Below are 112,169 nucleotides of genomic sequence, written 5' to 3'. Positions count from 1 at the left end.
GGGGTGCGATTAAGGGTCAGTCGCCCCCGAAACCTGCTATCGCCCCTCAATTGTTCCTTAAGCCTTGTTTGTTACCCATCGCTTATGAATATGGGATCACGGCCGCAAAAGGCACATCGCGAGGACCGCCTGCCGACGGACGTGTACTTGTCCTTCGTGCGCTCGCTCTATGCCAATCGACGCACGATCGCGGCGGGCGTCGTGGTCCACATCATGACCGCGCTGGCAATCTACGCCAAAGTCGGTGATCCCTTTTATCTGTTTGCCGCCCTTGCCTTTTTCATCGTCGGCAGCGGTCGCCTGGTGCTGATGCGATCATTCGACCGCGTCGAACTCGATGGCGCCCCGCGCGCGACGATCTGGAACTGGGAACGACGTTCGATCTACGGCACCGCCGCCGTATCGCTCGTTCTCGGTCTGCAGTCTGCCTATAGCGTCTCGGTGACGGAAGATGCATTCGCGGAAATCGCAAGCATCAGCATCACCATGGCCTCGATGATCTCCGTGGTCGGCCGCAACTATGGCTCCAAGCTCACCGTCGATATCATGTCGACGCTGCAGTTCGCCCCGCTCGGTATCGGGTTTTTCATGGCGGGTGACCCTTTCAAGGCCATTCTTGCCTTCTTCCTTGTCCCGCTGGTCCTGACCACCCGGTCCATGGCCAACGGCGTTCGCAGCTTTCTGTATCAGACGGTTCTGGGCAAGCGTGAGATCTCGATCATGGCCGAGCGCTTCGATACTGCGCTCAACAACATGTCGCACGGTCTCGTCATGCTCGACAACGAGCGTCGCATCATCGTGGCCAATCGGAACGCGGCCAGGCTGCTCAATCTTGGCTCGTCCGATGATGTGCGCGACCGAACGCTCGGCAGCCTTCTGCGCCTCGCGGTCAAGAAGCGGGCGCTCGACCGCACCCTGTCGGAGCAGATCGTCAACACGATCGAGGAACTTTGCGCCGGCCGCCGCTCGCGTGCGTTGGTCAAGGTCTCGGACGAACTGCACCTGGAATTTTCGGCACGTCGGCGCCGCGACAATTCCGGCGTGGTGCTGATCTTCGAAAACGTCACGGCACGCATCAAGGCCGACGAGAAGATCAACTATCTCGCGCGCTTTGACAGCCTCACCGGGATGCCCAACCGCTACCACTTCGCTGATCTCGTTCGCAACGAGATGTCGGTCATGGATGGCGCAGAGATGGTCGCGCTCGTCGTCCTCGACGTCGATGATTTCAAGCATGTGAACGACACGCTCGGCCATGTCGCGGGCGACCGGTTGCTCTGCGAATTGTCGGCGCGCCTAAAGGCCGTCGATCCCGAGCGCATCATCGCCTCGCGCTTCGGCGGCGATGAATTCGTGCTGCTGGTTCGCGATGTCGATACGTCCGAAGACGTGTCGGCGGTGATGGGCCGGGTCTTCGATGCACTCTGCGGCGTCTATTCGGTGCAGGGCAACCGTCTGTTTGCCAGCGTCAGTGCGGGTCTGGTGCTGTCGCGCCGATCCGGCTTCGTCCTTGACGAATTGCAGATCAAGGCTGACCTCGCCCTGCATGAATCGAAGAAGCGTGACAAGAACACATGGACCGTCTTTGCCGACTCCATGGACGAAAAGTACCGCATGCGCCAGCTCCTCAAGAAGGATTTGCGCGAGGCGATCGAGAGGCGCGCGCTGTCGCTGGTCTACCAGCCGATGTTCTCTGCCGATGGACTGCGGATTGCTCGCTGTGAGGCGCTATCGCGCTGGGAACACAAGACGCACGGCCCGGTCTCTCCTGGCGAATATATCCCGCTCGCCGAAGAGATGGGTATCGTGCCGCTGATCACCGAATTCATGCTCGAGGTGGCCTGCAAGGATTGCGCAAGCTGGCCCGGCGGCCTCGGCGTTTCGGTCAATCTATCAGCGCTCGACCTTCGCAACCGTGACATCATCAAGCTCGTCACCAACGCACTCGACCAGTCCGGTCTCGATCCGCGGCGGTTGGAAGTGGAAGTGACCGAGAGCGCATTCGTCGAAGATGCGGTGACGGCGCGCAATGTTCTCAACGAACTTCGTGCCATCGGATTGACGATCGCGATCGATGATTTCGGGACGGGTTATTCCAATCTTTCCTATCTCAACAGCCTTCCCGTCACGAAGGTCAAGGTGGATCGCTCCTTCGTGCGCGATGTCACCAACAGCGCCAAGAACTTCAAGTTGCTGAGCGGCATCGTGCATCTTGCCCGCGAGATGGATCTTTCGGTGACGATCGAGGGCGTTGAAACTGAAGAGCAACTGCGTATGGTCTGTGCGACGGGCCATGTCGACCTGATCCAAGGCTTCATTTTCGGCAAGCCGCTGCCTCAGAACAGCATCGCTGATTTGGCCGCCAAGTCCTTCATTTCCGGCGAGAACCAGCCTCAGGTGCACCGCGCTTCTGCTGCGCAGAGCGGCGCCCGCCGCAATCCCTGAGCCACTTTCCTCCCGGCTCACAGCGCCCTCTCCGGGCGCTTTCGCATTTTAACCATAACGAATGTTTAATGCATCCGCATTGCTACCTGTCGTTGCTCTTTTGCGGCATTTGAGTACAATTTTACTCAATGGCCGAATATCAGGGGGCGCCGGATATGGATCAGGCATTGCGTTCACGCGTCGAATGGGCGGAAAAATACCTCTCCATCATGGATGATATCGAGTATCGCCGGGTGGAAAGCGCCGAAGACCTGGAGGAAGTTGGCCGTCTTCGGGCGCTCTCGTACCGAACCCATAACGTGATGGACCGGGACGGGCCGATCATCGACGAGATCGATTTTCACAGCCATGCCCACGTCTTCGCCATTTATTATCGCGAGCGACTGATCAGCACGATCCGGCTGCACCATCTTGTCGGCGAGCATCGCCATGGCACGGCCTACGATATCTTCTCAGATGTGCTGGATCCTCTGCTCGACCAGGGAATGACCTTCATCGACCCCGTTCGGCATGCGAGCGACCCGGAAACGATGGGCGAGTTGCCGATGCCCTACATTACATTGCGCCTCGCGACGATGGCGTCCAAGTATTTCGAGGTGAACTACTGTCTCGCTTCGATACGCCAGGCGCATCACGCGTTCTACCGCCGGACCTTCGGGGCCACGCAGATCGCCGAGGCGCGCGCGCATGAGGGCATCTGCGATCCGAACTCGCTTTTTGCCTCGAATATTGCCCTCATGTACGACCGCGTGGTGCAACGCTATCCCTTCTTCAATTCCGAGCCGCGCGAGCGCGAGAAGCTGTTCGCGCCTGCTGCGGCGCTGAAATCGGTGCCGTTGACGATCCGGCCAACGGCACGCCGCTTGTTCGAAACGGAACTGGCGAGAACCGTCGCAGCCTGATCCGCGCCGCCCGGGCGGGACACCGCGTCGCAATGGCCGTCGTCAGCATTGCTCTTGCGGTACGGTTTGTGTATTCCGGGCGGCACTAAGCCAGTGTGGAGAGCCTGCCCATGTCAGAAGAAAAATCCGGTCCCCTCGAGATGGGCGCCGAGATGGATTACGCCGAGCACGAGAAGACCTATTCGTTCTTTCTCGGTGCCGCCAAGTGGGGCACGCTGTTCTGCGTAGCATTGCTCATCGCCATGGCGTTTGGATTCTTCACCACTGCCGGTTTCTTTTCGGCAACGGTGCTCTTCATCCTTCTGTGCGCCGGCGGCTTCTACCTCATGAAATAGACTTCCGCACCTCACCGCTTTCGCATCTCTTCGGAGCATGGCGCCAGCAGGTGAGACCGGTGTTCTGTTGGGCGCGAATTGAGGGAGAGTAGCGTGGCCAAGACTATTTTCATCGCCAAGGAAACTGCCGAGGGCGAGAGCCGCGTTGCGGGCTCGCCGGACAGCATCAAGAAACTGGCCGGACTTGGCTTCGACGTGGTCGTTGAAGCCGGCGCCGGCGCCGGGTCCAGGATTCCCGACGAGGCGTTCGAGCAGGCCGGCGCCCGGATCGGGCAGGCAGGCGATGCCGCCGCAGCCGATGTCGTGCTGAAGGTCCGCCGTCCCGCGAGCGGGGAGCTTTCGGGGTACAAAAAGGGCGCGCTCGTCGTCGCCATTATGGATCCCTACGGCAACGAGACGGCGATCAAGGAAATGGCCGACAAGGGCGTCACCGCCTTTGCCATGGAACTGATGCCGCGAATCACTCGCGCGCAGTCGATGGATGTTCTTTCGTCGCAGGCGAACCTTGCCGGTTATCAGGCGGTGATCGACGCCGCGCACACCTTCGACCGGGCAATGCCGATGATGATGACGGCAGCGGGTACCGTGCCTGCGGCCAAGGTCTTCGTCATGGGTGCCGGCGTCGCGGGTCTTCAGGCGATCGCTACGGCAAAGCGCCTCGGCGCAGCCGTTTCGGCGACCGACGTGCGCCCTGCCGCCAAAGAGCAGGTGGCCTCCCTCGGCGGCAAGTTCGTTGCCGTCGAGAACGACGAATTCAAGGAAGCCGAGGCTGCCGGCGGGTACGCCAAGGAGATGTCGAAGGAGTATCAGGCAGAGCAGGCGGAACTCGTGGCCGAGCACATTGCCAAGCAGGATATCGTCATCACCACTGCCCTCATTCCCGGCCGCCCCGCTCCGCGCCTCGTCACCCGCGAGATGCTGAAATCCATGAAGCCCGGCTCGATCGTCGTCGATCTGGCTGTCGAACGCGGCGGCAATGTTGAGGGTGCGGAAGCCGGCAAGATTGCCGAAGTCGAAGGCGTCAGGGTCATCGGCTACAATAATGTTCCGGGTCGCATCGCAGCCAGCGCATCGCTGCTCTATGCCAAGAACCTTCTGACATTCCTCCAGACGATGGCAAAGGACGGCGAGGTCACGATCGATTTCGACGATGAGATCGTCAAGCAGACGGCGCTGACCCATGACGGTCGTGTGGTTCACCCGAAATTCGGCGGGGCAGAGCCCGAAACGCCGAAAGACGAGCCATCCACACCGGCAAACGTCGGGCAAGAGACCGCGCCGTCCACCGCCGATGAACAAAAGGGAGAGGCGTGATGGCAAGCCCGGAACTCGAACAAGCCTTGGAGCAGCTGCAGCGCGCCACCGATGGCGTGCGCGACGCGGCAAGCGGCGGAATGGCCGAGGCGGCGGGTGCTGCCGCCCATGGCATCTCTGGCGGTGCGATAGACCCGTTTATCTTCCAACTGGCGATCTTCGTGCTTGCGATTTTCGTTGGGTATTATGTCGTCTGGTCGGTGACCCCGGCGCTGCACACGCCCCTCATGTCGGTCACCAACGCGATCTCGTCCGTCATCGTGGTCGGAGCGCTGCTCGCGGTCGGTATTTCGTCCAGTGGCCTGGCCACCGGGTTCGGCTTCGTGGCCCTTGTGCTTGCCTCGGTGAACATCTTTGGCGGTTTCCTCGTCACCCAGCGCATGCTCGCCATGTACAAGAAAAAAGAAAAGTGAGGGGCTGATCGATGTCTGTAAATATTTCAGCCTTCTTCTACCTGGTCTCGGCGGTGCTGTTCATCCTGGCGCTGCGTGGACTTTCTCATCCGACGACAAGCCGTCAGGGCAACCTTTACGGCATTATCGGCATGGGGATTGCGATTCTCACGACGCTGATCCTTGCCGGCCCTTCGTTCGGCGGCTTCCTGTTGATTGTCGCCGGACTTGCGATCGGCGGTGGCGCGGGTGCCGTGATCGCCAAGCGCATTCCGATGACGGCGATGCCGCAGCTGGTTGCGGCGTTCCATTCGCTGGTCGGTCTTGCCGCCGTGCTCGTCGCCGCGGCAGCGCTTTATGCGCCGTCGTCATTCGGCATCGGAATGATCGGATCGATTCCGGCGACGGCGTTGATCGAAATGTCGCTTGGTGTCGCGATCGGCGCGATCACCTTCACCGGTTCGATCATCGCTTTTCTGAAGCTTGATGGCCGTATGTCGGGAAAGCCGATCATGCTGCCGGGACGCCATGCCCTGAATGCCGGGCTTGCGGCGGCCATCGTGGTTCTCATCGCGATCCTGGTTGGCACCGAGAGCCATTTCGTCTTCTGGCTGATCGTCATTGCGGCGCTGGCGCTCGGTGTGCTGATCATCATTCCGATCGGTGGCGCCGACATGCCGGTCGTCGTTTCGATGCTCAATTCCTATTCCGGCTGGGCCGCAGCCGGCATTGGCTTCACGCTCGGCAATCTTGCACTGATCGTCACCGGCGCGCTTGTCGGCTCTTCGGGTGCCATCCTCAGCTACATCATGTGCAAGGGCATGAACCGCTCCTTCGTCTCCGTCATTCTTGGCGGCTTTGGCGGCGAACAGGCAGCTGCGAGCGACGACGACATCGATCGCACGATCAAGCAGGGTTCGGCCGATGATGCAGCGTTCCTGATGTCGAATGCCTCCAAGGTCATCATTGTGCCGGGGTACGGCATGGCTGTAGCGCAGGCCCAGCATGCGCTGCGTGAAATGGCCGATACGCTGAAGGAAAAGGGCGTTGAGGTGAAGTATGCGATCCACCCCGTGGCGGGTCGCATGCCTGGCCACATGAACGTTCTGCTCGCGGAAGCAAATGTGCCTTATGACGAGGTCTTCGAGCTGGAAGACATCAATTCGGAGTTCTCGCAGGCGGATGTCGCCTATGTCATCGGCGCCAACGACGTGACGAACCCCGCCGCACGCGACGATCCGTCTTCGCCCATCTACGGCATGCCGATCCTCGACGTCGACAAGGCGAAGACCTGCCTGTTCGTGAAGCGTTCGCTTGGCTCGGGCTATGCCGGCATCGACAACACGCTGTTCTACAAGGACGGCACCATGATGCTGCTCGCCGATGCGAAGAAGATGACGGAAGACATCGTCAAGGCGCTGGAAGAGCACTGAGGCGATTAGTCTGGCCAGACGTGATGGAGGGCGGTGAGGGAAGCTTCGCCGCCCTTTTCCGTGCCCAGGCGGCTCGGTGAGGCGCAAGGTCCGGGGGCTGAACGGTTCTCTGAAGCCACAAAAAAAGCGCCCGACATGAAAGATGTCGGGCGCCCGGTAGTGTCCGCCAATGATCGCTCGATCGGCGAGGAATAGAGGCTCAGGCCGCGCTGCCACGCGTGCGCGCAAGGCCGTCCTTGGCCGGCTGGTAGTTTGGATCAAGCTGTGCCGCACGCGCGTAGGATTTGGCCGCACGTGCCATTTCGCCACGTTGTTCGTAGATCAGCGCCTGATTGGCCCACGACTCCGCCACCTGGTCGTCGAGCTGGATCGCGCGATTGAAATCGGTGAACGCATTGTCGGAATCGCCCGCGGCGAAATAGGAAAGACCCCGGCCATTATAAGGTGCCGGCGAGCGCGGCGAGATTGCGATCGATTTCGAGAAATCGTCGATCGCCGCGGCATGATTGCCACGCTGCTGGTGGATGAGCCCACGATTGTGATAGGCGCGCGGATCGTTGGTTTCGAGCTGGATCGCGCGATTGTAGTCGTTGAAAGCGGCATCCAGCGAACCGGCCTGGCGGTAGATGTTGCCGCGGCCGATATAAGCCGCGTCGTAGTTCGGGTTCAGTTGAAGCGCCTGATTATAATCGGCGATCGCCTGTTCACGATTGCCCATGTTGCGGTGAATCAGCGCGCGATTTGCGTAGGCCTGGAAAAAGCGCGGATTAAGCGCGATCGCCTGATCGAAGTCGTTGATCGCCTGCTGGAACTGCCCCGAACGTCCATAGGCCGATCCGCGAACATTGTAGCCTTCCGGATCGCGCGGGTTGTTTTGAATGACGGAGGTGAGCGAGGCGATGTTCTGCTCGCTGCCGGATGCGGCGTCGATCCGCAACGTATCCGCATTCGGAACGGCTGACTGGCAGGCCGAGAGCACGAGCCCCGCGGCCAGCAGGACAGCCGGCGTGGCCATGCGTGTCGAAAAAGCCGCCGTGGCGCTGAGGTCGATCGTCTTGCGCAATGTCCGAAATCCCTGTCGTTGGTCGTTATCGTTGGTGCGGTCCGATTGCCTCGGCGGACTGTAGCGCCAGGCACCGGAAAAAACAAAGGCGGGTGCGATGGAATCGCGCCCGCCCCTTGATGATCTGAAATAGCGCCGAAATATCGGCAATGACTCTATCGAGCCGCGCTTGCCCGGCCGCCGATGAGGCCTTCGCGCTGTGCGCGCTTGCGGGCCAGCTTGCGCACGCGGCGAACGGCTTCTGCCTTCTCGCGTGCGCGCTTCTGCGAGGGCTTCTCGTAGAAGTCTCGCATCTTCATTTCCCGGAAGATGCCTTCACGCTGCATCTTCTTCTTCAGCGCGCGGAGCGCCTGATCGACGTTGTTATCGCGGACTAGAACCTGCACGTTTATCCCGTTCCTTAAGCGTTGGTTGCAGACGGCGGCCAATTTCCCGCCGGACATAATTATACGGTCGCTCAGCGGTCCGCCGCGCGATTGGCCGGCTTGTTAACAGAATCATGGGTTGAAGTCTAGGCCAAAGTCGCCGCGAAAGCCCAGTATACGCGGCTTCACGGCGGTTGCATCGAGGGCTGGGACGATGCCATCAATTTGCGCCGGTCCTGATGTCACGTTACGCGTCGTGATAAGTCGCAAAGGGACAACTGTCGTGGCCGGGCATTTGACATGGCTGTCAAGGTTGCCTAGCGCCCGTCCGCTGAGAGCGACACATAGAATCGGGATGAACCGGGAGCTTCCATGCGCAAATATTCCGTCTTCGCGATAGCCCGCGAGGCCATGCGCGGCCACAATGGCTGGGAGAAGCAATGGTCCTCGCCAGAACCGCGCTCATCCTATGATGTCGTGATTGTGGGAGCGGGGGGCCATGGGCTCGGAACCGCCTACTATCTCGCCAGGGAGCACGGCATCCGCAATGTTGCCGTCATCGAAAAGGGATGGCTCGGCGGTGGCAATACCGGACGCAACACGACGATCATCCGGTCCAACTATCTCTACGACGAAAGCGCCGGCCTTTATAACCATGCGCTCAATCTCTGGCAGGATCTGTCGCAGGAACTGAACTACAACGTCATGTATTCCGCCCGCGGCGTGATGATGTTGCAGCACAATGTTCATGACGTTCAATCCGCCAAGCGGCATGTCCATTCGAACCGGCTCAATGGTGTCGACAACGAATGGCTGGAGCCTGAGGAGGCGAAGGCGTTTTGCCCGCCGCTGAACATATCTCAGTCGGCGCGCTATCCGGTCATGGGCGCCGCCCTTCAGAGACGGGGCGGGGTCGCCCGTCACGATGCCGTCGCCTGGGGCTATGCGCGCGCCGCATCCGACATGGGCGTGCACATCATCCAGAACTGCGAGGTGACCGGCATTCGGCGGGGTCCGAACGGCGAGGTCAAGGGCGTCGACACGGCGCGCGGCTTCATCGGCGCCAAGAAGGTCGGCGTCGTTGCTGCCGGCCATACCTCCGTCCTGATGGACATGGCAGGCGTCCACATGCCGCTCGAAAGCTTTCCGTTGCAGGCGCTCGTTTCCGAGCCCGTCAAGCCAATCTTCCCCTGTGTCGTCATGTCGAACACGGTGCATGCCTATATTTCGCAGTCGGACAAGGGCGAACTCGTCATCGGCGCGGGCACGGACCAGTACACGTCCTATTCGCAGACCGGCGGCCTTCACATCATACAGCACACCCTGGATGCCATCTGCGAGATGTTCCCGATATTCACGCGCATGAAGATGCTGCGCTCCTGGGGAGGCATCGTCGACGTCACGCCTGACCGTTCGCCGATCCTGGCAAAAACCCCGGTGAAAGGTCTTTACGTCAACTGCGGTTGGGGAACGGGCGGCTTCAAGGCGACACCGGGATCGGCGCATGTGTTCGCCCACACCATCGCCAACGATGCGCCGCACAAGATCAATGAGAATTTCACGCTTGAACGCTTCCGCACCGGCCGGCTGATCGACGAGGCCGCCGCCGCCGCCGTTGCGCACTGAATGTGAAAAAGGGCTGAAAGAATGCTTCTGATCCACTGTCCTTACTGCGCGGAAGAAAGACCGGAGATCGAGTTCCGCCACGCCGGCGAGGCGCATATTGCACGACCGGACGCCATGGCTGACCTCTCGGAGGAGGCCTTTCAGGGCTATTTCTTCATCCGCGACAATAGGAAAGGCGAGGTCTTCGAGCGCTGGCGGCACATCCATGGTTGCGGGCGCTTTTTCAACGCCGTCAGAAACACGATCACCGACAAGTTTCTGGCAACCTACGAAGCCGGCAAGCCCAAACCGGACCTCGACGCTCTCAAGGCGCAGAAAGGAACGTCGGCATGAGCGCACCGCATCGCATGACGTCGGGCGCGAACAGGGTCGCCGGCGCCGGACGGCTGACACCAGCCAGAACCGCACGCTTTACCTTTGACGGCAAGCAGTTGACCGCGCTCGAAGGTGACACGCTCGCCTCCGCCCTTCTTGCCAACGGCATTCATCTCATGGGCCGTTCGTTCAAGTATCACCGGCCCCGCGGCGTGCTCTCGGCCGGGGCGGAAGAGCCCAACGCGCTGATGGGCGTCTCGCGCGATGCGGCACGCTACCAGCCGAATGTGCGCGCTTCCGTTCAGGAGGTCTTCGATGGAATGCGGGCCAATTCGCAAAACCGCTGGCCATCCCTTGCCTTCGATGTGGGAGCTGTCAATGACGCGTTGTCGCCGTTTCTGGCTGCCGGCTTCTACTACAAGACCTTCATGTGGCCGCGGGCGGCCTGGGAACGGCTATACGAACCCAATATCCGTGCTGCCGCCGGCCTCGGCGTTGCGCCGACCGAGCCCGATCCGGACCGTTACGCATCGCGCTACGCGCACTGCGACGTGCTCGTCGTCGGCGGGGGCGTCGCCGGACTCTCCGCCGCGCTTGCCGCCGCCGAAAGCGGCGTCAGCGTCATCCTTTGCGACGAGCAGGCAGAGATGGGCGGTGCCCTGCATCACGAGGTGGGCATCTCGATCAACGGTGAAGACGGCTTCGAATGGGCACAGAAGACGGCCCGGCGTCTGGCCTTCATGGACAATGTGGAAGTTCTCACCCGGACCACGGCGTTTGGATACTATGCGCAGAATTTTGTCGGCCTCACCGAGCGGGTAACCGATCACCTTGCGTCCCCGCGCAGTGATCAGCCGCGCGAGCGGCTCTGGCAGGTCCGTGCGCGCCGCGTGATCCTGGCGACAGGCGCGATCGAGCGGCATATGGTCTTTCCCGACAACGACCGGCCGGGGATCATGCTGGCATCTGCCGCGCGCACGTTCCTCAACCACTACGGCGTCGCCGTCGGCTCGAAGGTCGGGGTTTATGCGGCCTGCGACAGCGCCTATGAGGCCGCGTTCGACCTGAAGCGTGCGGGGATAGAGATACCCGTGATCGTCGACACCCGCGACGGACCGGGCGAGGGGCTGCTGTCGGCTGCCGCCGATCTCGGCATCGAGGTGCTGACGCGCCACGGTGTCATCGCAACCGGCGGCCGGCTGCGCGTGTCGTCGATCAGGGTGCGTCCCATCGGTTCGAGCGATGGGGGCCGAAAGATCGCCGTCGATGCGCTCATCATGTCGGCCGGCTGGACCCCGGCCATCCATCTCTTTTCCCAGTCGCGTGGCAAGGTCACCTGGGACGCGGAGAACAGCCGGTTTCTGCCGGGCGCCTATGCGCAGGACTGTCTTTCGATCGGCGCATGCAACGGAACGGCGGGCCTGCAGGAAATCGTCGAGGAGGCGCTTGCATCCGGCGAGCTGATGGCGCGGGCGACCGGTGCTGAGGATGTCCCCAAGCTTTCCGTTGCCGTGGAAAGCCGTGCGGAAGGTCGCAGTCAATGGACCAGTGGGATGGCCGGCGCGGGCGAGGGGGCCGGGGCCGACTCTGCGGCGAAAGCATTCGTCGATTTCCAGAATGACGTGACGGCGAAGGACATCAGGCTTGCCGTGCGAGAGGGCATGCACTCCATCGAGCACGTCAAGCGCTTCACCACCAACGGCATGGCGACAGACCAGGGCAAGACCTCCAACATGCACGGGCTGGCGATCGCCGCCGAGACGCTTGGCAAATCGATCCCGGAAGTCGGCCTGACAACGTTCCGCGCGCCTTATACGCCCGTTACTTTCGGCGCAATCGTCGGCCACAGCCGCGGCGCGCTCTTCGATCCGGTCCGGAAAACCGCGCTTCACGAATGCTGGGAGACGAACGGCGCGATTTTCGAGGATGTCGGCCAGTGGAAGCGTGCCTGGTACTTTCCGCGCGTCGGAGAGGATATGCACCAGGCGGTCGCCCGCGAATGCCGCACCGTGCGCGAAACGGCGGGGCTGTTCGACGCCTCGACCCTCGGCAAGATCGAAGTCGTCGGCCCTGATGCGGCGAAATTCCTCGATCTGATGTATACCAATGCCTGGTCCAGTCTTGCGCCTGGGCGCTCGAAATACGGCGTCATGCTGCGCGAGGATGGCTACATCTATGACGATGGTGTCGTTGGTCGTCTCGCCGAGGACCGCTTCCATGTGACCACCACGACGGGTGGTGCACCGCGTGTGCTGCATCACATGGAGGACTATCTGCAGACGGAATTTCCGGATCTCGACGTCTGGCTCACCTCGATCACCGAGCAGTGGGCCGTCATCGCCGTCCAGGGTCCGAAGGCGCGTGAGATCATCGCGCCGTTCGTGGAAGGCATCGACATGTCGGACGAGGCGATGCCGCACATGTCGGTGCGCGAAGGCGTGATCTGCGGTGTCCCCACACGGCTTTTCCGCATGTCGTTCACCGGAGAGCGCGGTTTCGAGGTCAACGTGCCGGCCGACTATGCGCGCTCGGTCTTCGAGGCATTGTGGGAGCGCGCCGAGGCGATGGGCGCCTGTCTCTATGGCACGGAGACGATGCACGTGCTGCGCGCCGAAAAGGGCTACATCATTGTCGGGCAGGATACCGATGGCACAGTGACCCCGCACGATGCGGGCCTTTCATGGGCGATTTCTAAGAAGAAGCCGGATTTCGTCGGGATTGCCGGCTTGAGGCGGTCGGATCTCGTCCGCACCGATCGCAAGCAACTCGTTGGTCTGACGACGAAGGACCCCAGGATTGTTCTGGATGAGGGCGCCCAGATCGTGGCCGACCCCAACGAGAAGATACCCATGACCATGCTTGGCCATGTCACCTCGTCCTATTGGTCGGACAATTGCGGACGATCCATCGCGCTTGCCGTCGTGGCGGGTGGTCGCGAGCGCATCGGCCAGACGCTCTATGTTCCCATGCCCGATCGCACCATCGAGGTCGAGGTGACGTCCACCGTGTTCTTCGACAAGGAAGGAGGAAGGCTCAATGGATAGCCCCGTCGGCATGGAGCGCATTCATCCATTGCAAAACCGGCGCGGCGCATCGGCCCATGTCGGCTTGACGCCTGCACCTCCCGCCATTCGGATCGCGCTGCGCGCGGGCGGGGACGCGCTCTCGGCCCTGTCGATGGCCATAGGGCTCGACCTTCCACGTGCCCCCAAGACAGCAGTCGTGAACGGGGATGGCGACCGGTCGGTGCTTTGGCTCGGGCCAGACGAATGGTTGCTGATCGACGATGGCGAAAATGGCGAGGCGGCCGATCTGCTGGCCAGGCTCGCAGAGACCGGCGTTTTGCATTCCGCCGTCGATGTGTCCCATCGCAACACTGCGATCATGGTTACGGGAGAGGCGGCTGCCTCGGTCCTGGCCGCCGGATGTCCCCAGGATCTCTCGTTGAAGGCCTTTCCCGTCAACGCCTGTTCGCGCACCGTTCTCGGCAAGATCGAAGTCGTCATATGGCGCATGGCCGACGACATGTTCCGCGTGGAGTGCTGGCGCTCCTTCTCCGACTACGCATTCGCCTTCCTGAGCGAGGCGGCAAAGGATGTGCGCTGATATGAACGAGAACTCGACGCTGTCTCTGCTGGGGCACGAGGCGGCTCCGGCCGCAAACCCGGAGGCTGCCACGCTGGAGCGGGTGACCAATCCACACGCCGGTACGCAGTACGTCACACGTTTTACTGTCCCTGAGTTCACGTCGATCTGCCCGGTGACGGGTCAGCCCGACTTCGCGCATCTGGTGATCGATTACATTCCGGGCGATTGGCTGGTGGAATCCAAGTCGCTCAAGCTCTTTCTCACCTCTTTTCGAAACCACGGCGCCTTTCACGAGGATTGCACGGTTTACATCGCCAAGAGGCTCGTCGATCTGCTGCAGCCTGCCTGGCTCAGAATCGGAGGCTACTGGTATCCACGCGGCGGCATCCCGATCGACGTATTCTGGCAGACGGGAAACGCGCCGGAGGGAGCCTGGGTGCCGGATCAGGGTGTTCCGCCCTACCGAGGCCGTGGGTGATCAGGCTGCCGCGGGCTTGTCCTTCGGATCGAACTGGCTGATCGTCAGCCACTCCGCCGTGAGTGCCGCTTTACGCTCGTTTTCGATCTCGACCGTCACGTCATAGGTCGTCATGACCATGTCGTGCCCGCGAAAACGAGCGGCCTTGAGCCGAAACCGGCCACGCACGCGCGCACCGCTCCTGACCGGCGCCATGAAACGGATCTTGTCGAATCCGTAATTGATGCCGAAGGTCTGCTCCGCGATCGTTGGCAGGCAGGCATAGTTCATCGAAGACAGCAGCGAGAGCGTCAGGAAGCCATGCGCGATCGTCCCGCCGAAAGGCGTTTCGGCAGCGGCCCGCCTGGGGTCGACGTGGATGAACTGGTGGTCGTTTGTGGCATTCGCGAACGCATCGATCATCGACTGATCAACCGTGATCCAATCCGACAGCCCGACCTCCTGGCCCACAAGCCCATCGAGATCGACAAGATGCACGGTACGGTTCATGCGTATGCTCCTTGCGCATGGCTTTATCCGAGGAATGAGCGACACCGCAAGTGGCGCGCGGCTACAGGTCGGCATTCTCCATGATCCGCTGCATCCGATCGGCCGCGGCGCGGAGAAGCCGCGCAAGCCGGTGGCGTTGATGGTCCATGCGATAGAGCGGCCCGGCGATGGCAAGGCCGAAACGCCGGGTGCCGTGAACCAGCGGCACCCCGATGCCCATCACGTCGGGCGTGAATTCGGCGCGATCCAGCGTAAAGCCACGTTCCACGGAAACGTCGAGTTCCGCCATCAATCGCGCCGGGTCGGTGAACGTCGTTTCCTGGTGGCGCACGAACTCAATGCTTGACAGCACCTTTTCCCGCTCCGCCCTGTCATAGGAGGTCAGGATCGCCTTGCCGGTGGACGTCGTATAGAGCGGTCGGCGTTCTCCATACCGGGCGAAATAGCGGATGGGCGACGCCGATTCCACGACGTCGATATAGGCGACCTCCGCGCCCTGACGTGCCGCCAACAAAACGGTTTCCCCCGTGTCGGAGGCAAGTCGCTCAAGTTCGTCGTGGATGTTGAGGAGGAAGACGTCGCCCTCCATGATCGCGCTTGCGATCTCGTGGAGGCGCGGAGTTGGATAATACCCGCCGCGCTGGCGTGTTTCATAGATAAGGCCCCGGCGCGAAAGCGTGTCGATCAGGTTGAAAACGCTCGACTTCGGCATGTCCAGCTCAGCCGCGATCGACGTCAGCGTAAGCGGCTGCTTATCTTTAGCAAACAGATCGAGCAGATCCAGTGCTTTATCGAGCTGGCGAATTCGCATCGAGCGCCTCCTGCGTTGTTCATATATATGAACTAAGTTCCTGGCAACTGAATGTTGATTGACAGCTTCGAAGGTGCGCGCTAGCGTCCGTTCAACGATGGAGAGCACAAAGACTCTCGGGGAAATACGGCGGGAGGAACATGACGGACGCCGCTATTCTGTCCGCGAGCGGGCTCACGAAGGAATTCAAGGGCTTCGTCGCGGTCAATAAGGTCGATCTCGCCGTCGAGCGCGGTACGATCCATGCTTTGATAGGTCCAAACGGAGCAGGCAAGACAACCTGCTTCAATTTGCTGACCAAGTTTTTGCAGCCCACTGCTGGCAAGATTACCTACAAGGGGCAGGACATCACCGGCTTGACCCCGGCAGACATCGCGCGCCAGGGCCTCGTCCGCTCGTTCCAGATATCGGCGGTCTTTCCGAACCTCACGGTTCTGGAGAACGTGCGCATCGCGCTGCAGCGCCGGCGCGGGGACTCCTACGATTTCTGGCGGTCTGAATCCGTCCTGCACGAATATGACGACGAGGCGCGTGCTCACATCCAGGATGTCGGCCTCACAGAGTTCTCCAACGAGCGTGCCGCCGAATTGTCCTACGGTCGCAAGCGCGCACTGGAGATCGCCACGACGCTCGCGCTCAACCCGGAGATGCTGTTGCTGGACGAGCCGATGGCCGGCATGGCGCAGGAGGATGTCGAACGCATCTCCGCGCTGATCAAGCGCATCTCGCAAAATCGCACCATCCTAATGGTGGAGCACAATCTTTCGGTCGTTGCCGATCTGTCCGACCGCATAACGGTTCTGGCGCGCGGCGAAGTGCTGGCGGAGGGCGACTACGCGACCGTCTCGAAAGACCCGAAAGTGATTGAAGCTTATATCGGAGCGGGACATGCCTGAAGCGGTGGCGGTGCAGGATCCGACGACGCGGCCAGGCGGGGTTTCCGTGGCGGACCCGCATCTGAGCGTGAAGGGCCTGGAAGGCTGGTACGGTGAGAGCCATGTGTTGCACGGCATCGATTTCGATGTCGCGAAGGGCGAAGTCGTCACGCTTCTCGGGCGAAACGGCGCTGGCAAGACCACCACGCTGAAAGCAGTGATGGGCATCCTGACCAAACGGAAAGGCTCGGTGAGCTTCGAGGGCCAGGAACTGATCGGCCTGCCGGCGCGCAAGATTGCCAGGGCCGGCATCGCCTTCTGCCCGGAGGAGCGTGGCATTTTCTCGACGCTTTCGGTTGAGGAGAACCTTCATCTGCCACCCAAGGTCCGCGAGGGTGGTCTGGGGATCGATCAGATTTTCGAACTCTTCCCCAATCTCAAGGAACGGCTTTCCAGTCAGGGAACGAAGCTTTCGGGCGGCGAACAGCAGATGCTGGCAATCGCCCGGATATTGCGGACTGGCGCCAAGATGCTGCTGCTCGACGAGCCTACGGAGGGGTTGGCTCCCGTGATCGTGCAGCAGATCGGCCAGACGATCGCAAGATTGAAGCGCGAGGGTTTCACCATCGTGCTCGTCGAGCAGAATTTCCGCTTCGCGTCTTCGGTCGCGGATCGGCATTACGTGGTCGAGCAGGGGCGGGTGGTGGACTGCATACCGAACGCCGAGCTCGACGCGAATATCGAAAAGCTTCACGCCTATCTGGGCGTGTGAGGGCAAACCGGCGCGTCAGCGCCTCATTGGGAGGAAAACAATGGTACGACAGTTTGCATTCGCCACATCTGCTCTTGCGGTGCTGGCGGCGGTTCCCGCTCTGGCTCAGGACGCGATCGATGTGAAGATCGGCGTTCTCAACGACCGGTCGGGTATTTATTCGGACATCTCCGGCGAAGGTTCGGTCATCGCCGCGCGCATGGCCGTGGAGGACTTCGGCGCCGAGGAGAAGGGCCTTAACGTCGAAATCCTTTCAGCCGACCACCAGAACAAGCCGGACGTGGCATCGACGGTGACACAGCAGTGGATCGACGAGGAAGGCGTCAACGCCATCGCCGACGTTCCGACTTCGTCCGCGGCGCTTGCGATCAACGAGATCATCCGCAACGAAGACGCCGTGTTTCTCAATTCGGGTGCGGCAACGACGGAACTGACGGGTGGCGCCTGCTCGCCGCATACCGTTCACTGGACCTACGACACCTATGCGCTTGCGCACGGTACCGGTGGCGCAATGGTGCGGGAAGGTGGCGATAGCTGGTTCTTCATCACCGCTGACTACGCCTTCGGCCATCAGCTGGAGAATGACACCACGGCCGTCATCGAAGAGGCGGGCGGCGAGGTTGTCGGATCGGTCCGTCACCCGTTCCCGGGCAGCGACTTTTCTTCATTCCTGCTGCAGGCGCAGGCATCCGGCGCCAAGGTCATCGGTCTGGCCAATGCCGGCGGTGATACGGTCAATGCCATCACGCAGGCGTCGGAATTCGGTATCACCCAGGCCGGCCAGGCATTGGCGGGCCTGCTGATGTTCGTCAACGACGTGCATGCGCTGAGCCTTGAGACCGCGCAGGGGCTTGTTCTCACCGAATCCTTCTATTGGGACTTGAACGACGATACGCGCGCCTGGTCGGAGCGGTACATGGAGGAGGCGGGCGATATGCCGTCGATGGTCCAGGCCGGGGTCTACGGTTCGGTGCTGCATTATCTGAAGGCTGTCGAGCAGGTCGGATCGACCAACGCCGACGAAGTCGTTGCGGCGATGAAGGAGATGCCGACCGACGATCCGCTGTTCGGCCAGGGCGAAGTGCGCGCCGATGGGCGCAAGATGCACGACATGTATCTGTTCCAGGTCAAGACGCCGGAAGAATCGGAAGGCGACTGGGACTACTACAACCTGCTCGCCACCATCCCTGCCGAAGAGGCATTCCGCCCGCTTGACGAGGGTGGTTGCTCGCTGGTCGAGGAAGCCGCTGCCGGCGGTGCCGAAGAACCGGCTGCCGAGGAAGAAGCTGAAGGCGAGGAAGCCAACTAGACCCTCAGCGCAATCCGGACGCCGGGCCTTTTGGTCCGGCGTTCTCTCCCGTCAGACAGAAAAGCCGGTCCTTCGCCATGTTCGAACTGCTGGGCATACCCCCGCAAGCCCTCTTCGGCCAGCTCCTGCTCGGCCTGATCAACGGCGCCTTCTATGCGATGCTCAGTCTCGGCCTGGCCGTGATCTTCGGGCTGTTGAACATCATCAACTTCACCCACGGCGCGCAGTATATGATGGGCGCTTTCGTTACCTGGATGCTGTTGAACTATTTCGGCATCGAATATTGGTATGCGCTGGTTCTGGCGCCGTTGATCGTCGGCGCCACCGGCATCGTCATCGAGCGCCTGATGATCTCGCGCCTGTATCACCTGGATCATCTCTACGGGCTGCTGCTGACCTTCGGTCTCGCGCTGATCATCCAGGGACTGTTCCGTAACGAGTATGGCATTTCGGGCATGTCCTATCGGCCGCCGGAACTTCTTGCCGGAGGCCACAATCTCGGCTTCATGTATCTGCCCAATTCGCGGCTATGGGTCATCATCGCCTCGGTCGTGGTCTGTTTCGGAACGTGGTTCGTGATCGAGAAGACCAAACTGGGTGCCTATCTGCGCGCCGCGACGGAAAATCCGACGCTGGTCGGCGCCTTCGGCATCAACGTGCCGCGGATGATCACCTTGACCTACGGGTTTGGTGTCGCGCTCGCCGCCTTTGCCGGCGTTCTTGCCGCGCCCATCTACTCGGTCAATCCGAACATGGGCGAAAGCCTCATCATTGTCGTGTTCGCCGTCGTCGTCATTGGCGGCATGGGCTCGATCCTGGGGGCGATCATCACCGGCTTCGGCCTCGGCCTGGTGGAAGGTCTGACGCGGGTCTTCTATCCGGAGGGGTCCGCCGTCGTCATCTTCGTCATCATGGCGATCGTGCTGCTGATCAAGCCTGCAGGTCTTTTCGGGAGGGCCGCCTGATGACCACGACCGACACCGTCTCGCACGTCCCCGTCCAGCCACGGGACAAGACGATGGGCATGCCCCGTCATCACATGCTGATTTTCGCCTGCCTCTTCGTCTTCATGTTGGTGGCGCCGTTCCTGCTCTACCCGATCTTCCTCATGAAGGTGATGTGCTTTGCGCTGTTCGCAGCGGCCTTCAATCTGCTCCTTGGCTTCGGCGGGCTGCTGTCATTCGGTCATGCGGCCTATTTCGGATCGGCAAGCTACATCTCGGCCCACGCGGCCAAGGTCTGGGGGCTGACCCCTGAACTTGCGATCCTCTGCGGAACCGGCACGGCGCTCGTGCTCGGCATCGTCATCGGGTCGTTGGCGATCCGCCGGCAGGGAATCTATTTCGCGATGGTGACGCTCGCCTTCGCGCAGATGGTCTATTTCTTCTCGCTGCAGGCCGAGTTCACCGGTGGCGAGGACGGCATCCAGGCGGTGCCGCGTGGGGAGCTGTTCGGTCTGCTGAACATTCAGCCCGACCGGGTTCTCTATTATTTCGTGCTCGCCATCACGTTCGGTGGCGTCCTCGCCATTTACCGCATCATTCACTCGCCATTCGGACAGGTGCTCAAGGCGATCCGAGAGAACGAGCCGCGGTCGATTTCGCTTGGATATCACGTCAACCGCTACAAGCTTGCGGTGTTCGTGATCTCGGCGACCTTCGCCGGCCTTGCCGGCGCCACCAAGGCACTCGTTTTCCAGCTGGCATCGCTCACCGACGTCTATTGGACGATGTCAGGCGAAGTCGTCCTGATGACGCTGCTTGGCGGAATGGGCACGGTGTTCGGTCCGCTTCTCGGCGCCGGGATCATCGTGGCGATGCAGAACTATTTTGCTTCCTTCGGCGCCTGGGTGACCGTCATGCAAGGGGTCATCTTCGTTCTGGGCGTGCTGCTCTTCCGGGAAGGCATCGTCGGCGTGATCGCGCAACGGATCAAGAAGCCGCTCTGACCAGCCTGATGACTGCGATGACACCACGGCGCGGGTCGATGACAACCGGCCCCCTCGGCTGTCAGGTCGATCCTTTGGAATTTACGATAATTCTTTCGACCGGCCGGTGAAGTTGTAACCTATTTGCTACACATTTCGGCCATCTTCGCTGATGGGTGTGGATTTGCGATTTTGGTCGGAACCGCGGCCCCATTTGGGGGTTAAGCCCGCGTGGCCGATGCCACAGCACGGGACCTTGCCTGTTTCAGCCGCCGCCAATACGGCAAAAGCGCGGCGCGAATGGGAAAGGGTTCGGATCCCAGTTTGGATGGACGAGAAGGAAACAACAAAATGTCTGCCACCACCCAGAGGGAAAGCGTCGCCAGTGCCCTTCGCCCCGTCGTTGTCGTTGTCGTGACCGCGAAGATGATGATCGCCGGCTTCCTCGTGGCCAGCATGGCCGGTTTCGTACCGATGCCCGCGACCGCCGAACAGCCGACCACCGTCTACATTGCCGACCAGCAATAAGTTACTGAATACGGGAGAGGCCGAGCCGGTCTCTCCTCAAGTGGCATTGCGAAACCGCGCGCTGAGATCTGTCCGGCAGGTCCGCAGTTGCGATGGCGCACCCCTTACCTGACCGCTCCGAATGTATAGCTGAGGCCAATGCCGCCGCGGAACTGATCACGCGAGGCGGTGATGGGGCTGTCCGCAGCATCGCCGATCAGACGACTATAGCCGGCGCTCGCCTTGAAGCCCGCACGATCGGTCAGTTGATAGTTCATCTCCAGATCGATCCCGACAGACTTGAACCCGCCTTCGGCCTCGTATGCCGAGAGTCCCGATGCAGCGCTTTGTGCCGGCGTTATTCCGAAGAACGTTCCCATATAGTCGTCAGAGGCGTAGGAGGTACCAAGGCTCGTTCTAAGGTCCAGGCGGTCCGAGAGCATGGTCTTGGTTCCTGCCTCGAGCTTGATCTGGTAGCCGGCATCGTCCTGCCCGCTCACCTGGCGCTGATAGACCGCATCGAAGAAGAACGGCTCCAGCCTGTAGCCACCATAAGCGCCGAGCAGCAGCCCGCCATCGAGGTCACCGAGCCCACGCAACAAATCGGCGTCGTCTTCGTCGCGGCCGAATGTGTAGCCGACGACAGGCCCGGCATCGAAGCCACCCTGGCGCAACAAGGCGAAACGAACATCGTCCGGTCCCTTGATTGAAACACGTGAGCCGAACCCGCCTTCGCCATCGGAGTGGAATTTCGGATAGACCAGCGGAAAGCCGGTCACGCGGTATTCGTCAGATCCTTCATAGGCGGGTGTAACGAAACCGAGGCCGCCGACGACGATGCCGAATCCGGGCTGCGTCGCGAGCGGCGATTCGGCCGGCTGTGGCGGTGGCGCTGGCGCCACCTGGTCAGCGGCCCGCCCAGGGCCGGCGAGCAGTACGAGGCTTGCCATGCTGAAAGTCAGAAAGTATCGAAACGCCATGCTCGTCCTCGTCGCTTGACAACCGAAGGTAAGCCACTGGGTAGCGTGCGGTTGTGCTCGGCACAACAGCTCATCGCGTTGATATTCCAACGGGATTGTTCCCGCGCAAGAGGCGTCGAAACGATGATGCAATATTGATGGGATTGGATGGTGGGCGTGACTGGGATTGAACCAGTGACCCCTACGATGTCAACGTAGTGCTCTCCCGCTGAGCTACACGCCCATCCGTGAGGCGGCATAGACCACAAAAGACTTTGCCGCGTCAATAGGCGAAAACGCCTAAAACTGACCCCTTTGGAAAAGGAATCTGACGGCCTGTCAGGCCGCCTCCAGCATCTTCTGGACCTCGTTGACGAGGTCGCGCAAGTGGAACGGCTTGGAGAGAACCTTGGCGTCTTTCGGCGCATTGGAGTCGGGGTTCAGCGCCACAGCGGCAAAGCCGGTGATGAACATGACCTTGAGGTCGGGATCCAGTTCGGTCGCGCGCCGCGCCAGTTCGATCCCATCCATTTCCGGCATCACGATATCGGTCAGAAGGAGAGAAAATGGTTCCTCGCGCAGGCGATCATAGGCACTCGCACCATTGTCGAAAGACCGGACGTCGTAGCCTGCCTTTTCGAGCGCCTTGACGAGAAAGCGCCGCATGTCGTTATCGTCTTCCGCGAGAAGAATCTTCATTCTCTGTCGTCCCTGGATGTCGTCGTCGGCCGTCATGAAGAAGGCGCCTCCTGCTGCCACAAAAACAACATTTCGGTAAATATCTGGTGAATGGTATCCGGCAAGAGCTGCGTCCCTGTGTCGATGGCACACGCTTGTGGCCCTTCCATGCCTATGGACAGCCCGAAAGGCAACTGGCAACATGAAACTGCGCGCATCAGGGGCGGCAAGGCTGCCGCCCGTTACTGCGCAACAGAGGAAGGATCAGGGCATTTGAGTGAGGCCGTCTTTGATCGCGAGCCGTTCGAAGTGCGAATGGCGGCCCGTCAGAGCACCCCCCTTATCTTCAATTCTCCTCACAGCGGCCGCATCTATCCAGAGGCGTTTCTCAAGCAATCACGCCTTGACGCGCGCCGCATCCGCAAGTCCGAAGACCACTATGTCGACGAGCTTTTTTCCCACGCCGTGACGGCAGGGGCGCCGCTGCTCGTCGCACATTTTCCCCGCGCCTTTCTCGACGTCAACCGCGAGCCCTACGAACTCGACCCGAAGATGTTCGACGGCAAGTTGCCCTCCTACGCCAATGTCGGCTCGACACGCGTTGCTGGGGGCCTTGGCACGATACCGCGCCTCGTCGCCGAGAACATGGAGATCTATGCCCATCGTATCCCGGTTGCCGACGCGCTCGCCCGCATCGAGACGCTTTATCGCTCTTATCATGCCTGTCTGAGGCGCCTGATCGCGCGCACACATGTTCGGTTCGGACAAGCGGTGCTGATCGATTGCCATTCCATGCCGGCGAGCATCCGCACGTCTGCAACCGGGCCACGGCCTGATTTCATTATCGGCGATCGCTATGGGACGAGTGCTTCGCAGGATTTTTCCCGCGCTGCGGCGCTTTTCCTCCAGAACCTCGGCTATACCGTGACACGCAACAAGCCCTATGCCGGTGGGTTCATCACTGAGCACTACGGCCGGCCGACCCATGGCCTGCACGCCATCCAGATCGAAGTGAACCGCGGTTTGTACTTTGATGAGGAAAAGCTTGAAAAGAAGCCGAGTTTCGACCTGATACACGGCGATCTCTGCGATTTCATCGACGCCATGGTCGCTCTCGTCGCCGACCAGCAAGCCGTCCGGCCCCTCGCAGCCGAATAGCCAAAAAAAACCGCGCCGGTGAAGACGCGGTTGAAGTCTAGGGAGGAAACGCCCAAAGAGAGGGCATTGCAGCGAACTGCCCAATGAATGTATTGCTGCGCCGCACAAATGTCAATCAAGCCATTAGTGCTGGTTTTCGCAGGTGCAGCATACTTTAGTCCCATGCGGGCCGGGCAATGAGAGGACCCTCCACCCAATGATCCCCGACACCGCCTTTCTGGTCCGGCTGGCCGATGCCGCCGCCCGCGAAACCCTCCCGCGCTTTCGCACCGGCACGGCAGTGACCAACAAGCTGTCAGGTGGATTCGATCCCGTAACCGAGGCCGACCGCGCCGCGGAGTCCGTCATTCGCACCATGATCGCCGAAACGTATCCCGATCACGGAATTCTGGGCGAAGAGCACGGGAGCGAGGGCGCGGACCGCGATCATGTCTGGGTGATCGACCCGATCGATGGCACGCGTGCTTTCATCTCCGGGCTGCCTGTCTGGGGCACGCTGGTCGGCTTCTACCAGGAGGGCCGGGCGATGATGGGTGTCATGGACCAGCCCTTCATCGGCGAGAGATTTGTCGCGGACGGCACCAAGGCCCGATACCGCGGCCCCGCCGGTGAAAGCGTTCTGGCTGTGCGCGACTGTCAAAACCTCGCCAACGCAACGCTTTTCACCACCTCGCCCAAGATATTCGCTGGCGACCGAATAGAAGCGTATGAAGAGGTCGAACGGGCGGTGACGCTCGCGCGCTACGGATGTGACTGCTACGCCTATTCGCTTCTTGCCGGAGGCCATATCGACATCGTCATCGAATCCGGCCTGAAGGCCTACGATATCGGCGCTCTGATACCGATCATCGAACAGGCCGGGGGCATCGTGACCACATGGGATGGCGGGCGGCCAGAAGCCGGCGGCGACATCATCGCCTGCGGCAGCGCTGCCGTCCACGGCGAAGCCCTGGAACTGCTCAAGCGTTGAACTGCTCAATCGTTGACGGCCCGGTCGCGCTGGCCGTGCTCCCCATGAATCGGCCGCGATGCGCCGGGCAGGAACGCCTCGATCGCCGCAAGAGCCTGTTCCCGGTAGAGATCCTTCTCCTGAAACAACTCGTGGCGGGCACGATCGATGGTGATGATCCGTCCGGCACGAAAATAGCTGCCGAGTTCCTCGATCTCGCGGATCGGAACGATACGGTCGGCACCAGCGGCGAGAATGAGGGTCGGAATACGAATCGATGCCAGATGCGAAGGTTCTCGCGCCTGCCGCATGGTGCGTATTGCCTCGTTGATCCAGCGAGCGGTCGGGCTGGAAGGCGATAGCACAGGCGCAACGCCAAAGATCGCCTGGTTGCGCCTGAACCTCGTCTCGTCGTGGGTGAGCCGATTGTCCTTGAACGGCTGGTCGTGGCGGTTGCGTGCAACCAGCCGACGCCCGAGACCGAGTTTCGTCATCAGTGCGGTCATCAAGCCGATGCTTCCCAACCCGAGGCGCTGATCTCCAAGCGCGATGAACGGCGCGCAAAGCACCATCCTGTCGATTCGATTGGAAAGTCGCGGCGCCGCTGAGAGCGCGACAAGCGCGCCCGTCGAATGGGCTACGATGAAGAACGGCAGTCGCGCATCCGGCAGGACGATCGACTCCAGAAAATCCTCAAGATCTGCCTCGTAATCCGAAAACCGGCGCACATATCCCGCGCTGTGGCTGGTCATCAGCCGTTCCGAGCCGCCCTGTCCGCGCCAGTCGAATGTGGCGACCCACAAGCCCATTCGATTGAGGTCGGCAATCGTCTCGTAATACTTCTCGATACATTCGTTGCGGCCCTGCAAAAGCACCACCGTGCCCTTGGCGACTGAAATGTCCGACTTGAAGATCGCATAACGCAAGCGTTTGCCGTCGCGGCTGTCGAAATGGCCGGCGATGTGACGGCCGCCGTCGCTGTCGGGAAAAGGATTGTGGGGTGTCTGGAAGAGAATGTCGTCCATTGCCTCGTCGCTTGCATCGAAGGCGCCAGCGCGCCGGTCACTTCAATGCCTTAGCAGAAAGATCGATACAAAGGGCAAGGGAGAAAAAAGACCGGAAGCGCGGGAGCGATATGATTCTCGCGCCTCCGGCCGATGACTGGAGGGAAGGGACGTTACACTCCAGCCAGTCAGGATTTCGTTGTCCCGACGGTGGGGACTATGGTCCATGGCGTCTGAACGCGATCCGAACCCGATGTTCATCTCGCATTCATGTGAGAAACGGTGCGAGACGCCCTCTTATTCCCTCTGTAACGAGAAAAATTTGACCCCGCCCAAATCCTCTTGAACGCCGGCAAACCCGTGCCCATCTAGGCTTTGCGGACGCCTTTTGCGGGTCCGTGGTCCTCCGTCCGCCGCATCGGGGATGGAAGGCCGGATTGCAACAATCATGAGTCGCTCAAGGAGGACTTGAACAATGCGTCACGTAGATTTTTCCCCCCTCTACCGCTCCACGGTCGGTTTCGATCGCCTGTTCACGATGCTGGACAGCCTTGCCCAGCCAGATCAGGGACAAACCTACCCGCCCTACAACATCGAACGCACCGGCGAGAACGCCTATCGAATCACGATGGCTGTGGCCGGGTTCGGTGAAGACGAACTGTCGATCGAAGCGCGAGAGCACACGCTGACGGTCAAGGGCGAGAAGTCCGACGAAAACGGCGACGATGGCAGCGAATTTCTGTATCGCGGTATCGCCAAACGCGCCTTCGAGCGGCGTTTCCAGCTCGCCGATCATGTCGAGGTGCGCGGTGCCTCGCTCAAGAACGGGCTCCTGCACATCGATCTCGTTCGCGAGATACCCGAAGCCATGAAGCCGCGCCGGATCGCCATTGAGGCAACTTCCGGCAAGGCAAAGCAGATCGAAGCGCAGAACGCTTGAAGCTGCGCTACAATCCCGCTGAGGTTCACGGCGTCCCTTTAGGGACGCCGTTTTGGTATCAGCTCATAACTGTCGACCGATCCTTGCGTCGACGGAGTGGGAATTGGCACCGCGAATGACGAAATAGAACGTCATCGCCGCCCACAGGATCGACTTTTCGGCGCCGCCATAGCCTTCTCCCTGGACGAGCCAGTGAAACCAGACCGTCACCAGCAGCACGATCGTGGCGGCGAAAGCGGCCGACCGGGTGAAGAGGCCGATCGCGATCAGAATGCCGCCGAGGAATTCGGTCGCCGAGAGCAGCGGCGACCATAGTGTGCCGGGATAAAATCCAAGACCTTCGACCATGCCGACTGCGCCGAACGGGTCCATGATCTTGGGCAGGCCATGCGTAACGAGCGCCAGACCGGCGACCACGCGCAGCAATGTCTCGGCCAGTTCCGATGATCCGGCGTAGAGCGGCCCAAGGGCGGGGATGATGAGCTTCTGATTGGTTGTCTTCGTCATTGATGTATCCTTGAGGTACGCGCCCGACCGGGATCCCCGGTCTGCGCGGCAAGTTGGGAGAGCGAATTCTGCGGCTAGATTTGCAGCGTGATGCGCCGCTTGGGCGGCGGCGTGGGGTCATCTGGATAGTGGTCCCGCCGTGATGGATCGGCCGATGCGAATTCAACTTCGATCATGCTCTGGACGATCGCCAGGGCCGAAGGCTGCGACGGTACCGTCGCAGCGCCGCAGCCGATCTTTTTGCCAGACGATGTCGGTGCCAGGACCGCCGGCGCCAAACCGGCGGGGCATTCGGCGACGCTCTGCTGCGAGGGGCAAACAGCCTCTCTGGCGCTCACCACTCCAGCGATCGCCGGACCGAGAAGGCCGGCGATCAGTACAAGGAACAGAAGGAGGGACCCGAACCGCTTCATGGCGCATCCCATAGTGGACGCCCGTTCCTTCAACAATTGCAAAGCGCCGAACGCTCCGTTCAGGAATCGGCGCTATGCGACAAGGCCAAGAAAATCATCGACGTCCTTGGGGCGGGTTGCAAAGCTGGTGACGAGGCGGATCAGCATCTCGTCCTCGCCGATCAGGCCGCCCAGGGAACGCGGCGCCGGCCAGTCGTAGAAGACGGCGCCTTTCGCCTTTGCCGTATCCGCATCGGATTTACGGATGATGGCGAAAACCTCGTTGGTGTCGGGTTGCCAGCCGAGCCGCGCGCGCTTTGATGTCTTGAGACCGTCGCGAAGCCGCACCGCCATCTCGTTCGAATGGCGTGCAAGTTCGAGCCAGAGGTCGTCCTTGAAATACGCCTCGAACTGGGCCGCGACGAAACGGCTCTTCGAAAAGAGCTGCGCGGCACGTTTGCGGATGAAGGGCAGGTCGCGCGCCTTTTCGGGGTCCATGAAGACAAGCGCTTCCGCACACCAGCAGCCATTCTTGGTGGCGCCGAAGGAGACGACATCGACGCCACGCTTCCATGTCATTTCAGCCGGCGTCATGCCGAGATGAACCAGCGCATTTGCGAACCGGGCACCGTCCATGTGCAGCGGAAGGCCGTGCTGGCGGGCAATCCCGGCGATGGTCTCGATGGCGGGCCCATCGTAGACCGTTCCGATTTCGCTCGCCTGCGTGATGGAGATCGCCATCGGCTGGCCCGTGTGCACCGAGCCGGGCGGGAAGCGACCGATTTCCGATTTGAGCACGGCGGGGTCCATCCGGCCATTCGGCCCGTCGACAGGAACCAGTCGGCCGCCATGCGTGAAAGCTTCGGGCGCGCCGCATTCGTCTTCGATGATGTGCGCTTCGCGGTGACAGAAGGAGACGCCGCCCGGACGGTTGACGCTGGCCAGCGCTAGGGAGTTGGCCGCCGTTCCCGTACCGACGAAGAAGACCGCCACTTCTCGCTCGAAGATGTCGTTGAACTTCGCCTCGATTGCCTTGTCGAGGTCGCTCGATCCATAGGCTGCGGCAAAGCCGGCAGCGTGGTGCGTCAACGCCTCGGCGATTTTGGGGTGGGCTCCGGCCCAATTGTCGGATGCAAAGTGCATGACGGCGATTTCCTGTCGTCCACGGTTTCAGGGTGCGGGGGCAGGCATAGGCGCTGGCGGGCGGAAGAGCAATCGCTCCATGCCCGGCGGCGCTTTGTGTCTCGCTCTGCAGCATCCTCGACCGAAAGTTGCGCCATTAGAGGCGGTTGCGGCAATATTTGTGCCCATGACGGCATAAAAATCGACTGCAGAACTTGCCTCCACATTCGCTTTCTGGCATAGAGCCTCGGAATAGGACAGCAAGCCTGTCCTATTTTCGCCGTGGCAGCCGCCCCTATGACGGCGGCACGATCGCACTATAATGAGCGTCACGACGAAAGCGCGGCGAGAGCCGGCCGAGACGGGAAGGCGGGCGGACGGCGCTTCTGGCGTATTGTCTGGAGCAACAGCAGCAAAGTGGTGCGCGGCCATTTCGGCGAACGAAAGGCCGCCAGCTTCTGCGACCCCGCCGATGGTTCGACTCGGAGCATGGAATTGGAATCGAAGCCCCGCAGGGGCGCTGACAGGAGGTAGGCACGATGACGACGAAACGTTCGCCATCTGACAACTTGATTTCCGCGATGCCCGCTTCGGGGCGCGATGAAAAGTGTGTGCCCGCTCGAACGGCCCATTCGGCATTCGGTTTGCCTCCGGCGCAGGGGCTTTACGATCCGCGAAACGAGCACGATGCATGCGGCGTCGGCTTCATTGCGCATATGAAGGGTCAGAAATCCCATCAGATCATCGCTGATGGACTGGCCATGCTGGAGAACCTGACGCACCGCGGCGCGGTCGGTGCCGATCCGCTCATGGGCGATGGCGCCGGGCTTCTCGTGCAGATTCCGCATGCCCTCTTCAAGGACGAGATGGCAGCGCAGAACGTGACGCTGCCCGAGGCCGGCCACTATGCTGTCGGCTATCTCTTCATGCCGCAGGATGACGCGCTGCGCGCGCATATCGAAAACATCATCGCCGACGTGGTGGCCGAAGAGGGCCAGGAGCTTCTCGGCTTCCGTGATGTGCCGACCGACAATTCGTCGCTTTCCAAAGCGCCGCACATCGCAGCCACCGAGCCCCATCACCGCCAGGTGTTCATCGGCCGCAATCCTGAACTCGTATCCGAGCAGGATTTCGAAAGGCGGCTCTTCATCCTGCGCAAGGTCATCTCCAACCGCATTTATGCGGAGACGAACGGGGTCGACAACGGTTTCTATTTCGTGTCGTTGTCCTCGCAGACCATCGTCTACAAGGGCATGTTCCTTGCCTACCAGGTCGGCGCCTACTATCCGGACCTGAAGGACGAACGCTTCACGTCGGCCGTCGCCCTCGTGCACCAGCGTTTCTCGACCAACACCTTCCCCTCGTGGAAGCTCGCGCACCCATACCGCATGGTTGCGCACAATGGCGAGATCAACACGCTGCGTGGCAACGTCAACTGGATGGCGGCGCGTCAGGCATCGGTGAGCTCGCCGCTGTTCGGCAAGGATATCGAGAAGCTCTGGCCGATTTCCTATGAGGGACAGTCCGATACGGCCTGCTTCGACAATGCGCTCGAATTCCTCGTTCAGGGTGGCTATTCGCTGGCCCACGCCGTGATGATGCTCATCCCCGAGGCATGGGCTGGCAACCAGCTGATGTCGAACGAACGCAAGGCGTTCTACGAGTATCACGCCGCCCTGATGGAGCCATGGGATGGACCCGCGGCGGTCGCCTTCACCGATGGACGGCAGATCGGCGCGACGCTCGATCGCAACGGTTTGCGGCCGGCGCGCTACATCGTCACCGATGACGACAGGATCATCATGGCGTCCGAGGCCGGGGTTATCACCGTGCCGGAAGAAAACATCGTGTCGAAGTGGCGCCTCCAGCCGGGACGCATGCTGCTCATCGACATGGACAAGGGCCGCATCGTTTCCGACGACGAGGTCAAGTCTGAAATCGCAAACATGCACCCCTACAAGGACTGGCTGAAGCGTACGCAGCTGATCCTGGAAGAATTGAAGCCGGTAGAGCCGCGCGCGCTGAGGCGCGACGTGTCCCTTCTCGATCGCCAGCAGGCCTTCGGCTACAGCCAGGAAGACACCAAGATCCTGATGGCGCCCATGGCAACGACCGGCCAGGAGGCAATCGGATCGATGGGCACCGATACGCCGATCTCGGCGATGTCGGACAAATCCAAGCTGCTCTATACCTATTTCAAGCAGAACTTCGCGCAGGTGACGAACCCGCCCATCGACCCGATCCGTGAAGAGCTGGTCATGAGCCTCGTCTCCTTCATCGGGCCGCGTCCCAACATTCTCGACCACAAGGGCGCATCGAAGCGCAAGCGGCTTGAAGTCCGCCAGCCCATCCTGACGAACGGTGATCTGGAGAAGATTCGCTCGATCGGCCATACCGAGGATCTTTTCGATACCAAGACCCTCGACCTGACCTACCCGTCCGAAGAGATGGCGGAGGGGATGGAGGCCGCGCTCGACCGTCTGTGCCAGCGTGCCGAGACTGCCGTGACCGGCGGCTACAACATCATCGTGCTCTCGGACCGTCAACTCGGCCCGGATCGGATCGCCATACCCGCATTGCTGGCGACGGCAGCCGTTCATCACCACCTCATCCGCAAGGGCCTGCGCACCTCCGTCGGTCTCGTCGTGGAATCGGGAGAGCCGCGCGAGGTCCACCATTTCGCCTGTCTGGCCGGATACGGCGCGGAGGCGATCAACCCTTATCTTGCCTTCGACACGCTGCTCGAAATGCACAAGCGCGGCGAGTTCCCGCCAGAGGTCGAGCAGCACGAAGTGGTCTCGCGCTACATCAAGGCGATCGGCAAGGGCATCCTGAAAGTCATGTCCAAGATGGGCATCTCGACCTACCAGTCCTATTGCGGGGCGCAGATTTTCGACGCCGTCGGGCTGTCGAGCGCCTTCGTCGACAAGTATTTCACCGGGACGGCGACCAAGATCGAAGGCGTCGATCTCGCGGAGGTCGCGGAGGAAACCCGCCGCCGGCACGAAGCGGCCTTCGGCCCCGATCCGGTCCTGGCCCACTCGCTCGATATTGGCGGTGAGTACATGTATCGCCTGCGCGGCGAGGGACATGCCTGGACACCCGACGCCGTTGCAACGCTTCAGCACTCCGTTCGTGGCAATGCTGAAGACAAGTATCGTGCGTTCTCGGCGCTTGTGAATGAGCGCGAAGCACGAATGAACACCATTCGCGGCTTGTTCTCCATAAAGTCCGCCGAAGATGTGGGGCGCAAGCCGGTCCCGATCGATGAGGTCGAACCGGCCGCCGAGATCGTCAAGCGTTTCTCGACGGGAGCCATGTCCTTCGGCTCGATCAGCCGCGAGGCGCACACGACATTGGCCCGCGCGATGAACCAGATCGGCGGCAAGTCCAACACGGGCGAGGGCGGCGAAGAGGCCGACCGGTTCCTGCCGCTTGCCGACGGACGGGCTAACCCGGAACGTTCCGCCATCAAGCAGGTGGCCTCGGGCCGCTTCGGCGTGACGACGGAGTATCTCGTCAATTCGGACATGATCCAGATCAAGGTCGCACAGGGCGCCAAGCCCGGCGAGGGCGGCCAGCTGCCTGGTCACAAGGTCGATGCGACCATTGCCAAGACACGCCATTCGACTCCCGGCGTCGGCCTGATCTCGCCGCCGCCGCACCATGACATCTATTCCATCGAGGATCTGGCGCAGCTCATCTACGATCTGAAGAACGTCAATCCAGCATCCGATATTTCGGTGAAGCTGGTGTCGGAGGTCGGTGTCGGCACCGTGGCTGCCGGCGTGGCCAAGGCGCGCGCCGATCACATCACGATCTCAGGCTTCGATGGCGGAACCGGGGCGTCCCCGCTGACGTCGCTGAAGCATGCCGGCAGCCCCTGGGAGATGGGGCTGGCCGAAACGCATCAGACGCTGGTGCTCAACGGGCTGCGCTCGCGCATCGCGCTGCAGGTCGACGGTGGTCTGAAGACCGGCCGCGACGTCATCATCGGCGCCATGCTCGGGGCCGACGAGTTCGGCTTTTCCACTGCACCGCTGATTGCGGCCGGCTGCATCATGATGCGCAAGTGCCATCTGAATACCTGCCCCGTCGGCGTTGCCACCCAGGACCCGGTTCTCAGAAAGCGCTTCAAGGGCGCGCCCGAGCATGTGGTGAACTATTTCTTCTTCCTGGCAGAAGAAATCCGCGAATATCTTGCAGCGCTCGGCGTGCGCAAGCTCGACGAAATCATCGGACAGTCTGATCTCCTCTTCAAGAACGACCTGATCGATCACTGGAAGGCCAAGGGGCTCGACTTCACGGGGGTGTTCTTCAAGCCCGATGCGCCGAAGGAAAAGACTTATTGGACCGAACGCCAGAACCATCCGATCGATGATGTTCTGGACCGCACGCTGATCGAGAAGGCGGCGCCTGCGCTTGAGAACAAGCAGGCCGTTGAGATCGATGTGTCCATCCGCAACGTAGACCGGTCGACCGGAGCAATGTTGTCGGGCGCGCTGGCGCTGCGCCACGGCCACAAGGGACTTCCGGACGACACGATCAACGTGACGCTGCGCGGTACGGCGGGCCAGTCCTTCGGCGCTTTCCTCGCGCGCGGCATCTCTTTCGAGCTCGTGGGTGACGGAAACGACTATGTCGGCAAGGGTCTGTCCGGCGGTCGCATCGTCGTTCGCCCACCGGACAACTCAAGGGTCGTCGCCGAAAAGTCGATCATTGTCGGCAACACCGTGCTCTACGGCGCGATCGAGGGCGAGTGCTATTTCCGCGGTGTCGCGGGAGAGCGTTTCGCCGTCCGTAACTCTGGCGCCGTCGCGGTGGTCGAGGGGGTCGGCGATCACGGCTGCGAATACATGACGGGCGGCGTGGTCGTCGTGATCGGCGAGACCGGGCGCAACTTTGCCGCCGGCATGTCGGGCGGGGTTGCCTATGTGCTCGACGAGGACAACACATTCGCCACGCGTTGCAACATGGCGATGGTGGAACTGGAGCACGTGCCCGAAGAGGACGATATTCTGGAAAAGCTGCACCATCACGGCGGCGATCTGATGCACAAGGGACGTGTTGACGTCTCTGGCGACATGACCCGGCACGATGAGGAGCGCCTTGTCCAGCTCATCTCCAATCACATGCACTACACCGGCTCGACGCGTGCCAAGCAGATTCTCGACGAGTGGGCAGACTACCGCGGCAAGTTCCGCAAGGTCATGCCGGTCGAGTATCGCCGCGCGCTCGAGGATATGGAGCGCATGCGCATGGGCATGGCGGCCGAGTAGCGAACATATGCGGATGGCGCTCCCGTGCCGCCCTGAAGGCGCGGGGGCCAGCGGCCGGCTGCATCTCGGCCGGTGTCCGTCTCACCCAACATTCTTGCCGTAATCTGAAGAGGCGGCACCAATGAACGGAAGCGACATGGGTAAGGTAACAGGTTTTCTCGAGATCGACCGGCAGACCGCCAAGTATCAGCCGGCCTCCGACCGGATACGGCACTTCAAGGAATTCGTCATTCCGATGTCGGATTCCGAAATCTCCAAGCAGGCGGCGCGCTGCATGGATTGCGGCATTCCCTATTGTCACGGTCCGACGGGTTGTCCCATCCACAACCAGATTCCGGACTGGAACGATCTCGTCTATAACGACAACTGGGACGAGGCGATCCGCAACCTGCACTCCACCAACAACTTCCCGGAGTTCACCGGACGCATTTGCCCGGCGCCGTGCGAAGAGGCGTGTACGCTGAACCTTGAGGACGTGCCTGTCGCGATCAAGACGATCGAACAGGCGATCGCCGACAAGGCCTATGAGCGTGGGTTCATCGTGCCGCAGCCGGCGAGCCGCAAGACGGGCCGGAAAGTGGCGGTCATCGGATCGGGACCAGCCGGCATGGCCGCGGCGCAACAACTTGGCCGGGCTGGGCACGAAGTGCATGTCTTCGAACGCGAAGACAGGATTGGCGGCCTCCTGCGCTACGGGATTCCCGACTTCAAGATGGAGAAGCATTTCATCGACCGCCGGGTCGAGCAGATGGAAGGCGAGGGTGTGACCTTCCACTGCGGCGTCAACATCGGCGTCGAGAAGACCGTGGAACAGCTGAAGGCGGAGTTTGACGCGGTACTCTATGCGGGCGGATCGGAAACGCCGCGGGACGCCGGCATTCCAGGCGTTGACCTGGATGGCGTTCATGATGCGATGCCTTACCTCGTCCAGCAGAACAAGCGCGTGGCCCGCCGCTCGATCGAGTCCACCGGATGGCCCTCAGAGCCGATCATCGCGGCGGCAAAGCATGTCGTGGTAGTTGGCGGCGGCGATACGGCGTCGGACTGCGTGGGAACGGCATTCCGCCAGGGCGCGGTGCGGGTGACACAGCTCGATATCCGTCCGCGGCCGCCGGAAAAGGAAGACAAGCTTGCCGTCTGGCCATTCTGGGCGACGAAGATGCGAACATCGTCATCCCAGGCAGAAGGCGCGCAGCGCGAGTTTCAGGCGGGCACGCTCGAATTCGTCGGCGAGGACGGCAAGCTGGTCGGAGTGAAGTGCTGCGAAGTCGACGAGAAGCGCGAGCCGATCGCCGGCACCGAATTCGTCATCAAGGCCGATCTTGCGTTCATCGCCATCGGCTTCAGAGGTCCGTTTTCCGACAGTGTGGTCAAGGACCTCGAAGGCCAGCTTTCGATCGGCAAGGATCGTCGTGGCTCGACTTTCGTCGAGGCGAACGACGAGGACTACCAGACGTCGGTCGACAAGCTTTGGGCAGCTGGCGATGTGCGTCGCGGCCAATCGCTGGTCGTATGGGCCATCCGCGAAGGACGGCAGGCGGCCCGGGCGATCGATCTCGAGTTGATGGGCTCGACCATACTTCCGCGCTGACCCCAAGCGCCGACCGACGCACGAGCCGCAAGGTCGAAAAGCACGCTACAGGGATTGATCAGGGGGCGCTGTCGTCGGTGCAGCGGCCCGCTCGCCGGACGGTGCGGTGTCGCCGACGTTCTGTCCCGCGGGCGACGGCGCACCTGTGACGTCAGCGTCGCCGGTTTCCGATTGTTTCGGCGGCCAGCGGAAATTATCCGCCCGGCCAACCGGGGCCGGAGCGACCGTTCCCGTCTCGACAAGTTCGTCCCGCGGTGATTTCAGAGCCGGATCGTAAGGTTCACGGTCTCCGCCAAGCAACTGTTCGCCGCCGTCGAATGCCGGATCGGTAATGCGCATCGGCGGCGTGCGGGTCACCAGTTGCGGCACCACGGCTTGCGGCGGCGCCGTCTCGCTGCCGCGCGGCAAAGCGGCAAGCGTGTCCTGGCCGTCGCCATTGCGTTCGTCCAGGATCCGCCGGATCGGCTTTTCGGCATAGAAGGCGAGTTTCTGTTTGCCGGCAGCCGTCATGTTGATGCCGTCCGAGCCGCGTAGCCGTACCTGCTGCCCCTGCACATCGGAACCGGTGAAGATGAAGGCGCCCGATTCATCCACGAACCCGTCCCAGATATCGACGAAGGAGCCGGAGGCCGCATCGATCCGCTCGCGATAGATATCGTTGAACGCCAGAATATCCGCGCTCATGCGGGGAGACTGAAACGCGGGCGCACCGACCCAGACGAGCCCAATCTCGCGATCCGTCACGATCTTCGCGAGCTCCTCGACGCGGCGCGCATACTCACCGCTCCAGGCTTCGGACCGGACGTCGGCTGTCTGTCCGTCGACCCGCATCTGCTGGCGGTCGTTCGAACCAAGCATCACGACGACGATTTCCGGCTCGCTCTCATCGATCAGTCCGGGAAGCGCCGCGTGCCAATCATAGAAATCATCGCGCACCAGGCCCGAGGAGCCGTTGGTATCGCGCTCGACGACGATGTCGGGGTTTTCGGCGAACGTCGCCTCCAGTCCTTCGGCCAGACCGGAGGCCATGAAGTCGCCGACAACGAGAATGGTGCTGGCGTCTTCGCTCTTTTCCACTGCAGGTGGAGCGGCGGGTGTACTCGCTTGCTGTCGGCGCGGCGCGGATCGGGAGGGCTGCTGACTGCTGCGTTGACGCGGGCGGGACTGCGGCGCCTGCTGGCGTTGAGGCTGGGCCCGTTGTGGCGGCGGCGGAAAATTGGGCTGCTGACGTGGGCCGAACAGCATGTCGATGATGGAACGACGCTCAACCCGTTGCTGGGCCTCCGCCGTCAGAACGAGCGGCGTGATGGCGAACGCCACGAGCGCGGCAGCAATAAGCACCACGCTGCGCGCCAGTGTCGCTGCGTGCCGGGGTTCATTGCGCTCATTGTTGTCCAGTTGCCGCTGCATTGGTCTCCACGCTGATCGTCCGCGCGGCAATCAGCCCTCGCATGCCGCACTCTATCGCGAATTCAGGATCGAATGAAATGGCCTCCGGAAAGACGATGCCGTCTTCTCCGGAGGCCGGGTCATCTCGTCGGCGTCACGACCGCTTTTCTACAGAAACGAAACGATCTAGCGGCGTAGGCGATCCAGAACGTTCTGCGACGGAACGCCATCGGCATCCATGCCGGTACGCGACTGGAACTGCTTGATGGCAGCTTGCGAGCCTGATCCGAGATTGCCGTCGATCTCACCGCCGTAATATCCGAGGTGCTTCAATCGCGTCTGCAACTCGAACTTCTCTTCCATGCTGAGCGTGCCGGCCGGGCGAGGCCAGCGTTGCGTCATAGCGCCATATCCGGCGATCTGGTCGGCCAGAAGCCCGACCGCAAGCGCGTAGGAATCGGAGTTGTTGTAGCGCTTGATGATGAAGAAGTTGCGCAGCATCAGAAAGGCTGGGCCGCTCGCCCCTGCCGGCATCTTGAGTTCGGCCCTGTCCGAAGGCCGCGGGAATCCGCGCCCGTCAGGACGGGTGAACCCGAGTTGCTGCCACTCCGCCAGGGTTTTCGTCTGCCCGTCATAGCGCCCGCCGCCGGATGGTGCCGCGGCTTCGTACCCCCAGGTCTTGCCCGTCTGCCAACCGTTCTTGGCCAGAAGATTTGCCGCCGTCGCCAGCGCGTCGGGGACAGAGGTCCAGATGTCGCGGCGACCGTTGCCGTCCATGTCGACCGCATAGGCCTGGTAGCTGGTGGGAATGAATTGGGTATGGCCCATCGCTCCGGCCCAGGAACCACTCAGCTGCTCGCGCCGGATGTCGCCGCTCTGCAGAATCTTCAGCGCGGCGACGAGCTGCGTGCGTGCAAATTTCGCCCGCCGGCTGTCGCCATAGGCCAGAGTGGCAAGCGCTTGCGGCACGTAATGCAGGCGATCCGGCTTTTCCAAGACCTCGCCGTAATTGGACTCCATCGACCAGATGGCCAGAATTACCGATCGGTCGATACCGAATTGGCGCTCGATCTGGCCAAGAACGCGGCCATGGCGCCGTGCCATTTCCTGGCCCTTTCGGACCGTGAACGGATTGACGCGGCTATCGAGATAATCCCAGACCTGCGAGCGGAACTCCGGCTGGTAACGCGCTTTTTCCAGAACCTCGGGATCGGGGATAGTCACGCCTTCGAAGGCGTTGTCATAGACCGAGCCGCTGACGCCGCCTTGGGCGGCTACGTTCCTGAAATCGGCGATCCACTGTTGGAAACCCGCGTCGGCGCTTGCCGGACCGGCAGCGAGAAACCCTGCCGTTGCAGCGATCGCGGCGAGCCGCCCGGCCCTCCGGGTGACAGTAAAACGCATCATCGTGTCTGCCTCCTGCCGTTTCGCAAGGCGCCATGTGGCGCCGTTGAATATGCTGTCAGGGCTCTCGGAGCCCCGGAACCAATCAGACCAATCACCGTTTGCTACGCGACATGATTTGCGCCGCTATGTCGAGTGGTCCGCCTACTGAGAACCGATGATAGTGAGCGCACCTCAACAAAGTCTTTACCATATGACGGGGAACACTCTTTTTGAAATTTTGCGTCCAACGCGCAAGTGGTGCACGTTGCATGAAGGCGTGGGGATTGGTGACATCGCGGCAGGATTGAAAGGGTAGAATCAGGATGGACAACAAGCGGCGCGTCAGGAAAGCGGTATTCCCGGTGGCGGGACTCGGAACCCGGTTCTTGCCGGCGACGAAGGCCGTGCCCAAGGAAATGCTGACCATCGTCGACAAGCCCGTCATTCAGTATGTGGTCGAGGAGGCCGCGGCCGCCGGAATAGAGCACTTCATTTTCGTCACCGGACGAAACAAGGGCGTCATCGAGGATCACTTCGATATTCAGTTCGAGTTGAACGAAACGCTGAAATCCCGCGGGAAAAAAGCGGAGTTCGACCTCGTCCAGTCAATGCTGCCGCGGGCGGGGACGACGAGCTTCACCCGTCAGCAGGAGCCATTGGGCCTTGGTCACGCGGTCTGGTGCGCCCGCGACATTGTTGGTGACGAACCGTTCGCCCTGCTTCTGCCGGACATGTTGATGAATGACCAGAAGGGCTGTCTTTCGGGCATGATGGACCTTTATGCAACGGCCGGCGGCAATATCGTGTCGGTCGAGGAATGCGACCCCGAACTCGCCCACAAATACGGGATTGTCGGCATCGGCGACAGCATAGGAGACGGCTTTCGCATCACCGAGATGGTGGAGAAGCCGAAGAAGGGCACCGCGCCGTCGAACTGGTTCATCAACGGCCGCTATATCCTGCAGCCGGAAATATTCTCGATCCTCGAAACCCAGGAACGTGGAGCCGGCAACGAGATTCAGCTGACCGATGGCATGTTGAAGCTCGCCGACAGGTCGTCCTTTGCCGGATACAAGTTCCGCGGTGACACCTACGATTGCGGCTCCAAGGATGGTTTCATCAAGGCCAACATCGCTTTCGCCATGGCCCGCGATGATCTGCGGGGCCTGATCGAGGACGATCTGCGCGCCATGCTGAAGGCCTGACGCCGCTAGCGACGCAGCGATACGCCCATCCCGACATAAGTCGTGTCGAAGTCGTCCTCGCCGTCCCGCGTGGTGCGTTCGTATCCGACATCGGCCAGCAGGTCGAGATAACGGTTGAGGCGCCATGTCAGCCCGACAGAGGCGTCGTAGATCGTCTCGTCGCCGAAAGTCGAACCGTCGTAAAGCCGGAGCGTGGCGCCTCCACCCAGACGCGCAACGATATCGCTGCGAATGGCGTGCGTGATGCTGGAATAGACGCGATAGGCGACCGATCCTGGCAGGTCGGGTGTGGTCGAGCTTTCGATTTCCGTGATCAAACCGAGAGCGACATCCGTTCCCCGGTGCGGCGACCAATTGAGCAATCCGTCGACCGTGAGAGCATCGACAGAGGCAAGGCGGGGATCGTCGATATCGCGCAGCGCATACCCTGCGGCGATTTCGCCCGACCATTTTTCGCCGAGATCGATGGCAAGCCCTGTTCTCAGGCCATAGGACCAGGCGGAGCGTTCGAAGCCATTGCGGTCGAACTGCTCGTCATATTCGCTGCGGGTCAACTCGGCCTCGACAAGCGGCGCCAGTGCCGCACCGCTATTGTAGGTCGCGCGCCCGGTCAGCGATATGCTGGTCTGGTCCCGATCACCAAGATCGAGGGACGATCCGTCCGACAGCCTGACATCGTCAAAGATCGTACGCTCACCACTGAGATCCAGAGAGGCGCGGATGATGCCGAGATCGCGCGCAACTTCGCCACCCAGCGTGAACGCGTTGACGCCGGCTTGAGTGGTCGCACCTTCCAGCGCGTTCGGATCGGTTTCATCTTCGCGGTAGAAGCTGTAGCCCGCACGCAACGTGGCGGTGGTCTCGTCGGCGAGATCGAGCCGCAGCGTCGCATTGATGTCGGTCGAGGGATCGGTCTGACCGTCTCCACTCAGATTTTCCTCATGAACGGTGCTGCCCAGTACGGTGAGCGCATGCCGTGACCAGTCCGACAGAATCTCGATATCGCCTTGCGTCTCGGAAAAAACGCGATCCTCGGTGCCGCCCGTGCTGCTGCTGCGCTCTCCGACGATCCGCTGGCTGAGCGTCGGCCGGATGATGAAGCGACCCGCGCGAATGCCAAGGTCTTCATCTTCATCGCGCTCATCGGCAGACCGGAGCCTCAGCGCTCCGTCAACCCGTTCGGTGCGAGGGTTGGCGCGCGTATCGATCGGTGCGCTCGGTGTTTCCTCGACGATCGGGGTCGTAGCTGGCAGCTCGAGTGGGACACTCGCAGCCGGACCGGTCGGCGCCGTCAATGCCAATGGTTGTTCTTCGATGCTTTGCGCGGCGGCGGGCGCAATGGCCATGATCGCCGCGAGCGTTGCGGCGGCAAGCCGCGGCTCACATCTGCGATCGAAAAGGCCCATCGTCGTCCTTGCGCATTGATACCCGCCGGCGAGTCGGTCGGTTTCCGAAAGGTAAAGCGCTATGGTTAATGGTTTCTTTCCCATCCTGACGACCGTGGACAGCGCCGGGGAAAGCAGCTAACCGATGCGGCATGAAGAATGAGAGCGCTCCCGACGAGTCTGACGCACCCGCATCGGCCAGACGCACCCTGTCGATCGAACGGGCAGGGCTGGAGGCACTTGAGCGGGCGCTCGCCAGCGACCTCGCCGAACCGTTCGCGCGCGCTGTCGCCTGCATCGCGGCGATTTCCGGGCGGGTGATCGTCACGGGGGTGGGAAAAAGTGGCCATATCGGCTCGAAGCTCGCCGCGACCCTGGCTTCGACCGGAACGCCGGCATTCTTCGTCCATCCCGCCGAGGCCAATCATGGTGATCTTGGCATGATCGCGCGCGACGATGCGGTCATCGCAATGTCATGGTCGGGCGAAAGCGCGGAGTTGAAAGGCATCATCGCCTATGCCAAGCGATTTCGCATTCCGCTGGTCGGCCTGACGGCGGGCGCAGGCTCGGCGCTGGGCGTCGAGGCCGATATCGCACTGGTCTTGCCACGCGAGCAGGAGGCCTGTCCGCACGGATTGGCTCCGACCACCTCAACCCTCATGCAATTGGCGCTCGGCGACGCGCTGGCCATCGCGCTGTTGGAAGCGCGCGGCTTCACCGCAAACGATTTCGGCGTGTTTCATCCCGGCGGTCAGCTCGGCGCCATGTTGATGCATGTTGGCGAACTGATGCACACCGGCGACCGCATGCCGCTGGTGCCTCTGGGAACCGGTGTCCCCGAAGCGGTGGCAAGGCTTGCGGAAAAGCGCTTCGGCTGCGTCGGGATCGTCGGCGAGGGCGGCGCCCTGGCCGGCATCATTACCGACGGCGATCTGGCGCGCAATCTGGGCCGTGACCTGACCGCGCTGACCGTCGAGGACATGATGACGCGCAATCCCAAGACGGTGAGAACCTCCACGCTGGCAAGCAGCGCGCTTGCGGTGTTGGAGGATCACAATATCAGTGCGTTGATCGTGACGGATGAACGTGGACTGCCGGTCGGGATCATTCATTTCCACGATTTGCTGCGGGTCGGTGCCGCGTGATCGAGGCGCATCAGCGATCGCCCGAACGGCCCTGAACTCCCCATCCGGCAAACCGCTGGACAGCCAGCATGCCGACTGCCGAACTGATGAAAATGCCAATCGAGGCGGCGGGGTATCCTTCACCGACATGAAGAAGCGCCGGCGCGCCAGCCAGTAGCAGCGCGACAGCGATGCGAAAAGCAATGCCCCGTGCGGTCACGATCTCGACCGCGAATGCGCCGAGCGCGCCAACCCACCATATCCACGGCCCGATCTCATCAAGAGCCATCGCGGCGATGTCGCTCAAGCGCCTCAAACCCAGCCTTGAAGTTCACGGCGCACCATCGCTTCGATCACGCTCATGCCTTCAGCGGAATCGTTGAGGCAGGGAATATGGGTAAAATACTCGCCGCCATGCTCGGTGAAGATTTCGCGCGCTTCGCCGTCGATCTCCTCCAGTGTTTCCAGGCAGTCTGAAACGAAGCCCGGGTTGAGGACCGCTATGCGCTTCACGCCTTCCCTGGCGAGCTTCTCGACAGTCTTGTCGGTGTAGGGTTGCAACCACTCCTCCGGCCCGAAGCGCGACTGGAAGGTGGCGACGAGCTTGTCCTTCGAATAGCCGAGGCGCTCGCGCAGCAGCCGCGCCGTCTTCAGGCAGTGGCAGTGATAGGGGTCGCCCTTCTTGAAGTACGATTGTGGAATTCCGTGAAACGATGTCAGCACCACCTCCGGTTCCCAATCGAGGGTCGAAAGGTGCCGCTCGATCGAACTGGCCAGCGCCTCTATATAAACGGGTTCGTCGTGATACGGCGGCACCGTTCTCAGCGCCGGCTGCCAGCGCATCTTCATCAGCGTCTCGAATGCCTTGTCGTTCACCGTTGCCGTCGTGGTCGCGGAATACTGCGGATAGAGCGGGAAAATGAGGATTCGCTCACACCCTGCCGACTTCAAGGCTTCGATCTTTGTCGGAATGGACGGTTGTCCATAACGCATCGCCCAATCCACCTTGACCTGCGCGTGCTGGCGCAGAGCGCCGGCCAGCAGATCGGACTGGCTGCGCGTATAGGTCCGCAGGTAGCTCTCGTTAAGGTCGTGATTCCAGATCTGTTCGTATGCCAGGCCGACACGCTTTGGCCGCTTGTTCAGCACGATGCCGAACAGAATCGGATACCAGACTGCCTTGGGCCACTCGATCACCCGGCTATCGGTCAGAAACTCCTTGAGATAACGGCGCATAGAAACCGGGTCCGTGCCGTCCGGCGTGCCGAGATTGACCAGCAGTACACCGACCTTTTGCGCCGCGACGGGGGGATGGTCCGCCGGCAGATCGCCGATCGGTTTCGTCGTCTCCGGTGTAGGTGTGACGTGCTCGTTCATGCGCCAGGACGACCCCTCTCGATTACGGCTCGGCAATCGCCTCGATAATGCGTCATGATTGCTTCGCAGAGCCTTTATTGAGTGGCCTGAGAAATAAGACAGGCGAGCTTCTTTTCAATCATTCCAATTTGTCGCATGGCATTGCCCAAACGCAAGGGGCCCGGAACGCTGACGCTCCGGGCCCCTTGCGGTAAGGCGAAGTGTCGCCGCTACTTTGCGGGGATCATCAGTTCCGCGCCGATTTCCAGCATGCCGTCGGCATAGTCCGGATTGGCTTCGGCGATCATCCTCCACATTTCGGGGTCGCCATAGAACTCTTCCGCCAGGTCCCAAAGCGTGTCGCCGCGGACGACCGTGTGCGTCTGTTCGCCGCTCGCCTCCATGGGTTCTTCCATCGGCGCTGGCTCGATCGGATCGGCAACGGCGCCTTCCTCGCTGGCCGCATCGTCGCTCATGGTGCTGTCGTCGGCTGGTTCCGAAGCGTCTCCCGTCTCGTCGCTCATGGCGGGCTGTTGCGGTGGCATGGCGGAGGCGGGTTCCTCGGCTGCCGGCGCTTCGGTTTCTGTGCCCGCGCCGTCAGCCGGTGCGGGTTCGGTCGTTTCGCCTGCCGTTTCGTCGTCCCCGGACATGGCCGGTTCTTCCGCCATGTCCTCCTCGACCGGGGCGGCTGCCGGCTCATCGCTCATGTCTTCGGCCGCTGGCGTGTCGGCCGTGTCCGCAGGCTCTTCCGCCGGCATTTCCTCCGCGGCGGGGGCGGCCGCATCGCTCCCGCCCTCGGCGTTCGCATCGATGATACGGCCGTCGAGATAAGGCTCATAAGGCTCGTTCTCGCGCAGATAGTCGGCCACGACCTGCTCGAGACCCGGCCCATAATCATAGGCATCCATGCCCTCGCTCTCGAAGATGGCATAGCCGTCTCCGCCGGTGCGCATATAGTTGTTGGTCGCGACGCCGTATGTCGCCTCCGGATCGATCGGCGCAAATCCGCCATCGCCGTCGGCCACCTCGACGGACACGACACGCTCGCCGGCAGGCTGAGTGGCATCGAAGGTGTAGCGCATCCCGGCGACTTGCGCGAAGCGTCCCGCCTGTTCCTCATACTGGCTGAGGCCATTCTCGAGCGCTTCGACGACATTGGCGCCGGTGAGTTCGAATGTCGCCAGCGTGTTCTGGAACGGCAGCACGCCGAAGACGTCGCCCATGGTGATCTCGCCGCCATCGATCGAGGCACGCAGTCCGCCGCCGTTCTGGATGACGATATCGACGCCCTGGTCCTCGGTCTTCCAGAGCATCGCGTCGGCGACAAGGTTGCCCATCTCGCATTCCTGCGCCCGGCATGTCTCGCGCGAGCCGTCGATGGGACCGGTCGCGTCCGACACGCGTTCCTGCATCAGGTCTTCGATCGGTCCGGCAAGCTCTTCGACACGGGCCGCGACTTCTTCATCCGGCTCGACGCTGTTGTCGAGCAGATGAGGATCGCCGGTCGCCGACGTCACGACGCCATCGTCGTCGAACTCGACACGCAGCTCGCCGACATATTTCGAATAGGCATAAGCCTGAACGATCGGGACCTCAGTGCCCGATGGGTTGGCGACCAGAGTAGGGTAGGGGCCGGCAGCGCCTTCTTCCGAATTCGAGAGCAGCGTGTGCGAGTGCCCGCCGACGATCACGTCGATTCCGTCGACCGCCGCGGCAATCTCCTGATCGCGGACGTAGCCGACGTGTGAGAGCAGGACGATCTTGTTGATGCCCTCCGCTTCCAGTTCCTCGACCGCACCCGTGAGATATTCGATCTCGTCTTCGAAGGTGATGTCGTCTCCCGGCGATGAGGTCTCGTCGGTGTCGGTCGCAAGGACGGAAAGGATGCCGACACGCTCTTCTCCGAATTCCTTGATCAGATAGGGCTCGTACTTGCCGTCGAGCAGCGAACCTTCAGCCGCCATGGTGTTGCCGGATATCACCGGGACTTCCACCTGCTGAAGGAAATTGTCGAGACCCTCAGGGCCGTCGTCGAATTCGTGGTTGCCCAGCGCCATGGCGTCGAAACCGATGGCGTTCATGAACTCGGCCTCGGCGTCACCCTTATACGTGGTGTAGAACAGGGAGCCCTGGAACTGGTCGCCGGCATCGAGAACGAGGAGGTTCGCATCTTCTCCCGTCAGCGCATCCCGGCGTTCGTCGATCATCGTCTTCACGCGTGCGACACCGCCGAAGCATTCCCCTGCGTCCGCCTCTTCCTGCGAGCATGTCGAGTCATAGGCGTTGATTGCCTGGATACGCGAATGCAGATCGTTGATGTGCAGGATGTCGAGGGTGAAATCGGCATGTGCTGCGCCTGTGGTCAGCGCCAGCGCTGAAACCGAGATCATTGCGCGCCGGAGGGTCGTGGACATCATGAAGGCTCCCTTGTCGTTCCGCTCTTTGGTGACAGCATTCCGTTGAGCTTTTGTGACAAGCTCCGGACCGCGCCGCAGGGGATGCTTTCATCAAGAGCCGGCAACATCAAGCGCAAATAGCGACGCCGTGCCGGCCTGAAGCACAAGGGCCCGGCGGCGTGTGCCACCAGGCCCTTGTCGATCTGACGTCTTGTTGCCTCTTGCCGCTGAAATCCGGTTCTTCAGCCGGCAGCGCGCCGCGCGAGCGAGAACTGCGAGCCGCTGTCGGAGGTGCAGTTCAGCTGCGATGGGCTGACGAGGGCGCAGTTGACCTGCGATTGGGTCCCGCGCACACGCGAGGTCATGTCGATTTCGACGAGCCGATCCGAGACGAGGGTGTAGCTGCCGTCGGCCAGCAGGCTGTTGGTGTCCGTGGTGCGCGTCTCGAACCGTCCGCTGTTGAAGCTCGATACGATACCGTTAGGGTCGACCCAATCGCCCTCGATGGCAGGGCCGCGTTGCTGCGGCACTTCGCGCAGAACCAGCTGACGGTTCGGCCCGGCGGACTGGCATGCGGCGAGCAGAACGGCCATGCCGGCCAGGCATGAGAGGCGAAGGTAACGATTCATCGTGGTGTCTCCCGTTGAGTTCGGGCTTGTCAAAGCCCCCGCCGACGCAATGCGCAGCTATTGCCTTGGTTCCGGGCCCATTCAAGCGCAGGATCGCCATGTGGCAGATTTGCAACGAATGAACCGCGAGACCGCAATGCGAGGATGCATTGCGGTCCATGTGAAAGCAATACGCCTGTCGTCCCTAGCGGACGAGGACGTTGCGGAACTGCCAGGGGTCGCTTTCGTCGATGTCTTCCGGGAAGAGACCCGGACGCCCTTCGAGCGGCGTCCAGTCGGTGTAGTGTCCTTCGACCGGTCCCAGATAAGGCATCTGCACGTCGAGGCAGCGCTTGTAGTCCATCTCATCGGCTTCGACGATGCCCGCCTCGGGGTTCTCCAGCGCCCAGACCATGCCGGCCAGGACAGCCGACGTCACTTGCAGGCCGGTCGCGTTCTGGTAGGGCGCGATCTCGCGTGTTTCCTCGACCGAAAGACGTGACCCGTACCAATAGGCGTTCTTCTGGTGGCCGTAGAGCAGGACGCCGAGTTCGTCGATGCCGTCTTCCAGTTCGTCCTCGTCGAGGACGTGCAGTTTGGGTTGCTGGTTGCCGCCATTGCCGAACATTTCGTGCAGCGACAGCACCGCGTCATTGGCCGGATGGTAGGCATAGTGGCAGGTCGGTCGGAAGACGACGTTGCCGCTGTCGTCCTTGAGGGTGAAGAAATCCGCGATCGAGATCGACTCGTTGTGCGTGACCAGGAACCCGTATTGCGGGCCGGGCGTCGGGCACCAAGTGCGCACCCGCGTGTTCGCTCCGGGCTGTTCGAGATAGATCGCCGCCTTGCATCCGTCCTTGTGGTCCTTGGCATTGTCCGGGCGCCAGGTTTCATGCGTGCCCCAGCCCAGTTCCGAGGGTTGCAGCCCCTCGGATATGAAGCCCTCGGCCGACCAGGTGTTCCAGAAGACGTTCATCGGCTTGGGGTGCTTCGTGCGCTGGGTGTCACGTTCGGCGATGTGGATTCCCTTGACGCCCGCCTTGGCCATCAGTTCGGCCCATCCCTGTCGGTCGTCCTGCGCCGGCTCCTCGAACGCAATCGAAAACTCGTTCGCCAGGTCCACGAGGGCTTTCTTGACAAACCACGAGACCATGCCGGGATTGGCCCCACAGGTCGAAACGGCAGTCGGTCCGCCCGGGTTCTTCAGCTTCTCCTGACGTACCGTTTCGCGCAGGGCATAGTTTGTCCGCGAGGCGTTGTCGGCGCTCTTGTCGAAATAAAAGCCGAGCCACGGCTCCACCACGGTATCGATATAGAGAACGCCCAGTTCCCGGCACAGCTTGATGAGGTCGAGAGACGACGTGTCGACCGAAAGATTCACGCAGAACCCGCGACCGGGCCCCTCAGTCAGGAGCGGGGTCAGCAAATCCTTGTAGTTTTCTTTTGTCACGCCCGATTGAATGAACTTGACGCCATGCTTCTTGAGGATTTCCTCGTTGTCGGCGCGCGGATCGATGACGACCAGACGATCCTTGTCGTATTTGAAATGCCGTTCGATCAAAGGCAGCGTGCCCCGTCCGATGGATCCGAACCCGATCATGACGATCGGGCCGTCGATTTCGCCGTATACGGGGTATTCCTTGCCTGCCATGGTCCGATGCTCCTGCGCTCGTGGATTGATTGCGGGCGCGATGCGGCCCGTCCGTGATCATGCCCGGCTAAAGCACGTTTTCATGTCACAATAAAGCCGGCCGCGGACGCGGCCCGTCAACTTGACTGTTCGATACGGCTGAGAGCCGCGATCAGCGCAGCGCGCCGCGGCGCCAGGCCTTTGTAGTCGATCTGCTCGGCATCCAGCGCTTCCAGCTGCTGGCGAAGACCGCGCGCCAGACGCTCTCCCTCGCCATGGTCCAACAGCGCAGTCAGTGGATCGACATAGATGCGGATCGTGAAGAGGATCGCGCCGGTCTGGGGCAGTCGATGCAGCGTCTGCTTTTCGACACGGATGAATGTCGAGCCCGGCTCCACCTGCGGGACGAAATCCGAACCCCGCTCGGTCTTCGTTTTCGGATGGTGCAGCCGGTCGTCGGGATAGATCGACCAGTTCAGCCGCCAGACGGGATGGTCCGGCTGCAGATTGTCGAAGATCCGGTCAATGAGCATCGCATTGCGGGTACCCCGCCCGAAGGCCGGCACGGTCTCATGGATGTCCTGAATGGGGCGATCGAATTTTTCCCGCAGCGACCATGACGAGGGGAAGGACAGCGAGGCTGCCGTCAGCCGCCAGCCGTCGTCGTGCTTCTGCATGATCACCAGATCGTCCGGCACAAGGCGCGCCGCGCGCCAGAGCGGCGGGCTCGCATCGTCCGCAAGATCGACCGTCACGCGCTCGCTCACGCGCATCAGTTCGCCGGCCCGCTGGTAAATGTCCGGCCGCTGGATGGGCAACTGCCTGGAGATCAGCCGGAGGGCTTCATTCTGCGCTGGGAGCGAGCCCTCCGTTTGGGCGTAGACCTGATGGCGGTTATCCGCCCACAAACGCTCCTTCTCTCCCTGATAGCGGCCAAGGTCTTGGTCGATCTCGAACCACGCCGTGAGGTCGAGTGGTTTGAGGCCGATCGAGAACGGCTTTGAAGAACCGTCGTAAGGGGTGTGGACCGGATGCGCCAAGGCCTCCCTGCTCGGCATTAGCCGTCCTCTTTATCCCGATCGAGGGCTTCCAACTCGTCGATCAGCCCCTCGATCATCGATAGACCCTTGCCCCAGAACGCAGGATCCGAGGCGTCGAGACCGAACGGTGCCAGCAATTCGGAGTGATGCTTCGTGCCGCCCGCTCTCAGCATCTCGAAATACTTCGCCTGGAAGCCTTCCTCGGCATTCTGGTAGACAGCGTAGAGAGAGTTCACCAGACAGTCGCCGAATGCATAGGCATAGACGTAGAACGGCGAATGGATGAAGTGCGGAATGTAGGCCCAATAGGTTTCATAACCTTCCGATATCCGGATCGCCGGTCCAAGGCTCTCGGACTGGACTGAGAGCCACAATTCTCCGATCTGGTCGGAAGTCAGTTCGCCATCCTTGCGCGCCGTGTGGACCTTGCGCTCGAAATCATAGAAGGCGATCTGCCTGACCACCGTGTTGATCATGTCCTCGACCTTTTGGGCGAGCATCGCCTTCCGCTCGCGCTTGTCTTTTGCCTGATCGAGCAGCGCACGGAACGTCAGCATCTCGCCGAAGACGGAGGCGGTTTCAGCCAGCGTCAGTGGCGTTGAGGCCATCAGCGCGCCCTGGCCGCCGGCAAGGACCTGATGCACGCCATGGCCCAGTTCATGGGCAAGCGTCATGACGTCCCGCGGCTTGCCCATGTAGTTGACGAGAACATAGGGATGGACCGACGGAACGGTGGGATGGGCGAAAGCGCCGGGTGCCTTGCCGGGCCGCGTCTCGGCATCGATCCAGTCCTTGTCGAAGAACCGGCCTGCGATCTCGGCCATTTCCGGTGCGAAGCCACCGTAGGCGGACAGCACCGTCTCGCGCGCCTCGGTCCACGAGATCGGCGTTTGCGGGGTATCGGGCAGGGGCGCATTGCGGTCCCAGTAATCCATCTGATCCATGCCCAGCCAGCGCGCCTTCATGGCGTAGTAGCGGTGCGACAGGCGCGGATAGGCATCGCGCACCGCCTCCACCAGTGCGTCGACCACGTCCCGCTCCACCCGGTTCGCCAGATGCCGCGAATCCGCGATGTCCTTGAAGCCGTGCCAGCGATCGGAAATTTCCTTGTCCTTGGCGAGCGTGTTGGTGATCAGCGTGAAGGTCCGCAGATTCTCCTTGAAGGTCGCGGCCAGCGCTTTCGCAGCTTTTTCCCGTTTGGCCCCGTCATGGTCCTGAAGCAGGTTCAGCGTCGGTTCGAGGCTCAGCTTTTCGCCGTCCACGTCGAACCGCAGCGCCGCCATCGTCTCGTCGAACAGACGATTCCATGCACCATGCGCGGTGATGGATTTCTCGTGGAAGAGCTGTTCGATCTTTTCATCCAGCTGGTAAGGCTTGTCTTTCCGAAGATCGACGATCCATGGCCGATAATGCCCCGTCAGGGTGTCGCGCGCCATTGCCGCGTCCATGGATGCATCGTCGATCGCGTTGAGCTCAAGGCCGAAGAAGAGCAGATGCGAGCTCGCATCGGTCAGTTTGGATTGGATGTCGCCGTAGAATTTCGCGTTGGCCGGGTCGCTCGTATCCGAGAAATAAAGGAGGCCTGCAAAGGAGATGATCCGCCCGAGCCGCTCCTCGATTGCCTCATACTCCCTTATCGCAGCGCCGATCCCGTTATCGCTATCCTTTTCTGCCGCCGCTGCGAGTTGGCTACGCCACTTCTTTTCGAAGGCCAGCGCGTCAGACATCCCGGCGGCCAGATCGTTCTTCAACGCATCGGAGTCGCGGCCGGGATAAAGATCGGAAAGCTTCCATGTCGGCAGGGGGCCGAACGGCTCGCCCGCACCTTGCTCATGGGCAGCGGCGGACCGCGGCGAAAGGGCGGTGTATCCGGCTTGTGCGACAGTCATCGGCAATCTTTCCTCTGTTCTGAAACAGGTCGTCCGTCCCGCAACGACGCATCCGCGTCGTTCTGGAACGCGACCGTTAAAATGCGAATGGTTCCGGCAAGTTCATCTTCAAGCTCCTATGGGAATGTCGTGGGAAGCGCCAGAACCTTCAAGGGCAGATTCCTACCGATCATGGACCAGTCAGCAAACCCCCACGTCCTCGTCGTCGACGACGATCCCGTTCAGCGCCGGCTGCTCAAGGCAGCTGTCGAGCAGATGGGCGGCTCCGTCATCGCCGCGGAGGACGGTGACGTGGCGCTCGAGGCAATGGATGCGGGCGGGCCCGAATTTTCGGTCATTGTGCTCGATCTGAAGATGCCGCGCATGGACGGGCTTGAGGTGATGCGCCGCATGGAGGCCAATGGAAACCGCACGCCTGTCATCGTGCAGACCGGCCATGGCGGTATCGATACCGTTGTCGATGCCATGCGCGCCGGCGCGTTCGATTTCGTCGTAAAGCCGGTTTCGCCGGAGCGGCTTGCCGTTTCCATCCGGAACGCCCTGAAGGTCGATGAGAGCGGCAACCGGGCACCGCGTCGCCCCGATCGGTCGATCAGCGACATCGTCTCGGCCAGCCCGGCGATGGAACGGGTGATGCATCTGGCCGAGCGTGCGGCATCCTCGAACATCCCGGTCGTCATCGAGGGCGAATCCGGTGTCGGCAAGGAGCGGATCGCGCGTGCGATACAGCGGGCCAGCGAGCGCCGGGGAAAGCCGTTCGTCACGGTCAATTGCGGCGCCATCCCGGACAAGCTGGTCGAGAGCGTGTTGTTTGGTCACGAGCGCGGCGCCTTCACGGGAGCCACGGAGAAGCATCGCGGCAAATTTGTCGAGGCCAATGGCGGCACGTTGTTCCTCGACGAGATCGGCGACCTTTCGCTCGATATTCAGGTCAAGCTCTTGCGCGCGGTTCAGGACGGAGAGGTCGAGACCGTCGGCGCACGCCAGAGCGCCAAGGTCGATGTCAGGCTGATTTCCGCAACCAACAAGAACCTCATCGAAGAAGTGAAGGCCGGGCGTTTCCGTGAAGACCTCTATTACCGTCTCAATGTCTTCCCTATCCTCGTGCCGCCCCTGAGGAACCGCAAGGAAGACATTCCGATGCTGGTTCGGGCGTTTGCCGACCGTTTCGCGCTCGAGCACAGGTTGCGCGGGCCGGTATCGATCAGCCCGGAGGTCCTGGCGATGCTGACGGCCTACGACTGGCCAGGCAACGTGCGTCAGCTGGAGAACGCCGTCTTCCGTGCGGTCGTGCTTTGCGACGACGGGCTGCTGACGCCCGATTTCTTCCCGCAGATCGCCGCGCAGCTGCCGGGATACGATGTGCGTGAAGCCGGCGACGGGCAGCGTGTCTCGCTCGCCGAGGCTCCGCCGTTGCTGTCGCTTGACCCTCCGCCGGCCAACCCTGGTTTTCAGGAACCGGTTGCCGCTGCCGGAGAGGGCGCCTATGCCACGCCGACATTTCTGTCCGGGCGGACCCTGCGTTCCGAATCGCGTGCGACGCTTGACGCGCTTGACGAGGACGGAGACGTGCGAGCCATAGCGGCGCTTGAGGAGGAACTCATCCGTTTTGCCCTGGAATTCTATGGTGGCCAGATGAGCGAAGTGGCAAGGCGGCTCGGGATCGGGCGCTCGACGCTTTACCGCAAGCTCAAGGATTACGGTATCGATGCGGGCAATCCCGTCGTGCACACGCGTTGAGGCTGTCACGGATACGCGTTGAGTATGCTTCCTTGCGCTGGGCCTTGAATGTCCCGCACGCGATAAAATTCCCGACTGCTTTGACTGTTTAGGTGTTGTTAGCTATTCATTCACTAACATTGCAGCCTTGGCCGTCTGTGTTGCCGGCCCGCCACGGTGCGACCGTAAAGATCGGGCATTGCGGTATGACGGGAATGAAAACCTGCGTGTGGGGATGATTTTGCCAGTCAATTCGGGGTGCATCGATAGCGCGGCGAAAAGCGGTGGCGTGCGTTACGCCTCGGTTTCGCGGCTTGTCTCAAGAACGGTCTGCTGGACCCTCATGGCCGCGTTCGTCGCGACCGTATTTACCCTGGGCACCACGGGCGCCCAGGCGCAAACGCGATCGTTGAAGATTCATTTCACTCATACCAAGGAACGCGCCGAGATCACGTTCAAGAAGAACGGGCGCTTTGTGCAAAGTGGTCTCGACCAGCTCAACCATATTCTCCGCGATTGGCGGCGAAACGAACCGACCAAAATGGATCCGCGATTGTTCGACCTCCTGTGGGAAGTCTATCAGGCGTCCGGCTCGCGCGATTATATCTATGTGGTTTCGGCCTATCGTTCACCCAAGACGAACAACATGTTGCGTTCGCGCTCATCTGGCGTGGCAAAGAACAGCCAGCACACGCTTGGCAAGGCTATGGACTTCTTCCTCCCCGACGTGTCGATCAGCAAGATTCGCGAATTGGGCATGAAGTTCCAGGTTGGCGGCGTCGGATACTATCCGAACTCCGGTTCGCCTTTCGTGCATCTGGACGTTGGCAGTGTGCGTGCCTGGCCGCGCATGAGCCGTCAGCAATTGGCGTCTCTTTTCCCTGACGGCAAGACGCTTCACCTGCCGCCAGACGGCAGGAAACTGGCCGGTTACGATCAGGCGCTCGCTGACTACAAGCGCCGGGTCGGCGCCAGCGGCATCGAAGTCGCCGGTGGCGGCGCAGGCGATGGCTCGAGCGGAAACCGCCGCAATCTTCTGGCAATGCTCTTCGGCAACAATGGTGACGAGGACGAAGATGCGACAGCAATCGCGTCGTCGGCACCTCAGCCGCAGGCACAGCCTGCCGCAGTGCAGCAGCCAACGCCGCCGCAGCCGGCGCCGCAGCGTGCGCTTGCCTCTGTCCTTCCGGCATCACGCAGCGCACCCATCCCGGTCAATCGACCTGTCATAGGCCAGGTTCCGCCGCCGCAGGTCGCCGCTCTCGCACTCGTTGGCGAGACGACACCGCCTCCCGCAGCAAGCCTTGCAGCCGCAACGCTTCCCGCTCCGACGCCGGAAAGCGAAGTTGCCGAGGTTCAGCCCGAGGCGAAACCGGAGTTCGTGGACCTTGCGGCCTATAGCGTTCCGGTGCCCGAATTCCTTGCCGACCGATCCGGCATCAGCGTTTTCGCTGCCGACGACGCACCGGCCTTCGAAGGTCGCGACGTGACCGACGTCCTGATGGCGGAAGCTTCGATCGAGCCTGATGGTCAATCGGCCCTGCAAACCGCACTTGCTCCTGTCCCGGCGGATCGTCCGCAGATGGCGAGCCTTCGTGCTGCATCGGGCGATGGATCGGCCGAGGACAGCGGCCAAGCCGGGTCTGACGTCGCTGGAAACGGCGCGGCCAGCGACGCCCGGTCATCCGGTGGGGAGGTGACTCAGCCTGTCGAAATGGCAGCGCTCGATCCATCGTCTTCGGCACCGGCCGCGAATGGCGCTCTCGCCGAACGTATGGCCAGCACCTTGGGTAACACGCCGCTGAAGGGCGGACGCCCGACGGCGGCTGATGCCCGCCGCACAGAACCCAAGGCGGTCCGCACCGAACCCGACCTGACCGAAACGATGGTTTCCGATTGGGCGATCAGCCAGACCCGTCTGGCCACCGTAACCGAGCCAGTCAAGTCGCCGCGCTTTGTCAACAAGGCACTGAGGGCAGCGCCGGAGACGGTCTATACGACGGGCTTTTCGGCAACCACCGTTGAAGCCAACCGCTTCACGGGCGCCGCCGTCAACTTCCTCAGCGTCGCGCGCTTCGCCAAGGCGGACTGACGCATCATTCGCTGACTGATCAAGCCGCGGCGCGATTTGGGCCGCGGCTTTTTCGTGTCGACTGAGCGCCCGCTCAGCTGAAGCCATTCGCTGCCGACCGCGCATAAAGTTAGGCCGCGGCTGGATGAGCCAGCCGCGGCCTTGTGCAAGCAGTGCGCCCAGGCGCTGATTATTCGCTCGGCGCGGGGCCCATTCCCAGAGCGTGCAGGTAAGTATCGAGGATCGCTTCCTGCTCCATGCGCTCATCCTTGTCGATCTTGCGCAGCGAGATGACCTTGCGCAGCGCCTTTGTATCGAAGCCTGTGCCCTTGGCTTCGGCATAGACGTCCTTGATATCGTCCGCGATCGTCTTCTTTTCCTCTTCGAGGCGTTCGATCCGCTCGACAAATGCACGCAATTGGTCGCGTGCGACGCCGCCTGTGTCGGACATCGCTCTAACTCCTGTTCGTCTGCCCTGGAAGGTGCCGGCCTTGGTTCCGGCTCGGCGATGAGGTGCCGCGAAGTGGCGCCGTCGTCAAGACCAATTCGTGACGCTTGTGCTCACTCGTGACGCGGTGTGTCCGCAAAAGCAGCCTCTTGCTCTGGCGTGGCATCGCTCTGAAAGCGGGCTTTCCACTCCGAATAAGGCATGTCGTAGACGATCTCGCGGGACTGGTCCTTGGTCATCGCGATGCCGTCAGCCTCGGCTGCGTCGCGATACCAGTTGGACAGGCAGTTCCGGCAAAAACCGGCCAGGTTCATCAGGTCGATGTTCTGAACATCCGTGCGCTCGCGCAAGTGGGCCAACAAGCGCCTGAAGGCGGCCGCTTCGAGTTCCGTGCGCTTTGCCTCGTCAAGCCCCAGCGTGTGCTTCACATCCGATGCGCTCACAATCGTTCTCCCTTCGCTTGCCGCATGCCTTGATCGACAGATGGCGATTGTCTGAAGCAGTTTCTAGCTGGGCCGATACAATCCCGTCAACCGGGGCCTAAAGGGCCCCGCCATCGGTTGCGAAAGCCGCATTCATGGGTTGCGCTTCGTTGACAATCCGTCCGCCGCAGCGCACAACCAACATGATGAATCAAACGGGAAAATCGATCGACCACGTGCCTGCGAGCGTACGCCCCATGTCATGGCTCCTACGATTTTCGGCCGTTGCCGCGCTGTCTTTCGTGGCGTTGGCCGGGCAATCCCAAACGGCCCGTGCCGATTTCAGGGTCTGCAATGGTACCCAGAACCTCGTCGGGGTTGCGATCGGCTATCGCGCGTCGGACGGCTGGGTGACCGAGGGCTGGTGGCAGATACCCGCGACCTCATGCGCGACGCTGATCGAAGGGCAACTGCAATCGCGCTATTACTACCTTTACGCCGAGGATGCGGCGCGGGGCGGGCGCTGGGCAGGTGAAATCAACATGTGCGTAGCCGACGACGAGTTCAAGATCGTCGGCGTGCAGGACTGCGTTGCCCGCGGCTATCAGCGCATGGAATTCAAGGAATACGATACGGGCCGGCAGGGCAGTTGGATGGTGCAGCTCTCTGACGTGCCAGGTGCTGTTCAGGAAATCCCCGATGAGCCCGATGGCGCGGCGAACCCGGCCCGAGACCGTCCGTCCGCCGGGAACGACGAAACGAACGGCGCGCAAGATGGCGATGCATCGCCGAGCGACGACGCCGACACCACAGCCAATGACGAGGAAGGCTCCCAGGAATGAAGCGTCTCAGGAAGGTCAAGATCCTCGCCACACTCGGACCGGCATCGTCCGAAGAGGCGATGATCCAGAAGCTCTATGAAGCTGGCGCCGACCTGTTTCGCATCAATATGAGCCACGCCAGCCATGACATCATGCGCCAGCTCATCGGTCGCATTCGCAATGTCGAAAAGGCCGTTGGCCGCCCGATCGGCATTCTTGCCGATATTCAGGGCCCGAAGCTCCGGGTCGGAAAGTTCAAGGACACCAAGGTCGAACTGGGGATCGGCGATACCTTCACGCTGGATGATGACCCCACGCCAGGCGATCGCACGCGGGTGAACCTGCCGCACAAGGAAATTCTCGAGGCGGTCCAGCCAGGGCATCGCCTGCTGATCGACGATGGCCGTCTTCAGCTCAAGGCTGTCAAGACGGATGGCCGTTCGATCGAGACCGTCGTCGTCTCCGGCACGCACATATCCGACCGCAAGGGCGTCAGCCTGCCGGACAGCACCCTTGGCACCGGCGCGCTGACGGAAAAGGATCGCAAGGATCTTGAGGCGGTAATCGCGACCGAAGAGGTCGACTGGATCGCGCTGTCCTTCATCCAGCGGCCGGAAGATCTTGCGGAGGTGCGCAAGATTGTGCGCGGCCGGGCCGGGCTGATGTCCAAGATCGAGAAGCCGCAGGCGCTTGAGCGCATCGATGAAATCATTGAACTGTCCGACGCCTTGATGGTCGCGCGAGGCGACCTCGGGGTCGAAATGCCGATCGAGGCCGTGCCGGGCATTCAGAAGCAGTTGACGCGCGCTTGCCGACGCGCAGGAAAGCCTGTTGTCGTCGCGACACAGATGCTGGAATCGATGATCTCCGCGCCCGTGCCGACGCGCGCCGAGGTCTCGGATGTCGCCACTGCGGTCTTCGAAGGCGCCGATGCGGTGATGCTGTCTGCCGAGTCCGCTGCGGGCGACTATCCCGTCGAGGCCGTAAGCACCATGGCGGCCATCGCCAGAAAGGTCGAGCGCGACCCCAATTATCCCAGCATCATCTACGCGCAGCGCCCCCAACCGGAGGCGACTGGTGCCGACGCCATCTCACTTGCAGCGCGGCAGATTGCGGAAACGCTGAATTTGTCGGCGATCGTCTGCTACACCTCATCGGGCACGACCGGACTGCGCGCCTCGCGCGAGCGCCCGGAAACGCCGATCCTGGCTCTCTCGCCGGTCATCCACACGGCGCGGCGGCTTTCTGTTTGCTGGGGACTTCATTGCGTCGTGACCGAGGATGCGACCGATCTCGACGACATGGTGGACCGGGCCTGTCGCATCGCCCACCGCGAAGGCTTTGGAAACCCCGGCGACAGGCTGATCATCACCGCCGGCGTGCCGCTTGGGACGCCCGGCGCGACGAACATGCTGCGCATCGCCTATATCGGCTCGGACGGCCAGTCCGGCATCTGATCAGCATTTCTCGTCGTCATCTGCGACCCGTGCCTCGACAGCATCGGCCAGCCCGTCAAGATCGCGCTCCATTCCCGCCAGAACCTCGATCGCAGCGACGGCGAGGTCATTTGCCACATAGTCCGGCTTGTGGCCCATATTGGCGATACGGATCAGCTTCGCATCGGCAATGTCGCGTTCCAGGCCGCGTGAATGGATCTCCGGGGCGACGACATCGTCGCGTGTGCCGGTGATGATGATCGTCGGGGCATCGATATCGGGGTACTGACGTGAGGCACCTTTGACATAGGCGTTGAGATTGGCGACGTCGGTTGCGTTGTATCGGAACGCCGACGGGCGCAGCACCAAGGCCGGTGCAGTCTCCTCGGCATAGTCTGCAGGCATCGGGTTGGGCGCGAAAACACACCGCGTCCCGCTCGCCACACGTCCCATGCCCACAGGTAGCGACACGAGGCTGGTGAACGCCGCTCCGGTGAAAGACGAGCGCGCCACGCCATAATACCATGCGACACCGCCGGGCCAGGCGTGCGTGGCTGGGGCCAGAAAGAGAAGCCCGGCGGTCTTTTCGGGAAACTGAAGGGCGAAGCTGGCGGCAATGGCAGCACCGAAGGAGTGCGCGGAGATGATGGCTCTTTCGATGCCCAGCTTGTCCATCACGGCAGCGACTGCCCGGGCCTGTCCGTCTGGATAGGCGTTCTCGGGGCCGCCGCGCTCCGAATAGCCGTGACCGGGCCTGTCGACGAAAAGCAGTTCCGCCCGTCCCATAAGCGGTTGGCGGAACGCGGTGAGTTGATCGCGCAGATTGCCGCTGGCCCCGTGGAGGAAAACGATCGGCGGCAGGTCGCCGCCTTCGGCCGCTTCATGCACCACATGCATGCGATACCCATCCAGCTCGACGAAACTGCCGACCGGTGGATACAGCGCTTCGATACGTCCCGTCTGCCAGCGCGTATAGCCGAAGAGCAGTGCGGCAACGACGACGAGGAGGACGAGGAGATGAAGCATGAGGCGCATGAGAACCGGTATGGGATGACGATCAGACAAGGTATGGGAACCTTGCCATGTCTACGCGCCGCGCCGCCGATCGGTTTCGCGCATGGTCATCGCATCTCAAGAACGATCTTGCCGATATGACTTGTATCCTCGATGCGTGCATGGGCTGCTTTTACGTCCTCGAATGGCAAGATCGTATCCATGACAGGCTTGACCCGGCCAGACGCAATGAGGGGCCACACGCTCGACTTCAGCTCTGCTGCAAGACGCGCCTTGAAAGCCGCATCGCGCGCTCGAAGGGTGGACCCGGTATGGGTCAGACGTTTCATCATCAGCTTGGAAAAGTCTGCCTCGGCCTTGCGTCCGTTGAGGAAGGCAATCTGCACGATGCGTCCTTCGATCGCCGCCGCGCTGTAATTGCGGCTGATGTAATCGCCACCCACCATGTCCAGGATAACATCTGCGCCATGGCCATCCGTTACCGCTTTGACCGCGTCGACAAAATCCTCCTCGCGGTAGTTTATCGCGTGGTCGGCACCAAGGTCACGGCAGACCTCGCATTTTTCTTTCGATCCTGCCGTCGCGATGACCCGTGCGTCGAATGCCTTGGCAAGCTGAATCGCCGTGGTCCCGATCCCGGACGTGCCGCCATGAACCAGCAATGTCTCGCCACCTTTCAAGCCGCCGCGCTCGAAGACGTTGTGCCAAACGGTGAAGAACGTCTCGGGCACTGCGGCCGCCTCGGCCATGGAAAGGTCGCCGGGGATCGGCAGAACGCTGCCTTCATGAGCCACGCAATGGGTCGCATATCCGCCGCCTGCGATGAGCGCGCAAACCGCTTCGCCAACAGACCATGCGGTGACGCCTTCGCCGACAGCCGCAATCTGGCCGGCAACTTCGAGGCCCGGAATATCGGATGCGCCGGGCGGGGGAGGATAGGCACCGACCCGCTGCAGGCAGTCCGGCCGGTTGATGCCTGCCGCCTTGACCGCGATCAGCACCTCGCCGGCGCCGGGCTCAGGCATCGGGCGATCAACGATCGCCAGCACGTCCGGTCCGCCGGGCTTGGTGATTTCAACGGCTTTCATCGTTCCACTCATCAGCATTCCGTCCTGTTTCGCATTGCCAGGCTTCGTCTTATAGTGCCTGTCATGGGGTCATGGCGAGGGCAGGGGACAATTCGGCCACTGCCGACGATGCGAGGACTGGTGCGATGGCAATGTTCGATGAGGAACCCAAGCCGCTGGCCAAGGTGCATGAAATCGGCGCCGATCTGACGTTGCTGTCGGCCGACGAACTTGGAGAACGAATCGCGGCGTTGAAACGTGAGATCGAGCGTCTCGAAGCAGAACGTCAGGCAAAGTCGGCGAGCCGAGCCGCCGCAGAGAGCTTCTTTCGCTGATCAGGTCGTACATTCTACGACCTCGAAGATTCTAGGAAAAATTAGCCTGTTAAGTGTTTGTTAATCGTGGTGGTGTTTAATCGAAACATCCAGACGTTCTGGATGCTTTGCAGACTGACTGCTGGTCACTCTGTTTGACGCCTCCCTGTTAAACTCTCGAGAGCCGCATTTGCGGCTCTTTTTTTGTCCAGCGCCCGCGTTTGCGCGTCCCGCTTGCCAAGCCGCGTTGTGGACATTAACCCTTTCTTAATTACGTTCTTGCCTCCGACCGTGCCGCCGTCCCATTCTAGCTCTAGATCGGACGGAACGTCCCGACGACTCGTGTGTTTAGACCTCAATGGGCCAAACGCGCGTGTTCGGACCAGCCAAAAAGACGTGCCCAAGGGAAGCGCCTTCAATGGAAGATATTGAAACGAACACGATCAGCTTTGCAGGTCATGTCGCCAGCTCTGCGCCCTTCAAGTCGCTGTATGCGGAAGGAATGGGTCTTGTTGAAGAGACGGCGAGTTACCTGGACGGCCCCGGTCGGCAGTCCTCGAAAGATCTGCCGCGAATGGCCTCGATCCTCTATGCCGCCGAATCGATGAGACTGACGACGCGGCTGATGCAGATGGCCTCCTGGCTCCTTCTGCAGCGCGCCGTCAACAATGGAGAGATGACGCGCGACCAGGTCATCTCCGAAAAGAACAAGGTCCGCATCGAGAGCTTTACGGTCGACACGACGGCGCCCGGCTGGGACGATCTGCCCGAAGCGTTTCGCGAACTCGTCGCCCGATCGCTCCGATTGCAGGCGCGTGTCGCGATGCTCGACCGGGAAATCTACAACGTCGACCAGACAGACGAGTTGCGTCCCGACAACGAGAACAGCGTCCAGGCACAAATCTCGCTGCTGCAAACGGCGTTTGCGCGGCACTGAGCCGGCAATATTCTCAATACGGTCAAACAAAAAAAGCCCGGTCGAACCGGGCTTTTTCCATTCAGCGCAGAAGCAGGTCTTAGAGGCCGAGGCCTTCGAAACGCTTCTTGAACTTGGAGACGCGGCCGCCGCGGTCCAGAAGGTTCTGGTTGCCGCCGGTCCAGGCCGGGTGCGACTTGGGGTCGATTTCGAGCGTCATGGTGTCGCCCTCGGAGCCCCAGGTCGAATGGGTCATGTATTCCGTGCCGTCTGTCATGATCACCTTGATCATGTGATAGTCGGGATGCGTATCGGCTTTCATCGTCTCAGGTCCTGACTGTTCGAGGGCGCGCAGACCAGCATGCGTTGCGGCAAATCGGCCCAAATGGGTGATGGAGCGCCGCCGATCAAGGTCACGGCTTCCTAATTTGATGGCGAGCCTATACAGGAAGGAAAATTCGATAACAAGGCCCCGCGGGACGAATCCGGGGTGAACATGCTGGAGTCCGGGCGGTTGGCAGAAATTGAGACGAAGACGAGGGGCCGATCGGTCCGGCCCCTGGCGCGGCTTTTTCCCTACGTACTACGTTATCGCAAGCTCGTTGCCGGAGCGCTGGTCTTTCTCGCGCTGGCCGCCACCATGACGCTGACCTTGCCGCTCGCCGTGCGCCGCATGATCGACCACGGCTTTTCGACCGACGACGCGAATTTCATCAACAACTACTTCCTCATGTTGCTTCTCATCGCGGTGCTGCTCGCGCTGGCGAGCGCGTGCCGTTACTATTTTGTCATCACGCTCGGAGAGCGCGTGGTCTCGGACTTGCGGCGCGATGTGTTCGCGCACGTCACCCGGCTCTCTTCCTCGTTCTACGATGTCAATCAATCCGGCGAGATCGTTTCGCGGCTGACGGCAGACACCACGCAGATCAAGTCGACGGTCGGCGCCACCGCCTCGCTCGCCTTGCGCAACACCATCCTGTGCATCGGCGCGATCGCAATGATGATCGTCACCAGTCCAGGCTTGTCGAGCCTCGTCCTGGGGGCCATTCCGATCATTGTCTTTCCTCTGGTTGCCTTCGGACGGGCCGTGCGGCGTCGTTCGCGTGCCGCTCAGGATACGCTCGCCCATGCCATGTCCTATGCCGGCGAGGCGATCGGCGCCTCGCGCACGCTTCAGGCGTTCAACAACGAACCCGTCGCCGGCCAGCGCTTCAACGATGCTGTCGAATCCGCTTTCTCGGCGGCCCGGGATGCTGTTCGCGCCAGGGCATGCTTGACGGGCTTTGCGATCTGCATGGTCTTCGGCAGTGTCGTCGCAGTGTTGTGGTTCGGCGCGCAGCGTGTCCTGGACGGATCGATGTCGCCCGGCACGCTCAGCCAGTTTCTGCTCTATTCGTTGTTCGCAGCCGGCAGCCTCGGCGCGCTTTCGGAAGTCTGGAGCGAGATTTCGCAGGCGGCCGGTGCTGCAGAACGCCTGTCGGAACTTCTCGATGAAGTGCCGGCCATACGCGCACCGGCCGATCCCGTTCCGTTGCCGGCGCCGGCCACCGGATCGGTGGCTTTCGAGAAGGTCTCTTTCGCCTATCCCGCAAGAGACGATCTGCCGATCCTTTCCGGGCTGGATCTTTTTATTAGGCCCGGAGAGACCGTCGCCATTGTCGGGCCTTCTGGCGCCGGCAAGAGCACGCTTTTCTCGCTGTTGCTTCGCTTTTACGACCCAATGTCCGGCCGGGTGCGGGTCGATGGGATCGACATCGCCAGGGCCGATCCGGCCGAAGTCCGCGCGCGTATCGCGATTGTCCCTCAGGACGTCACGATCTTTGCCGGTACGGTGCGCGAGAACATCGCCTTTGGCAGGCCAGAGGCCGCGGAAACGGCGATCCACAGTGCGGCCATCGCTGCGCTCGCCGATGGCTTCGTTCGCGAGCTGCCGGATGGCTACGATACGATGGTGGGCGAGCGCGGCATCACCCTTTCAGGCGGTCAGCGGCAGCGGATCGCCATTGCCCGCGCCATCTTGAAGGATGCGCCGATCCTGCTGCTCGATGAGGCGACCTCCGCGCTCGACGCCGAAAGCGAAACGCTCGTTCAGCGTGCGCTGGAGGGCCTGATGAAGGGCCGCACAACGCTTGTCATCGCCCATCGTCTGGCAACAGTCCTGAAGGCCGACCGCATTCTGGTCATGGACCACGGGCGTGTCGTGGAGGAGGGGACGCATCAGGCGCTTGTCCGCCGCGATGGCGTTTACGCACGCCTGGCGAGGCTCCAGTTCGAACAAGGTTGGGATGAATACCTGCAGGCAGCCAAATAGCCGTCAGGCCCGTTGCCGCCAATCCTCGCGCAGCGCTGTCTTGAGGACCTTGCCGTAATTGTTCTTGGGCAGCCGATCCATGAAGACATAGGCTTTCGGTCGCTTGAACCGCGCAATCGATTCGAGGCAATGGGCATCGAGCGCGCCTTCGTCTGCTGTCGCTCCATCACGAAGGACGACATAAGCGACGACGATTTCGCCCCACTCGTCGTCCGGCGCTCCGATGACGGAGACATCCGCGACGGCCTCGTGCGAGAGCAATGCCTCTTCGACCTCGCGTGGATAGATGTTCGTGCCGCCGGAGATGATCACATCCTTGGAGCGGTCCTTGAGCGTCAGAAAGCCGTCCTGGTCAAAGCTTCCCATGTCACCTGTCCGCAGCCAGCCGTCTTGCAGCGCCGCCGCCGTGGCATCTGGATTGCGCCAATATCCGGCCATGACAGCTGGTCCGCGAACGACGACTTCGCCAACGGTGCCGCATGGAAGTGACTGCCCCTGCGAACCGATGACACCGACCTCCATCAGGCTTTGCGCTCGCCCGACCGAGGCAAGTCGATCGCGCCATCGCGGATGGTTGCGGTCGGAGACCATCGACTTTGCCATTGCCGTGATCGTCATCGGGCTTTCACCCTGGCCGTAGATCTGGGCAAGGCGCGGCCCGAGCACGCGGGTGGCGTCGATGATGTCGGCCAGATACATCGGTCCCCCGCCATAAACGATCGTCTTGATGCCGGCCGTGTCCTCTTTTCCCGGCGATGCGGCGACAAGACGCTTCACCATCGTCGGGGCCGCAAACATATGGATACGTCCGAGCGCCCGAGCCAGAGAGAAGATTTCGTCCGGCCGAAACCCGCCGGAGGCCGGGATCACATGGCGTGCGCCGCGCATGACGTGCATGAAATTGTATAGGCCGGCCCCGTGGCTGAGCGGCGCCGCATAAAGGGCGGCATCTTCTGCCTCAACCGTGTCGACGTCGATGAAATAGCACGCTGTCATAGCGGCGACGTTTCCATGGGTGATCATCACGCCCTTCGGGCGACCCGTCGTACCCGACGTGTAGAAGAGCCAGCATAGATCGCTCGCCTCGCGCGCTATGGGCGCGTCGACAGGCGCCATATCCATAAGGGGGGCGAGCTCGACATCGTCGAGCGAGGTGATGGCCGGCGAATGCTTGTCCAGCGCCGGCCTTGATCGCGGTTCGACGAAGACCAGCTTGCAATCCGCGTTCTCAATGATCCAGGCGGCTTCGTTCGCGTGCAGCTTGGCATTGATCGGCACGGCCACGCCGCCGGCATACCAGATCCCGTAGAGCGCGCGCAGGTAGTGTACCGAATTGCCCGCGAAAATTGCCACCCGGTCGCCGGGCGCAACACCGGCGGCGATGAGACCTGCAGCCACCGACGCAGCCTCTTGCCGGAATTTCCGATAGTCCGCGACAACCGTGCTTCCAAGAAGCAAGGCGGCGTTGTCGGGATGCATCCGCGCCGTTCGCTCAAGCCACGACGCGACATTCACCGCTTCTGTCCCGCATGGAGGGTCGGCCGCTCTGCCATGTCAGCGCTCGGTCAGTTTCAATTCGATCCGCCGGTTCGTCGCGCGCGCCTCCGAACTGTCGCCTTCGACGATCGGTTGGAATTCCCCGAAACCGGCGGCAACAAGTCGGTTGGCCGGAACACCCTGTTCGATCAGGAACTTGACCACGGCCGTCGCGCGTGCCGACGAGAGCTCCCAGTTGTCCTCATACTGTCCGGTGCCCGAAAGCGGGACGTTGTCCGTGTGCCCGTCGACGCGCAGGACCCAGTTGATGTCGGAGGGAATTTCCTGCGCGAGCTCCAGCACGGCCGTCGCCAGTTCCGCCATCTGCTCTTCGCCTGCCGGATTGAGATCGGCCCCCCCGGAAGGAAACAGAACTTCGGACTGGAAGACGAAGCGGTCGCCCACGATGCGGATATTCTCGCGATCCGATAGAATCTCGCGCAGCCGGCCGAAGAAATCTGATCGGTAGCGGTTGAGCTCCTGCACACGCTGGGCGAGCGCCACGTTGAGCCGCCGGCCAAGATCCGCGATGCGCGCCTGGGCCTCTTCGTCGCGGTCCTCCGAAACATCCAGCGCGCCTTCCAATGCGGCAATCTGGCTGCGCAGGGCGGAAATCTGCTGGTTGAGGAGTTCGACTTGGCTGAGAGCCCGCTGGCTCATCTGGCGTTCTTCGTCGAGGGACTGTTCCAGCGAACCGATCTGGTTTTCCGCTTCCGAGGAGACCCCCTCGTTGCGATCAAGCAATTGCTGGAGTCGTGAGCGTTCCTCTTCCGATTGCGAAAGCGAAGCGCGCAGATTGGCCAGTGCATCCTCGGCATCCTGACTGGCGGCCTGTTCCAGAGCCAGCAGTTGCGTCAGTTCGTTGATCTGGCTGTTCAACCGGTTGAGAACGACGTCGCGTCCACTGATCTCCCGGCTGAGCAGGAACTGCGCCAGCACGAAGACGGACAACAGGAACATGATCGCGAGCAGCAACGTCGACAGTGCATCGACGAAGCCCGGCCAGTAGTCGACGGTCCTTTCGCGACGCCGGTTGCGGGCAAGCGCCATGGCGTTAGGTCTCGCTGCTCTTGTCGCCGGGTTCCATGCGCTCGGCAAGATCGTTCAGCGTGTTGCGCAGCGCGCGCGATTCCTTTTGCTGCGCCTCGATCCAGTCCCGGAGCATCTGCTGCTCGGACCGCATGTTCTTGACCAGACCCTGAATGCCCTCGGCCAGATTGGCCATCGCGGTGGTCGAGCGCTGCGACATGCCGCTTTCCTGCGACAGCGCCTGCAGGCGTTCCGTGAGAAGCCGCAGTTCGTCGCTGTTGCCCGGTTCTTTTGCGAAGTCTGCGGCGAGGCGTTCGGAGTCCATATCCGTCACGGTGGCCAGCCAGTTTTCCAGTTCGGTGTAGAACCGGTTCTGTGCTCGCCCAGCCTGAAGGTCGAGGAAGCCGAGGATCAGAGAGCCCGAGAGACCGAAGAGCGAGGAGGAGAACGCGGTGCCCATGCCGCCCAGCGGCGCGGAGAGCCCGGCCTGCAGGCTGGCGAGAATGTCGCTGGTGTCCCCACTGCCTGGATCGAGCGACTGGATCGTGCTGTTGATCGAGCCGATCGTATCCAGAAGCCCCCAGAAGGTGCCGAGCAGGCCGAGAAAGACCAGAAGACCGATGAGATATCGCGATGTATCACGCGATTCATCGAGGCGGGTGGCGATCGAATCGAGAATGGAGCGCAGCGATGAGGTGGAGAGCGCCATCTCCTGCCGCTGCCCGACCAAAGCCCGCATGGGCGCCAGCAGCACGGGTTCACGCCCCGCTTTTTCGGCGCTGCCTGCCGCCCGGAAGGAATTCACCCAGCGCACTTCAGGCCTGAGACGCAGGACCTGATTGAAGGCCAGCAGGATGCCGATCAGCAGAACGCCGAGAATGAGACCGTTCAGCCCCGGATTGGTGACGAAGGCTGCCTGGATCTGACGGTAAAGGATGGCGGCCAGAAAACCCACGATGATCAGGAAGATCAACATGCTCCAGAAGAAGACGAGCGGGCTCGATAGCTTGTGAATATCGGTGCTGGTTCCGCCTTCGGATATCCCCCAGCCCGAGAATTTCAAACCTGCCATACGAAGAAGGCTCCCAATCGTCGCATGGGCCGGACAGTAACCGATATTGAGGACGAAATGAAAGCCGCCAAACGGTTGCCAGGGCGGACTATTTGTCGGGCGAGAGCCCCGGCCGCTGCACCGCGTCCTTCAAGGCCTTGTGAATATATTCGTTGCCGGCAAGCACGGTGCCGTTCTCGAACATGCGGTTTCCACCCTCAAGGTCAGTGACGAACCCGCCGGCCTCTCGCACCAATAGCATGCCGGCAGCGATGTCCCAGGCATTGATGTTCTTTTCCCAATAGCCGTCGAAACGTCCGGCCGCCGTAAAGGCAAGGTCGAGCGCGGCAGAACCGGTCCGCCTGACGCCGGCGACCTCGCCCATGACGTTGCGCAGTTCGATCAGAAACTTGCCGTGATGGCCGCGACCAAGATGCGGAACGCCGGTGGCGATCACCGCGTCGCTCAGTTTGCGGCGTGCCGCAACGCGCAGACGCCGATCGTTGAGAAAGGCGCCGCCACCACGCTCGGCGGTGTAGAGCTCGTCCATGGCCGGATTGAAGATTACGCCGGCGACGATCTCGTCGTTGCGCTCCAGCGCGATCGACACGCCGAAAATCGGAATGCCGTGCAGGAAATTCGTCGTGCCGTCCAGCGGATCGACGATCCAGCGATGCGCGCCGTCGGACCCTTTCGTCTCGCCGCCTTCCTCGCCGAGGAAATCGTAGGTCGGCCGTGCCCGCATCAGTTCTGAGCGGACGATGTCTTCCGCCTTGCGGTCGGCCTGGCTGACATAGTCGCCCGGTCCCTTGAGCGAGACCTGAAGGTTCTGCACCTCGCCGAAATCGCGCGATAGCGAGCGACCAGCCTTGAGGGCGGCCTGGACCATGACGTGGAGGAGGGCGGATCGAGCCATGAAGAAGAGTATCCGAGAGGGAAGGCCGCGTCAGTCGGCGCGGCGGATATAGGTGATCTCGTTGGTGTCGACGAGAATGCGTTCGCCCGCCTCGATGAAAGGCGGAACCATCACCCGCACACCGTTTTCCATGACGGCAGGCTTGTACGACGAGGCAGCCGTCTGGCCCTTCACCACCGGGTCGGCTTCGCTGATCGTCAGCGTCACCTGGTCCGGCAACGAGATGCCGATCGGCTTTTCCTCGTAGAGTTCGACGGTGACCGTCATGCCATCCTGCAGGAAGGCCGCGCGGTCGCCGACGAAATCCTTGAGCAGTTCCAGCTGCTCGTAGTTTTCGTTGTCCATGAAGACCAGCATTTCGCCCTGCTCGTAGAGATACTGGAAGTCTTTCTGTTCCAGCCGCACGCGCTCGACCGTTTCCGATGCGCGGAACCGCTCATTGAGCTTGGTCCCGTCGATCAGGTTCTTCAGTTCGACCTGATTGAAGGCGCCGCCCTTGCCAGGCTTGACAGCGTTGGTCTTTACCGCCGCCCATAGCCCGCCATTGTGCTCGATGACGTTGCCGGGACGAATTTCATTGCCGTTGATCTTCATGGGGTCGTTCCGATAGATGGCTTTCTGGTCATGCGCGACGGCGCGCCAAGGCGGCTGCAGGTCGGCGCATTGATGGGATCGCGCGCTTCAAGACCACAAATGCGGGCCGGTTGCAAGTGCGGCCGGGCCGCGCGGCTAACGGCGAAACGAATTGGCCGCCTCGATGGCCTGGCGCTGCTCTTCGTCGGTGAGGCCGCGGAAGAAGTCCTGGAGCACCGGATCGTTCAGTCCGGCCCGGCGTGAAAGCACATACCACTTGCCGGCCTCGACAGGATCGGGCCGCGTGCCGATCGCCTCGATATAGAGGTGGGCGAGACGGTTCTGCGCGATCACGTTGCCACGCACCGCCGCCCGCTGCATCCAGCGAAATCCGGCCTCATAGTCGCTCTCCCCGCCGATGCCGTCGACGAGCCAGATGGCAAGGTCGAGCTGGGCCGTGTCATATCCGGCCCGCGCCGCACGCAAGAGCCATTGGCGCGCGCTGTCGCGATTGGCTTCCGATATGTCGACGGCGTTGAGGTAGATCTGCGAGAGTGCATATTGAGCATCGGCGATGCCCTGTTCCGCCGCCTTTTCGAAATAGGGCAGGGCGTCCATCAGCCCGCGTTCGCCAGGTGTACGCTCGACGAGTATCTGGCCGTAATTGAACTGGGCGATGGGGTTGCCCTGGTCCGCCGCGGCCTGCATCAGGGCGCGGCCGCGTTCGACATCGCGCTCAGCATGGCGACCGGAAAGCAGCATGAGGGCGTATTTGAACTGCGCCACAGGGTCGCCGCCGGCCGCCGCCTGACCGTACCAGAAGGCCGCCTGCTCCATATCCCGCGGCACTGCGAACCCTTCGGCGAAGAGTTCGGCGACGAGCGTTTGCGCGCTCACTTCACCTTCCTCTGCAAGCGGCAAGGCAAGGTCGAGCGCAGTGAGATAATGCCCCCGCTGGAACGCGCCATAGGCGGCCTCGGGCGTGCCCGCCTGAAGCAGTGAAGGCGGCAAAGGTGTCACTGCGGGCGGCAGCAGGATCCGCTGCGCTTCCTCTTCCTCCCCCGCCAGCCGGTCAAGCAGGAAGCCTGGCTCTCCGGGCGCGATGGGATCGATTGGATCGTCCAGAAGCCGGTCGCTCGGTTGCAGGTTCGGAAGCGTCTCCATCTCCACCGGCGCGTCACCGGCCATCGCAGGCTCGTCCGTCTGCGCGATCGCGCAACTGATCATGCACACCAGTGCCATTGGCACATTTGCGGCAATACGCCACCGCGATGGCGCAGCCCGTGCGCCGGTTTCTGCTCCAGCCATGAAGGCCATCATGTATGGAACCTTGGCGCTTTTTCGGCGAGCAGGGCATTGATCTCGGCAACGGCCTGCGCCGGGCCTATGGGATTGTCGAAGACCGCGCGGTGCATGGCGACGAATTCAGCACCGGTTTCAGCCACCTCAAGCGCCGATTCGATGGATGCGCCGCCCATCGTGATGCAAGGAATCTCGACCATGGACGCCCACCATTCGGCAAGCGCGAGCACCTTGGGGTGGGCTTCCGGCTTGATGTCGCCGTTGAGCTTGCCGAAGAAGACGTAGTCGGGCCGCATCTCGCCGATCTCCAGCGCCGCGTGCCGGTCCTTGATGTTGCCGATGCCGACGATCAGGCGCGGCGAGAATTTCTCGATAGCGTCGCGGGCCGCATCACGGCCTTCCTCGACGTGCTGTCCATCGGCTTTGCTGCGTCCGGTCACCCGGCTGTCGCCGGCGATCATGACGGCTGCTTCATGCTGCTGGCCAATCGCGACAAGGCGCTCGCACAGAGCCTGAAACTCCCGGTCATCTCGGTCGTATTGCGGAATGATCAGTGTCGCAACGTCGCCTCCGCGCAGCGCCGCATCGAGCGCGGCCGCCTGCGTTTCGATGTCGCCGTCCCGCGGCGTCACCAGTACGAGGCGGCATCTGTCGTCGTGGTCAGCCATTGTGTTCGGCACCTTCATCGAATTCGGGGCAACGCCTATCGGACGTCTCGCATTGTCAAGCGTTCTCGGATAGACGCGCCGATTGAAAGGATCAACTCTCTTCCATGCTTTCCGATCCCTCGTTCTATGCAGTGGGCATCCCCGCGGTGGTTCTCATCGGTCTGTCGAAAGGCGGGCTGGGGGGTGCGATGGCATTGCTGGGTGTCCCGTTGATGGCGCTTGTCATGTCGCCCGTCCAGGCTGCCGCGATTCTGCTGCCGATCCTGATCGTGATGGACATGGTGGGCCTTTGGACGTGGCGGCACGACAATGATCGCAAGACGCTGGCGATCATGCTGCCGGGCGCTCTGGTCGGCATTGCGGCGGGATGGGCGCTCGCCGCCTATGTGACAGATACCATGATCCGGCTGATCGTCGGCCTGGTGGCCCTGTGGTTTGTCGTTGACTATCTCGTGAAGCAGCGTATGGCGGCGAGGAATGGCCAGGCTGCAGGCCGCCAACGGGTCGCGGCGGGCTCGTTCTGGGGCGCCCTGTCTGGCTTCACGAGTTTCATCGCGCATGCCGGCGGGCCGCCTTACCAGATCTACGCACTGCCACTGCACATGCCACCGCGCAAGTTCGTCGGCACCAGCACGCGCTTCTTCGCCGTCGTCAATGCGGTGAAGGTGCTGCCCTATTTCGCGCTCGGCCAGTTCGACGCGGCAAACCTCAAGGCGGCGGCCGTTTTGATGCCGGTCGCGCCGTTGGCAACGCTTGCCGGCGCATGGCTGGTGCGGCGAATGAAGCCGTCGGTCTTCTATCCATTCATGTACGCCATGGTGATGCTGGCGGCGATCAAGCTCATCTGGGACGGCGTGGCAGGCATCTCCAGTTGATCGGCCCGAATTTGCAGATATCGTCATCGACAGCGACTGAACGGGAAGAGGAGACAGGCGATCCATGCATGGCCACGCTTACGAAACGGATCTCGACCGCAACCCGGCGAATTTCCAGCCGCTGACACCGATCGATCACCTGCGCCGCGCCGCCTATGTCCATCCCGACCACGTCGCCGTCATTCACGGCAATGCGCGGATGGATTACCGCACCTTCTTCGAGCGCTCCCGCCGCCTCGCCTCCGCGCTCGTCAAGGCAGGCGTGAAGCGCTTCGATACGGTCTCGGTGGTCCTTTCCAACACGCCTGCCATGCTGGAGGCCCATCACGGAGTTCCGATGTCCGGTGGCGTGCTCCATTCCATCAACACGCGCCTCGATGCGGCCGTCGTGGCCTTTCAGCTCGATCACGCCGAGACCAAGGTTCTGATTGTCGACCGCGAATTTTCCGCGGTGGTGGCAGAGGCTTTGGCGAAGGCGACCGTCAGTCCGATGGTCATCGACTATGACGATCTGGAATATCCCGCCGATGCCCCCTTCGCGAAAGGCGAACGGATCGGTACCGCGGATTATGAGGCGTTCGTCGAAAGCGGTGATCCCGACTTCGAATGGGCGGGGCCTGAGGACGAGTGGGATTCACTGTCGCTCAACTACACGTCCGGCACCACCGGCAATCCCAAGGGTGTTGTCTACCATCACCGCGGCGCTGCCCTCATGGGTTATTCGAACGTGATCGCCTCCGGCATGGGCAAGCATCCGGTCTATCTGTGGACGCTGCCGATGTTTCACTGCAACGGCTGGTGCTTCCCCTGGACCCTTGGCGTCCTCGCCGGCACACACGTCTGCCTGCGCTGGGTGCGCGCAAGGGCGATGTATGATGCGATCGCCGACCATGGCGTGACGCATCTTTGCGGTGCGCCGATCGTCATGTCGACGCTGATCAATGCGGATGAGGCGGACAGGCGAGAATTCCCGCAGACGGTTTCGTTCAATACGGCTGCCGCACCGCCGCCCGAGCAGGTGCTCTCCGGCATGGCGGAGGCCGGGTTTGAGGTCGTGCACCTTTATGGCCTGACGGAAACCTACGGCCCGGCAGTCGTCAACGAATGGAAGAGCGATTGGAACGAACTCGACGCTGACGCCCGCACGACCCGCAAGGCGCGTCAGGGCGTGCGTTACAACGCGTTGGAGGGGCTCGCGGTGATCGATCCCGAAACCATGCAGCATGTTCCAAGCGACGGCGAGACGCTGGGCGAGGTGATGTTTCGCGGCAACATCGTGATGAAGGGCTATCTGAAGAACAGGGCGGCAACGGATGAGGCCTTCGCCGGGGGATGGTTCCATTCCGGCGACCTCGGCGTCATGCACCCTGACGGGTATATCCAGTTGAAGGATCGCTCGAAGGACATCATCATTTCCGGGGGCGAGAACATCTCCTCGATCGAGGTCGAGGACGCGCTCTACCGGCACCCCGCTGTCGCGGCGGTCGCGGTCGTCGCCCGTCCGGACGAAAAATGGGGAGAAACCCCATGCGCCTTTGTCGAGCTCAAATCAGGCAGGCAGGTGAGCGAGGAGGAATTGATCGAGCACTGCCGCAAACTTCTCGCTCGGTTCAAGTGTCCCAGAAGCGTTCAGTTCGGCGAGCTTCCCAAGACCTCAACAGGCAAGATCCAGAAGTTCGTGCTGCGCGGCAGGGTAAAGTCCCTGGGGTGATCGGCGTGGCGTCTTCGCTGCAGTGCACAATTTCACTTGCCGCGCAGCCCGCTTTGGCATAGCGTTTCGGCATGTCAACGATGGATCCCTTCGCAGCGATTGCCGATCCGAACCGGCGCCACCTCCTGGAAGAGTTGCGCCGGGCGCCTCGAACCGTCAGCCAACTGGCCGAAGGTCTACCCATCAGCCGGCCCGCCGTGTCCCAGCATCTGAAGGCACTGCTCGACAGCGGTCTTGTGATCGTCAGGCCGCAGGGGACGACACGCATCTACTCCATCGACAATGACGGTTTCATGCGTCTCAACATCTGGCTGGATCAGTTCTGGGTCTGAACTGCCACGTCATGGCGTCCGGTGATGCAATCACTGCGCACCGGGACGGTCTGATCTTGAAGCAGCGGGCTTACCGCTATCGCTACGGAAAGCCCGCATGCATCGCCGTTGACCCGCATGATTGCCGGTCAACAAGACGTGTGGTGGTCTGGACGCCTCGAGAGAGGCTAGTGATCGATGCGTGACGACGAGAGCCGTTCGATCTCATCTTTGATGCGGAGCTTCTTCCGCTTGAGGTCCGCAATCACATGATCTTGGCTGGAGGGGCGGGTCATCTCTGCATGAAGCTGCTCCTCGAGAGAACCGTGCTTCTGCTGCAATGTTGCAAGATGAGCCTGGACGGTCATGTAACAACTCCTTCCCTTCATTGCGGCATGCCGGCTGGGGGTCGGCACGCCCGTTGCGGAACGTGGAAGTGTGCCATGAGAAATATGGATTGTCGAAGGCGATTTGGTGGCGCGCGATAACTTCCCGTTACAGCCAATTCTGTGTTACGAGCGTGCGCAAAAGGTCGTGGGAAGAACGGGATTTCGGTGCTTGACCGGCGCCGGTGCGGGAAGTGGGCATGTCCGATCAGGATCAAAGTGAATTGCGACTCATGGCGGCGCGCTTGCGCCAGGAGCATGAAGATTACGATGTGGCCATCAATGCGATGATCAAGATCGGCTGCGACGCGCTGCGCATTCAGCGAATGAAGAAAAAGAAGCTGGTCATCAAGGACAAGATCTCCAAGATCGAGGATCAGATCATCCCGGACATCATAGCGTGAGCGCGCCGATGGGGGACGCCGAAAAGCCGGCCGTCGCGATCATCATGGGCAGTCAGTCCGATTGGGCCACGATGAAGCACGCGGCCGAGACATTGGATGCGCTCGGTGTCGCACATGACACGCGCATCGTCTCGGCCCATCGCACGCCAGACCGTCTCGTCGCCTTTGCCAAAGGGGCGCGCGCGGAAGGCTTCAAGCTCGTGATCGCCGGCGCAGGCGGCGCTGCCCACCTGCCTGGGATGGTGGCCGCTCTGACACCGCTTCCGGTCTTTGGTGTACCCGTCGAATCGCGTGCGCTTTCCGGTCAGGACAGCTTGCTCTCCATCGTGCAGATGCCGGCCGGGATTCCCGTGGGAACATTGGCGATCGGCCGCGCCGGCGCCGTCAACGCAGCGCTGCTGGCAGCGGCCGTTCTTGCGCTTGCAGACAGCGACCTGGCAGAAAGGCTCGATGCGTGGCGCCAGAGTCAGACCGACGCCGTCGGCGAAAAGCCGGTCGATACGCCATGAGCGGTGAGGTCGTCGCGCCGGGTTCGATCATCGGCATTATTGGCGGCGGACAGCTGGCCCGCATGCTCGCCATGGCGGCAGCGCGCCTGGGATACCGCACAGTCGTTCTCGAGCCGCAGCCCGACTGTCCGGCCGCTCAGGTGGCTAACCGCCAGATCGTCGGAGCTTACGACGATCCGCAAGCCTTGGAGCAGTTGGCCTCCGCATGCCACATCGTCACCTACGAGTTTGAGAATGTCGCCGTCGGCGGCATCGTGCATCTGGCGCGTTCCATGCCGGTCTATCCGCCGCCAGGCGCGCTGGAAGTGTCGCAGGACCGGCTCGACGAAAAGCGGTTCCTGCAGGACGCCGGCCTGGCAACGGCGGACTATCGGTCCGTCGACAGCCAGAACGAGCTTGAAGACGCTCTTGAGGCATTCCAAGGGCAAGGCGTGCTGAAGACCCGTCGCTTGGGTTATGACGGAAAGGGCCAGGTGCTGTTTCGCGGAGGCGAGGCGATCGACGGTGTCTACGACTCGCTCGGCGCGGTTCCGCTCATTCTGGAAGCGCTCGTTTCTTTCGACCGTGAGATTTCCGTGATCGCCGCCCGCGACCGGAACGGCACCGTGCGCACCTACGATCCGGCTGAAAATGTTCACCGCAACGGGATCCTCGCGACATCGACGGTGCCGGCAAGGGTCAGCCTCGCGGTCCGTAATGAGGCCGCCCGGCAGGCAGCGGCCGTGCTGGATGCGCTGGACTATGTCGGTGTTGCGGGGATCGAATTCTTCGTGCTTGCTGATGGCAGGCTCGTGGCCAACGAAATGGCGCCGCGCGTTCACAACTCCGGGCACTGGACGGAAGCGGCGTGTCTCGTCTCGCAGTTCGAGAATCATGTTCGCGCCGTGTGCGGCCTGCCACTCGGCTCGACGATTCGCCATAGCGACTGCGTCATGCACAACATCATCGGCGAGGAAATCGAGGGCGCGACCGACATCGCCGCCCATCCTGATACGATGCTTCATCTCTACGGCAAGGCGCAGTGGCGGTCAGGGCGCAAGATGGGCCACTATACAACCCTGACCGGCAGGGCCGGCAACGACTGACTGGTGCCGTGCAAAGCTGGCCGTCTCGGTTGACACACAGCCCGCCAGGCGCTACAGCACGGCCATCCTTTTCGGCGCGTCTTCGGGCGCGCTTTTGATTGTTACAGTGCCCCGCGTCGCGATCGCGATGCCAGCCGGGCCAAACGCGGACCGAGTACAATGAAGATCAAGAATTCGCTCAAGTCGCTGAAGTCCCGCCACCGCGAGAACCGCCTGGTTCGCCGCAAGGGCCGGGTTTACATCATCAACAAGCAGAACCCGCGCTTCAAGGCCCGCCAGGGCTGAGTCGGCTGGCCGCCCGCCGGCGGTCTTGCGCGTTTACATGTCCGCTTGAAAGTTGAGCCCTGTGCCTTTTCGGTATGGGGCTTCACGTATTTTTGCAATTGCATTCGGCGGGTTGTCGACTACCCTTCGGCAATGGCAAACGCTTTCCGAACCAGCGCAATTTCGGCAGTCGCCGTCCTGACGCTTCTTGTCGTTGCGCCGGTGACACACGCTCAGGTCGAGCAACCGGAGCCTGCCGCTTTGCCGCCGGCATCACCCGAGCAGGAGCTCGATCAGCTCTTTGCCGATCTCAAACGGGAAAGCGATCCGGGGGAAGCAAGGGCGATCGTCTCGAACATCTGGGCCGAGTGGAATCGCTCCGGCAGCGCCACGGTCGATCTTCTCATGCAGTGGGCAAATGAAGCGATGGAGGACGACCGCAACGGCACGGCACTCGATCTGCTTGATCAGGTCACGGTGCTCCGTCCCGAATTTGCCGAAGGCTGGAATCGCCGCGCGACCCTGCACTACATGATGGACGACCATCGCAAATCGATGGCCGACATCAATCGTGTGCTCGAGCTGGAGCCGCGTCACTTCGGTGCCCTTTCGGGCATGGCTGCCATCCTCAGCGACGCAGGCAACGAGCGTCTGGCGCTGCGGGCGTTCAAGCGTGTACTCGACGTTTATCCGGCAGATCGGAATGCCCAGCGCCGTGTTGGCGAGCTGGAAGAGGAGCTGGCAGGCGATCCGGTGTGATCGAGGCCTGAACTGACAATCCGACGATTACTCGGCTGCGTCGCGGTGCTCTCCTTCGCCCGGCGTGGAACTTGCCGCGCGGGGATCGAGCGTCAGACCTTCCTGGGTTGCCATGCGCAGCGAAGGCAGGGTCTTGAAATTCTCCCGCTCCTCAACCGGAATGGCGGCTCTGCGGCGTGAACGCAGAATTGCATAGGCCGCGATCGCCAGATGGGCCACCATCGTGACGCCGAATATCGCGTGTGGCCCACCGAGATCCATCGCCGGCCCTCCAAGGGTCGGCCCGATGATCGTCCCGATGCCGTACATCAGCAGAAGCCCGCCCGAGACCTTCACGAAGTCCTCCGCGCTGGCATAGTCGTTGGCATGGGCGACGGCGATCGGATAGAGCGTGTAGGACATCGCACCATAAAGCGCGATCAATCCGAAAAGCAGCGTCATGTCGGTTGCGCGGGTCGCCAGGACCAGCGCCCCGATGATGCCCGCGAACCCTGCGAGCGCGGCAAGAACGTATCTTCGATCCATCCTGTCCGACAGGCGGCCGGCCGGGAACTGCGCGAGCGCGCCGGCAAAGATCGTGACGCTCATGAGAGAGGCGATCGTTACACCGGACAGGCCGACCTGACTTCCGAAGACCGGCGCCAGGGTGCCGAAAGCACCGTTGGCGACGCCGATGAGGAAGATCGAGATGCATGCGACCGGAGAGTTGCGATAAAGGCCGCGGATATCGAGCCTAACCTTGCGCAATGGCGACGGACTGACAGCGGTCGAGACCGCGGTGGGAATGAGCGCAAGGCAATAGAGGATGCCGGCGACCATGAAGAAGGTCGGCGTGGCGATGTCGCCGGTGGCGATGGTCATCTGTCCGGCAACGATCGCGACGTATGTGATGGTCATGTAGAGCGAGAACACCATGCCGCGCGTCTCGTTGGTCGAGCGCTCGTTGAGCCAGCTTTCGATGATCATGAAGACGGCAGCCATGGCGAAGCCGGTCAGGGCGCGCAGCACGATCCAGGATATTGGCTCGACGATCAGTCCCGTCAGAAGCGCGATGATGGCGCTGATTGCCGCAAAGGCGCCGAACGCCCGCACATGTCCGATTCGCATGACCAGTCGGGGCGCGACCAGGCACCCGACGACGAAGCCGCTCGCCCAGGACGTTCCAAGAAAGCCGAGGCTGGCCGACGAAAAGCCTTCCATCGTCCCGCGCATAGGCAAAAGCAGGCCGTGCAGCCCGTTGCCCGCCAACAAAAAGGCGGTGCCGAGAAGAAGTGCGAAGATCGGAATGAGATTGCGCGCCATTCGGTGCCCTTGGAGCGTCAGGGGATCAATAGCCCCGATACCGAAGATTGAGGGCAGCGCCAAGGCACCGAAGCCAAAAACTTGCGCTCAGGTTGACCCCCACGTGCTGGTCGTTATGGCTGAGGCCATTCAAACACGGAGCGATACATGGCCAAAGCGATCTCCCTCGTCCTCCTGCTGGCGATGATCGTCCAGATCATTCGCCCGCTCGGGCTGCCGGGACTGAAGCGCCGCGGCGATTTCTGGAAGATCGCGCTCATTGCGATCGCCGTCATGATGCTGACGGTCCTTATTCGCCCGGCATAGCCATGTCGGGTGCCGGAATTTCCGCTTCCACTTCCTTGACCGGATAGAGCCCGCGCACTTTGCGTTCTTCTGCCTCGATCACCACGTCGGCCACCAGATCGGCCCAGTAGCTGTAGCCCTTGGCGCTCGCGTGAAATCCGTCGACGGCAAATCCTTCCGGATCATGTGCCTCCAGCTGCGGGGCGGCAATCGCGAAACGTTCCCGGCAGAGCTGACGGCCGAGCTCGTTGACCATCTTCACGCGCCATTCAAGGATATGGCCAAGCACGGGGGGCAGGGCTGGAACGGTCCGCATATCGATGACGGGCGACCAGATCAGCGTCGCCTGCGGCCATTTTGCATGTAGCGCAAAGAGTAGCCCGCCGAAACCGTCGTCGAAACGACGACGCGGCAGGAAGTTCTTCATGTCGTTGGTGCCGGCCAGTATCACGATATGAGTGTAGGGTTCGGCGACGATGTTGGGCGCTACATGATCGCGCAACTCTTCCGTCGTTGCCGAATTGGAGCCCGCTGTGCGCCACGTAGCGCCCGTCGAATAGCGGTCGGCCAGACGGCGCGCGAGTTTGGGAGCGAGCGTTTCGTCCATATGGGCCGCGCCGACGCCCGCTGCCGAGGAATCGCCGACCACTAGAATGCGGAACCGCGGATCGCCGGTTCGGCCCACCCGGCCCAGCGTCGGGCCAACCGGAGGTGACAGCCGCGGCACCGTTCGTCGCACGCGGTTCGCGTAGAACAGCGCAAGGGGAACGCAAAGCCAGCTCAAGAGCCCATGAAAGCGATAAGACATGGGCTGAATCTGTCTCACAAAACAGCGAAAGCCGCCACCCGGTTGCAGGTCGCGGCTCTCACAATTCCGTATCGCTGCACGCGGTCGATCGCCGCATGAGCAGGCGTCCTGACGCTGGCTGTCAGGCTGCCGTTTCGAGATCCTTGCGCCAATCGCCGCGTGCGGCAAGTCCGTTCATCTGTGCGCGGTGGGCAAAGGCCCTCTGCCCGGCGGCCACGTTTTCGCTACGCCCGCCCCATGCCTTCAGCGCGGCGGCCTGCAAGGCCCGACCATAGGAGAAGGTGAGGGGCCAGGGCAGGTCATTCGCTGCGTTCATCGCGCTGAGATGGGCCGTCGCCTCCTCATCCGACTGTCCGCCGGAGAGGAACGCGATACCGGCTACCGAACCGGGAACCGTTGCCTTGAGGCAGCGCACGGTCTGCTCGGCCACTTCGTCGACCGAAGCCTTGCGCGCACTCTTGCCATCGATGACCATATTGGGCTTGAGCACCATGCCTTCCAGCGAAACCCTTGCTTCCGACAGTTCCGCGAAGACGGCCTTGAGCACCGCTTCCGTCACCTCATGGCACCGTTCGATGGAATGATCGCCGGGCTTGCCGTCCATCAGCACTTCGGGCTCGACGATCGGAACGATGCCGGCCTCCTGACACAGTGCGGCATAGCGGGCGAGGGCATGCGCATTGGCCTTGATGGCGCCCGGCGTCGGCAGGTCGTTGCTGATCGAGATGACGCCACGCCATTTGGCGAAGCGCGCGCCGAGTTCGTGGTATTCCGCCAGGCGCTCGCGAAGGCCGTCCAGGCCTTCCGTAATTGTTTCGCCGGGATGATTGGCCAGCGGCTTTGCGCCGGTATCGACCTTGATGCCAGGGACCGCACCGGCATTCTTGATAATGTCGGCAAGCCGCGTTCCGTCGGCGGCCGACTGACGCAGGGTCTCCTCGTAGAGGATGACGCCCGAGATGTGCTTCGTCATCGCCTCGTCGGCACGGAAAAGCATCTCGCGATAGTCACGGCGGGAATCTTCAGTCGATTCCAGCCCGATCGTATCGAACCGCTTCTTGATGGTGCCTGAGGATTCGTCTGCCGCGAGAATCCCTTTGCCACCAGTCATCATGGACGATGCAATATCTTCGAGCCTGTCCGCCATAGTCGGTCTCCTGTGAATGAAGGGAGCCGATAGCAGACAAGCCCTGACAGGAAAATGACATTTAAAGCCGTTGAACCGATTTAAATAATTTTAATCGTTTGAAATCCTTGGATTTCCCTTCAATTTACCGGGGATCTGGATCGGTGCGATCAAGCCAGCGCCTCGACGCCGGGAAGCGGCTTGCCTTCCATCCATTCCAGAAAGGCGCCGCCGGCCGTCGAGACATAGGTAAAGGCATCCGTGACGCCCGCCTTGTTGAGCGCAGCAACCGTGTCGCCGCCGCCCGCGACCGAGACAAGGTCACCCGTTCGCGTCCTATCGGCCGCATGGCGCGCCGCGGCGACCGTCGCCTGATCGAACGGCGCGATTTCGAACGCTCCGAGGGGGCCATTCCACACCAGCGTTTCTGCCCGATCGATCCATTCGTTGACGGCAGCCACCGATTTCGGCCCGACATCGAGGATCATCGCGTCCTCGGGAACCGCGTCGATAGCCACGGTCTCGCTGTCCGCCCCGGCTTTGAATTCGCGTGCGACGACGGCGTCGACGGGCAGTACGACGGCGCAGCCCGCGGAGGCTGCCTCGATCATGATCTGTTTGGCCGTCGCGCCGAGATCGTGCTCGCAAAGTGATTTGCCGACCTGCGCGCCGCGGGCAGCAAGGAACGTGTTTGCCATGCCGCCGCCGATGACGAGGGCATCGACTTTCTTCACCAGATTGGTCAGCAGGTCGAGCTTGGTCGACACCTTTGCCCCTCCGACGATGGCAACGACCGGCCGCTTCGGTTTGCCAAGTCCCTGTTCCAGCGCCTTCAACTCCGCTTCCATCGTGCGCCCCGCAAAGGCGGGCAACGCGCGTGCAAGTCCCTCTGTCGACGCATGCGCGCGGTGTGCGGCGGAGAAGGCATCGTTGACATAAAGGTCGCCGAGTGCCGCCAGCTTCTTGATGAAGTCCGGATCGTTCTGTTCTTCGCCGGGATAAAAGCGGGTGTTTTCCAGCAGCATGATGTCGCCCCGGTTCATGCCATCGATGGCGGTATCGATGCGTTCACCGGCGCAGTCGGGCGCGAAGACCACGTCGTGGTCCATCACTTCCTCAAGCGCTTCGGCGACGGGTCGCAGAGACATTTCCGGCACGGGCTTGCCTTTCGGCCTGCCGAAATGGGCCATCAGGATGACCTTCGCGCCTTTGCCGGACAGTTCCTCGATCGTTGGAATGACACGTTCGATCCGTGTGGTGTCCGTTACATGGCCGTTTTCCATGGGAACATTGAGATCAACGCGCACAAGCACTCGCTTGCCCGAAACGTCGCCCATATCGTCCAGCGTGCGAAAATTCGTCATCGATGCTCCCCTTGGTCGGTGTCGGTGGCGACAATAGCGTTGCCGCGCTGGTGTGCAAGCCGATGATCGGATGATCTGCGGCGCAGCGGTCTTGGTCAGCCGTCGCGTGGGAGTGAACCCGAGGTCGCGGCTTTGTCCTCTGATGGTTCAGTGTCCGCTTCGATCACCTCGGCCGCCTGTGGCTTCAGCGAGTCAGGCGGCGGCGATGGCGCAACCGCGACCGCTCTGGGGGTACGGCGCACGCGGCGGCGGACCGATTGCACGATCTCGCGAAACGATAGGAAGGCAGGGATGTTCGGCCGGTTGCTTTCCGGGTCGAGCGACAGGCCGGCGCTGACGATCTTTCCCTGGTCGTCGACATCGCGCACGATCACCTCGATCGTGCCGAGCAGAACCCGATCGGCAAACTCGGCCCGGCCGCCCAGCCGATGCGCCAAAAGCCCGTCGATCGTCATCTCGCGCTCATCGTCCGCAAGGCCGATGCCGTAAGCGCTGTCCAACTCGCGGGCAGGGCGCTGCGGATCGATGGAAAAGGAACCGAAGAACTCCGCATCGTCGGCACTGACCGGAACCGGGCTAGCGAACAGCCGGTCGAGCAGACGCGGATAGCGCGAGGATATGAACAGATAGACATAGTCTCCCGCCCGCAGACGACCCGCATACTGGTATCGCATCGACTTGCCCTCGCGAATGACGAGCGATGGCCTCGCCCAGCGGGGAATGCGTTCGCCGATCGCAACCGGGCTGTCGGGCACGACGCGATAGGCGAGAAGCTCGTGCGACGCCGTACCCGGCAGTTCCAACTCCACCTTGTCGACCGGCCCGATACGCGGCGGGACGACCAGCCCGAGACGCCGTGCCAGCGGGTTGATGGTCCAGCCCTGCACGATCAGTGACACGAGGACGATGATGAATGCGGCGTTGAAGAAGATGACGCCGTTCTCAAGCTGGCCCAGCAGCGGAAGAATGGCCAGCAGGATCGAGACGGCACCGCGCAGGCCGACCCATGACACGAACGCCGTCTCTTCCCGCTGGAAATTGAAAGGCAGGAGGGCCAGCCACACGGCGATCGGCCGCGCGATGAAGATGAGAAAGAGCGCCATGCCGATCGCGGGGACCGCGATTGCGATGAATTCGGTCGGCGTCGCAAGCAGCCCCAGAAGAAGGAACATCAGGATCTGGGCAAGCCAGGTCATGCCGTCCTGAAACCGCTTGAGCGTGGGTGCAGACCGGATCTGCCGGTTGCCGGCATAAAGGCCGGCCACATAGACGGCCAGGAACCCCGAGCCGCCGACAGCGCCGGTCGCGGAAAAGACCAGCAGTGACAAGGCGAGAACGAAGATCGGCGAAAGCCCGCGTTCGAGATTGAGCTTGTTGACGAGGCCGACGATCATCATGCCGCCCGCGATGCCGGCAGCCAGACCTACACCCATCTGGATGAAGAACTGCGCCAGAACCTCCGCGCCCATGTCCTCGATCCCGGTCCCGCTTGCGATGATCTCGACGAGCGTGATGGTCAGGAAGATCGCCATCGGGTCGTTCGAGCCCGATTCCACTTCCAGCGTCGAGCGCACCTTGTCGCGGATGTTGATGCCGCCAATGCGCAGCAGGAAGAAGACGGCGGCGGCGTCCGTCGAGCCGACGATGGCGCCGAGCAGCAGCGACTCCGTCAGCGTCATGTCCAGCACATAATGCGCAGCGACGCCGAAGAGCGCTGTCGTCAGCACCACCCCGAGTGTCGCAAGCGTTATCGCCGGCGCAGCAGCCTGCCTGAAGGACTGTATCGAAGTGCCGAATCCGGAATCGAAAAGAATGACTGCAAGCGCGAGCGAGCCGATGAAATAGGCGAGGGGCGCATTGTCGAAATTGATACCCAGACCATCGACGCCGGCGATGAGGCCTATGCAAAGGAAGAGTAACAGGAGGGGAGCGCCGAAGCGGAAAGCAAGAAGACTGGAAAAGGCGGCAATGAGAACCAGAAGCGTCCCGACTAGAATCACGAGATACATTGCTTCTACGATCATGCGCCGCCACGTCCTCAAATCATCGCGTCAAAACTCCGGTGTCTCGCCAGAAAAATCGCACGCATGCGGGCAAGACACATCCGTGCCGAGCAGATTCCTGGCTCGGACCACGATGATCAGGGTAATTGCGGCGAATATCGGAAAGCGACGTTGTTATGACACCAATGACGTGCCGGATATCGTCGATTGCGATGCTTTCATCACCCCATGAATGGCGGGATCGAGCCCGGCGGATGCTGCGGGACACACCTGATAGATAGGAAAGGAAAGCGCCCGAAAAAAGTCGGGCGCTCCAAAAAACGTGATTAAATTGTGTTTGGGCGTACGCTTAGATGAGCTTGCCCATCGCAACGGCCGTGTCGGACATCCGGTTGGAAAAGCCCCATTCATTGTCGTACCAGGTCAGGATGCGGCACATGGTGCCGTCCATGACCTTGGTCTGATCCATGTGGAAGACGGAGGAATGGGGATCATGGTTGAAGTCCGTTGAGACCAGCTTCTCGTCGGTGAAGCCGAGAATTGACTTCAGCTCGCCGCCTGCGGCTTTGCGGATCGCATCGTTGATTTCCTCGACGCTGGTATCGCGCTTTGCCACGAAGGTCAGGTCGACCACCGAAACGTTCGGTGTGGGAACGCGGATGGCGACGCCGTCCAGCTTGCCGTTCAGTTCCGGCAGGACCAGGCCGACGGCCTTGGCGGCGCCTGTGGAGGTCGGGATCATCGACAGCGCCGCTGCGCGGGCGCGGTAGAGATCCTTGTGCATCGTGTCGAGCGTCGGCTGATCCCCCGTATAGGAGTGGATCGTGGTCATGAAACCGCGTTCGATGCCGATCGCGTTGTTCAGGACGTATGCGACGGGTGCCAGGCAGTTGGTCGTGCAGGAAGCATTGGAGACGACGAGATCGTCTTTCGTCAGCTGATCGTGGTTGACACCGTAGACGACGGTCTTGTCCGCTCCGGAAGCCGGCGCCGAAACGAGCACGCGCTTGGATCCGTTCTCCAGATGAAGCGATGCCTTGGCCTTGTCGGCGAAGATGCCGGTGCATTCCATGGCAACGTCGACGTCGCCCCAGGGGAGTTCCTTTGGATCGCGGATCGCCGTGACCTTGATCGGTCCGCGTCCGACATCGATCGTGTCGCCGTCGACCTTCACTTCGCCGGGAAAACGGCCGTGGACGCTGTCGTAGCGCACGAGATGGGCGTTCGTTTCCACCGGACCGAGGTCGTTGATCGCGACGACTTCGATATCCGTGCGTCCCGATTCCACGATCGCACGAAGCACGTTGCGGCCGATGCGCCCAAAACCGTTGATGGCGACTTTCACTGTCATCGTAATTCCCTCTCCCGCTCGCGGCTGAAGTTGATCGAAGGGTGGTATCAGGCGTCGGCGCTGAGCCGCGATTCGGCTGCTGCCACCACGGCATCGGCTGTGATGCCGAAATGCTTGTAGAGATCCTTGTATTTGCCCGAGGCGCCGAAGCCCTTCATCCCGATGAAGACACCGTCCGAACCGATGAAGGTATCCCAGCCCTGCCGGATGCCGGCCTCAACCGCGATGCGCACCGGCGACTGGCCGATGATCGCGGCCTTGTATTCTTCCGACTGCTCTTCGAACAGCTCGAAACAGGGCACCGAAACGACGCGGGTCACATGTCCCATGCCATCAAGGCGGCTCTTGGCTTCCATGGCGATCTCGATCTCCGACCCGGACGCGAAGATCGTCACCGCAGCGTCGGATGCGGGCGCAAGGTCGTAGGCGCCGAAAGAGCACATGTTTTCCTCGACGTGCTCGGTACGTACCGCAGGCAGGTTCTGCCGGGTCAGCGCGAGCCCCGAAGGCTTGTTCTCGCATTCCAGTGCCAGCTGCCAGCACTCCACGGCCTCCACGGCGTCGGCAGGCCGGAACATCTGCAGGTTGGGGATGGCACGCAGCGCCGCCATGTGCTCGACCGGCTGGTGGGTCGGGCCATCTTCGCCAAGGCCGATGGAATCATGCGTCAACACATGGATGACGCGGATTCCCATCAGCGCGGCCAGTCGGATCGATGGCCGCGAATAATCGGCAAATGTCAGGAAGGTCCCGCCATAAGGAATGAGGCCGCCATGCAGGGCGATGCCGTTCATGGCAGCGGCCATGCCGTGTTCGCGAATGCCGTAATGCAGATAGCGGCCGGAAAAATCATCCGGCGTGATCGGCGTCGTCTGGCTGGTCTTGGTGTTGTTGGATCCGGTCAGGTCAGCCGATCCGCCAAGCGTCTCGGGCAGGATTCCGTTGATGACCTCCAGCGCCATCTCCGAGGACTTGCGGGTCGCAACATTCGGCTTGTCTGCGGCAAGCTGCTGCTTGTACTTGTCGATCGAGGAATCGAACGTGCCCGGAAGTTCACCACCGAAGCGACGCTCGAAGTCGGAACGGATGGTGGCGTCGACTGCGGCCAGGCGCTCTTCCCAGCCCTTGCGCTCCTTGGTCGTGCGCAGGCCCGCGAGGCGCCAAGCATCGAGGATATCCGACGGGACGACAAACGCCTCGTCGCTCCAGCCGAGCTTTTCGCGCGTCGCGGTGATCTCGTCTTCGCCAAGCGGGGACCCGTGCGCCTTTGCCGTGCCCGCCTTTGTGGGGGAACCGAAGCCGATCGTGGTTTTGCAGGCGATGAACGTCGGCCGGTCGCTCTCCTTGGCTTCTTCGATGGCACCTGCGATTGCATCCGGATCGTGACCGTCGATGGCAAGCGTTTTCCATCCCGAAGCGGCAAAGCGCGCCAGCTGATTGGTTGAATCGGCAAGGCTGACCGAGCCGTCGATGGAGATGCCGTTGTTGTCCCAGAACACGACGAGCTTGTTGAGCTTGAGGTGTCCGGCAAGCGAGATCGATTCCTGGCTGATGCCTTCCATGAGGCATCCATCGCCGGCCAGCACGTAGGTATAATGATTGACGAGGTCGCGTCCGAACTCGCTCTCGAGCTTGCGTTCCGCGATGGCCATGCCGACGGCGTTGCCAAGGCCCTGGCCGAGCGGTCCCGTGGTCGTCTCGATACCCGCCGCGTGGCCATATTCCGGATGTCCGGCGGTTGGGGCGTCGATCTGACGGAAATTCTTGATGTCGTCGAGGTCGATGTCCTCGTAGCCGGTCAGATAAAGCAGCGAATAGAGCAACATCGAGCCATGCCCGGCCGAAAGAACGAACCGGTCGCGATCGGGCCAGTTCGGGTTCTTCGGGTCAAAGGCGAGGTACCGCGTAAAGAGCACGGTCGCGATGTCGGCCGCGCCCATCGGCAGGCCGGGATGGCCCGAATTGGCCTTCTCGACCGCATCCATGGAAAGGAAGCGGATTGCATTGGCCATCCGGTCGTGTTTCTCGCGTGATATCATGGCGTCGTTGCTCTTTGTCCGGTGTCACGGGAGGGCCTTTTGGCGGCCCTGTGAAAAAGGCGCGTGACACATAGCAGGTGGCCGGCTTGAGTCAACAAAGCGGGGCATGGTCATGGCGACGCACGGACAAAGGTATTACGTCGCGAAATGGCGTAAATTGCAGGGGAGAACACCTGCACCGTTAATTGACGCCGCTTTGGCACGGCGCATACGTTGAAAGCCCTAAATCGCCACGAAGACATTGATTCGGGTGTTTGCGTTTCGACAGGATCTAGGGCCATGGCGAGTGAGACCAACATGAAGGCGGCGCTGGAAAGGCTTCAGCGGGCTTTGGCTGGTCTGGAGAATGCCATCGATCAGCGCTTTGAACGCGAGGCGGATTTCACCGAAGCAGAAGACGAGGTGCGCCGCATGAACGTCGATCGCTCCCGTCTCGCGCAGGAGCTCGATCAGGCACAGGACCGGGCCAATCGTCTCGAGGAAGCCAATCGCGAAGTGTCCAGGCGGCTCGTGACGTCGATGGAAACGATAAGGGCCGTGCTCGACCGCTGAGTCGTGTCGCACCCAATCGGCCGCGCCCGTTTCGAGGGGCGTTGCCAGCACAGAAAAGACGCTTTCCCGCACTCTTCGAAATCATGCGGGACAGCGCCAAGCAGGAAAGCCGGACCATGGCTCAGGTAAGCGTAACGATCGACAACAAGGCCTATCGGATGGCCTGCGAAGAAGGTCAGGAAGACCATCTCGTCACGCTCGCCGAACGGTTCGATCGCTATGTCAGCCATCTGAAGAGCCAGTTCGGCGAGATTGGCGACCTGCGCATTACCGTCATGGCCGCCATCATGGTGATGGATGAACTGGCTGAGAAGGAGCGCACGATGCGTGCTCTTCAGGGCGAGGTCGAGGCGTTGCGCAAGACGCGCGATGCAGCGGTTGCGCGCTCCGAGCGGTCCGATGAATCGCTGGTCGGCACGATCGGTGAGATCACGGCGCAGATCGAGCGCCTGTCCAGCAAGCTGACCGCCCATCCGCCGGCCAACTGACCTTTCACCAATTCGGTCGTTGACCGTTTTGCCACTGGCGTGCGCGGCGGGACGAAACTATATTCAAAGGTGCGATCTGCGCTTCTCGACAGGACCCACAATCCCCGGGGCCATACGCGATCCAAGGGAGCTGTCCCTGGCGGGGCCCGTGGGCTTCGACATACGGCACCCACCTACCTTGTAGGTACCCGGGATCGTAAACGTCCATCGGTCGCCGTGGATCGCACGCTTTTGACCGCTCCCTTGCAAGAGTGAAGCGGCCTAGACGCCGTCGTCGCATCGTCCGCTCCCCGGCAACAACTTGAGCCGCATCGCCTTGGCGATCGCGTCCATGAGGTTGCCCGCCCCCAGTTTCTCGCTGGCAGAGTTGAGATGCGCCGCGATTTCATTGACCGCAATCCCGTCCGAAAGCGCAATATCGTGCACGCTCCAGCCCGCCGCGATCCGCGTGAGATAGTCGCTCTCCCTTGCCGACAGCACCCGATATCCCCCCGACCTCGCAACCTTACGCTACGGAAAGATTGCGCCTCCCGCACGCATAGAAGGATCGAGCCTTTAATTTTCTCCTATGTCCACTCTTGGCATTTGAACGATCCGCCCCGTCTGGACGGGGCGAATGGGATGCGGCCCGATCCTGCTCCGGTAGCCGTCTTCCTGTCGTCTTGTGCTATTGACCTGGGACCGCCGGTAGTGATGGGGTTCGTGCCTCTAGAAGCAGGCCAGGAACGCAGTCGGCGATGACGGTGCAGCGATGTCCACATAAGGCAAAAATCCGATCCGGTGTTCTGGCTCTGCGTGATGCCATTCCGGTCGATCAGCGCATCGAAAAATCTCTGGCCCTGTCAGCCCATGGCGGACGCGAACTGGTCGTGGGGCCGAATGACATCGTCTCCGGGTTCTGGCCGATCCGCTCGGAGGTCGATGTTCGCCCGCTGATGGCCGATCTGCGCGACCAAGGCGCGCGTCTCTGCCTGCCCGTCATCGTTGATCGCGAGACCATCATCTTTCGCGAACTCCTGCGCGGAGCGCCAATGGTGGATACCGGCTTCGGCACCGCGGGGCCGGCTGATGATGCCGCCGTTCTCGATCCGACCCTCATGCTCGTTCCGCTGGCGGCCTTCGATGCGCGGGGTCATCGCGTCGGTTATGGGGCAGGGCTCTATGATCGGGCCATTTCAAGGCTCGTCGCCCGCCACATTCGTCCGCGTCTTGTTGGAATAGCCTTCGACCTCCAGGAGGTCGAGGGTGTGCCGGACGAGGATCATGACGAACTTCTCGATGCGGTGCTGACCGAGAGCGGTTTGCGTTGCTTCGCGCCTTCGATATAGAGCGTCGCATGCGATTGTTGTTTCTAGGTGATATGGTGGGCCGAAGCGGCCGTATGGCGGTCTGGAACCGGCTGCCAGGGCTCGTTTCCGATTTCCGGCTCGATTTTGTCGTCGTCAATGGCGAGAACGCCGCTGGCGGTTTCGGCATCACGGAAGAGATTTTCGAGGAGACGCTGCGCGCCGGCGCCGACGTGGTGACGACCGGAAATCATGTCTGGGATCAGCGAGAGGCGGTCGAATTCTGCCAGCGCCAGGATCGCTTTTTGCGCCCGGCCAACTTTCCCGAGGGAACGCCCGGCCGTGGGTCCAATGTCTATGTCGCCAGAAACGGAGCGCGGGTTCTAGTTGCCAACGTGATGGGCCGGGTCTTCATGCACCCCGACCTCGATGATCCGTTTCGCTCTGCCGAGACGATCCTCGATGCATGCCCCCTTGGCGAGCAGGCCGACGCGGTCATTTTCGACTTCCACGCCGAGGCGACGAGCGAGAAGCAGTGTTTTGGCCATTTTGTCGATGGCCGGGCGAGCTTCGTTGTCGGAACCCATACCCACGTGCCCACCGCCGATTGCCAGATCCTGAACGGGGGAACGGCCTATATGTCGGATGCGGGCATGTGCGGCGATTACGATTCGTCGCTTGGCATGGACAAGGAAGAGCCACTCAACCGCTTCCTGACAAAGATGCCGAAGGGTCGTTTCGAAGCGGCCGCAGGTCCCGCGACGATCTGCGGCGTATGTGTCGAGATTTCCGATCGTACGGGCCTTGCCGAGAAGATTGCGCCGCTCAGGCTCGGAGCGCGTCTGGCAGAAAGCGTCCCCACGTTCTGGAACGCTTGATGACGCTTGGCCGTTGGATCGGCTTCATCTATCTCTGGTAGCAACCTCATCCGCCGGCAGCCCACCTTCCGGCTCAATCAAGAACGGATATGCCGATGGCCGAATGGTTCTCCTTCGTCAACGATCCCGCAGCCTGGGTGGCGCTCGCCACGCTGGTGGTGATGGAGATCGTGCTGGGTATCGACAACCTCATCTTTATTTCGATCCTGTCCAACAAGCTGCCGGAGGAGCAACGCCAGCGCGCCCGTCGCATTGGTATCTCGCTCGCCCTTGTTCTGCGTCTCGGCCTGCTTTCGCTGGTCAGCATCATTGTTCAGTTGACCGAGCCGGTATTCTCGGCATTCGGGCAGGATTTCTCCTGGCGAGACATCATTCTGCTGGTGGGCGGGTTCTTTCTGGTCTGGAAGGCGACGAAGGAAATCCACCACACGGTGGACGTCGAGGACACCAAGGACAACATGATGGGCAGGGCCGCGACCACGACCTTCGCCAGCGTCATCGTGCAGATCCTGCTGCTCGATCTGGTGTTCTCGGTCGATTCGATCATCACCGCCGTCGGCATGACCGACGACATCACCATCATGGTCATCGCCGTCGTATCGGCCGTGACGGTCATGCTGCTGGCGGCAGATCCGCTGTCGCGCTTCATCGGCAACAACCCGACGATCGTCATGCTGGCACTGTCGTTCCTGCTGATGATCGGCATGACCCTCATCGCCGAAGGTCTCGGCTTCCATGTGCCCAAGGGCTACATCTACGCCGCCATGGCGTTCTCGGGCATCGTCGAGGCGCTCAACATGCTGGCGCGGCGCGCCCGCAAGCGCAAAGGCGGCGCCGGGGCCCACTAGACTTGGAGAGAGAGGGCCGCGCCTTGCGGTCCTCTCTCCCGGAGCTCGTCACGGTCTTGGTATTGAAACGGTCGGGTCGTCCTTGACGGTCTCCATCACCACATATGTGTGGGTTTGCAGAACCCCCGGAAGCTTGGAGATGACTTCTCCCAGGCTTTGCCGGTAGTCGTCGATATCGCGGCTGCGAACCTTCAGCAGGTAGTCGTAACCGCCCGCCACCATGTGGCACGACTGCACTTCCGGAACCCGCTTCACGGCGGAATTGAAGGCATCGAGTTCGGCTGCGGTGGTGCCGCGCAACTGGACCTGCACCATCACCACATGCGCTGCATTTACCATTCTGGGATCGATCTGAGCGAAATAGCCCACGATGACGCCGTCGGCTTCCAGCCGCTTCAGCCGCTCCGCGCAGGGCGTCTTGGTGAGGTTGACGCGCCGCGACAGCTCGACGACCGAAATGCGGCCATCGCGCTGAATCTCCGATAAGATCCGCAAGTCGGTTCGATCCAGCTTCGGCCTGCTCATGTCCAAATCCCTCATTCTCATCCGCGTATAGTCTAATCGTCTAATTATTCGCCGAAAAGAGAGCCAAAACCTGCTCTTTGCTGGGCATACTGCAGTCGATTGGCTGTGAAGTGGCCGGGACCGGACGCTGATCGGGCCGATGGCAAGAGGGGATAGAGCATGCCGGGAACGTTCATTATCGGATTCGACGATACCGAAGCGGCCAGAAGGGCAGGCGACTTCGCCGCAGCGCGGGCGCGTGGCGAAGAAGCGGCGCTCCACGTCGTCATGGTGCTGGAATGGTCGCCCTACAGCTTTCTGAGCGCTCAGGAATTGGAGGAACGCCACGCACGCCGCCAGGATGAACTCGCCCGCGCTGCGCAGGTCATCGAACCCTTTTGCGAGGGGCTGCGTGAAAAGGGTCTGACCGTCACAAGTGAGGTTCGATACGGCCACGCAGGTGAATTGCTGTGCGAGATCGCCCGCAAGATGCGAGCTTCTCAGATGTTCATCGGCCGGCGCGGCGGCTCCGCCCTCGGCCAGCGGTTTCTCGGCAGTCTCGCCATCACGCTCGTCCAGGCATCACCGATCCCGGTGACGGTCGTGCCGTGACCCATTCCCGTCCAGCCAATGATGAAATCAGGGGAATTTCCATGATCACTCGAATGCTCGCGGCGCTTGCTGCCGTGCTGGTTTCGGTCGTGCCGGCCGCCGCTCAAGATCCCGACGAGGTTGCCACGACGCTCGATCAGCGGATCAATCAATGGTTCACGCCGGTGTCGGATTTCGTCGGCAGCATCATCTTTTTCGAAGTGCCGATCGGTGACGTCAACTTCCCGCTTATCGTCGGCTGGCTCGTCCTGGCGGCTGCAGTGTGCACGATCTATTTCGGTTTCGTTCAGTTCCGACAGGTCAAACATTCCATTTCATTGGTAAAAGGGGATTACTCAGACCCTGAAGATGCCGGGGAGGTCTCGCATTTTCAGGCCCTGACGACGGCGCTTTCGGCAACGGTCGGGCTCGGCAATATCGCCGGCGTGGCCGTCGCCGTCACGCTGGGCGGTCCGGGTGCCACCTTCTGGATGGTCGTCGCAGGCATTCTAGGCATGGCGACGAAATTCACCGAGTGCACACTGGGCGTGAAGTACCGCAACGAATATGCCGATGGCCGGGTGTCGGGCGGGCCGATGTATTACCTGTCGAAGGGACTTGCCGAACGCGGACAGCCCGGCCTCGGGCGCACCCTGGCGATCATCTTCTCGATCTGCTGCGTCGGCGGCGCGGTCGGCGGCGGCAACATGTTCCAGGTCAATCAGGCTCTGCAGCAGGTCGTCGGCGTCACCGGCGGCGAAGCGAGCATCTTTGCCGGGCGTGGCTGGCTTTTCGGCGTGATCATGGCGGCCATCATCGGGATGGTCATCATCGGCGGCATCAAGTCGATTGCCCGGGTAACGGAGAAGGTGGTGCCGTTCATGGCCATCTTCTATGTCGTCACGGGGCTGGCGATCCTTGCCATCAACTACGACCAGATCGGCTGGGCCTTCGGTCAGATCTTTGCCGGAGCGTTCACGGGGGAAGGCGTCGCTGGCGGCGTCATAGGCGCCTTGATCCAGGGCTTCCGCCGTGCGGCGTTCTCCAACGAGGCAGGCATCGGTTCCGCTCCGATCGCCCACTCCGCCGTGCGCACCAAGGAGCCGGTGACGGAAGGCTACGTGGCCCTGCTCGAGCCGTTCATCGACACGGTGGTCATCTGCACGATGACGGCGCTCGTCATCGTCATCAGTGGTGAGCTCGGCAGCGGACTTGAAGGGGTCGAGTTGACCTCGGCTGCTTTTGCATCGGGCGCCTCGTGGTTCCCGATCCTTTTGGCCATAGCCGTCGTGCTTTTTGCCTTTTCGACGATGCTGTCCTGGTCCTATTACGGGCTGAAGGCATGGACCTACATGTTCGGCGAAGGCCAGGCGCAGGAGCTGGTGTTCAAGGCGATCTTCTGCGCTTTCATCATTCTTGGCGCGAGCGTGACGCTCGATCCGGTGATCGCCTTCTCCGACAGCATGCTCTTCGCCATGTCGATCCCCAACATTATCGGCATTTACCTGTTGCTGCCGGTGGTGCGCAGGGAGGTCAGGCAATACTGGGCCAAGATCGAATCGGGGGAGATCACGAAGTTCAAGAACGCGGCTGCCGAAGCCTGAATCCCGCGACGACGGGCCGGCCGTTCATGGCCGGCCCGAGACGGCCTCTGCTCAGAAGCGGATTTCCTTGGTCACGCCGACATGCGGGTCGTCGTCGGTCAGGTTCGCCTTGGCGATCTCCCAGCCGAATTTCAGCTTGCTGTCCGTGGATGCCCAGATCTTGGCATCGCTCATCTTCAGCGCGAGCATGGTCAGTTGCGGATCGTCCTTGCCGCCCTCGAACCACGCCTCCACAACGCTGTTCCAGTATTGGTCGCGTTTGGCCGTATCGAGATTGACGCTGATCGGGCCGGCAACGCAGGCGTGGTAGTCATGATCCTCGCCAATGACGCAAAAATGCGCGTGCGATCCGGGTTTGATCGCTTCGACCATTTCCGCACTCTTCTTGGCGAAGAACCAGATGGTGTTGGTGTCGCGGTCGAGCTGCGGCGCCATCGGCTGCATGTGCAGGCCGGACCCTTCAACACCGAGCATGCCGGCGTGAATGTCGTCGATCTCGTCGAAAAGCTGGGTCTTGCTGTCGCTCTCGGCCATTTTCAGGTCTGCCATTCTTCGCTCCGGGTGCTGGATGGTCATTGTCGACCTCCCAACGCCCGGCGCTGCCGAGTGTTCCGCGTCAAACGCCCTGAAGTACGTGGATCGTCGGGCGCGAAGGCAGGGATTGCAGCGAGACGGTAAGGCTGCGCTCCCGGCTGATCACCTTGTCGTAATCCTCGCCGAATAGATCGAGAAACTGGGATATTGGCGGGCCGATCCGGTGCATGGGCAGGATGAGCGATGAGCGCAGGCGACGCACGACCTCGCCCATGCGCTCGGTGCCGAGTGTCAGGCCACCGTCGACCGGAACCATCACGATGTCGAGGCGCCCGATCTGGCCGTAGTGCTCGTCCGTCAGCACATGATGCAGATGGCCGAGATGTCCAATGCAAAGCCCTGCAACTTCGAAGATGAAGATCGAATTGCCGTCGGCCTCCATTGCCTCGTAGCCGGCCCGGATGTCGGTCGTGACATTGCGGATATAAGTGTCGCCGACCACGAGGTCGTGGTCTGCCGCCCCGCCTTGTGGATTCCAGCCTTCGAGCACGTGATCGATGGCCGGATCGGGCGAGGGCGTGTTGTGGGTGGAATGGGCCTTGTTCATGGTCACGACCGTGGGCAGATCGACGGGGCCGGCATATCCGTTGAAGTCGGTCGCGATCGACACGCCGCCTGGGGTCTCGATCAGGTACGTCGCGTGATTGACGAATGTGATCGTCACGTCGTGCGCCGCCGCTTGCACGCCGATCCATGGTGTATCGAGGCTCACCAGTTGTGCTGAGGGGATGGTGGCGGCTACAGCCTGACACTGGCTGACGGGCGGGGCGGTTTCTTGCGCGGCCAGCGGCGTCGATCCCCACATCAAGACCAGAAGGATGCCGCACCAAATGATGACTTCGCGCATCGTCCCCTCCCATTTGACAGGATCAAGGGTAACCGCAAGCCCATGCTGCCGGCATTCACGTTTGCGCGAGGCCTCTCCTGCTGGACGTTCCCGGCCAATTTATCTATAAGGCGCGCCATCCAAAAAACAGTTCATGCGACGCACAAGGGGTGTCATGGCAGGCCATTCACAGTTCAAGAACATCATGCACCGCAAGGGGCGTCAGGACGCCGTGCGGTCCAAGATGTTCTCCAAGCTTGCACGCGAGATCACGGTTGCGGCCAAGGCCGGTTTGCCCGATCCGACGATGAATCCGCGCCTGAGGCTGGCAATCCAGAATGCCAAGGCCCAGTCGATGCCGAAAGACAATATCGAACGCGCGATCAAGAAGGCGACCGGCGGCGATGGCGAGAATTATGACGAGGTGCGTTACGAGGGCTACGGTCCGGGTGGCGTGGCCATCATCGTCGAGGCTTTGACCGACAATCGCAACCGCACCGCGTCCAATGTCCGTGCCGCGTTCACGAAGTCGGGCGGGGCGCTGGGAGAGAGCGGTTCGGTCGCCTTCAGCTTCGACCGGGTTGGAGAGATCGTCTACAAGCCGGATGCCGGCGACGCGGAAGCCGTCATGGAAGCGGCGATCGAGGCGGGCGCCGAGGACGTGCAGTCGGACGACGACGGTCATGTCATCACCTGCGCCTTCGAGGATATCGGCGAGGTGTCGAAGGCGCTCGAGGATCAGCTCGGAGAAGCAGAATCGGTCAAGGCGATCTGGCGACCCCAGACGTCCACTCCGGTGGATGAGGAGAAGGCGGTGTCGGTCATGAAGCTGATCGACGTGCTGGATGACGATGATGACGTACAGAACGTCTATGCCAACTTCGAAATTTCCGACGAGGTCATGGCAAAGCTGTCGGCCTGAAGCGGCAGTCAGCTTCCGTCTGAACTCGAAGGATTCGAATAGAAACGCCGCCGCACCCAGGTCGATGCGGCGGCGTTTTTTGTCGCAGTGAGATTGCTTCTAGTCGCGGCGCCACTCGCGACGGTCTTCACGGCGGTCCTGCCGGATCTCCCGGCGAATCTCACGGCGATCCTGGCGCAGTTCCCGCCGTTCGGCGCGCCGCTCCTGCCGCATTTCTCTGCGGTCTTCCATGCGCTCGCGGCGCCAGTCGTCCCGGCGATCGGGGCGCGGTGCGACGACGCGCGGACCACCGAAGCGACCGCGGTCGCGATAGAAGTCCCGGCCGCGATAATGGTTGTCCCAGTAGCTACCGATCGAGAAGGTCACCGTCGGAATGCCAACGCGGCCGATATAGCTGGGCGCCCGGACCCGCCGACTTTGATAGCTGAGGTCGAGATAGCTGGCCGATACCCAGCCGCGCACGCCGCCCGCCTGAACATCGCACCAGCCAGGGCCGGAGGTGCACCCGATGACGTCGACCCGCGAGCCCACGGGAAATACGGTGACAGCCGGGTATTGGGTGCTGGGGCCTGCCCGCACATTGAGATTTGTGGTGACGTAGCCCGTCGCCGCCGAAGCGATGGACGGCGCGAAAAGGGCGGCGGCCAACGCCGCGGCCGCTGCGAATCCCAGTTTTCTCATGACACTCTCCTCTTGATGCTTGTTGGTTGACCGGAGCCATGCTGGATATGAGACCTAGCACCGGTGCGATGAACCGATGCTGGGCACCAGGTTCATCTCCGGTTCATCTGGTGGCAGCGTCACGCGGCTTTTCGGCTGAGGCGGTCGCGCACGCCGGCGATCAGTTCGAGTGCGTGCATGCGCTTGGCAAAATCGTAGACCGGCAGCGAAACGATCAGCTCGTCGGCGTCCGTATCGCGCAGAAATTTCTCGGCCTTCGCGGCGATCGTGTCGGGCGCGCCGACGAGCGCATAGGTGAAGGTATGCTCCACCCCTGCCTTTTCTCCGGCGGACCAGATGGTGTCCATATCCTCGACGGGCGGCGGCGTGCGTCCTGGCGTTCCGCGCCGCAGATTGACGAATTGCTGCTGCGCGGAGGTAAAGAGGTAGCGCGCCTCGCTATCTGTTTCGGCGGCCGCGGCCATCACGCCCACCATGACATATGGCGCTTCGAGATGCTCGGAGGGCCGAAAGTTGTCGCGATAGATGGAAATCGCCTGCATCAGGGCGTCCGGTGCGAAATGCGACGCAAACGCGAAGGGAAGCCCCAGCATGGCCGCCAGTTGAGCCGAATAGAGGCTGGAGCCCAGCAGCCAGACCGGAACGTTTGAGCCCGTTCCCGGCACGGCGTTGATCTTGCGTGCCGGATCCTCGGGACCAAGCAGCATCATCAATTCGACCACGTCGTTGGGAAAATTTTCAGCGCTCGCCTGCAGATCCCGCCGCAGCGCTCGCGCCGTCAGCATGTCGGTGCCGGGGGCGCGTCCAAGACCAAGGTCGATCCGTCCCGGATAGAGCGCATCCAGCGTTCCGAATTGTTCGGCGATGACCAAAGGCGCGTGGTTCGGCAGCATCACGCCACCCGACCCCACGCGGATCGTCTTGGTCGCGCCGGCCACATGGCCGATGACGACGGACGTGGCGGCGCTGGCGATACCGGGCATGTTGTGATGCTCGGCGAGCCAGAACCGCTTGTAGCCAAGCGTCTCGGCCCGCTGGGCAAGCCTGGCCGACGCGGCCAGCGCATCGGAGGGTGTCTGACCTTCTGCGACCGGAGAAAGATCGAGGACGGAAAAGGGGATCATGCGAAGGCATCCTGATGATTATGTCTTTGGCCCGCATATGGGACTCGGTCGCCATCGATGCCACCGGATGACCGAAAGCGGCGGATGTTTCCATTTTGTTCATGTTCGCCATGGCATCACCATCGCTGGACGCTTAGGATGATGCATGCGTGACGCGATTCGAATCATGGGCATTGATCCCGGTCTTCGCCGGACCGGTTGGGCTGTCATCGAGAGCCTGGGCAACACGTTGCGTTTCGTGGCGGCGGGAACGGTCCGCTCGGACGACAAATGCGACTTGCCCTCGCGGTTGCGCCAGTTGCACGAGGGGCTGGCGGAGATACTGCACAGTCAGCGCCCGCATGAAGCGGCGGTGGAGCAGACCTTCGTCAACAAGGACGCGGTGGCGACATTGAAGCTGGGCCAGGCGAGGGGAGCGGTCATGCTGGTTCCGGCGCTTGCCGGACTTCCCGTGGCCGAATATGCGCCGAATGCGGTGAAGAAGACCGTGATTGGCGTCGGCCATGGCGAGAAGGCGCAGATACACATGATGGTCAAGGTCTTGATGCCGCGCGCGACCTTCGACACCGACGATGCGGCCGACGCCATTGCCATCGCGATTTGTCATGCCCATCATCGCCAGAGCGCGGCGGGACGCTTGAAGGCACTATACGGATGATCGTTGACCTGTGCGGCGGCTTTTGGCTGGAAGCCCGCCGATGATCGGAAAACTCAAGGGCACGGTCGACGAAGTGGCCGACGACCACGCCGTGATCGACGTGCATGGCGTTGGCTATGTCGCGTATTGCTCGACGCGAACATTAGCGAAGTTGACCGCCGGCGAGGCGGGTGTGCTCCACATTGAGACCTATGTCCGGGAAGACGTCATCCGGCTCTATGGCTTCGCCTCCAAGCTTGAGCGCGAATGGTTTCGTTTGCTGCAGAGTGTGCAGGGCGTCGGCGCCAAGGTTGCACTGGCGGTTCTATCGACGCTGTCGACGTCCGATCTTGCCAATGCCGTCGCGCTGCAGGACAAGGCCACGGTGGCGCGCGCGCCCGGCATCGGCCCGAAAGTCGCGCTGCGCATCGTGTCTGAGCTGAAGACCAAGGCACCGGCTTTCGCCGGGGAAGCCCTGCCTTCAATCGGCCTGAAGCAGGAATTGGGCGAGGGCGTTGCCGCTGCGCCCGTCTCCGATGCGGTTTCTGCGTTGACCAATCTTGGCTATTCACGCGACCAGGCGGCCAACGCGGTCGCCGCCGCTTTGAAGGATGCGGGCGAGAATGCCGACAGCGCCCGATTGATCCGGCTTGGCCTGAAGGAGTTGGCGCGATGAGCGCAGCGTTGCCGGATGATTGCGGCTGTGCGAGGACAGCCGGATGAGTGATCCCGCAAGACTGATCGATCCGGAAAAGTGCGGTGAGGACGCGGAGGCGACCTTGCGTCCCCAGACGCTGGACGATTTCACCGGCCAGGCGGAGGCGCGTGCCAACCTGAAGGTTTTCATCGAGGCAGCCAAGGCGCGCGGCGAGGCGCTGGACCACGTGCTCTTCGTTGGCCCGCCCGGGCTGGGCAAGACGACGCTCGCCCAGATCATGGCCAAGGAACTGGGCGTCAACTTCCGTGCCACGTCCGGCCCGGTGATCGCCAAGGCCGGCGATCTGGCAGCGTTGCTTACCAATCTCGAGGAGCGCGACGTGCTCTTCATCGACGAAATCCACCGGCTGAGCCCTGCCGTGGAGGAAATTCTCTATCCCGCGATGGAGGACTTCCAGCTGGATCTGATCATCGGCGAGGGCCCTGCCGCTCGCTCGGTGAAGATCGATCTGTCGAAATTCACCCTGGTTGCTGCAACGACGCGCCTGGGTCTCCTGACGACACCGCTCAGGGATCGCTTCGGCATTCCCGTCCGGCTCAACTTCTATACGGTTGGCGAACTCGAGCAGATCGTGCGCCGGGGCGCCCGGTTGATGGGGCTTGTCATGACCGAGGACGGTGCATTGGAGGTTGCCCGCCGCGCGCGGGGAACGCCGCGCATCGCTGGCCGGCTGCTTCGCCGGGTGCGCGACTTCGCCGAGGTGGCGCGCGCCGAAGCAGTAACGCGCAAAGTGGCAGACGAGGCATTGACGCGTCTCGAAGTCGACACGCTCGGCCTCGACCAGCTTGATCGCCGCTACCTGACGATGATCGCCCACAATTTCGGCGGTGGGCCTGTTGGCATCGAGACGATTGCGGCCGGCCTTTCCGAACCGCGCGATGCCATCGAGGACATCATCGAGCCCTATCTGATCCAGCAGGGCTTCATCCAGCGCACGCCCCGTGGCCGGATCCTGACGGCGAACGCCTGGAAACATCTGGGACTGAGTGTCCCGCGTGATCTGGATAAGCAGCAGATCAGCCTGTTCCGGGAGGACGGCTGACGGTCAGAGCCCCTCGTGCTCAAAGAGGGCCGAGCGGACGCTCTCGCGCAAGAGGGCAACACCCCCAGGGGACCAGCCGAGCCTTCGGAGCTTCGTCGTATCCACGGCGTTCGGAAGTGAACGCGCGCGCTCTGGCAGTAAATGGCCGACACGCTTGGCCGATTGAACCAGCCGCAAAAGGTCGCGATGATCGACCAAAAGGTCCGATACGTTGAAGATCTTGCCGTTCACCTCGTCAGCCGGAGCGCATAGCATGCGCCACACTGCGGTGGCGAGATCTCGGCCGTGGACTTCTGTCCCGGCCCTTGGCTCGATCGCCTTTCCGGCAAGATAATCAGCAAAGAGACCCTGCCATTTGTGCGCAGCGCCCGGTCGCGGCTGGCCGTATACGCCGGTCACGCGCAGGCTAGCGGCAATGAAACGTTCCGATGCGAGACCTGCAAGGGCATCTTCCGCCTGAAGCTTGATCTGGCCGTAAAGTGTGTCAGGCAGACATGTCATGCTTTCGCAAAGCTGCGCACCCGCCTCCTGCTGGCCGTAGACGGCCCGGCTGGAAAGGAACACCGTCCGTTTAACGCCCGCCGAGCGGCCGGCAAGGAACAGCGCGGCGCTACCAGCCGCGTTGCGCCGCAAGAAGCCTGTCGGGTCGTCACCCTCGCCGCCGCGATACTTGCCCGCAACGTGATGAAACGCGGCATGAACACAGTGATCGATGTCGTCGAAAAGCGGCGCGAGTTCGGTTTGCGGATCGAGGTCGAACGGGCGAAAGCCGACCGGCTTGGAGAACATGCCCTCATCCGGTGCTGTGCGTCCCGCAACGGTCACCTCGCAGCCTTCAGCAAGCAGTCCCTCGACGATGAAGCGGCCGACATAGCCGGTGCCGCCGGTGACGAGCACCCTCGTCACGAAACGCCCGGATTTTTCAGCGCGGTGGTCTTGGGGATCTTCTCGCCCCGAAAATAGGCGTGCCAAAGGTCGATCAGCGGCTGGAGCTGCGCCGCCTTGGGATGGTTCGTCTCCCACGGCTTTTCGTACTGGTAGTGCACGACGTTGACCGACGCCCAGTCCCAGAGCGCCGGCATGTTGAACCAGACATACTGCAGCATGTTCATCGTCACCGGCAGACCGTGCCAATCCGGAAAGAAGGTTTGCAGAAACGTCTGGTCGGTGCGCTTCCAGAAGGCATCCGGCTGGTCGAGGCGCGTCAGCATCTTGTCGAACGTCGTCGCCGACGGGGCCGCGACAAAGACGCCGGAATTCATGCGGTGAAAATCGGCAAGCCCTTCGTAGACATTGGGCGCGGCCGAAAACTCGGGGTAGTGAAACAGCTTGTCGATATTGCGCAGCACAAGTGCATCGGCATCGATGAAGACCACTCGCTGGTATTCGGTCAGTTCCCACAGTCTCAGCTTGGCGAAATTGTCGAGCGGGGTGTGGAAGGCCGGCTTGTTGCCCTTGGTGAACGGCGCGTTCGCGTGAAGACGATCGCGCTGATGGCGCTGATTGAATGCGTCAGACGTCGGCAGCAATTCGGCGGGCACCAATCGGCAGCCGAGTGCAATCAGCGGTTCGAGCTCGGTCGCTTCAACGCCTCCGGTGTGCAGAACGACGCGGTCGGCATGCGTGCCGGTCAGCGAGAGAGAGCGCATTAATGCCGTCGCGCCCATGGCGTAGTCGGCATTGGTGACGAGGGTCACATAGGCGTTTGTCGCCATGACGGCGCTCAGCCGACGCTCTTCAGCCGCTTGCCTTCCGGATCGCGGTCGACTGTCTTGGCAATATCCTTCGTCCAGGCCGAAACGGCGGGAACGCGGCTGCGATCGACGCGATAGGCGAATTTCTTCGCGACATCGACGACTTCCGAAAGCAGGCCTTCTTCGAGGGTCGTCGGATCAAGGCCAAGGGCCAGGAACTGGTCGTTCTTCACGATCAGGTCGTTCTCCGCGGCTTCCTTGCGTGGATTGGGCATATAGGCGATGTCCGCACCGGTCATCCTGCCGATCATCTCGGCCAGATCGCGGACCCGGTGCGTCTCCGTCATCTGGTTGAAGATCTTGACCTTTTCGCCGGCCTTCGGCGCGTTCTTCAGTGCAATCTCGATGCAGCGAACGGAATCCTGGATGTGGATGAACGCGCGGGTCTGGCCGCCGGTGCCGTGCACGGTCAGCGGATGGCCGATCGCCGCCTGGATCAGGAAGCGATTGAGCACGGTCCCGTAGTCGCCATCGTAGTCGAACCGGTTGATGAGCTGGGCATGCCGGCGCGTCTGGTCGGTGTGCGTTCCCCAGACGATTCCCTGGTGCAGGTCGGTGATCCGGAGGCCGTCATTCTTGGCGTAGAACTGGAACAGCAACTGATCGAGACACTTCGTCATGTGGTAGATCGAGCCGGGATTGGCCGGATAGAGAATGTCCTGCTGGACCGTTTCCCCGGCGAGCGTATCGATGCCGACCGGAAGATAGCCTTCCGGGATCGCCGCGCCGATCGTCGAATAGCCGTAGACGCCCATCGTGCCGAGATGGACGAGATGCGCGTCGACCCCGGTTTCGACGAGTGCGTTCAGAAGGTTGTGCGTCGCGTTGACGTTGTTGTTGACCGTATAGTTCTTGTGCCGATCGGTCTTCATGGAATAGGGCGCCGCGCGCTGTTCGGCAAAATGGATGATCGCGTCCGGTCTGTTCTCGGCGAGCCAGATCTTGAACACGTCATAGTCGCGCGCAATGTCGATCAGGTGGAAGTGAATGCGCTTGCCCGTTTCCTGGTGCCAGATGCGGGTGCGCTCCTGGATCGAATCCATCGGCGTCAGAGACTGGACACCAAGCTCGGTGTCGATCCAGCGCCGCGACAGGTTGTCGATGATGTGAACCTCGTGCCCGAGGTCGGAAAGATGGAGCGAGGTCGGCCATCCGACGAAACCATCACCACCGAGAACCGCAATTTTCATCAGAATCGCTCCGCCTGATTTGTTGGGTCGACCGTTAGCCGGCGTTTGTGTCAGCACTGTAACGGCAACGCGCGCGCTTGTAAGGCGATGAACGCTGGTCCACAAGGGCGCTCTCGACGATTGCGACCAGAGCAAGAGCAATGACGACCACCCGAACCACGGAAGGATTGGCCGGCGAGCTGACCGGTAAGGGCCACAGGTTGGTCCAGCGGGTCTACTATGAGGACACCGACTTTTCCGGTGTCGTCTATCACGCGCGCTATCTGCACTTCCTCGAACGCGGGCGAACCGACTTCCTGCGCCTTCTCGGGGTCGATCAGGGGGCAATGGCGGCCCGGTCCGAATCTCTTGCATTCGTTGTTCGCCATATGGAGATCGATTTCCGCACGCCGGCCCGCATGGACGACATTCTGACGATCGAAACAGCGCCCGCGGCGATCGGCGGTGCGCGTCTTGAGCTGTTGCAGTCGATACTGCGTGATGGTCGAGTTCTCATCACGGCCCGCGTGAAGGTTGCGCTGATCGACGCGAACGGGCGGCCAAGGCGGATGCCGGCCGAACTGGCCGCAGCCTTCGCGTCAGAAATGGCGCCAGAAGGACGGGCTGAATAGGATCAGCACGGCCATCACCTCGAGCCGACCGAGCAGCATTGTTCCGGAGAGAATCCACTTCGCCGTTTCGGGCACGTCGGCGAAGGTGCCGGCTGGACCGATCAGCGTGCCGAAGCCGGGACCGACATTGCTGAGCGCGGTGATCGCGCCGCTGAGGGCGGTGATGAAGTCGAGCCCGGTCGCCGTCAGCGCCACGGCGGCGACCAGGAAGATCGCCAGATAGATGCCGACAAAGACGGCGACCGACTGGATGACGCGCGAGCTCACGGTTTGCGCTCCGTAGCGGACCGGCAGAACCACGTCCGGTCGCACCATCTGCCGTAAATTCACCCGCACCGTCTGGAAGAGGACCATCAGCCGGTAGATCTTGATGCCGCCCACGGTCGACCCCGCGCAGCCGCCAAGAAAGGTCAGGAGGAAGAAGATTCCGACGGAAAGCGGGCCCCACTGGTCATAGTCGGCGGAGACGAAACCCGTGGTCGTGATGATGGAGACGACGTTGAACACGGCGTGGATGACGACGCTCCACCGCTCGACCTCGAGGTGTTCGACGGCGAGCACCGTGACGGTAAAGGCTGAAAGCCCGACGATGGTCAGGAGAACCGGCACCTGCGGGTCGTAGGCGCTGCGGATATCGCGCTGGACGATGGCGCGTATGAGCACCGCGAACGGCATCGCGCCGAGCAGCATGAAGATGATGCCGACGATCAGCGCGGCTTCGCCGAACTCCCTGAACGATGCATCCCGGGTCGAGAAGCCGCCTGTCGAGATGGTGGCCATGGCGTGGTTCACGGCCTCGAACAGCGTCATGCCGGCCATGCTGTAGGCCAGGGTGCAGGCAAAGGTGATCGCAACATAAAAGCTCAGGAGCGCGATCGAGAACTGGCGGAAGCGGGGAAACGGGCTCTCAGCCTGGCTCGATGACTCCAGCTTGAAGATCTGCATGCCCCCGACATTGAGGAACGGCAGCAGCAGGAGGCCTGTGGCGACGACCCCGATACCGCCCAGCCAGTGGGTGACCGATCGCCACAGCAGCAAGCCGGGCGGCAACCCATCCAGACCGACAAGAACGGTGGACCCGGTCGTTGTGATGCCTGATACAGCCTCGAAGACCGCATCTGCCATCGTCAGGTCGAGGGAAGAGAAATAGAGCGGCAGCGCGGCAACCAGCGACGTCGAAAGCCAGAGTGCATTGAGAACGATGAAGCCGAATCGCGGCGAGAACCGCATCGGATAGCCATGCGTCATGACGATCATCGCCAGCGCAATGCCTGCGACGAGGAATGAGGACAGAAGGAAGACTTGCCAATCCTCGTTTCCGGCGCCGATATCGACAGCCATCGGCAGCAGCATCGCAACAGCCAGATAGAGGCAAAAATAGCCGGTGACGTTGACGGTTGCGGTAAGCGTTGAGGCCGGCACGGGATGCGACTCGCTGTCTGGACAGCAACTATCTACATGGTGACGGCGGGCGAGTAAAACGCACGACGATGCAGCATGAGCCCGGAAGCTGTGCGGCAATAACGAAGCCTTAACGATAATGAATGCTTAATGCGCGTCGTATACCTTGCGCTTCAAGCATTGCGCCTTCGTTTGACCAAATTTGCTGGCAAGAAGGGCAGCGTGAGGCGCATGGGGCTTGATGGATCGCCCTGGCGCTGCTGCGGGTTTTCATTTCGAGCAGAAATTGGCGCCGCCCGGTGACGCGTTACGGTTAGTCGCGCCTCTGGGCCTTAGCAATTCGAGGGCGTAGTTCATGGAACAGGTTGGATTGGCGGCAACGAGCGACGTGACGCTCTGGTCGCTCTTCATGGAAGCGGGCTTCGTCGTCAAGCTGGTCATGATCGGGCTTTTGGCAGCCTCGGTCTGGACCTGGGCGATCATCGTGGACAAGACGATGGCCTTCGGCCGTGCCCGCCGGCGTCTCGACAATTTCGAAGAGGTCTTCTGGTCCGGCCAGTCGCTGGAAGAGCTCTATCGCACGCTGTCGGAGCAGAAGACGACCGGCATGGCGTCGATCTTCGTCGCGGCGATGCGCGAATGGAAGAAGTCGTTCGAACGCGGTGCCCGTACGCCCATGGGGCTTCAGGCCCGTATAGAAAAGGCGATGGACGTGACGTTGGCGCGGGAATCGGAATCGCTCGAAGCCCGCCTTGGCTCGCTCGCCACCATCGGTTCTTCGGCGCCCTTCATCGGACTTTTCGGAACGGTGATCGGGATCATGACGTCGTTCCAGGCGATCGCCGGATCCCAGTCGACCAATCTTGCAGTCGTTGCACCCGGCATTGCCGAGGCGCTGCTCGCCACGGCCATGGGGCTGCTTGCCGCCATCCCTGCCGTCATTGCCTACAACAAGCTGACGGGCGACGTCGGCAAGCTGACTGGCCGCATGGAAGGATTCGCGGACGAGTTCTCCGCCATACTGTCGCGCCAGATCGACGAAAAGCTGCAGCCGCGCGCGGCAGCCGAGTGAACGGGAAGGCGAGGGTCTGACCATGGGCATGTCAGTCGGAAATGCGGCAGGGCGCGGCTCGCGGCGCAGACGGGGGCGCCGGCATGCCCCGATGAGTGAAATCAACGTCACGCCCTTCGTCGACGTCATGCTCGTGCTGCTGATCATCTTTATGGTCGCCGCCCCGCTGCTGACGGTCGGCGTACCGATCGATCTGCCGGAAACGAGTGCCAACGCGCTGAACAGCGACAACGAGCCGATCACCGTGTCGATCAATGCCGAAGGACAGGTCTACATCCAGGAGACGGAAGTCGGCGTCGACGAGGTCGTGCCGCGTCTCGAGGCGATCGCCGAGACCGGCTACGAGGAACGCATCTACGTGCGCGGCGACCGCGATGCCGATTACGGCACCGTAATGCAGGTGATGGCGCGCATTTCGGCTGCGGGTTTCAACAACATGGGGCTGGTGTCGCTCCAGGAACAGGCGAACTGATCGGGTCCCGATGAGGAACAGTCTTGCGACATCGACGGCGATCCACGCGCTGATCCTCGGTTGGGGTCTGTTTTCTTTGAGCGGGCCGCAGACGCTGGATGCCGGCGTGGTGGAAACACTGCCCGTGGACATCGTTCCGATCTCGGAGATGACGCAGATCCAGCAGGGCGAGCGCACCGCACCGCTTGCGGAAAGCGCAAGTCCCGAGCCGACGGAAGAACGCGCGCCGGAACCGGATGCCCAGAACATCGGCAACAATACGGTCGATCTGGACACGCCGCCCACGCCCGACGCCCGGCCCGAGGCGGTGGAAGAGGCCGCTGCGCCCGCGGCCGCGGAGGAACCACAACCGGTTCCCACGCCTGAACCTGAGCCCGAACCCGAGCCGGTAGAGGCTGCCGAGCCTGAGCCTGCGCCCGAACCCGAGCCCGAGCCGGTCGAGCCGGCGCCAAGCGAAATGGCGGCCCTGCCGGAGCCGCAGGCGATCGAGGAGCCGGCCGAGGCCAACGAGCCGTTGCCGGAGAGCGAGACCCCCGAGGCGGTTGCGCCATCCGAGCCCGAGAATGCCGTGCCCGAGAACGTCCCGACGCCCATGGCGCGGCCCGAGCCGCCGCGGCCCGAGCCCGAGCCTGAGCCCGAGCCGGAAAGGCCGGAACCGGAGCCGCAGCAGCCGACGCAGGCCGCGGAAGCGAGTTCGGCCAAGGAAAGCGAGTTCGACGCCGACGAGATCGCCGCGCTCTTGAATCAGGAGCAGGCATCGGGCGGCGGACAGCGGCAATCCGAGGATCAGGCCGCGCTTGGCGGCCGCACCACGACCGGTGGCGAAAGTCTGTCGCAAAGCGAAATCGATGCATTGAGGGCGCAGATCCAGCGCTGCTGGAGCATCATTCCCGGCATGGCGGACGGTGCCGACGTGCGCGTGCGCGTTTCCATGCGCCTTTCGCCCGACGGCTCGATCGACGGCCAGCCGAGCGTTTCTGCAAGTGGCGGGTCGCAGGCGGCGCAGAACGCACTCTCCGGCGGCGCTCTAAGGGCGGTGCTGCGTTGCGCCCCTTATCAGTTGCCTGCCGAGAAATACGCGACCTGGTCCGATGTCGTCGTCAACTTCGATCCGAGCCAGATGTTCTGAACGTTGAAAGGCTGAATACGCAATGACCATGATCCGCAAGCTGCGCCGCTGCTTCACCGTCCCGCAATTTGTCATGGCGCTCGTCTGCGCCGTCGTCGTCGCGGGCGTCGGACCGGCACGGGCCCAGGTGGAAATCGACATCAACCAGGGCAATGTCGAACCCCTGCCGATCGCCGTCACCGATTTCGTGTCGTCCGACGATCTCGGCGCGCGAATCAGCCAGGTCGTCACCGCTGACCTGCGCCGCTCGGGCCTCTTCGCGCCTGTCGACAAGTCGGCCTTCATCCAGAACATATCGGATCCCGACAGCTCGCCTCGCTTCGAAGACTGGCGTGTCATCGACGCGCAGGCGCTCGTTACCGGCCGGGTCTCGCAGGAACCGGACGGCCGCCTGCGTGCGGAATTCCGGCTTTGGGACACATTCGCCGGTCAGCAGTTGACCGGGCAGCAGTTTTTCACCCAGCCCGACAACTGGCGCCGCGTCGCCCACATCATCGCCGATGCGATCTATGAGCGCCTGACGGGCGAAAAGGGGTATTTCGACACCCGGGTCGTCTTCGTCTCGGAAAGTGGCCCCAAGGACAACCGCCGCAAGCAGCTTGCCATCATGGACCAGGACGGCGCCAATGTGCGCTACCTGACGGACGGCAACGACCTTGTTCTGACGCCCCGCTTCTCGCCGAACCGGCAGGAAATCACCTACATGTCCTTCGAGGGCGGACAGCCTCGCGTCTACCTCCTGCAACTGGAGACCGGACAGCGCGAGCTCGTCGGCAACTTCCCCGGGATGACGTTCTCGCCGCGCTTTTCGCCCGATGGCCAGAAGGTCGTCATGAGTCTGCAGCAGGACGGCAATGCCAACATCTACACCATGGACCTGCGTTCGCGTCAGACGACGCGCCTGACGTCGACGGCCGCCATCGACACGTCACCCTCCTATTCCCCCGATGGCAATCGCGTCGTCTTTGAATCCGACCGTGGCGGCCGCCAGCAGCTCTACGTCATGAACGCCGACGGTTCCGGCCAGCAGCGCATCTCCTTCGGTGACGGCTCCTATTCGACGCCCGTCTGGTCGCCGCGCGGCGACCTGATCGCCTTCACCAAGCAGTCCGGAGGAAAGTTCTCCATCGGCGTCATGCGGCCGGACGGCTCTGGCGAGCGCATCCTGACCTCGGGCTTCCACAATGAAGGCCCGACCTGGGCGCCGAACGGGCGTGTGCTCATGTTCTTCCGCCAGCCCGCTGGTTCTGGCGGGCCGCAGCTCTATTCGATCGATCTGACCGGCTACAATGAACAGGCGATCCAGACCCCGAACTATGGTTCCGACCCGGCCTGGTCGCCGCTCCTGGAGAACTAAGCCTGACGGAGGTCGGCAAGACGCTGCCGCGATCTTGCCGCCTTCCCGCCGCAATGCGTTTCTAGCGGAAGGGGAGGGATGTGCGGGTGATTCGAGGGGCGGCGTAACGGGATGTTAACCGGTTTCGTTATAACCCGATTGACGACGTCCGGACAGAATTCGGCAACCATACAGCGTCTCAAGGAGATCGGCCCATGCGCCGCTTGGATACCTTCGTTCGCAGCCCTGGCGCGATCGCACTTGCAATCATGCTCGCCCTGACGGGGTGCGCTTCGAAGAACAACATGCCCAACAGCTCTGCCGATCTCGGTCTGGGTGCCGGCGCAGGTGGCTTGGGCGGCGCCGGCAGCGCGACGCCCGGTTCCACGCAGGACTTCACCGTCAATGTCGGCGACCGCGTCTTCTTCGAGACCGATTCCTCGTCGATCAACCAGCAGGCGGCCCAGGTCCTCAACCGTCAGGCGCAGTGGCTGGCCCAATACGGCAACTACGCCATTACGATCGAAGGTCACGCCGACGAGCGCGGCACGCGCGAATACAACCTTGCGCTCGGTGCCCGTCGCGCCGCCGCAACACGCGACTATCTCGCTTCGCGCGGCGTACCGGCAAGTCGCATGCGCACGATCTCCTACGGCAAGGAGCGCCCGGTCGCGGTCTGCGACGACATCTCATGTTGGTCGCAGAACCGTCGGGCCGTCACGGTCCTGGGCGGCGCCGGAAGCTAAGGGCTTCAGGAAAGGTCGAACTTTCGCGCCGTCCGATTGCCCGACACCAGGGCATTCGGGCGGCGTTTTCGTTCCGTCCATTGGCGGAGGGGGTTTCCTCCGACGGCTAAGGTGCGTCAGCGTGCCGTGGCGCTACAATGATCGCTGGGCACCGTTCCCCTCAGGAGGACGGTCATGCGACGTCTCATAGGCAGTCTTGCGTTATTATTTTCGCTGGCGATGTCCGGTGCAGCCGCCAACGCGGCTGAGATCCCGGCGGAATTTCTGGGGCAATGGAGCACCGACTGCCGGGACGAGGCGGCCCCGCGGGTCTTTCTTGAGCGGCAGGCCGTGCGATTGACTGTCGATGGCCATGCACACGCTTTCCAGGGCGTCGAGGTCAGCCACACCTGGTATGGCGGCGCGAAGGCTAGCGGCAATAGGGCATGGCTTCTCGTCAGCCGCCAGCCAGGCGGCATGTTCGCCTTCATTGCCGCGCTACCTCCTTACGGCACGGACGGTTCGCTCATGCTGGAAGGTGGCGTAGAGGAGGAAATGCGCGAGATGCTTCATCTCATGGACATCCCGTTTATCCGCTGCCGCTGACCCTTCGCATTTGTTGCATCGATGCATCACCAGCCGCGGACTGTGTATCGGCGTGCCCGATTATGGCGCCGTCCTCGCGTTTTTCATACTTTGGCCGAACTCACCTTGCCTTATTGCGGCTGCATAAGACATTGTGACCGCATTCCACAAACAAAAGCGGATGTATTGAGAATGGCCATTCACGCTATTGGCAGACCTATTCGTCTCGCCTTGATGACGGCCGGGCTGATGGGGCTGGCGGCTGGAAGCACGATCGCCGGACCCCTCGATTTCCTGCCCGGCGTAGGACGAGATCGAGCGGCATCACCCGAGGCGCAGATCGTGCCCGTCCAAGCCGTCGACCCCTACCGTGTCGGGCAATTGGAAGAGCAGATCAGGAACCTCAACGGCCGGATCGAGGAACTCAGTTTCCAGTTGCTGCAGATGCAGGAGCAGATGCGGCAGATGCAGGAAGACAACGAGTTTCGCTTCCAGAGCCTCGAGGGCGGAGCCCCGGCCAGCGATCGCTCTTCGCTGGACGGCGGGCCGACGCCATCGGCGCCCGCGCCGAGCGAGCAGTCGGCCGCCAGCACGGGATCGGTAACCCCGCCGCCGGGCGTTGAAACCGGGACCACCGCCTCGACGTCGCCTGCGCCCGGTGCGGCCGCATCCGGTCAGACGCTCGGCAGCATTACCTTCGACGAACAGGGCAATCTGTCCCGGACCCTCGACGCCGGCACGAACGGCGCAAACGCCAGCTCCGAACTCGAGACGGCCTCGTTGTCCGCAGATGACCCGGACCAGCTTTACCGGGAAGCTTACAATCTTGTCCTGTCTGGCGACTATGCGGAGGCCGAAGCCGCTTTCCAGGATTATGTCGACATCTTTCCGGATGGCGGTCACGCGGCGGACGCAAATTTCTGGCTCGGCGAAAGCCAGTATTCGCAAGGCAGCTACAACGATGCGGCCCGCACCTTCCTGAACGCGCACCAGACCTATCCGGACGCCGAGAAGGCACCTGAGATGCTTTTGAAGCTCGGAATGTCGCTGGCGGCTCTCGATAACCGCGACACGGCCTGTGCGACCTATCGCGAAGTCTTGACGCGCTATCCCGACGCCACGCAGACGGTGCGCGACAAGGTCGCTGCCGAGCAACGCAGCGCCAGTTGCTGACCGTCGCACACAAGCCTGAACTGAAAGCGCCGGAAGCCTGCGCCGCGGATTTCCTGCAGCGCCTTCGGGCCCCCGCTCGGTTGCTTCTGGCTCTATCAGGCGGAAGCGACTCCACGGCGATGCTGATCGCTTTTCATGCGGCCCTTCGGGGAACAGCGGCGGAGGGGCACCAACTCTGCGCGGTGACGGTCGACCACGGCCTTCGCCCCGATGCGAAGGCCGAGGCTGCCGCCGTCGCGCGATTGTGCGCTGATCTTCAAATTCCACATAGGATTTGCCTTTGGGCGGGCGCCAAAC

The 112,169-nt window shown here is 62.0% G+C and carries 109 protein-coding genes, 1 tRNA gene, 1 other RNA gene and 1 pseudogene (1 of these 112 only partly in view); 61 read left to right on the top strand and 51 right to left on the bottom strand.

Features of this window, described 5'->3' with window-relative positions; genetic code table 11:
* Positions 1-156: 156 nt before the first annotated feature.
* The 6 genes from CN673_RS06860 to CN673_RS06835 all read left to right on the top strand — a co-directional run bounded on the left by CN673_RS06860 (position 157) and on the right by CN673_RS06835 (position 6,821).
* The gene (locus CN673_RS06860) at positions 157-2,445 is read left to right on the top strand and encodes a putative bifunctional diguanylate cyclase/phosphodiesterase (RefSeq protein ID WP_245409824.1); all 2,289 of its coding nucleotides are present in this window, start codon (positions 157-159) and stop codon (positions 2,443-2,445) included.
* A 155-nt stretch (positions 2,446-2,600) separates the two neighbouring features.
* Entirely contained in the window at positions 2,601-3,347 is a 747-nt protein-coding gene (locus tag CN673_RS06855) for an N-acyl amino acid synthase FeeM domain-containing protein (protein ID WP_099865653.1), read from the top strand.
* Between the two features lie 110 nt (positions 3,348-3,457).
* Positions 3,458-3,682 (top strand): aa3-type cytochrome c oxidase subunit IV, encoded by a 225-nt coding sequence (locus tag CN673_RS06850; protein ID WP_099865469.1) that lies wholly within the window; start codon positions 3,458-3,460, stop codon positions 3,680-3,682.
* 93 nt (positions 3,683-3,775) lie between these two features.
* The gene (locus CN673_RS06845) at positions 3,776-4,996 is read left to right on the top strand and encodes a Re/Si-specific NAD(P)(+) transhydrogenase subunit alpha (RefSeq protein ID WP_099865468.1); all 1,221 of its coding nucleotides are present in this window, start codon (positions 3,776-3,778) and stop codon (positions 4,994-4,996) included.
* Entirely contained in the window at positions 4,996-5,409 is a 414-nt protein-coding gene (locus CN673_RS06840; RefSeq protein WP_099865467.1) for an NAD(P) transhydrogenase subunit alpha part 2, read from the top strand. The genes CN673_RS06845 and CN673_RS06840 overlap by 1 nt, the downstream gene beginning before the upstream one ends.
* A gap of 11 nt (positions 5,410-5,420) precedes the next feature.
* Positions 5,421-6,821, top strand: coding sequence for an NAD(P)(+) transhydrogenase (Re/Si-specific) subunit beta (locus CN673_RS06835; protein ID WP_099865466.1), 1,401 nt, complete (start codon positions 5,421-5,423; stop codon positions 6,819-6,821).
* Positions 6,822-7,020: 199 nt separating this feature from the next.
* Here the strand turns inward: CN673_RS06835 and CN673_RS06830 are convergent, their stop codons facing one another.
* Both CN673_RS06830 and rpsU read right to left on the bottom strand, forming a co-directional pair.
* Positions 7,021-7,836 (bottom strand): tetratricopeptide repeat protein, encoded by an 816-nt coding sequence (locus CN673_RS06830; RefSeq protein WP_099865652.1) that lies wholly within the window; start codon positions 7,834-7,836, stop codon positions 7,021-7,023.
* Positions 7,837-8,039: 203 nt separating this feature from the next.
* Positions 8,040-8,270, bottom strand: a complete 231-nt coding sequence (gene rpsU, locus CN673_RS06825; RefSeq protein ID WP_099865651.1) for a 30S ribosomal protein S21 — start codon at positions 8,268-8,270, stop codon at positions 8,040-8,042.
* A 351-nt stretch (positions 8,271-8,621) separates the two neighbouring features.
* Here rpsU and CN673_RS06820 point away from each other — a divergent pair, with 351 nt between their 5' ends.
* Genes CN673_RS06820 through queF form a run of 5 tightly spaced genes read left to right on the top strand, consistent with a single transcriptional unit; the run spans position 8,622 to position 14,256 of the window.
* Complete coding sequence (locus tag CN673_RS06820; RefSeq protein ID WP_099865465.1) at positions 8,622-9,875, top strand: sarcosine oxidase subunit beta family protein; 1,254 nt, start codon at positions 8,622-8,624, stop codon at positions 9,873-9,875.
* Positions 9,876-9,896: 21 nt separating this feature from the next.
* Positions 9,897-10,208 (top strand): sarcosine oxidase subunit delta, encoded by a 312-nt coding sequence (locus tag CN673_RS06815; RefSeq protein WP_099865464.1) that lies wholly within the window; start codon positions 9,897-9,899, stop codon positions 10,206-10,208.
* A 14-nt stretch (positions 10,209-10,222) separates the two neighbouring features.
* Entirely contained in the window at positions 10,223-13,234 is a 3,012-nt protein-coding gene (locus CN673_RS06810; RefSeq protein WP_099865463.1) for a sarcosine oxidase subunit alpha, read from the top strand.
* Positions 13,227-13,796, top strand: a complete 570-nt coding sequence (locus CN673_RS06805; protein ID WP_370853009.1) for a sarcosine oxidase subunit gamma — start codon at positions 13,227-13,229, stop codon at positions 13,794-13,796. Before CN673_RS06810 ends, CN673_RS06805 begins: the two co-directional genes overlap by 8 nt.
* 1 nt (position 13,797) lies before the next feature.
* Positions 13,798-14,256 carry a preQ(1) synthase gene (queF, locus tag CN673_RS06800; RefSeq protein WP_198585917.1) on the top strand — a complete coding sequence of 153 codons (459 nt, stop codon included), beginning with the start codon at positions 13,798-13,800 and terminating at the stop codon, positions 14,254-14,256.
* Here the strand turns inward: queF and CN673_RS06795 are convergent, their stop codons facing one another.
* Positions 14,257-14,745 carry a MaoC family dehydratase gene (locus CN673_RS06795; RefSeq protein WP_099865461.1) on the bottom strand — a complete coding sequence of 163 codons (489 nt, stop codon included), beginning with the start codon at positions 14,743-14,745 and terminating at the stop codon, positions 14,257-14,259.
* A gap of 61 nt (positions 14,746-14,806) precedes the next feature.
* Positions 14,807-15,556 (bottom strand): IclR family transcriptional regulator, encoded by a 750-nt coding sequence (locus CN673_RS06790; protein WP_099865460.1) that lies wholly within the window; start codon positions 15,554-15,556, stop codon positions 14,807-14,809.
* Between the two features lie 140 nt (positions 15,557-15,696).
* Here CN673_RS06790 and CN673_RS06785 point away from each other — a divergent pair, with 140 nt between their 5' ends.
* The 6 genes from CN673_RS06785 to CN673_RS20860 all read left to right on the top strand — a co-directional run bounded on the left by CN673_RS06785 (position 15,697) and on the right by CN673_RS20860 (position 20,967).
* A complete protein-coding gene (locus CN673_RS06785; RefSeq protein WP_099865459.1) occupies positions 15,697-16,452 on the top strand; it encodes an ABC transporter ATP-binding protein in 756 nt (251 codons plus the stop codon).
* On the top strand, positions 16,445-17,203 hold the full coding sequence (locus tag CN673_RS06780) for an ABC transporter ATP-binding protein (protein WP_099865458.1): 759 nt from the start codon (positions 16,445-16,447) through the stop codon (positions 17,201-17,203). Before CN673_RS06785 ends, CN673_RS06780 begins: the two co-directional genes overlap by 8 nt.
* Before the next feature lie 40 nt (positions 17,204-17,243).
* Positions 17,244-18,512 (top strand): ABC transporter substrate-binding protein, encoded by a 1,269-nt coding sequence (locus CN673_RS06775; RefSeq protein WP_099865457.1) that lies wholly within the window; start codon positions 17,244-17,246, stop codon positions 18,510-18,512.
* A 77-nt stretch (positions 18,513-18,589) separates the two neighbouring features.
* Positions 18,590-19,477 carry a branched-chain amino acid ABC transporter permease gene (locus CN673_RS06770; RefSeq protein WP_099865456.1) on the top strand — a complete coding sequence of 296 codons (888 nt, stop codon included), beginning with the start codon at positions 18,590-18,592 and terminating at the stop codon, positions 19,475-19,477.
* Positions 19,478-19,530: 53 nt separating this feature from the next.
* Positions 19,531-20,460 (top strand): branched-chain amino acid ABC transporter permease, encoded by a 930-nt coding sequence (locus CN673_RS06765; protein WP_198585938.1) that lies wholly within the window; start codon positions 19,531-19,533, stop codon positions 20,458-20,460.
* A 330-nt stretch (positions 20,461-20,790) separates the two neighbouring features.
* Entirely contained in the window at positions 20,791-20,967 is a 177-nt protein-coding gene (locus CN673_RS20860) for a hypothetical protein (RefSeq protein ID WP_157928816.1), read from the top strand.
* A gap of 104 nt (positions 20,968-21,071) precedes the next feature.
* Here the strand turns inward: CN673_RS20860 and CN673_RS06760 are convergent, their stop codons facing one another.
* The 3 genes from CN673_RS06760 to cpdR1 form a co-directional block, all read right to left on the bottom strand.
* Positions 21,072-21,926: a MipA/OmpV family protein gene (locus CN673_RS06760; protein WP_099865454.1), complete on the bottom strand. Its 855-nt coding sequence runs from the start codon at positions 21,924-21,926 to the stop codon at positions 21,072-21,074.
* A gap of 148 nt (positions 21,927-22,074) precedes the next feature.
* Positions 22,075-22,149, bottom strand: a tRNA-Val gene (locus CN673_RS06755).
* Positions 22,150-22,244: 95 nt separating this feature from the next.
* The gene (gene cpdR1, locus CN673_RS06750; protein WP_099865649.1) at positions 22,245-22,604 is read right to left on the bottom strand and encodes a response regulator CpdR1; all 360 of its coding nucleotides are present in this window, start codon (positions 22,602-22,604) and stop codon (positions 22,245-22,247) included.
* 252 nt (positions 22,605-22,856) lie between these two features.
* On the opposite strand from cpdR1, the gene CN673_RS06745 reads away from it, so the two are divergent.
* Both CN673_RS06745 and hisN read left to right on the top strand, forming a co-directional pair.
* Positions 22,857-23,741 carry an N-formylglutamate amidohydrolase gene (locus tag CN673_RS06745; RefSeq protein WP_245409810.1) on the top strand — a complete coding sequence of 295 codons (885 nt, stop codon included), beginning with the start codon at positions 22,857-22,859 and terminating at the stop codon, positions 23,739-23,741.
* A 196-nt stretch (positions 23,742-23,937) separates the two neighbouring features.
* Positions 23,938-24,711 carry a histidinol-phosphatase gene (hisN, locus tag CN673_RS06740; protein WP_099865453.1) on the top strand — a complete coding sequence of 258 codons (774 nt, stop codon included), beginning with the start codon at positions 23,938-23,940 and terminating at the stop codon, positions 24,709-24,711.
* 5 nt (positions 24,712-24,716) lie between these two features.
* Here the strand turns inward: hisN and CN673_RS06735 are convergent, their stop codons facing one another.
* Positions 24,717-25,715 carry an alpha/beta fold hydrolase gene (locus CN673_RS06735; protein WP_099865452.1) on the bottom strand — a complete coding sequence of 333 codons (999 nt, stop codon included), beginning with the start codon at positions 25,713-25,715 and terminating at the stop codon, positions 24,717-24,719.
* 454 nt (positions 25,716-26,169) lie between these two features.
* Here CN673_RS06735 and CN673_RS06730 point away from each other — a divergent pair, with 454 nt between their 5' ends.
* Positions 26,170-26,634, top strand: coding sequence for an Hsp20 family protein (locus tag CN673_RS06730; protein WP_099865451.1), 465 nt, complete (start codon positions 26,170-26,172; stop codon positions 26,632-26,634).
* Between the two features lie 63 nt (positions 26,635-26,697).
* Here the strand turns inward: CN673_RS06730 and CN673_RS06725 are convergent, their stop codons facing one another.
* From CN673_RS06725 to CN673_RS06715, 3 genes are all read right to left on the bottom strand, one after another.
* Complete coding sequence (locus CN673_RS06725; protein WP_099865450.1) at positions 26,698-27,141, bottom strand: DoxX family protein; 444 nt, start codon at positions 27,139-27,141, stop codon at positions 26,698-26,700.
* A gap of 74 nt (positions 27,142-27,215) precedes the next feature.
* Entirely contained in the window at positions 27,216-27,554 is a 339-nt protein-coding gene (locus CN673_RS06720) for a hypothetical protein (protein WP_099865449.1), read from the bottom strand.
* 72 nt (positions 27,555-27,626) lie between these two features.
* Positions 27,627-28,676, bottom strand: a complete 1,050-nt coding sequence (locus CN673_RS06715; RefSeq protein WP_099865448.1) for a threonine aldolase family protein — start codon at positions 28,674-28,676, stop codon at positions 27,627-27,629.
* Between the two features lie 560 nt (positions 28,677-29,236).
* Between CN673_RS06715 and gltB the strand changes: the two genes are divergently transcribed.
* Both gltB and CN673_RS06705 read left to right on the top strand, forming a co-directional pair.
* Positions 29,237-33,934, top strand: coding sequence for a glutamate synthase large subunit (gene gltB / locus CN673_RS06710; protein ID WP_099865647.1), 4,698 nt, complete (start codon positions 29,237-29,239; stop codon positions 33,932-33,934).
* A 136-nt stretch (positions 33,935-34,070) separates the two neighbouring features.
* A complete protein-coding gene (locus CN673_RS06705; protein ID WP_099865646.1) occupies positions 34,071-35,525 on the top strand; it encodes a glutamate synthase subunit beta in 1,455 nt (484 codons plus the stop codon).
* A 45-nt stretch (positions 35,526-35,570) separates the two neighbouring features.
* Here the strand turns inward: CN673_RS06705 and CN673_RS06700 are convergent, their stop codons facing one another.
* Positions 35,571-36,935 (bottom strand): SGNH/GDSL hydrolase family protein, encoded by a 1,365-nt coding sequence (locus CN673_RS06700; protein WP_099865447.1) that lies wholly within the window; start codon positions 36,933-36,935, stop codon positions 35,571-35,573.
* A 165-nt stretch (positions 36,936-37,100) separates the two neighbouring features.
* On the bottom strand, positions 37,101-38,318 hold the full coding sequence (locus CN673_RS06695) for a lytic murein transglycosylase (RefSeq protein ID WP_099865645.1): 1,218 nt from the start codon (positions 38,316-38,318) through the stop codon (positions 37,101-37,103).
* A gap of 305 nt (positions 38,319-38,623) precedes the next feature.
* Between CN673_RS06695 and galU the strand changes: the two genes are divergently transcribed.
* The gene (gene galU, locus CN673_RS06690) at positions 38,624-39,505 is read left to right on the top strand and encodes a UTP--glucose-1-phosphate uridylyltransferase GalU (RefSeq protein WP_099865446.1); all 882 of its coding nucleotides are present in this window, start codon (positions 38,624-38,626) and stop codon (positions 39,503-39,505) included.
* 5 nt (positions 39,506-39,510) lie between these two features.
* Here the strand turns inward: galU and CN673_RS06685 are convergent, their stop codons facing one another.
* Complete coding sequence (locus CN673_RS06685; RefSeq protein WP_157928815.1) at positions 39,511-40,911, bottom strand: outer membrane beta-barrel protein; 1,401 nt, start codon at positions 40,909-40,911, stop codon at positions 39,511-39,513.
* 131 nt (positions 40,912-41,042) lie between these two features.
* On the opposite strand from CN673_RS06685, the gene CN673_RS06680 reads away from it, so the two are divergent.
* Positions 41,043-42,035, top strand: a complete 993-nt coding sequence (locus CN673_RS06680; protein ID WP_099865444.1) for a KpsF/GutQ family sugar-phosphate isomerase — start codon at positions 41,043-41,045, stop codon at positions 42,033-42,035.
* Between the two features lie 10 nt (positions 42,036-42,045).
* On the opposite strand, the gene CN673_RS06675 is transcribed toward CN673_RS06680, so the two are convergent.
* The 7 genes from CN673_RS06675 to CN673_RS06645 form a co-directional block, all read right to left on the bottom strand.
* Positions 42,046-42,321, bottom strand: coding sequence for a hypothetical protein (locus tag CN673_RS06675; protein ID WP_099865443.1), 276 nt, complete (start codon positions 42,319-42,321; stop codon positions 42,046-42,048).
* Between the two features lie 5 nt (positions 42,322-42,326).
* On the bottom strand, positions 42,327-43,391 hold the full coding sequence (gene hemH, locus CN673_RS06670) for a ferrochelatase (protein WP_099865442.1): 1,065 nt from the start codon (positions 43,389-43,391) through the stop codon (positions 42,327-42,329).
* 209 nt (positions 43,392-43,600) lie between these two features.
* Entirely contained in the window at positions 43,601-45,784 is a 2,184-nt protein-coding gene (locus tag CN673_RS06665) for a 5'-nucleotidase C-terminal domain-containing protein (RefSeq protein WP_099865441.1), read from the bottom strand.
* Between the two features lie 224 nt (positions 45,785-46,008).
* The gene (omp10, locus tag CN673_RS06660; RefSeq protein WP_099865440.1) at positions 46,009-46,395 is read right to left on the bottom strand and encodes an outer membrane lipoprotein Omp10; all 387 of its coding nucleotides are present in this window, start codon (positions 46,393-46,395) and stop codon (positions 46,009-46,011) included.
* 184 nt (positions 46,396-46,579) lie between these two features.
* Positions 46,580-48,025: a homospermidine synthase gene (locus tag CN673_RS06655; protein WP_099865439.1), complete on the bottom strand. Its 1,446-nt coding sequence runs from the start codon at positions 48,023-48,025 to the stop codon at positions 46,580-46,582.
* Positions 48,026-48,141: 116 nt separating this feature from the next.
* Positions 48,142-49,062, bottom strand: a complete 921-nt coding sequence (locus tag CN673_RS06650; RefSeq protein WP_099865438.1) for a heme-dependent oxidative N-demethylase family protein — start codon at positions 49,060-49,062, stop codon at positions 48,142-48,144.
* Positions 49,062-50,933 carry a M3 family oligoendopeptidase gene (locus CN673_RS06645; protein WP_099865437.1) on the bottom strand — a complete coding sequence of 624 codons (1,872 nt, stop codon included), beginning with the start codon at positions 50,931-50,933 and terminating at the stop codon, positions 49,062-49,064. Before CN673_RS06645 ends, CN673_RS06650 begins: the two co-directional genes overlap by 1 nt.
* A 171-nt stretch (positions 50,934-51,104) precedes the next feature.
* Between CN673_RS06645 and CN673_RS06640 the strand changes: the two genes are divergently transcribed.
* Together CN673_RS06640 and CN673_RS06635 are read left to right on the top strand one after the other, a co-directional pair.
* A complete protein-coding gene (locus CN673_RS06640) occupies positions 51,105-52,673 on the top strand; it encodes a sigma-54-dependent transcriptional regulator (RefSeq protein ID WP_099865436.1) in 1,569 nt (522 codons plus the stop codon).
* Between the two features lie 322 nt (positions 52,674-52,995).
* Positions 52,996-54,744, top strand: a complete 1,749-nt coding sequence (locus tag CN673_RS06635) for a peptidoglycan L,D-endopeptidase MepK (protein WP_099865644.1) — start codon at positions 52,996-52,998, stop codon at positions 54,742-54,744.
* 169 nt (positions 54,745-54,913) lie between these two features.
* Here the strand turns inward: CN673_RS06635 and CN673_RS06630 are convergent, their stop codons facing one another.
* Together CN673_RS06630 and CN673_RS06625 are read right to left on the bottom strand one after the other, a co-directional pair.
* Positions 54,914-55,174, bottom strand: coding sequence for a DUF2312 domain-containing protein (locus CN673_RS06630; protein ID WP_099865435.1), 261 nt, complete (start codon positions 55,172-55,174; stop codon positions 54,914-54,916).
* A 110-nt stretch (positions 55,175-55,284) separates the two neighbouring features.
* Positions 55,285-55,614, bottom strand: coding sequence for a DUF1244 domain-containing protein (locus CN673_RS06625; protein WP_245409808.1), 330 nt, complete (start codon positions 55,612-55,614; stop codon positions 55,285-55,287).
* Positions 55,615-55,799: 185 nt separating this feature from the next.
* On the opposite strand from CN673_RS06625, the pseudogene CN673_RS06620 reads away from it, so the two are divergent.
* Together CN673_RS06620 and pyk are read left to right on the top strand one after the other, a co-directional pair.
* A pseudogene (locus CN673_RS06620) lies at positions 55,800-56,273 on the top strand (DUF1036 domain-containing protein); the annotation flags it as partial.
* A gap of 158 nt (positions 56,274-56,431) precedes the next feature.
* On the top strand, positions 56,432-57,871 hold the full coding sequence (pyk, locus tag CN673_RS06615; RefSeq protein WP_099865434.1) for a pyruvate kinase: 1,440 nt from the start codon (positions 56,432-56,434) through the stop codon (positions 57,869-57,871).
* Here pyk and CN673_RS06610 read toward each other — a convergent pair whose 3' ends face one another.
* Both CN673_RS06610 and CN673_RS06605 read right to left on the bottom strand, forming a co-directional pair.
* Complete coding sequence (locus tag CN673_RS06610) at positions 57,872-58,915, bottom strand: alpha/beta fold hydrolase (protein ID WP_245409807.1); 1,044 nt, start codon at positions 58,913-58,915, stop codon at positions 57,872-57,874.
* A 56-nt stretch (positions 58,916-58,971) separates the two neighbouring features.
* Complete coding sequence (locus tag CN673_RS06605) at positions 58,972-59,952, bottom strand: NAD(P)H-quinone oxidoreductase (protein WP_099865640.1); 981 nt, start codon at positions 59,950-59,952, stop codon at positions 58,972-58,974.
* A gap of 125 nt (positions 59,953-60,077) precedes the next feature.
* Between CN673_RS06605 and CN673_RS06600 the strand changes: the two genes are divergently transcribed.
* Together CN673_RS06600 and rcdA are read left to right on the top strand one after the other, a co-directional pair.
* Positions 60,078-60,266, top strand: a complete 189-nt coding sequence (locus CN673_RS06600; RefSeq protein WP_099865639.1) for a DUF1192 domain-containing protein — start codon at positions 60,078-60,080, stop codon at positions 60,264-60,266.
* 397 nt (positions 60,267-60,663) lie between these two features.
* On the top strand, positions 60,664-61,182 hold the full coding sequence (gene rcdA / locus CN673_RS06595) for a protease adaptor protein RcdA (protein WP_099865433.1): 519 nt from the start codon (positions 60,664-60,666) through the stop codon (positions 61,180-61,182).
* Positions 61,183-61,261: 79 nt separating this feature from the next.
* Here rcdA and rpmE read toward each other — a convergent pair whose 3' ends face one another.
* Positions 61,262-61,483 (bottom strand): 50S ribosomal protein L31, encoded by a 222-nt coding sequence (gene rpmE / locus CN673_RS06590; RefSeq protein WP_099865638.1) that lies wholly within the window; start codon positions 61,481-61,483, stop codon positions 61,262-61,264.
* Between the two features lie 174 nt (positions 61,484-61,657).
* Here rpmE and CN673_RS06585 point away from each other — a divergent pair, with 174 nt between their 5' ends.
* Positions 61,658-63,472: an ABC transporter transmembrane domain-containing protein gene (locus CN673_RS06585; protein WP_099865432.1), complete on the top strand. Its 1,815-nt coding sequence runs from the start codon at positions 61,658-61,660 to the stop codon at positions 63,470-63,472.
* A 3-nt stretch (positions 63,473-63,475) separates the two neighbouring features.
* On the opposite strand, the gene CN673_RS06580 is transcribed toward CN673_RS06585, so the two are convergent.
* The 7 genes from CN673_RS06580 to CN673_RS06550 all read right to left on the bottom strand — a co-directional run bounded on the left by CN673_RS06580 (position 63,476) and on the right by CN673_RS06550 (position 70,547).
* Positions 63,476-64,987, bottom strand: coding sequence for a class I adenylate-forming enzyme family protein (locus tag CN673_RS06580; protein ID WP_099865431.1), 1,512 nt, complete (start codon positions 64,985-64,987; stop codon positions 63,476-63,478).
* Between the two features lie 39 nt (positions 64,988-65,026).
* The gene (locus CN673_RS06575) at positions 65,027-66,058 is read right to left on the bottom strand and encodes a peptidoglycan -binding protein (RefSeq protein WP_099865430.1); all 1,032 of its coding nucleotides are present in this window, start codon (positions 66,056-66,058) and stop codon (positions 65,027-65,029) included.
* Positions 66,059-66,062: 4 nt separating this feature from the next.
* On the bottom strand, positions 66,063-67,109 hold the full coding sequence (locus tag CN673_RS06570) for a MotA/TolQ/ExbB proton channel family protein (protein ID WP_099865429.1): 1,047 nt from the start codon (positions 67,107-67,109) through the stop codon (positions 66,063-66,065).
* Between the two features lie 88 nt (positions 67,110-67,197).
* Positions 67,198-68,004, bottom strand: a complete 807-nt coding sequence (locus CN673_RS06565; RefSeq protein ID WP_099865428.1) for an inositol monophosphatase family protein — start codon at positions 68,002-68,004, stop codon at positions 67,198-67,200.
* Positions 68,005-68,034: 30 nt separating this feature from the next.
* The gene (gene efp / locus CN673_RS06560) at positions 68,035-68,598 is read right to left on the bottom strand and encodes an elongation factor P (RefSeq protein ID WP_099865427.1); all 564 of its coding nucleotides are present in this window, start codon (positions 68,596-68,598) and stop codon (positions 68,035-68,037) included.
* Positions 68,599-68,733: 135 nt separating this feature from the next.
* Positions 68,734-69,741: a tetratricopeptide repeat protein gene (locus CN673_RS06555; protein WP_370853015.1), complete on the bottom strand. Its 1,008-nt coding sequence runs from the start codon at positions 69,739-69,741 to the stop codon at positions 68,734-68,736.
* A gap of 152 nt (positions 69,742-69,893) precedes the next feature.
* Positions 69,894-70,547, bottom strand: a complete 654-nt coding sequence (locus tag CN673_RS06550; protein WP_099865425.1) for a thiamine phosphate synthase — start codon at positions 70,545-70,547, stop codon at positions 69,894-69,896.
* 104 nt (positions 70,548-70,651) lie between these two features.
* Here CN673_RS06550 and CN673_RS06545 point away from each other — a divergent pair, with 104 nt between their 5' ends.
* The 3 genes from CN673_RS06545 (at position 70,652) to CN673_RS06535 (ending at position 73,465) form a co-directional block, all read left to right on the top strand.
* On the top strand, positions 70,652-71,422 hold the full coding sequence (locus CN673_RS06545; RefSeq protein ID WP_099865424.1) for a sulfite exporter TauE/SafE family protein: 771 nt from the start codon (positions 70,652-70,654) through the stop codon (positions 71,420-71,422).
* Positions 71,423-71,486: 64 nt separating this feature from the next.
* Positions 71,487-73,133, top strand: a complete 1,647-nt coding sequence (locus CN673_RS06540; RefSeq protein WP_099865423.1) for an acyl-CoA synthetase — start codon at positions 71,487-71,489, stop codon at positions 73,131-73,133.
* 71 nt (positions 73,134-73,204) lie between these two features.
* Positions 73,205-73,465 carry an ArsR/SmtB family transcription factor gene (locus CN673_RS06535; protein ID WP_099865422.1) on the top strand — a complete coding sequence of 87 codons (261 nt, stop codon included), beginning with the start codon at positions 73,205-73,207 and terminating at the stop codon, positions 73,463-73,465.
* 167 nt (positions 73,466-73,632) lie between these two features.
* Here CN673_RS06535 and CN673_RS06530 read toward each other — a convergent pair whose 3' ends face one another.
* The gene (locus CN673_RS06530; RefSeq protein WP_099865421.1) at positions 73,633-73,812 is read right to left on the bottom strand and encodes a YdcH family protein; all 180 of its coding nucleotides are present in this window, start codon (positions 73,810-73,812) and stop codon (positions 73,633-73,635) included.
* A 218-nt stretch (positions 73,813-74,030) separates the two neighbouring features.
* On the opposite strand from CN673_RS06530, the gene CN673_RS06525 reads away from it, so the two are divergent.
* The 5 genes from CN673_RS06525 (at position 74,031) to CN673_RS06505 (ending at position 76,851) form a co-directional block, all read left to right on the top strand.
* On the top strand, positions 74,031-74,234 hold the full coding sequence (locus tag CN673_RS06525) for a YdcH family protein (RefSeq protein ID WP_099865420.1): 204 nt from the start codon (positions 74,031-74,033) through the stop codon (positions 74,232-74,234).
* An 8-nt stretch (positions 74,235-74,242) separates the two neighbouring features.
* Positions 74,243-74,743: a 5-(carboxyamino)imidazole ribonucleotide mutase gene (gene purE / locus CN673_RS06520; protein ID WP_099865419.1), complete on the top strand. Its 501-nt coding sequence runs from the start codon at positions 74,243-74,245 to the stop codon at positions 74,741-74,743.
* Positions 74,740-75,828, top strand: a complete 1,089-nt coding sequence (locus CN673_RS06515; protein WP_099865418.1) for a 5-(carboxyamino)imidazole ribonucleotide synthase — start codon at positions 74,740-74,742, stop codon at positions 75,826-75,828. Before purE ends, CN673_RS06515 begins: the two co-directional genes overlap by 4 nt.
* Before the next feature lie 159 nt (positions 75,829-75,987).
* Complete coding sequence (ykgO, locus tag CN673_RS06510) at positions 75,988-76,113, top strand: type B 50S ribosomal protein L36 (RefSeq protein WP_099865417.1); 126 nt, start codon at positions 75,988-75,990, stop codon at positions 76,111-76,113.
* 132 nt (positions 76,114-76,245) lie between these two features.
* Entirely contained in the window at positions 76,246-76,851 is a 606-nt protein-coding gene (locus CN673_RS06505) for a tetratricopeptide repeat protein (RefSeq protein WP_099865416.1), read from the top strand.
* A gap of 27 nt (positions 76,852-76,878) precedes the next feature.
* On the opposite strand, the gene CN673_RS06500 is transcribed toward CN673_RS06505, so the two are convergent.
* Positions 76,879-78,153, bottom strand: a complete 1,275-nt coding sequence (locus CN673_RS06500; protein ID WP_099865415.1) for an MFS transporter — start codon at positions 78,151-78,153, stop codon at positions 76,879-76,881.
* Positions 78,154-78,300: 147 nt separating this feature from the next.
* Here CN673_RS06500 and CN673_RS21095 point away from each other — a divergent pair, with 147 nt between their 5' ends.
* Positions 78,301-78,459, top strand: coding sequence for a hypothetical protein (locus CN673_RS21095; protein ID WP_099865414.1), 159 nt, complete (start codon positions 78,301-78,303; stop codon positions 78,457-78,459).
* On the opposite strand, the gene CN673_RS06490 is transcribed toward CN673_RS21095, so the two are convergent.
* The 6 genes from CN673_RS06490 to tkt form a co-directional block, all read right to left on the bottom strand.
* Complete coding sequence (locus CN673_RS06490; protein WP_099865413.1) at positions 78,443-79,246, bottom strand: SGNH/GDSL hydrolase family protein; 804 nt, start codon at positions 79,244-79,246, stop codon at positions 78,443-78,445. The two genes, CN673_RS21095 and CN673_RS06490, sit on opposite strands and share 17 nt — an antisense overlap.
* A 121-nt stretch (positions 79,247-79,367) precedes the next feature.
* Positions 79,368-80,393, bottom strand: a complete 1,026-nt coding sequence (locus CN673_RS06485; RefSeq protein WP_099865412.1) for a class I fructose-bisphosphate aldolase — start codon at positions 80,391-80,393, stop codon at positions 79,368-79,370.
* 149 nt (positions 80,394-80,542) lie between these two features.
* Entirely contained in the window at positions 80,543-81,736 is a 1,194-nt protein-coding gene (locus CN673_RS06480) for a phosphoglycerate kinase (protein ID WP_099865411.1), read from the bottom strand.
* A gap of 95 nt (positions 81,737-81,831) precedes the next feature.
* Positions 81,832-83,760, bottom strand: coding sequence for a potassium/proton antiporter (locus tag CN673_RS06475; protein ID WP_198585915.1), 1,929 nt, complete (start codon positions 83,758-83,760; stop codon positions 81,832-81,834).
* Positions 83,761-84,088: 328 nt separating this feature from the next.
* Positions 84,089-85,090 carry a type I glyceraldehyde-3-phosphate dehydrogenase gene (gene gap, locus CN673_RS06470; RefSeq protein WP_099865410.1) on the bottom strand — a complete coding sequence of 334 codons (1,002 nt, stop codon included), beginning with the start codon at positions 85,088-85,090 and terminating at the stop codon, positions 84,089-84,091.
* Positions 85,091-85,137: 47 nt separating this feature from the next.
* Positions 85,138-87,129: a transketolase gene (gene tkt, locus CN673_RS06465; RefSeq protein ID WP_099865409.1), complete on the bottom strand. Its 1,992-nt coding sequence runs from the start codon at positions 87,127-87,129 to the stop codon at positions 85,138-85,140.
* Between the two features lie 279 nt (positions 87,130-87,408).
* On the opposite strand from tkt, the gene CN673_RS06460 reads away from it, so the two are divergent.
* The 3 genes from CN673_RS06460 (at position 87,409) to ssrS (ending at position 88,396) form a co-directional block, all read left to right on the top strand.
* Positions 87,409-87,681 carry a DUF4164 domain-containing protein gene (locus CN673_RS06460; RefSeq protein ID WP_099865408.1) on the top strand — a complete coding sequence of 91 codons (273 nt, stop codon included), beginning with the start codon at positions 87,409-87,411 and terminating at the stop codon, positions 87,679-87,681.
* A gap of 116 nt (positions 87,682-87,797) precedes the next feature.
* Positions 87,798-88,169, top strand: coding sequence for a cell division protein ZapA (locus tag CN673_RS06455; protein ID WP_099865636.1), 372 nt, complete (start codon positions 87,798-87,800; stop codon positions 88,167-88,169).
* Positions 88,170-88,239: 70 nt separating this feature from the next.
* Positions 88,240-88,396: non-coding RNA, 6S RNA (gene ssrS / locus CN673_RS06450), on the top strand.
* A gap of 34 nt (positions 88,397-88,430) precedes the next feature.
* Here the strand turns inward: ssrS and CN673_RS06445 are convergent.
* A complete protein-coding gene (locus CN673_RS06445; protein ID WP_099865407.1) occupies positions 88,431-88,649 on the bottom strand; it encodes a LuxR C-terminal-related transcriptional regulator in 219 nt (72 codons plus the stop codon).
* A 257-nt stretch (positions 88,650-88,906) separates the two neighbouring features.
* Between CN673_RS06445 and CN673_RS06440 the strand changes: the two genes are divergently transcribed.
* The 3 genes from CN673_RS06440 to CN673_RS06430 all read left to right on the top strand — a co-directional run bounded on the left by CN673_RS06440 (position 88,907) and on the right by CN673_RS06430 (position 91,181).
* Positions 88,907-89,497: a 5-formyltetrahydrofolate cyclo-ligase gene (locus CN673_RS06440; protein ID WP_099865406.1), complete on the top strand. Its 591-nt coding sequence runs from the start codon at positions 88,907-88,909 to the stop codon at positions 89,495-89,497.
* Between the two features lie 8 nt (positions 89,498-89,505).
* A complete protein-coding gene (locus CN673_RS06435; RefSeq protein WP_099865405.1) occupies positions 89,506-90,333 on the top strand; it encodes a TIGR00282 family metallophosphoesterase in 828 nt (275 codons plus the stop codon).
* 95 nt (positions 90,334-90,428) lie between these two features.
* Positions 90,429-91,181: a TerC family protein gene (locus CN673_RS06430; RefSeq protein WP_370853008.1), complete on the top strand. Its 753-nt coding sequence runs from the start codon at positions 90,429-90,431 to the stop codon at positions 91,179-91,181.
* A gap of 48 nt (positions 91,182-91,229) precedes the next feature.
* On the opposite strand, the gene CN673_RS06425 is transcribed toward CN673_RS06430, so the two are convergent.
* Entirely contained in the window at positions 91,230-91,706 is a 477-nt protein-coding gene (locus CN673_RS06425; protein ID WP_099865403.1) for an Lrp/AsnC ligand binding domain-containing protein, read from the bottom strand.
* A gap of 159 nt (positions 91,707-91,865) precedes the next feature.
* Between CN673_RS06425 and CN673_RS06420 the strand changes: the two genes are divergently transcribed.
* Both CN673_RS06420 and CN673_RS06415 read left to right on the top strand, forming a co-directional pair.
* A complete protein-coding gene (locus CN673_RS06420) occupies positions 91,866-92,297 on the top strand; it encodes a universal stress protein (protein WP_099865402.1) in 432 nt (143 codons plus the stop codon).
* Between the two features lie 41 nt (positions 92,298-92,338).
* Positions 92,339-93,880, top strand: a complete 1,542-nt coding sequence (locus CN673_RS06415; protein WP_099865401.1) for an alanine/glycine:cation symporter family protein — start codon at positions 92,339-92,341, stop codon at positions 93,878-93,880.
* 51 nt (positions 93,881-93,931) lie between these two features.
* Here the strand turns inward: CN673_RS06415 and CN673_RS06410 are convergent, their stop codons facing one another.
* Together CN673_RS06410 and CN673_RS06405 are read right to left on the bottom strand one after the other, a co-directional pair.
* Positions 93,932-94,429 (bottom strand): pyridoxamine 5'-phosphate oxidase family protein, encoded by a 498-nt coding sequence (locus CN673_RS06410; RefSeq protein WP_099865400.1) that lies wholly within the window; start codon positions 94,427-94,429, stop codon positions 93,932-93,934.
* Positions 94,430-94,496: 67 nt separating this feature from the next.
* Positions 94,497-95,321: an MBL fold metallo-hydrolase gene (locus CN673_RS06405; protein ID WP_099865399.1), complete on the bottom strand. Its 825-nt coding sequence runs from the start codon at positions 95,319-95,321 to the stop codon at positions 94,497-94,499.
* Positions 95,322-95,475: 154 nt separating this feature from the next.
* On the opposite strand from CN673_RS06405, the gene CN673_RS06400 reads away from it, so the two are divergent.
* On the top strand, positions 95,476-96,222 hold the full coding sequence (locus CN673_RS06400) for a YebC/PmpR family DNA-binding transcriptional regulator (protein WP_099865398.1): 747 nt from the start codon (positions 95,476-95,478) through the stop codon (positions 96,220-96,222).
* A 99-nt stretch (positions 96,223-96,321) separates the two neighbouring features.
* Here CN673_RS06400 and CN673_RS06395 read toward each other — a convergent pair whose 3' ends face one another.
* Both CN673_RS06395 and CN673_RS06390 read right to left on the bottom strand, forming a co-directional pair.
* On the bottom strand, positions 96,322-96,903 hold the full coding sequence (locus CN673_RS06395) for an SH3 domain-containing protein (protein WP_099865397.1): 582 nt from the start codon (positions 96,901-96,903) through the stop codon (positions 96,322-96,324).
* A gap of 119 nt (positions 96,904-97,022) precedes the next feature.
* Positions 97,023-98,027 carry an LLM class flavin-dependent oxidoreductase gene (locus tag CN673_RS06390; RefSeq protein WP_099865396.1) on the bottom strand — a complete coding sequence of 335 codons (1,005 nt, stop codon included), beginning with the start codon at positions 98,025-98,027 and terminating at the stop codon, positions 97,023-97,025.
* A 145-nt stretch (positions 98,028-98,172) separates the two neighbouring features.
* On the opposite strand from CN673_RS06390, the gene ruvC reads away from it, so the two are divergent.
* From ruvC to ruvB, 3 genes are read left to right on the top strand one after another with little or no spacing between them, the layout of a single operon-like run.
* Positions 98,173-98,685, top strand: a complete 513-nt coding sequence (gene ruvC, locus CN673_RS06385; RefSeq protein WP_099865395.1) for a crossover junction endodeoxyribonuclease RuvC — start codon at positions 98,173-98,175, stop codon at positions 98,683-98,685.
* A 40-nt stretch (positions 98,686-98,725) separates the two neighbouring features.
* On the top strand, positions 98,726-99,340 hold the full coding sequence (ruvA, locus tag CN673_RS06380; protein WP_099865394.1) for a Holliday junction branch migration protein RuvA: 615 nt from the start codon (positions 98,726-98,728) through the stop codon (positions 99,338-99,340).
* A 43-nt stretch (positions 99,341-99,383) separates the two neighbouring features.
* Positions 99,384-100,424 carry a Holliday junction branch migration DNA helicase RuvB gene (ruvB, locus tag CN673_RS06375; protein ID WP_099865393.1) on the top strand — a complete coding sequence of 347 codons (1,041 nt, stop codon included), beginning with the start codon at positions 99,384-99,386 and terminating at the stop codon, positions 100,422-100,424.
* A 3-nt stretch (positions 100,425-100,427) separates the two neighbouring features.
* On the opposite strand, the gene CN673_RS06370 is transcribed toward ruvB, so the two are convergent.
* Genes CN673_RS06370 through CN673_RS06360 form a run of 3 tightly spaced genes read right to left on the bottom strand, consistent with a single transcriptional unit; the run spans position 100,428 to position 103,368 of the window.
* Complete coding sequence (locus CN673_RS06370; RefSeq protein WP_099865392.1) at positions 100,428-101,330, bottom strand: NAD-dependent epimerase/dehydratase family protein; 903 nt, start codon at positions 101,328-101,330, stop codon at positions 100,428-100,430.
* Positions 101,327-102,139 (bottom strand): glycosyltransferase, encoded by an 813-nt coding sequence (locus CN673_RS06365; RefSeq protein ID WP_099865391.1) that lies wholly within the window; start codon positions 102,137-102,139, stop codon positions 101,327-101,329. The genes CN673_RS06370 and CN673_RS06365 overlap by 4 nt, the downstream gene beginning before the upstream one ends.
* Positions 102,140-102,147: 8 nt before the next feature.
* Positions 102,148-103,368 (bottom strand): NAD-dependent epimerase/dehydratase family protein, encoded by a 1,221-nt coding sequence (locus tag CN673_RS06360; protein ID WP_099865390.1) that lies wholly within the window; start codon positions 103,366-103,368, stop codon positions 102,148-102,150.
* Positions 103,369-103,508: 140 nt separating this feature from the next.
* Here CN673_RS06360 and ybgC point away from each other — a divergent pair, with 140 nt between their 5' ends.
* Positions 103,509-103,979, top strand: coding sequence for a tol-pal system-associated acyl-CoA thioesterase (gene ybgC, locus CN673_RS06355; RefSeq protein WP_099865389.1), 471 nt, complete (start codon positions 103,509-103,511; stop codon positions 103,977-103,979).
* On the opposite strand, the gene CN673_RS06350 is transcribed toward ybgC, so the two are convergent.
* Complete coding sequence (locus tag CN673_RS06350; protein ID WP_245409805.1) at positions 103,947-105,401, bottom strand: TrkH family potassium uptake protein; 1,455 nt, start codon at positions 105,399-105,401, stop codon at positions 103,947-103,949. The genes ybgC and CN673_RS06350 overlap by 33 nt on opposite strands.
* 334 nt (positions 105,402-105,735) lie before the next feature.
* Here CN673_RS06350 and tolQ point away from each other — a divergent pair, with 334 nt between their 5' ends.
* The 8 genes from tolQ to tilS all read left to right on the top strand — a co-directional run.
* A complete protein-coding gene (gene tolQ, locus CN673_RS06345; protein WP_099865388.1) occupies positions 105,736-106,452 on the top strand; it encodes a protein TolQ in 717 nt (238 codons plus the stop codon).
* Between the two features lie 22 nt (positions 106,453-106,474).
* Positions 106,475-106,924, top strand: coding sequence for a protein TolR (gene tolR, locus CN673_RS06340; RefSeq protein ID WP_099865387.1), 450 nt, complete (start codon positions 106,475-106,477; stop codon positions 106,922-106,924).
* A 10-nt stretch (positions 106,925-106,934) separates the two neighbouring features.
* Positions 106,935-108,053: a cell envelope integrity protein TolA gene (gene tolA, locus CN673_RS06335; protein WP_099865386.1), complete on the top strand. Its 1,119-nt coding sequence runs from the start codon at positions 106,935-106,937 to the stop codon at positions 108,051-108,053.
* A 73-nt stretch (positions 108,054-108,126) separates the two neighbouring features.
* Positions 108,127-109,410, top strand: coding sequence for a Tol-Pal system beta propeller repeat protein TolB (gene tolB, locus CN673_RS06330; RefSeq protein ID WP_245409821.1), 1,284 nt, complete (start codon positions 108,127-108,129; stop codon positions 109,408-109,410).
* A 194-nt stretch (positions 109,411-109,604) separates the two neighbouring features.
* The gene (pal, locus tag CN673_RS06325; protein WP_099865385.1) at positions 109,605-110,135 is read left to right on the top strand and encodes a peptidoglycan-associated lipoprotein Pal; all 531 of its coding nucleotides are present in this window, start codon (positions 109,605-109,607) and stop codon (positions 110,133-110,135) included.
* A 174-nt stretch (positions 110,136-110,309) separates the two neighbouring features.
* Positions 110,310-110,720 carry a hypothetical protein gene (locus tag CN673_RS06320; protein ID WP_099865384.1) on the top strand — a complete coding sequence of 137 codons (411 nt, stop codon included), beginning with the start codon at positions 110,310-110,312 and terminating at the stop codon, positions 110,718-110,720.
* Positions 110,721-110,891: 171 nt separating this feature from the next.
* A complete protein-coding gene (gene ybgF / locus CN673_RS06315) occupies positions 110,892-111,872 on the top strand; it encodes a tol-pal system protein YbgF (RefSeq protein ID WP_099865383.1) in 981 nt (326 codons plus the stop codon).
* On the top strand, positions 111,866-112,169 hold the start of the coding sequence (tilS, locus tag CN673_RS06310) for a tRNA lysidine(34) synthetase TilS (protein WP_157928814.1). 1,055 nt of this gene lie beyond the right edge of the window; 304 of the gene's 1,359 nt are visible here — the first part of the coding sequence; its start codon is at positions 111,866-111,868; its stop codon lies beyond the right edge, outside the window. Before ybgF ends, tilS begins: the two co-directional genes overlap by 7 nt.

Source organism: Neopararhizobium haloflavum, assembly GCF_002750855.1.
In the GTDB taxonomy this organism is placed as follows: Bacteria; Pseudomonadota; Alphaproteobacteria; order Rhizobiales; family Rhizobiaceae; genus Georhizobium; species Georhizobium haloflavum.
This window is presented reverse-complemented; position numbering and strand designations above follow the sequence as displayed.

Excerpts from the sequence above, each read along its gene's own strand:
- CN673_RS06855 (WP_099865653.1), top strand. The coding sequence starts at position 2,601 with ATGGATCAGGCATTGCGTTCACGCGTCGAATGGGCGGAAAAATACCTC.
- CN673_RS06850 (WP_099865469.1), top strand. The coding sequence starts at position 3,458 with ATGTCAGAAGAAAAATCCGGTCCCCTCGAGATGGGCGCCGAGATGGAT.
- CN673_RS06840 (WP_099865467.1), top strand. The coding sequence starts at position 4,996 with ATGGCAAGCCCGGAACTCGAACAAGCCTTGGAGCAGCTGCAGCGCGCC.
- CN673_RS06835 (WP_099865466.1), top strand. The coding sequence starts at position 5,421 with ATGTCTGTAAATATTTCAGCCTTCTTCTACCTGGTCTCGGCGGTGCTG.
- CN673_RS06830 (WP_099865652.1), bottom strand. The coding sequence starts at position 7,836 with ATGGCCACGCCGGCTGTCCTGCTGGCCGCGGGGCTCGTGCTCTCGGCC.
- CN673_RS06820 (WP_099865465.1), top strand. The coding sequence starts at position 8,622 with ATGCGCAAATATTCCGTCTTCGCGATAGCCCGCGAGGCCATGCGCGGC.
- CN673_RS06815 (WP_099865464.1), top strand. The coding sequence starts at position 9,897 with ATGCTTCTGATCCACTGTCCTTACTGCGCGGAAGAAAGACCGGAGATC.
- CN673_RS06810 (WP_099865463.1), top strand. The coding sequence starts at position 10,223 with ATGACGTCGGGCGCGAACAGGGTCGCCGGCGCCGGACGGCTGACACCA.
- CN673_RS06805 (WP_370853009.1), top strand. The coding sequence starts at position 13,227 with ATGGATAGCCCCGTCGGCATGGAGCGCATTCATCCATTGCAAAACCGG.
- queF (WP_198585917.1), top strand. The coding sequence starts at position 13,798 with ATGAACGAGAACTCGACGCTGTCTCTGCTGGGGCACGAGGCGGCTCCG.
- CN673_RS06795 (WP_099865461.1), bottom strand. The coding sequence starts at position 14,745 with ATGAACCGTACCGTGCATCTTGTCGATCTCGATGGGCTTGTGGGCCAG.
- CN673_RS06790 (WP_099865460.1), bottom strand. The coding sequence starts at position 15,556 with ATGCGAATTCGCCAGCTCGATAAAGCACTGGATCTGCTCGATCTGTTT.
- CN673_RS06785 (WP_099865459.1), top strand. The coding sequence starts at position 15,697 with ATGACGGACGCCGCTATTCTGTCCGCGAGCGGGCTCACGAAGGAATTC.
- CN673_RS06780 (WP_099865458.1), top strand. The coding sequence starts at position 16,445 with ATGCCTGAAGCGGTGGCGGTGCAGGATCCGACGACGCGGCCAGGCGGG.
- CN673_RS06775 (WP_099865457.1), top strand. The coding sequence starts at position 17,244 with ATGGTACGACAGTTTGCATTCGCCACATCTGCTCTTGCGGTGCTGGCG.
- CN673_RS06770 (WP_099865456.1), top strand. The coding sequence starts at position 18,590 with ATGTTCGAACTGCTGGGCATACCCCCGCAAGCCCTCTTCGGCCAGCTC.
- CN673_RS06765 (WP_198585938.1), top strand. The coding sequence starts at position 19,531 with ATGGGCATGCCCCGTCATCACATGCTGATTTTCGCCTGCCTCTTCGTC.
- CN673_RS20860 (WP_157928816.1), top strand. The coding sequence starts at position 20,791 with ATGTCTGCCACCACCCAGAGGGAAAGCGTCGCCAGTGCCCTTCGCCCC.
- CN673_RS06760 (WP_099865454.1), bottom strand. The coding sequence starts at position 21,926 with ATGGCGTTTCGATACTTTCTGACTTTCAGCATGGCAAGCCTCGTACTG.
- cpdR1 (WP_099865649.1), bottom strand. The coding sequence starts at position 22,604 with ATGAAGATTCTTCTCGCGGAAGACGATAACGACATGCGGCGCTTTCTC.
- hisN (WP_099865453.1), top strand. The coding sequence starts at position 23,938 with ATGATCCCCGACACCGCCTTTCTGGTCCGGCTGGCCGATGCCGCCGCC.
- CN673_RS06735 (WP_099865452.1), bottom strand. The coding sequence starts at position 25,715 with ATGGACGACATTCTCTTCCAGACACCCCACAATCCTTTTCCCGACAGC.
- CN673_RS06730 (WP_099865451.1), top strand. The coding sequence starts at position 26,170 with ATGCGTCACGTAGATTTTTCCCCCCTCTACCGCTCCACGGTCGGTTTC.
- CN673_RS06725 (WP_099865450.1), bottom strand. The coding sequence starts at position 27,141 with ATGACGAAGACAACCAATCAGAAGCTCATCATCCCCGCCCTTGGGCCG.
- CN673_RS06720 (WP_099865449.1), bottom strand. The coding sequence starts at position 27,554 with ATGAAGCGGTTCGGGTCCCTCCTTCTGTTCCTTGTACTGATCGCCGGC.
- CN673_RS06715 (WP_099865448.1), bottom strand. The coding sequence starts at position 28,676 with ATGCACTTTGCATCCGACAATTGGGCCGGAGCCCACCCCAAAATCGCC.
- gltB (WP_099865647.1), top strand. The coding sequence starts at position 29,237 with ATGCCCGCTTCGGGGCGCGATGAAAAGTGTGTGCCCGCTCGAACGGCC.
- CN673_RS06705 (WP_099865646.1), top strand. The coding sequence starts at position 34,071 with ATGGGTAAGGTAACAGGTTTTCTCGAGATCGACCGGCAGACCGCCAAG.
- CN673_RS06700 (WP_099865447.1), bottom strand. The coding sequence starts at position 36,935 with ATGCAGCGGCAACTGGACAACAATGAGCGCAATGAACCCCGGCACGCA.
- CN673_RS06695 (WP_099865645.1), bottom strand. The coding sequence starts at position 38,318 with ATGCGTTTTACTGTCACCCGGAGGGCCGGGCGGCTCGCCGCGATCGCT.
- galU (WP_099865446.1), top strand. The coding sequence starts at position 38,624 with ATGGACAACAAGCGGCGCGTCAGGAAAGCGGTATTCCCGGTGGCGGGA.
- CN673_RS06685 (WP_157928815.1), bottom strand. The coding sequence starts at position 40,911 with ATGGGCCTTTTCGATCGCAGATGTGAGCCGCGGCTTGCCGCCGCAACG.
- CN673_RS06680 (WP_099865444.1), top strand. The coding sequence starts at position 41,043 with ATGAAGAATGAGAGCGCTCCCGACGAGTCTGACGCACCCGCATCGGCC.
- hemH (WP_099865442.1), bottom strand. The coding sequence starts at position 43,391 with ATGAACGAGCACGTCACACCTACACCGGAGACGACGAAACCGATCGGC.
- CN673_RS06665 (WP_099865441.1), bottom strand. The coding sequence starts at position 45,784 with ATGTCCACGACCCTCCGGCGCGCAATGATCTCGGTTTCAGCGCTGGCG.
- omp10 (WP_099865440.1), bottom strand. The coding sequence starts at position 46,395 with ATGAATCGTTACCTTCGCCTCTCATGCCTGGCCGGCATGGCCGTTCTG.
- CN673_RS06655 (WP_099865439.1), bottom strand. The coding sequence starts at position 48,025 with ATGGCAGGCAAGGAATACCCCGTATACGGCGAAATCGACGGCCCGATC.
- CN673_RS06650 (WP_099865438.1), bottom strand. The coding sequence starts at position 49,062 with ATGCCGAGCAGGGAGGCCTTGGCGCATCCGGTCCACACCCCTTACGAC.
- CN673_RS06645 (WP_099865437.1), bottom strand. The coding sequence starts at position 50,933 with ATGACTGTCGCACAAGCCGGATACACCGCCCTTTCGCCGCGGTCCGCC.
- CN673_RS06640 (WP_099865436.1), top strand. The coding sequence starts at position 51,105 with ATGGACCAGTCAGCAAACCCCCACGTCCTCGTCGTCGACGACGATCCC.
- CN673_RS06635 (WP_099865644.1), top strand. The coding sequence starts at position 52,996 with ATGGCCGCGTTCGTCGCGACCGTATTTACCCTGGGCACCACGGGCGCC.
- CN673_RS06630 (WP_099865435.1), bottom strand. The coding sequence starts at position 55,174 with ATGTCCGACACAGGCGGCGTCGCACGCGACCAATTGCGTGCATTTGTC.
- pyk (WP_099865434.1), top strand. The coding sequence starts at position 56,432 with ATGAAGCGTCTCAGGAAGGTCAAGATCCTCGCCACACTCGGACCGGCA.
- CN673_RS06605 (WP_099865640.1), bottom strand. The coding sequence starts at position 59,952 with ATGAAAGCCGTTGAAATCACCAAGCCCGGCGGACCGGACGTGCTGGCG.
- CN673_RS06600 (WP_099865639.1), top strand. The coding sequence starts at position 60,078 with ATGGCAATGTTCGATGAGGAACCCAAGCCGCTGGCCAAGGTGCATGAA.
- rcdA (WP_099865433.1), top strand. The coding sequence starts at position 60,664 with ATGGAAGATATTGAAACGAACACGATCAGCTTTGCAGGTCATGTCGCC.
- rpmE (WP_099865638.1), bottom strand. The coding sequence starts at position 61,483 with ATGAAAGCCGATACGCATCCCGACTATCACATGATCAAGGTGATCATG.
- CN673_RS06585 (WP_099865432.1), top strand. The coding sequence starts at position 61,658 with ATGCTGGAGTCCGGGCGGTTGGCAGAAATTGAGACGAAGACGAGGGGC.
- CN673_RS06575 (WP_099865430.1), bottom strand. The coding sequence starts at position 66,058 with ATGGCGCTTGCCCGCAACCGGCGTCGCGAAAGGACCGTCGACTACTGG.
- CN673_RS06570 (WP_099865429.1), bottom strand. The coding sequence starts at position 67,109 with ATGGCAGGTTTGAAATTCTCGGGCTGGGGGATATCCGAAGGCGGAACC.
- CN673_RS06565 (WP_099865428.1), bottom strand. The coding sequence starts at position 68,004 with ATGGCTCGATCCGCCCTCCTCCACGTCATGGTCCAGGCCGCCCTCAAG.
- efp (WP_099865427.1), bottom strand. The coding sequence starts at position 68,598 with ATGAAGATCAACGGCAATGAAATTCGTCCCGGCAACGTCATCGAGCAC.
- CN673_RS06555 (WP_370853015.1), bottom strand. The coding sequence starts at position 69,741 with ATGGAGACGCTTCCGAACCTGCAACCGAGCGACCGGCTTCTGGACGAT.
- CN673_RS06550 (WP_099865425.1), bottom strand. The coding sequence starts at position 70,547 with ATGGCTGACCACGACGACAGATGCCGCCTCGTACTGGTGACGCCGCGG.
- CN673_RS06545 (WP_099865424.1), top strand. The coding sequence starts at position 70,652 with ATGCTTTCCGATCCCTCGTTCTATGCAGTGGGCATCCCCGCGGTGGTT.
- CN673_RS06540 (WP_099865423.1), top strand. The coding sequence starts at position 71,487 with ATGCATGGCCACGCTTACGAAACGGATCTCGACCGCAACCCGGCGAAT.
- CN673_RS06535 (WP_099865422.1), top strand. The coding sequence starts at position 73,205 with ATGTCAACGATGGATCCCTTCGCAGCGATTGCCGATCCGAACCGGCGC.
- CN673_RS06530 (WP_099865421.1), bottom strand. The coding sequence starts at position 73,812 with ATGACCGTCCAGGCTCATCTTGCAACATTGCAGCAGAAGCACGGTTCT.
- CN673_RS06525 (WP_099865420.1), top strand. The coding sequence starts at position 74,031 with ATGTCCGATCAGGATCAAAGTGAATTGCGACTCATGGCGGCGCGCTTG.
- purE (WP_099865419.1), top strand. The coding sequence starts at position 74,243 with ATGGGGGACGCCGAAAAGCCGGCCGTCGCGATCATCATGGGCAGTCAG.
- CN673_RS06515 (WP_099865418.1), top strand. The coding sequence starts at position 74,740 with ATGAGCGGTGAGGTCGTCGCGCCGGGTTCGATCATCGGCATTATTGGC.
- ykgO (WP_099865417.1), top strand. The coding sequence starts at position 75,988 with ATGAAGATCAAGAATTCGCTCAAGTCGCTGAAGTCCCGCCACCGCGAG.
- CN673_RS06505 (WP_099865416.1), top strand. The coding sequence starts at position 76,246 with ATGGCAAACGCTTTCCGAACCAGCGCAATTTCGGCAGTCGCCGTCCTG.
- CN673_RS06500 (WP_099865415.1), bottom strand. The coding sequence starts at position 78,153 with ATGGCGCGCAATCTCATTCCGATCTTCGCACTTCTTCTCGGCACCGCC.
- CN673_RS21095 (WP_099865414.1), top strand. The coding sequence starts at position 78,301 with ATGGCCAAAGCGATCTCCCTCGTCCTCCTGCTGGCGATGATCGTCCAG.
- CN673_RS06490 (WP_099865413.1), bottom strand. The coding sequence starts at position 79,246 with ATGTCTTATCGCTTTCATGGGCTCTTGAGCTGGCTTTGCGTTCCCCTT.
- CN673_RS06485 (WP_099865412.1), bottom strand. The coding sequence starts at position 80,393 with ATGGCGGACAGGCTCGAAGATATTGCATCGTCCATGATGACTGGTGGC.
- CN673_RS06480 (WP_099865411.1), bottom strand. The coding sequence starts at position 81,736 with ATGACGAATTTTCGCACGCTGGACGATATGGGCGACGTTTCGGGCAAG.
- CN673_RS06475 (WP_198585915.1), bottom strand. The coding sequence starts at position 83,760 with ATGATCGTAGAAGCAATGTATCTCGTGATTCTAGTCGGGACGCTTCTG.
- gap (WP_099865410.1), bottom strand. The coding sequence starts at position 85,090 with ATGACAGTGAAAGTCGCCATCAACGGTTTTGGGCGCATCGGCCGCAAC.
- tkt (WP_099865409.1), bottom strand. The coding sequence starts at position 87,129 with ATGATATCACGCGAGAAACACGACCGGATGGCCAATGCAATCCGCTTC.
- CN673_RS06460 (WP_099865408.1), top strand. The coding sequence starts at position 87,409 with ATGGCGAGTGAGACCAACATGAAGGCGGCGCTGGAAAGGCTTCAGCGG.
- CN673_RS06455 (WP_099865636.1), top strand. The coding sequence starts at position 87,798 with ATGGCTCAGGTAAGCGTAACGATCGACAACAAGGCCTATCGGATGGCC.
- CN673_RS06440 (WP_099865406.1), top strand. The coding sequence starts at position 88,907 with ATGACGGTGCAGCGATGTCCACATAAGGCAAAAATCCGATCCGGTGTT.
- CN673_RS06435 (WP_099865405.1), top strand. The coding sequence starts at position 89,506 with ATGCGATTGTTGTTTCTAGGTGATATGGTGGGCCGAAGCGGCCGTATG.
- CN673_RS06430 (WP_370853008.1), top strand. The coding sequence starts at position 90,429 with ATGGCCGAATGGTTCTCCTTCGTCAACGATCCCGCAGCCTGGGTGGCG.
- CN673_RS06425 (WP_099865403.1), bottom strand. The coding sequence starts at position 91,706 with ATGAGCAGGCCGAAGCTGGATCGAACCGACTTGCGGATCTTATCGGAG.
- CN673_RS06420 (WP_099865402.1), top strand. The coding sequence starts at position 91,866 with ATGCCGGGAACGTTCATTATCGGATTCGACGATACCGAAGCGGCCAGA.
- CN673_RS06415 (WP_099865401.1), top strand. The coding sequence starts at position 92,339 with ATGATCACTCGAATGCTCGCGGCGCTTGCTGCCGTGCTGGTTTCGGTC.
- CN673_RS06410 (WP_099865400.1), bottom strand. The coding sequence starts at position 94,429 with ATGGCAGACCTGAAAATGGCCGAGAGCGACAGCAAGACCCAGCTTTTC.
- CN673_RS06405 (WP_099865399.1), bottom strand. The coding sequence starts at position 95,321 with ATGCGCGAAGTCATCATTTGGTGCGGCATCCTTCTGGTCTTGATGTGG.
- CN673_RS06400 (WP_099865398.1), top strand. The coding sequence starts at position 95,476 with ATGGCAGGCCATTCACAGTTCAAGAACATCATGCACCGCAAGGGGCGT.
- CN673_RS06395 (WP_099865397.1), bottom strand. The coding sequence starts at position 96,903 with ATGAGAAAACTGGGATTCGCAGCGGCCGCGGCGTTGGCCGCCGCCCTT.
- CN673_RS06390 (WP_099865396.1), bottom strand. The coding sequence starts at position 98,027 with ATGATCCCCTTTTCCGTCCTCGATCTTTCTCCGGTCGCAGAAGGTCAG.
- ruvC (WP_099865395.1), top strand. The coding sequence starts at position 98,173 with ATGCGTGACGCGATTCGAATCATGGGCATTGATCCCGGTCTTCGCCGG.
- ruvA (WP_099865394.1), top strand. The coding sequence starts at position 98,726 with ATGATCGGAAAACTCAAGGGCACGGTCGACGAAGTGGCCGACGACCAC.
- ruvB (WP_099865393.1), top strand. The coding sequence starts at position 99,384 with ATGAGTGATCCCGCAAGACTGATCGATCCGGAAAAGTGCGGTGAGGAC.
- CN673_RS06365 (WP_099865391.1), bottom strand. The coding sequence starts at position 102,139 with ATGGCGACAAACGCCTATGTGACCCTCGTCACCAATGCCGACTACGCC.
- CN673_RS06360 (WP_099865390.1), bottom strand. The coding sequence starts at position 103,368 with ATGAAAATTGCGGTTCTCGGTGGTGATGGTTTCGTCGGATGGCCGACC.
- ybgC (WP_099865389.1), top strand. The coding sequence starts at position 103,509 with ATGACGACCACCCGAACCACGGAAGGATTGGCCGGCGAGCTGACCGGT.
- tolQ (WP_099865388.1), top strand. The coding sequence starts at position 105,736 with ATGGAACAGGTTGGATTGGCGGCAACGAGCGACGTGACGCTCTGGTCG.
- tolR (WP_099865387.1), top strand. The coding sequence starts at position 106,475 with ATGGGCATGTCAGTCGGAAATGCGGCAGGGCGCGGCTCGCGGCGCAGA.
- tolA (WP_099865386.1), top strand. The coding sequence starts at position 106,935 with ATGAGGAACAGTCTTGCGACATCGACGGCGATCCACGCGCTGATCCTC.
- tolB (WP_245409821.1), top strand. The coding sequence starts at position 108,127 with ATGGCGCTCGTCTGCGCCGTCGTCGTCGCGGGCGTCGGACCGGCACGG.
- pal (WP_099865385.1), top strand. The coding sequence starts at position 109,605 with ATGCGCCGCTTGGATACCTTCGTTCGCAGCCCTGGCGCGATCGCACTT.
- CN673_RS06320 (WP_099865384.1), top strand. The coding sequence starts at position 110,310 with ATGCGACGTCTCATAGGCAGTCTTGCGTTATTATTTTCGCTGGCGATG.
- ybgF (WP_099865383.1), top strand. The coding sequence starts at position 110,892 with ATGGCCATTCACGCTATTGGCAGACCTATTCGTCTCGCCTTGATGACG.